This is a genomic window from Streptomyces sp. Ag109_O5-10, assembly GCF_900105755.1.
Lineage (GTDB): Bacteria > Actinomycetota > Actinomycetes > Streptomycetales > Streptomycetaceae > Streptomyces.
In genome coordinates this window covers 9,131,847-9,247,189 of sequence record NZ_FNTQ01000001.1, presented here as the reverse complement: position 1 = coordinate 9,247,189, position 115,343 = coordinate 9,131,847, and the positions used below count along the sequence as shown (strand labels likewise).

The window sequence follows — 115,343 nt, the reverse complement described above, 5'->3', positions numbered from 1 at the left end:
GGGTATGTGCGCGTACCAGCCCTCCAGACTGTGCGAGTGCTGGGCGGCGAGCTGGCGGCCCGCACCGGTGGTCATCCGGATCACGATCGGGACCGGCAGCTGGCCGCCCGACATGTGCAGCAGGGTCGCGGCGTTGTTGAGGATCTGATCCAGGGCGAGCAGGCTGAAGTTGACCGTCATGATCTCGACGACCGGCCGCATGCCGGCCAGGGCCGCGCCGATGCCGGCGCCCACGAAAGCGGACTCGGACAGCGGGGCGTCCCGGATCCGGTCGGACCCGAACTCCTCCAGCAGACCGAGGCTGACGCCGAAGCAGCCGCCGTACCGGCCCACGTCCTCACCCATCAGGAACACCCGCTCGTCGGTACGCAGGGCCTCGCGCAGGGCCTCGCGCATCGCCTCCCGGTAGGTCGTCTTGAGGCCGGCGGGGGCAGCGGACTTCGTGGCAGGGCTGTGGGGCGCGGTCATGGCGGGCTCGCCTCCACCGGGCTGGTGACGTACTTCAGCAGCTCCTCGACGGGTTCCTCGGGCGCCCGCTCGGCCGCTTCCACCGCGCTGTCGAGCTCGGCGGCCAGGCGGTCCTCCAGGGCGCAGCGGGCCTTGTCAGACAGCTCCTTCGCGTCCCGCAGCCGCCGGGCGAACCCCTCGACCGGGTCGCGCTCCTTCCAGTGTTCGATCTCGGCCTTGTCGCGGTAGCGGTCGGAGTCGTACATGGAGTGGGCGCGGAAACGGTACGTGCGCATCTCCAGGAAGTGCGGTCCGCCTCCGCCGTGCACCCCCTCGGCGGCCCGCCGGGTGGCGTCCTCGACGGCGAGGACGTCCATGCCGTCGACGGCCCAGGAGGCCATGCCGTATCCGGCGGCACGCAGTGCGAGGTCGGTCTGGGCCTGGTGGCGGGCGAGCGCGGTGCCCATGGCGTACAGGTTGTTCTCGCAGACCAGCAGCAGGGGCAGTCCCCAGAGCGCGGCGAGGTTGGCGGTCTCGTGGAACTCGCCCTCGGCGAAGGCTCCGTCGCCGAAGAAACAACAGGTGATCCGGGTCCGGCCGGTCATCCGGTCGGCGAGGGCGAGGCCGGCCGCGAGCGGCAGTCCGCCGCCGACGATGGCGTTGCCGCCGTAGAAGCGGCGCTCGGCGTCGAAGAGGTGCATGGAGCCGCCACGGCCGTGGCTGCAGCCGGTCGCCTTGCCGAACATCTCCGCCATGATCGCCTCGGCCGGCACTCCGCGGGCGAGTGCGTGGCCGTGTTCGCGGTACGTCGACACGACCGCGTCGTCGTTCGTGAGCGCCTCGTTGACGCCGACGGCGACGGCCTCCTCACCGATGTACAGATGCATGAAGCCCCTGATGCGCGCCGCGCTGTACAGCTCCACGCAGCGTTCCTCGAACCGGCGGACGCGCAGCATCGACTCCAGGAGGGCCAGCCGGTGGGCGGTCTGAGGGTTTGCCCGGGTGCGGGTGGTGCTCATGTGGACCGCTCCGTCCTCTGCGAGGTCCGCTGCGGGGCTTCCTGGGACGCTTCCTGCGGGAAGGAGGCGCCGTGTGCGGAGTCTTCCAGGGTGGAGATGTCCCCCTCGGGCAGGCCGAGTTCGCGTGCCCGCAACAGGCGGCGCATGACCTTGCCGCTGCGGGTGTGCGGCAACTGCTGGTCGAAGGCGATCTCGCGGGGCGCCACGGCCGGGCCCAGCCGGCGCCGGGAGAAGGCCAGGAGGTCCAGCCGCATGGCAGTGGTCGGGTCGAAGCCCGGTCGCAGTGCGACGAACGCCTTGACGATGTTCCCGGCGACGGGGTCGGGCCGGCCGATGACCCCGGCCTCGGCGACCGCCGGATGCTCCATCAGGGCGCTCTCGACCTCGAACGGCCCGATGAGGTGGCCCGCCGACTTGATGACGTCGTCGGCTCGGCCGACGAACCAGTACCAGCCGTCCGCGTCGCGCCGCACCAGGTCGCCGGTGAGGTACCAGCCGTCCGCGAAGGCCGCCGCGGTGCGCCGTTCGTCGTGCAGATAGCCCCGGAACATGGACGGCCAGCCGGGCCGCAACGCCAGTTCGCCCTCCACGTCGGGGTGCTGCACCACGGTGACGTGCCCGTCGGTCATCTCGACCCGGCCGTCGGCGTCGCGCCGCAGCACCGCGGCCTCGACGCCGGGCAGCGGCCGTCCCATCGAGCCGGGGCGGATGTCGCAGGCGGCGAAGTTGGCGATCATGATGGCGCCGGTCTCGGTCTGCCACCAGTTGTCGTGCACCGGCAGCCCGAGCACGTCCCGCCCCCACAGCACGGCCTCCGGGTTGAGCGGCTCGCCGACCGAGGCGATGAACCGCAGCGCGCTCAGGTCGAACGAGCGGGGCAGGTCGTACGGCCCGGTCCGGGGTGTCGTCCGCATCAGCATGCGCAGCGCCGTCGGCGCCGTGTACCAGACGCTCACCCGCCGCGCGGCGAGGATCCGGTACCAGCGGCGGGCGTCGTAGTCGCCTTCGTCCACGACGACCGTCACACCGTGCATGAGCGGGGCGACGATCCCGTAGGACATGCCGGTGACCCAGCCGGGGTCGGCGGTGCACCAGTACACGTCGTCCGGGTGGAGGTCGAGGGCGTACCGCGCGGTCACGTAGTGGGCGACGGCGGCCTCATGCACGTGCACCGCGCCCTTGGGGGTGCCCGTGGTCCCGCTGGTGAAGTGGAGCAGGGCCATGTCGTCCGGCGAGGTGGGCGGAATGGTGAACGTGTCGTCCGCGTCGGCCATGAGCGCGTCGAAGGAGAGTGTGCCGGCCGCCGCGTCCGCGCCGTCGCCGACGATCAGAACGTGCCGCAGACCAGGCAGTACGTCGCGTTGTCCGGCGACCTTCCTGCGGTACAGCCCCGCCGTGGTGACCAGGACCCGGGCGTCGCTCAGCCGCAGCCGCTGGGCCACCGGGTCCGGGCCGAAGGCGGAGAACAGCGGGCACAGGACGCTGGTGTTCTTCAGCGTCCCGAGGACCACGGTGTACAGCTGGGGGCATCGCCCGAGCAGCGTGACCACCCGGTCGCCCCGACCGGTCCCGAGCCCTCGGAGCACGTTGGCGAACCGCGCCGTGGCACGGGCAAGGTCCCCGTAGGTCACACACGTGACGGAGTCGTCCCGCCCGACGCAGCACAGCGCGACCGCCCCCGCGTGGTCCGACGCCATGTGCCGGTCCACGGCCTCGTACGCGATGTTCAGCCCGCGCCCGCCGGGCAGCCCCCGCAGCGTGTCCCGCGCCCGGGACCACGAGAAACCCGCGCACTCCGCGTCGTAGTCACTCAGGTTCGGGGCAACCGGGGGCGGGGCGTCTTTCCGGATGGGCTCCCCTCGCATGCGGCCCCTCCTTCCTCCGGGCCTCCTTCGATCATCCGTCCGGCCGGTCTCTCCCGCACCGGGGAGAGCGGCCCCCACCCTCCAGGTCACCCGGAGAGGACTCCCGGGCGCGGCGGCGGGGGCGGTTCTGCCGACGTGCTCGTGACGTCAGGCGACGCGGGTCAGCGGAGGACACTCCCAGGTCGCGTCGATCACCTCCGGGCGGGGCCGGTACATGCGCAGGGCCACGAACCAGGCGCCCTTCTTCGTGGTGGGCAGCCAATTGGCCTCCCGGCCCTCGCCGGGCGGTTCGCTCTGCAGGTGGATGGTCAGTCCGCCGTCCGCGTCCCATCGCAGGCCGGGGCTGCGGTCGCCCACGGAGTAGCGGTCGGCCGGGTTGGGGATGAGGTTCATGTCCTCCCCATACGCGGTCAGTGACCAGAAGGCGTCGACCGGTGGCAGGGCGCCGCCGGGGAAGTGCAGTTCGTAGCGGCCCTCGGGGGCCAGCTTGTCGCCGTCCGCGTCGTCGAAGTTGAGGAGGTAGACCGCTTCGGCGGGGTCGTTGGCGGTGATGCCGATGAGCGACTGGTCGGCGGCGCGTTTGAGGAAGTCGTCGCCGAAGCGTCCCATCTGCGGGGGAGGGTATCGCCAGCCGTGCACGAGGTGCGCCCAGTCGCCGCTGAGGATCTGCTGTCTGAGCAGGGGGACACCGACGGCGGCGGCCCGGATCAGGCTTCGTTTCACCGAGTCGGGCTGCGCCTCGACGTCGAGCCCGGGGCCCACCCCGATCTGGGCGAACTGCTGGAGAAGGACGTGGTGGTGGGACGGCGGGGGATTCTCGGCCAGCATGGCGTTCAGCGTCTTCCACGGCCCCAGGGGATCCTCCTCGGCCAGGACCGGCGTCAGGACGTCACGGCTTTCGGGGACTTCCGCGTCCGGCCTGCCGAACAGGCTGAGCGGGGTGAGCCGGTACTGCTTCTGGAGTTCCCGGACCCGCGGCACGTCGTCGGGGCCGTTGACGAGGGTACGGCCGAGGACGAGAACCCAGGGGCTCGGTGCCTGCTTCAGGCGCCGTACCGCGGCGGGGAGCTCGCCCTGCCATTCCGGACCGACCAGGGCGAAGCTGCCCGGGCCCGAGCCGGTGGTGCGTTGACCGACGTAGTCGAAGTTGTCGGACGTGATTCCCACCAGCTCGAAGGTGAAGTACCGGTCCCACATGTCGGGGTGGGAGAGAATGACCGGCTCGCTGCCGAGGTGCACCCAGGCCGCCGAATACAGGGTGTCGTTGTTGGGACACCCGCCGTCGCGGTAGGTCGCGTCCAGCAGTCGCTCGGCATGCCAGAAATGGTTGACGGGCGCGTACGGAACCGTCGCGGGGTTCCGCGGCTGCGTCACCCAGTCGTGCCTCAGCTTGGCGTTGTAGATGTACGGAAACCCGTAGACGAACGCCTGTTCACCCAGCGTGTAGGCGTACTCGCCACGCCAGTCGTCCATGCGTCCGGTCAGTATCGGCTTCACCGCCTGACCCAGCGCGGGCACGATGTCCGGCAGATGGCGTGCCCGCTCGACCGTGGACTTCGGATGCAGGACCGCATGCCCGGCGGCCCGCGCCACCGTGGCGGCTGCGCCGGCCACGTCCTCGGGTATCCGCCGCCAGGCGGGGCTTTGCGATGGTTCGGGCATATCAACACCACTTCGCTCAACAGCGTCGAGGGCAGGGACTTGGGGCCCCGGTTGCGTGGTCACCCCTTCAGCGGGAATTTTCCCCCGCGGTGCCGGTCGGCGCAGCCGGAGAAGTCCTGACCACGCGTACGGCCGAGCGGCGAAGCACTCCTGGAGCGCATTCGATCCCACACGGCCGGACGCCTCGGTGGCGCGGCCGCCGACCGCTTGAGACGATGACCGGGAACGGCCCCGGAAGAGCCGCGCCGTACGACGCGTCGCGCCGGGTCGGCTCCGTCCGGCTGTGGCCGGGGGCAGAACAGCCCTCCACGTGTGCCCGTACGGCCCTTCCCGCCCCACCGAGCGGCCGGAACCGTTGCCCTCGGGGGCCGGAGATCGCGGGAACGCACCCGTGCCGAAGGAGGTCGGTCATGACCGCCGACGCCGATGTGAACTCCTCCCCGGCCGTCCCTTGGTCCGACGGGCTTGTCATGAGCAAGGACGGCATGGCGGCGCTGGTGGACGTGCTGATCAGACGCGGGTTCACGGTCGTGGGACCCACGGTGCGGGACGACGCGATCATCCTCGCGGAGCTTCGGTCGGCCGACGAGCTGCCGTACGGCTGGGGCGTCGAGCTGGAGGCCGGGCGGTACCGGCTGCGTGAGCGGTCCGACGGCGCGGCCTTCGCGCACGCGGCGGGCCCGCAGTCCTGGAAGCCGTTCCTGCACCCGCCCCGGGTGCGGGAGTGGAGCGCCGACCGGACGGAGGACGGGCTGGTCATCGCCGCCGACCGACCCACGCCCCCGCGTTACGCCTTCCTCGGCGTGCGCCCATGCGACCTGCGGGCCATCGCCGTCCAGGATCGGGTGCTGACCGGTGGCATGCACCGCGACCCCGGCTACGAGGGACGGCGCTCCGGAGCACTGCTGATCGTGGTCGAGTGCACGGAACCCGGCGCCACCTGCTTCTGCGTCTCGATGGGTACCGGACCCGCCGCGGGCCCCGGCTACGACCTGGTCATGACCGAGGTGGCGGACGAGGCCGGACATCGTTTCTGGATCCGCAGCGGCAGTTCGGAGGGCGCCGAGATCCTGGCCGAAGTCCCGACCCGTTCGGCCGACCCGGACACCCGTGAGACGGCCCGTGCGGGTGTCGCGGCCGCCGCGGATCGCATGGGTCGCGCCATGCCCGAGGCCGACCTGCGGGAGCTGATGGCCACGACGCTCGACGCGCCCCGCTGGGACGACGTCGCGGGACGATGTCTGACCTGTGGCAACTGCACCATGGTGTGCCCCACCTGCTTCTGCACCACCACCGAGGACGTCACCGACCTCACCGGCGACCACGCGGAGCGCTGGCGGTTGTGGGACTCGTGTTTCGACCTGGACTTCTCCCAGCTGCACGGGGGCACGGTCCGCGCCTCCCCGCGCAGCCGCTATCGGCAGTGGATGACCCACAAGCTCGGCACCTGGTACGACCAGTTCGGTTCGTCCGGCTGTGTGGGCTGCGGTCGCTGCATCGTGTGGTGCCCGGTCGGGATCGACATCACGGAGGAGGCCGCCGCCCTGCACGACTGGACACGGCCGGGGGAAGCGGAGCCGCCATGACCACCGTGGCGCCTCCGCTGCCGTATCAGGTTGCGGGCACCTGGGCGGAGACCGCCGACACCCGTTCTATCGAGCTGGTGCCGACCGGACGTGCCCTTCCGCCGTTCGCGCCGGGACAGTTCGCGATGATCTACGCCTTCGGGGTCGGTGAGGTGCCCGTCTCGGTCAGCGCCCTGCGCGGCCCCCGCGGCGGTCTCGTGTACACCGTGCGTGCCGTGGGCGCGGTCTCGGCGGCTCTGGTCCGGCTGCGCCCTGCTGACACCGTCGGTCTCAGAGGGCCGTACGGTACCGGCTGGGACCTGGCGACGGCGGCTGGGGAGGATCTGCTGGTGATCGCCGGAGGTATCGGGCTGGCCCCGTTGCGCCCGGTCGTGCACGCCGTCCTGGCACGGCGGGGCGGGTACGGTCGGCTCACGGTCCTGGTGGGCGCCCGTACCCCGGCCGACCTCGTCTACGAGAACGAGATCGACGACTGGCGCGGACCGGCGTCGGTAGCGGTGACCGTCGACCGCCCCGGCCCCGGCCCCGGCTGGCACGGCGCGGTCGGCGTGGTCACCACGCTCCTGGACCGCCTCGACCTGCGTCCTGAACGGACCCGCGCACTGGTCTGCGGGCCCGAGGTGATGATGCGCCACACCGCCCGCGACCTCGTGGCCCGGGGAGTGGTCCCGGACCGCGTCCAGGTGTCCCTGGAACGGAACATGCGCTGCGCCACCGGTCATTGCGGCCACTGCCAGCTCGGCCCGCTCCTGCTGTGCCGGGACGGTCCGGTCGTCGGCTACGACCGCGTGGCAGACCTGCTCCTTGTGAGGGAGTTGTGACATGGCCATCGCGCCCGGACCGGCCCCCGGTCACCGGCCGAATCTCGCCGTGTGGAAGTTCGCCTCCTGCGACGGCTGCCAGCTGACCCTGCTCGACTGCGAGGACGAACTGCTGGGCCTCGCCGACCGGGTACGGATCGACCACTTCCTGGAGATGACCTCCGCCGAGGGCGGCGCCGGCGGGGAGCACGCCCGGCCGGCTGGCCGGGGGCCCTACGACCTCTCCCTGGTCGAAGGGTCGATCACCACCGCCGAGGACGCCGAGCGGATCCGGCACGTACGCCATGTCTCCCGGTACCTGGTAACCATTGGAGCCTGCGCCACCGCCGGGGGCATCCAGGCCCTGCGCGACTTCGCCGACGTCGACGAGTTCCTCGCCGCGGTCTACGCCCGCCCGGAGTACATCTCCACGCTGGAGACCTCGACACCGATCTCGGCCCACGTCCCGGTCGACTTCGAGCTGCGCGGTTGCCCCATCGACCGCCGTCAGCTCCTCGAGGTCATCACCGCCTACCTGGCCGGACGCAGACCCCGGATCCCGAGCCACAGTGTCTGCTTCGAGTGCAAGAGACGCGGCACCACCTGCATCACGGTGGCCCACGGCACCCCCTGCCTGGGCCCGGTCACGCACGCCGGCTGCGGCGCGATCTGCCCCGCCTACGGACGCGGATGCTACGGCTGCTTCGGACCGGCGAACCAGCCCAACCTGCGCTCCATGGTCGCCCAGTTGCACCGCGACGGGATGAGCGAGCGGGACATCCAGCGTGTCTTCCACACCTTCAACGCCACGGCGCCGGAACATGCCCCCGTACCCGAACTCGCAGCCGAGGAGTGTCACCGGTCTCGGCCCGGCTCGGAAACCCGCCCCGAAAGGCCCGCATGAACCCTCGCGGAACCCGCGTCCTGCGACTGGACGCGCTGGCCAGGGTGGAAGGCGAAGCGGCTCTCCACCTGCGTGTCCAAAACGGTTCGGTCACCGGGACACAGCTGCGCATCTACGAACCGCCCCGCTTCTTCGAGGCCCTCCTGAAGGGCCGGGGCCATACCGAGCCCCCCGACATCACCTCCCGAATCTGCGGCATCTGCCCGGTCGCCTACCAGATGAGCGCCTGCCGGGCGATCGAGAACGCCTGCGGGGTCACGGTGGACGGCCCCCTCGCGGACCTGCGCCGCCTGCTGTACTGCGGCGAGTGGATCGAGAGCCACGCCCTGCACATCCACCTCCTGCACGCGCCGGACTTCCTCGGTCGCGCGGACATGGTCGAACTCGCTCGTGACCAGCGCGCGGCCGTCGAACGCGGCCTGCGGATCAAACAGACCGGCAACGCGATCATCGAACAGCTCGGCGGCCGGCCCGTCCACCCGGTCAACATCCGGGTGGGCGGCTTCTACCGGACCCCGGCACCAGACGAACTCCGGCCCCTGGCAGATCGGCTGCGGCAGGCCCGGGAGGACGCGCTGGAGACCGTCCGCTGGGTGGCGGCGTTCGACTTTCCCGACGCCGTCTGCGACCACGCGCTGTTCGCACTGAGCGACCCCGGCCGCTACGCCATCGACTCGGGGACGCCCACGGTCGCTGATCCGGCGCCGCGGGAGTTCCCCCTGTCCGACTTCGAGGAGCACGTCCGGGAAGAGCAGGTGCCGCACTCCACGGCGCTCTCCGCCACCCTGGACGGCCGGCGCTTCCTGACCGGTCCGCTGGCCCGTTACGCCATCAACGGGCGCTGGCTGCATCCCGTGGCGGCCGGTGCGGCACGGGACGCCGGGCTGGGCGATCCGGCCGCGGGCACGGTCTGTGACAACCCCTTCCGGAGCATCGTCGTACGTGCGGTCGAGGTCGTGCAGGCGGTCGAGGAAGCCCTGCGGATCATCGACGGATACGAGCGGCCTCTCCGGCCGGCCGTCGAGGTCCCGCCGCGCGCGGCGGCCGGCGTGGGAGCCACCGAGGCGCCCCGCGGTCTGCTGTACCACCGCTACGCCCTCTCCGCAGACGGTACGCTCACCGGGGCCCGCATCATCCCGCCCACCGCACAGAACCAGACGGCCATCGAGGAGGACGTACGCAGGGCGGTCCAGTCACGCCTGGACCGGGGCGGTCCCACCGCCGACGACGACGAACTCACCCACTTGTGCGAACGGGTCATCCGCAACCACGACCCCTGCATCTCCTGCGCCGCCCACTTCCTCGACGTCACCGTGGACCGTCCATGACCGGCCGGGTCGTGGTGGTCGGCGTCGGCAACCCTCTGCGCGGCGACGACGGGGTCGGCCCGGCCGCGGTGGAGGCACTGCGGGGCCGGGTTCCCGACGACACCGTGCTGGCGGTCAGCGACGGCGAGCCCGCGAGGCTGCTCGACCTGTGGCGCGACGCGACCACCGTGATCGTCGTGGAAGCCCTCCGCACCCACCCGGCCCGGCCCGGTGAGCTGCACACCCTGACACCGGCGGAGGCCGCCGGGCACGCACGGGCCACGGCGAGCACGCACACCTTCGGCCTGGGCGCCTGTCTGGCCCTGGCAGAGGCCCTCGGCCGCATGCCGCCGAGGCTCGTGGTGCACGCCGTGGAGGTCGCCGACGTCGAACTCGGCGAACCGCTGAGCGACCCGGTGCGCTCCGCACTGCCCGAACTGACCGACCGCGTGGCCGCCACCGTGCGACAGGCGTACGTGAGCCACGGGACGTAGCGGTGGCGGGGGCTGCGGCGCGGCCCGAAATGCCGGGGTGCCAGCGGCCACGATGTGGTCGCGGCCCTACGTCGCTTGAGACCCGTCGTACAGGTCTCGCCGGACCACACCTTGCTCCCGGCGGGCGCGGTGCGGTGCGGTGCGGTGTGGTGCGGTGTGGTGCGATGTGGTGCGATGTGGTGCGGTGTGGTGCGGTGTGGTGCGGTGTGGTGCGGTGTGGTGCGGTGTGGTGCGGTGTGGTGCGGTGAGAGCATGGCGTACCGTCCGCTGAATCCGCTGCCGCCGTCGGACCTGTCCGTGTCGACTCCCGAAAGCCACGATCCATGCCGCAGCCAGAGGCCGGGGCCGGTGCCGGAAGACTTGTGCGGGGCTCCGCCGCACGGCCGGGCCTGCTCTGGTGGATGTGCGCCGCCCTCGTCGGCCTGGCCGCAGCCCTGTTCGCTCTCTCCCGACGGCGTGAACTGGCGGAGGCGTACCACCTGATTGCCCGGGTGAGGCCCTTCGGTGTGGTGGTCGCCATGGCCTTCGAGGCGCTGTCAGTGGTGTGCTTCGCCGCAGTGCCGCGATGGCTGCTGCGGACGGGCGGTGTGCGGTGGAGTGTGGGCAAGATGACGTGCACGACCATGGCCGCCAACGCGTTGGCCGGTGCGTTTCCCGGTGGCGCGGCGTTCTCTGCGGCATGGCTGTTGCGGTATCTGTCCCGCCGCGGTGCGGGACAGGTGCTCGCCGTCGCCGTCGTGGTGACGGCAGGAGTGGCCTCGGCCCTGAGTCTCCTGCTCCTCCTCGCCATCGGCGTCCTCCTGTCCGGGCCGGCCGGCCCGGACACCGTCGTCCGCCCCGTGGTCACGGTGCTGTTGATCGCTCTCACGGCCGGAACGACGATCCTCGGTCTCTGCGGCTTCGCGCCGGTGCGCCGCGCGCTGCGGCGGGTGTGGGGGGCCACGTGCCGACGGTCCGGGTGGGCGCGACGCGTCGAAACGGACCTGGCAGGTCTGGCCGACCAGGTCCGCAGCGTGGAGCCGCGCTTGTGGCCCTGGCTTTGGCCGCTGGCCTTCGCGCTGCTCAACTGGAGCTCGGACGTGGCGTGCCTGGCCGCGAGCATGTGGGCCCTGGGTGTCCCGGTGCCCTGGCGCGGGCTGCTCCTCACGTACACCATCACGCAGATCGTCGGCAGCCTGCGTCTGACCCCGGGGAACCTGGGCATCGCCGAAGCCGCCCTCTCGGCCCTGCTCGTCGTCTACGGCCTGCCGCCCGGACAGGCGATCGCCGCCGTGCTCCTCTACCGCGTCGTCAGCTACTGGGCTCTCCAGCCGATCGGCTGGACCTGCTGGATCACCCTCACCCTGGGGAACCGCCTGCGGCCACGGAGAGATGAACCTTGATCTGCTGATGTCTGCACACGGTCCGTCGCGCCTGCTGCGCGCCGGGTCAGGTAAGCCCACCGCTTCCGTAGGGGGCGTACAGGTCGAGCAGACGCACCCGGGAGGCGTGCAGCCGCTGGGCGACCACCCGCCCGACCCAGACGGCGATCGCTTGCCCGAACCCGGCGTCCTCGGCACACAATCCCAGAACCGCGCCGGCGTCGAACTCCCAGGCCCGCACCGGGCTCATCGCCTCGGCACCCAGCTGCCAGAGGTACGGAGGGAAGTGCCAGGACCAGCCGACGAGTTCACCCTGCCCCAGGGTCTCGATGACGGCGGGCCGCCGACCGGGCACATGCAGGTCCAGGGCGACGGTCCCGGTGCGCACGACCCAGAATCGGTCGGCGTGCCTACCCTCCTCGAACAGCCGGGTCCCGGCCGCGAAGGAGACCTCGCGGGCGAGCCGCATCAGCCGCTCGCGGTGCACGGACTCGAGAGCCGCGGTCATGGTGGTGGCGGAGGCCATCGCACAGGCTCCTTCCGGTGAGGTGTGCCCTTCCAGCCTGGGCTCATCCGGAGGCAGGCACCACTGGAGCCAGCGGTGCGCGCCGTGGCGATGGAGCGCAGGCCTGGGACAGGTTGGCGGCGCATTGGTGGGCCGGGGCCAGTTTCTGCTGGGCGACCGATCGGTCCTCCAGGAAGCGATATCGCCTGGGACGGAGGGACACGGGCCAGGCGCATCCGTGTGCCCCGGCGGTCTCCGTCTCCGTCCGACCTGTGCGAGCGCCCCTGCGCACCTGCGTGTGCCCATATCCCCGTTCGTACGGTGCCATGCCATGCCGGCAACCGAAGAGGTACTCCCTTGTGTTTCGCAGTTTCTGCGGGCCTCCTGGGATCAAGGGGTGAGGGCTCGCGCTCGACGCGCCGGACGGCGTGGACGCGAGTGGTGACGGCCCGAGGGCGCGGGTTGCGCTGGCGGGCCGGTCAGACTTCGGCGGCTTGTTCGTCAGAGGTTGTACCGGACCTGGACGCAGGGCCGCCGAAAGTGAGGAATCAAACCAGTCCCGCACCGCTCGCCCAGGACCGCCGAATCCGGCAACAGTCGATCCGGTCGGGCCCCTGCCGCTCAAGGCCCACAGGCTGCCGGCCCGGCGCGCCGGGTGCCAGACCGGATCGACTGTGTCCGCAGGGGTGTGGAAGAACACCACGTCGACGCCACGAGCCGCAGACGGGTGGGGGGCGAGGCGGCGCATGTCGCCGGTGCCGCATAGGCAGTGCGTGCTGTGCGTCGTAGCGGCAAGGTCGGCAAGTCGTGCTCTGACCGCACAGGTTCACCGGGTCGGTCGTCGTGGCGGTTGGATGTGCGGTGACGTCCGATCCGACCACTGGAGGTGCGGTGGCCGAGCCTGTCCGTGTGCGACGGTGCTAGTGTCGATCTGGTTCTCACCCGCCGTCCGGGCATCCTCGGATCACGGGGGGAACGCGACGGAGCGCAGGATGACTGCCGAGGAACAGACCGCGGCGCATGCGACACCAACGGCTGCCGACCCGGTCCGGGGCGGCTCGACCACGTCAGAGGATCCAGGCAGACCGGGGAACGCCGGACGGTGGCCGGCCACAGCCGTCTTCTTTCTCAACGGGCTCACGCTGTCGACGTATGTCGTCCGGCTGGAATCGCTGAAGAGCAAGCACCATCTGAACGACGGGCAGCTCGGGCTGATCGGCATGGTTTTCGCCGTGGCGGCCATCGTCTGCATGCAGGGCGTGGGCCCTCTGACGGCGCGGGTCGGGACGCGGCCGGTGCTGCGCACCTCGGTCGTCGTCATGCCCGTGCTGCTGGCACTGGTCGGCCTGGTGGGCGGAGTCGTCGAACTTGTGTTGGTCGTCATGGCGCTCGGTGCCGTGCACGGCACCACCGACACAGCCATGAACACGCACGCCGTCACCGTCGAACAGCGCCTCGGACGTCCCATACTCAACGGCTGCCACGCCGCCTGGAGCATCAGCGCGGTCGTGGCCTCACTCACCACGGCCGCCCTGGAGCATGCGGGTGTCTCGTTCGCCACGCACCTCGCCGCAGCCGCCGCCGTACTCATGGCGGGGGGCCTGCTGCTGGGACGGCTCCTGGTGGAGACCGGCCCGCGGGACCGCGCCCCCACATCCTCGCCCGCAGAGCGCCGCCGGGGCCGACGCAGAGGCTGGAGCCGCCAGGTCGTGGCACTCGGCCTGACCGGCACCGCCTTGATGGTCTGTGAAGGCGCCGCCCTCGGTTGGAGCGCGATCTTCCTCCACGACTCCCGGGGCGCGTCGCTCGGTCTCGCGGCGACGGCCGTGACCGCGTACACCGGCGCTCAGGCGATCGGCCGAGTGATCGGCGACCGCTTGACCCTCCGCTTCGGTGCTCCGGCCCTTTTCCGCACCGGCGGCCTCGTCGCGGCCTGCGGCCTGGCGATGGCGCTGCTTTCGCCGAACCCGGTCACGGCCATCGGCGGGTTCGCCGTCGCAGGCGCGGGTGCCTCGGTCCTGATCCCGCTGGCCTACAGCGCGGTCGGGCAGGCGAAGGCCGACAGCCCGGAAGCCGCGACGCTGATCTCCCGATTCACTACCTTCACCTACGCGGGGACCCTGTTCGGCCCCGCCGTGATCGGCTGGGCCGCTGAGTTCGCCGGCCTGACCTGGACGCTCGCCGCGCTGATCCCCGTGCTGTGCGCTGTCGCACTCCTGAGCCGACTGCCTGGCCACCCACAGCCCTGAGGCCGTTGCGGGAGCGCCTCCCCGCCACCTCGCGCCGGATCCCTGGCCCTGGGGCTTTCTGAACTCGCACCATCCCCACCACAACCGTGCGGATCCGGGCCCTGCACGCCTACCAGCGCCGGCGCAACGCGAACGCCCGCCACCGCAACGTCCTGGCCACCGAACGTATGGAACGCGTCCGCATCCGGCGAGAAAGCCATCCGCTGGGGCGGACGTCCGCTCACGGCGCAGCCGGAACGACCCGGCGAACCTGTGCGGTCAGAGCACTAGCAGGATCGTCCATGGCGGCGAGCCGGGCGCGGTGCCGACAGTCGCGGCGGGCGAACTGCACGTCGTCGAGATTTCCGAGCATCGAGTGTGCAGAAGAGCCCTTGAACTGGACGTTCACGTCGCGCGCATGTCCGCGACACGGAGAACAGCGCTGTTGGCCGCCGGTTCTGTCAGCCTGTCAGCGCCCAGGTCATCAACTGCCGACGCGATTCTTGAAGTGAGTGGGGAGGGTGGGGAGCGAAAAGCAGGTCTTGATCGCCCCGCGGTTAGGCTCGGGGTATGACCAGCAATTGGCAGACGGACCGGATCGGGGCTGCTCTGCGGGGCGAGAATCCGACCGTGCTGCGGCGGCTTGAGTCCGGCTTCGCGGTGATCGGCGACGTTCAGTTCCTGCCTGGGTACTCAGTTCTGCTCGCGAACGAGCCGGGTGTTCAACGGCTGTCTGAACTGCCCAGGGCCAAGCGGCTGTCGTTTCTCTCCGACATGGATCAACTGGGAGAAGCGGTTGAGCGGGTCTGTCGGCGGCTGGACCCCGATTTCCGCCGGGTCAACCTGGAGATCCTCGGCAACTCGGACCCGTTCCTGCATGCCCATGTCTGGCCGCGGTTCGAGTGGGAGCCGGCCGAGCTGGTGGGCAAGCCGGTGTGGCTGTATCCGCGTGAGCGGTGGAGTGACGAGCAGTACAAGCTCGACTCGCAACACGATGTGCTGCGGGATGCCATCGGCAACGAACTTGACCGGTTGCGTTCGACGACCTGACCGCGTGGGCCCGCCGACCGTCAGGTCGGCGGGCCGATGGTCAGGTCGGCGGGCCGATGGTCAGGTCGGCGGGCCGATGGTCAGGTCGGCGGGCCGATGGTCAGTGACGGTCGGCGGCCCTCACGGAGTCCTTCGCACCTGAACGATGTCGGGGATGGCCGTGGGGACGGACGGGCGGGCCGCTTCCAGGGGCGCCAGAAGCACGACGATGGTGACCGACTGCTGGCAGTGCGGACAGTTCAGGGTCGCGGCCGTCTCCAACAGGACGCCTTCCAGAGCTGGTTGGCGCGATGAGGGTCGACTGACGCGTTTGGGTTGCGGTGGCAGCTCCGGCAGCGAGGGCAGGCTTGCGGTCTCGCCGAGCCGACGGGCCGGTCTTCGTCACGAGCCTGGGCAGGTCGTTTCTCCGGCACTGCCGCCGTGTGTCGGTGCGGACGCGTTGAGAGAGGTTGCGTCGGTTCCGGACCGGGAATTTCCGGACGCGGCACGCCGCCTCTCCGTGGCGGGATGCGCCGCACGAGCGACCAACCGCTGCGTGCCCGTATCGAGCAGTACTACGCCCACACCTGGGACTTCGACAGCCGCGTGACACCAGGGGACTCGACGAGTTTCTCGACGCGGCGGGTTCGGACACCGAGCGGGTGGGCGGTGGCGACCACCGAGATGAGGGCCTGCCCGGCCTGGCGTCGTCGCTCCAGGAGCTAGGGCGGGAAGTAACTGCCGGACCAGAGCTTGGGGATGGCGAGTGCGACCGCGCCGGCGCGGGTGTACTGCTCGAGCGGGCGACAGCCGTTGCGATGGCTGACTCTCGCATCGCCGACCTGCTCGTGTTCGCCGTTGCAGAGAGCATCGGCCGCGGCGGACATGAGGGCGTCGGCGAACGTCTTGACCATCGCACGCAGCAGATCGGGACTCGCCGTCGGCTGCGGATCCGGACCTGCGCCGACGCCACCAACCAGCAGTCCGACCCGCAGGCCTGACGGGACAGAACGCCATAAAAACCAAGCGCAAAACGGTCCGTCGCACCCGCGTGTGACGGACCGCGGCGGTTTGCGAGTGATCGCCAGGCGCGCGCAGGTCGCAGTGGGCCGGAGGGCCAGGTGTTACGCGCGTAAAATTCCGCGCCCGACGGCTTGCCGACTGCCCCTGAGCTGACGATACTTCAGAATTGAACTTGTCAGGAGCACGTCCAGCCTGCCCACCCGGCGGGCCCGTGTGCCGTACCCGCTCGCCCCTCTGAGCCGCATCCCCCCGCAGGAGGAACGCATGCGGATCAAGAAACCCAGCACCGCGAGGCGCACGGAACCGATCGCCACAGCGCCCGGCCCGACGACGGCAACCACCCCGACGATTCTTACCGCCACCCGCACGGACGGGTCCCCGCCGAGGAACAGCCCGGCCTCCCGCGACGGCGCGGCAGGAGCACCTCAGCCAGGCCACCGACCCGCCACCGTCGCCCGCGCACCTCGACTCCCACTTCAAGGCCCGTGACCGGGATGCCGAACTCGTACGGCACCGGCATGCGCTGACGGCCCGCCGGCCGCGCCCGCGCGGCACGCACACCACCCCCACCGGTCCGGTGGGGGTGTCTCACCGCCGCCCTCTCGCGGCGGCCCTCCCCGTTCACCAGCGCCCTGGTCCCGTTCCCGCTCGGCCAGGCTGCGAACGCGGAGTGCCCCAAGAGGGTTGATCTGTCATGCACTTATCAACTCACGCTCCTTTCGTGCGCCACCCGATGGAATTCGACATTCCACTTCTGGAGGTCCCGTGAGATCGACCAAGTCGCTGTCCCTGCTCGCAGCTCTGGGCGCCGCAGCCCTCATCAGCCTGGGTCTGGCCGCTCCGGCCGAGGCCGCGGGACCGGTGTACGTCGCGCTGGGCGACTCGTACTCCGCCGGCAACGGCGCGGGCAACTACGACAGCGCGAGCGGCAGCTGCCACCGTAGCCTCAGCGCCTACCCCTACCTCTGGAAGAACGCGCACGCCCCGTCGTCCTTCGCGGACACGGCCTGCTCCGGCGCGGTCACCACGGACGTGACGAACTCCCAGCTCGGCCCCCTCACCTCCGCCACCACGCTGGTCTCCGTCACCATCGGCGGGAACGACGCGGGCTTCGCCGACGTCATGACGGCCTGCGCCACGGATTCGGACTCCGACTGCGTCAACAGGGTCAACCAGGCGGAGACGTACGCGCGGAACACCCTGCCCGGCCGCCTCGACGCCACCTACACCGCGATCCGCGCCAAGGCTCCCAACGCCAAGGTGGTCGTCCTGGGTTACCCGCACCTCTACACCCTCAACGTCTTCTGCATCGGGCTCAGCGACACCAAGCACCGCAAGATCGACGAGGCCTCGGACGTCCTCGACAGCGTCATCCAGGGCAGGGCCGCCGCGCACGGTTTCGTCTTCGGCGACGTCCGCACCACGTTCAACGGGCACGAACTGTGCTCCGGCGACGACTGGCTGCACTCCATCGTCATCTCGCCGACCTGGGAGTCCTACCACCCCACCGCCACCGGCCACGCGTCCGGCTTCTACCCCGTCCTCAACGCCAACAGCTGACCGGCCCGCCACCGCGCAGGCACCCGTTCCCGGGGTGCCTGCGCGCGGGGCACAATGACCCATGGATGCCCGCCGCGGCGGGCCGGGGCGAGGGGGCGGCGACGTGGTGCACTGGCAGGGAACCGACTTCACCGTGGACGGCCGCGAGCCGGCCGGCGCCGAGGACCACTACCAGATCGGTCTGCACTGCTGGAACAGCGCGCAGCACCGCGCCGCGGCCCCCTATTTCCTGGAGATCGCCGCCTCCGCCGGTCACGACGCCGCCGTGGAACTCCTGGGGCACATCGCCTATCTGCAGGGCCACTACGCGATCGCGGTACCGCTGCTGCGGCAGAGCACCGGATCGCCGCGGGCGGCCTACTACCTCGGCGCGCTGTACCACCAGGGCTGCCCCGAGGCCGGTATGGCCCAGTCGCTCGACGAAGCGGCCCGCCACTACCGGGCCGCGGCCCGACTCGGCGAACCCGAAGCCATGCTGGCCCTGGGCGAGCTGTACCTGGAGCGGCTGCTCCCGCTGACCCGGACGCCCGCGGAACACGCGCTGGAGCACTTCCTGGCGGCAGCCGAGCGTGGCCACCCCTACGCCCAGTACCGTGCCGCCGAGCTCTACCGCACCCTCTACCAGGACACCGGGCGCGCCGCCGCCCTCTACCGGTCCTGCGTGGACAACCCGATGACCGGCCGCCATCCGCTCGGGTCGATGATGACCCTGCAGAGCCAGGCACACCTGCGCGAGGAGGCGGCGACGCGGACGGCCCGCGCGGCGCAGCAGCGGCGCGACGCCGTCAACCCCGTGGAGCGACGGGGCGACTTCATCTGAGCGGTGCCGCCGGCCGCGCCCCCTTGGTGGCGCGTGCCGGCCGGTCAAGCGCACGCCAGCGTCCACAGGAAGGCGGAGAGCGTCCGTACCAGCTCCCGCGTCTCCTCGGTCTGGACCCGCAGGGTCTCCGGTACGTGGGACAGCTCCCAGTCGGCCGCATCCCGCGGCTCCTGCGGCTCGGCCGCCCACAACTGCCGTACCTCCTCGCTGCTGGTCCGCAGCCCGGCGCAGGCGCGAGCCGTGGCCTGCAGGGCCTGCACCAGCGGCTCCGGGGTTCCTCCGTCGTCGCGCGGCAGCGCCTCCACGGCCCCGGTGAGCACATCGGCGAGGCCGACCAGATGCGTTGCGCGGGCCAGCCAGCCCGGGGCTCGGCCGCCCCGGGCGCCGGTGACGGCGGCCGGCTCCCGGTCCAGGGAGACACGGCCGTACAGGGACCGTTCCCGGGCGCCGGGCCGCCAGGTCCCCTGCTCCCGGAGCACGTCGGCCCGCCGCATCGCCTGCCGGGCCAGCGCGATCACTGCCGGCCAGTCGCCGTGATCCCAGTCGGGTGTCGCCAGGATCTCCCGGACGCGGTAGCCGACCGTCGCCGCCGGCCGCGCTCCGGCCCGGGCGGTCCGCGGGAGTTCGGGGGTGAGATGGGCGAGCAGGACGGGTCTGACCCTGGCCACCGCCTCGACGCCGCCCGCCCCGATCCCACCGTCGCGGGCCGCGGCGGGCATCGGGCCCCCCGCCGCCGGCGGCGGGGCCGCGGGGTCGCAGTGGCGCAGGACATCGGCCAGGGGGACTTCGTCGACGAGGATCCCGGCGTCGTAGGCGGTCCGCCACAGCAGGAGACCCAGGGTGTGCGGACCGCTCCCCCACGGCCACTTCACGCGTGCGCCCGGATCGGCGCCGTGCCGCCGGGACGCCGACGCACCGAAGAGGGGATCCTGCTCCTGGTGCCAGGCGGTCATCAGGCCCCCCTGACGACAGGCCCGCTCCCAGGCGCCGCACCCGTACACGGCCCGGTGCCGCGACTCCCAGCCGTCCGCGTCCAGCTCCACGTCACCGTCCACGCGACGAACCGTACCCGTGCGCCGAGACGGTGCCGCACCCGCCCTCCGGGCGTCCGGCAGGGGTGGCGAGGTGTACGCGCCGGACACATTCATCGATTCGCTTTCTCAATGCCATGACCAACAACTGTTGGACCTCTGAATCATCGATTCCTAGGCTCGGCCGAGCAGGCCTTCCGTACGGGAAGACCTCGACCACCTGCTTCCACACCCGGAGGAGACGTCCGATGAAGCAACGCACGATCGGCGGACGGACGGTGTCGGCGATCGGGCTCGGCGGCATGCCGATGTCCATCGAGGGCCGCCCCGAAGCCGGCAGATCGATCGCGACGATCCACGCCGCGCTGGACGCCGGTGTCACGTTCGTCGACACGGCGGACGCGTATCACCGCGACGCCGCCGAGGTCGGACACAACGAGGAGCTCATCGCCGGGGCCCTGCGCACGTACGGCCGGGGAGCGGACGACGTGCTGGTCGCGACGAAGGGGGGTCACCTGCGGCCCGGCGACGGCAGCTGGACCGTGAACGGTGATCCGGCTTATCTCAAGCGGGCCGCCAAGGAGTCGGCCAAGCGCCTCGGCGTCGAGGCGATCGGCCTCTACCAGTTCCACCGCCCCGACCCGCGGGTCCCGTACGCCGAGTCGATCGGCGCGATCCGCGACCTGCTCGACGAGGGCGTGATCCGCATGGCGGGCATCTCGAACGCGACCGTGGACCAGATCGACGAGGCGAACCAGATCCTGGGCGGCCGCCTCGACTCGGTCCAGAACCAGTTCTCGCCCAGGTTCCGCTCCAGTCTGCGCGAGCTGGAGCACTGCGCCGAACTCGGGATCGCGTTCCTGCCCTGGAGCCCACTGGGCGGCATCGCGAACGCGCCCGAGCTCTCGGCGCAGCAGGCCGCCTTCCGCGAGGTCGCGGACGAGATCGGCGTCAGCGTCTACCGGGTGACCCTGGCCTGGGAACTCGCCCTGGCGCCCGTGGTGATCCCGATCCCCGGGGCCTCCCGCCCCGAAAGCATCCGTGACTCGGCGGCCGCCACCGACGTCGAACTCACCGCGGAGCAGATTTCCCGCCTCTCGGCGGCCTGAGGTGCCCGGCACCGCACCGCCCACCCACGTATGGACAAGGACCCGATCGTGAAGACGTTCAAACTGCCCGGCACCGACATGGTCGTCCCGAACATCGTGCTCGGCCTGATGCGCATCCAGGACAAGAGCGACGCCGAGGTCCGCGAACTTCTCGCCACCGCGATGGACGCCGGCATCACGTTCCTCGACCACGCCGACGTCTACGGCAGCGAACTGCACGGCTGCGAGCGCCGTTTCGCCGAGGCGATGCGACTGAGCCCCTCGCAGCGCGAGAAGCTGATCATCCAGTCGAAGGCGGGCATCGTCCGCGAAGGCCCGTACTTCGACTTCTCCTACGAGCACCTCGTCGAGTCGGTGGACGGTTCGCTCAAGGCTCTCGGCACCGATTACCTCGACATCCTGCTGCTGCACCGTCCCGACGCCCTGGTCGAACCCGAAGAGGTCGCGCGTGCCTTCGACGACCTGGCCGCAGCGGGCAAGGTGCGCGCCTTCGGCGTCTCGAACCACACCCCCCGCCAGATCGACCTGCTGCGCCGCCACGTCAGTCAGCCGCTGGTGGCGAACCAGCTCCAGCTGTCGATCACGCACGCCCCGCTCGTCGCGCAGGGCGTCGCGGCCAACATGCAGGGCCTGGACCAGTCGGTCAGCCGTGACGACGGGCTCCTGGACTACTGCCGACTGCACGACATCACCGTGCAGGCCTGGTCGCCGTTCCAGGCCGGCTTCTTCGACGGGCCCTTCCTCGGCTCCGAGCGCCACCCCGAACTCAACGCCGTCATCGACCGCCTCGCGGCGAAGTACGGGGTGCCGTCCCTTGCCATCGCGACGGCCTGGATCACCCGCCACCCCGCCCGGATGCAGGTGGTCATCGGCACGACCACCCCGCAGCGCGTCGCGGACGCCGCCCTCGGATCGGACGTCCCCCTGACCCGTGCGGAGTGGTACGAACTGTTCCGCGCCGCCCAGTACATCGTTCCCTGAGCGTCGCCCCACCCGCGCAGCGGCGAGCCGTACGCTCGCCGCTGCGCGGGTGGGTCCGCGGGCGCTCCGGGCAGCCCGCGGACCCTGACGGCCGACCGGTGGACCCGATCAGTAGGAGAACTGCTGGATCTGGCTGCCGTCGCCCGCGTACGTCCAGCCCGTGCGGGTGGCCGGGTCGAGCTGGACGGCGCGTTCGTGATGCGAGTCGAGCCGTCCGTTGTAGGCCCCGAACAGCGGGTACTCCACGCCGCTGACCGTTTCCACCGTCTTGCCGGACCTCAGGTCGACGACGGCGATGCGGCCGGTGGCGTTGTTGTCGGTGAAGCCGTACTGCTGGAAGCCTCCCGTGGGTTGCAGGTCCGGGTAGCGGAAGCCGAGGAGCGCCAGGTGGTGCCGGCCGTCGACCGCGAGGGCGACGGGTGCCTGAGCCGCCCCCACGTTGACCGGGTCACCGCCGCCCAGCTGCGCCAGATACCCGGTGCCGGCGAAGTTGACGCTGATGGAGTGGTACCACGTCTCGTAGAAGTGCCCCTCTTCGTCGGAGGCGAGGGCTCCGGCGCACGGGGTTCCGCCCGGGGCCTGGGTGACCGTTGCCGTGTCCAGGTCGACCTCCGCCACCGTGCCGGAGCCGCTCCCGGCCAGGCAGTTGACGGTGGACCCGGTCTTCTGCGCGGTGAAGACACCGGTCGTACGGTCCAGCTCCAGCAGCCCGTACGGGGCGCCGCGCACCGCGGTGGAGTCGAGCTGGAGAGGCGTGCCCAGGGTGCCGGTCGCCGTGTCCACGGGCAGGACGAAGCTCGCCCCGTCCGCGGCGCGGGTCGCCAGCACGGCGGCCCGATGGCGTTCGTCGTCCACGCGCCCGCCGGTCACGACGTACTGGTCGTCGACGCGGGCGGGACGTCCGACGGCGTCACCGGTGCCCGTGTCGTAGGTCTCCAGCCACTGCTCGCCGGTGGTGGTCTGCTTGTGCAGCACGAGTACGTGGTGGGAGGAGTCGACGCCGAACACCTCGTAGATCGAGCCGTAGGCGGGGTCGCCGGTGAGCTTGCGCCCATAGGTTCCGTCGGCGGCGTCGTAGTCGTAGACCGAGCCCTCGCCGGTGGGGCTCTCGACCGACGCGACCGAGGTTCCTCCGGGGACGATCGCGAAGTCGGTCAGGTTGGTGCCGTCCGGGGCCGGTCCGTCGTCGTAGGCCAGCAAGGACGTCGGCGAGGCCTGCCCGAGAATCCCGCCGCTCCTGTCGACGGCGAAGACCCGCACGTCGTAGGCGACGGACGAGGGCAGTTTGAGCGCCCGGGCGTCGAGCTTCGCCGTGCCCCGCGTGCCCTTCAGTGAACGGTGCAGCGTGGCCGGGCTGTCCACTCCGTCGTGGTCCCGGACGGTGCCGTTCTGGTTGCTGACCAGGTTGTAGGAGCCGTACATGTTCGGGCCGGGGGCGGAGAACTCCAGGAGGGTGCCGGTCGCGCCCCGGACCCGCGACACGTCGTAGCTCACGGAGAACCGGGGCGCGGCCCGGGTGATCTCCAGCAGATGCCCGGATCCGGCGGACGGCCCCCCGGACGGCTCGGCGCCCAGCGCCGGTGCGTCGGGACGCTGCGCGATGCTTGCGCCGTCGACCCGGACCGAGGCGAACTCCCCGTACACCGGCACGCCCCTGGCGCCGCCGGTGGGATTCTGGACGACGCCGATCCCGTAGATGCCGCCGCCCGCCGTGAACGCGCCGGCCGGGACGGTGACCGTCCCGCTCGGTGCGGTCAGCGGAACGCTGTAGGAAGCTGAGAAAATGGGAGCCGCCGCCGGGCTGAAGTGGCCGACCCCCGACACGACCAGCTCGGGCGAGCTGACGTTGCGCACGCCGCTGAGGTCGTAACGCACCCGCACCGAGTGGCCCGCTTCGACCACGGGCTGGACCACCGGGGCGAGTGCCTCGGCGTATCCCCCGTCGGTGGGGCCGAAGGTCAGCTCGTGGTGCGCGGAGGCGAGCACCTGGCGGCCGTGGCGCACCTCGAACGTGAGGGAGAGCCGGCGGTCGGTCGTGGAGGCGACGGGCAGCCCCGCCGCGGTGAGCATCTGGGTGGGCGTCAGCCGTACCGCGGGAGTGGCGGAAGTGAACTCCCGCTTCCCGATGCGCAGCACGTACTCGACGCCCTTGTCTCCCGTCAGGCCGGTCACGTCGGCACCGATCGTCACCGGGCCCACCAGGCCCTCCCCGGTGGCACCGGACCCCGTGCCAGGGCCGGCCAGGTCGACGCGGTCCGGATCGGTGGATTCCAGGTAGCTGCCGCCGAGGCCGCCGATGGTCTGGCGATGCGCCACGGACAGCCGCACGATCCTGGCCGCTCCGGTGTCGGCGAGTTTGCCGTGTGCCTCGGCCAGTACGGCCTGGACGGCCGCCGTGACGTCGAGCTGCGGGCCCACGTGCAGCGGCCGGTCGATCTGCGGCGGCGTGGGCACGGCGCGACCGGTCCGCTCCAGCAGTGAGCGCACGTCGTCGGGTGACGGGTGCCGGCCGGTCAGCCGCGAGGTCTGCAGGACGACCGCGGCGGCCGCCGCGATCTCGGGGGCGGAGGCGGAGGTGCCGCCGCTGAGGACCTCCGCGACGGACTGCGCGGTCTGGCCCTGGTGTTCGAAGGCGGGTATGCCGTCACTGGGCGCCGAGACGTCCACGCGTGTGCCGAATCCCGAGGAGAAGACACCGGAGCCGTTGAGCCGGGTGGTCGCCCAGGTGCCGGCCGAGGAGGCCGCGCCGCCGTCCTGCGGGGGAACGGACAGCGTGTCGTCGGTTGTCGTGCCGCCCGCGGCGATCGCCCCGGAGTCGAGGACCCGGGTGGGCGTGGTCGACATCTGGTCGTCGCCGATACGGGTGGTGTCGGCGGGCTTGCGTGTCACGTCGGTCGGTGTGCTGCCGCCGTCCGGTCCGACGGCCGCGTTGGTGTACAGGCGGGTGCCGTCGTTCGACGAGACGACGACGGTGATGCCGTACTGCCGCACGATGGACGCGATCACCGACTGCTGGACGGGGTCGTCCTCCAGGTAACGGCCGGGCATGCCGTAGGCGTCGGTGCCGTAGCCCAGGCTGGCGGTGATCACGTCGGGCCGCGGTGTCTGCCGGGCCGCGGCCAGCAGGGCGACGGCGATCTGACTGAAGGTCGGCTCCTGCGGGACGACGAGCCGGTACTTGGCGCCCGGGGCGATACCCAGCAGGTCGGAGTCCCCGCTGCCCTGCATCCCCGGGCGCTGCGCCTCGTGCGGGAGCGGCGCCATCACGGAGAAGTCCAGGAGCACCTCGCCGAGCGCCGGGTCCTGTCCCTGGGTCGAGCCGGCCGGGTCGAGGGCGCCGGTGGCGTCGGCGGTGTAGGTGGGGATCAGCGGCATGGTGGGGACGTCCAGGTACCGGCGGCCGTCGTGCAGGACGGTCGTCGGGCCGGTCGAACCGAGGTTCGGCGTCGTCTCGTCGGTGAGGTCGCCGATCGAGACGTTGGTGATGGTCTCTCCGGTGCCCGGCAGCTGGCCGAACTTCCGCTTGAGCAGGCTGTAGGCGCCGGTGGCGTCGACGCCGCCGGCGTTGAGGAAGCTCTGCGTCGAGGTGGCGAGGGCGGCGTTGCCGGGGACACCGTCGGAGCCGGTCGTGCCGCTGTGCCGCGCCTTCGGCGTGTCACGTCCGTCGACGTCGGCACCGCCGGTCGCGGTCGCGGTTCCCGGTGCGTGCAGGGGTACGGCGCCGGTGTTCATCGGCGAGACGGTCTGGTCGGGTTCCGCGTAGACGACGCCCGGTGCCGCGGCCAGTGTCCGGGCGGCGGCGGTGGCGTCGCCACCGGCCAGCTGAACGACCTGGACCCGGGACAGGTCGACCGCGCCGGCGCCGAGCTTCGCCCGGGCGGCCGAGTGCAGTTCGCGGCCCTGCGCGGCGGTGAGTCCCGGGAGCAGGGGCCGGATGGAGACGGCGTGGGCGCGTCGCAGGGCGGTGTTCACCCGGGCGTCGGAGGTGAGCGGGGTGCGGACCCGGAGGTCGCTCCGCCCGCCCTTCGGTTCGCCGGTCACCTGGGCGTCGGGCCCCAGGACCACGAGGACCTGGTGGGGGCCGGCCGGCTTGGTCCGCACGGGATCGGGCTTCAGGAAGGAGCCCAGGGGACCGAGTGCGGAGGCACCCGGCACGGCTGACGGGGCGGGCGCGGCAGGCGCGTCCTTCGAGCCGGGGCCGGACGCTGTGGCAGCCGTTCCGGACGCGGCCGCGTACTGCACGGGCGTGCCGAGCAGCAGGGCCGCGGTGGCTATGGCGCCGACGCCACGAGCGACCGCTCGTCTCCGCCGTTTCATGGGCACTCCACTTCTTGCGTGAGGAGATCGGGGAAAGAGAGGGTGTCGGCCGTCTGAACGGCGCCGACGCGTGGGGAATCTGTCAACCCCTGGGAGCCGGCACAAGATGGGGGCCGTGGCGGACTTCCGTCAGCTGGCAGAGATCGGCCACGGGAGCCGCGGGGCGACACGGTCCGCCTTTGGCCCAGGGGCGGACGCGGGCGGGAGCGGACCGTGCGCGAGGATGGCGTGGTGGCCACGTCGTAGCAGGTGGCGGCTGGTGGAAAGCGGATACCGGAGCTGGAAATGGAACTTGACGTCGTCGGCCTCAGCGACGGATCGCAGCTGGTCTACACCGTCCTGGTCGGGCTGCCCCGGGGCAGCGCCTCGGAGATCGCCGAAGCCTGCGGCATGGGTGCGGCGGTGGCCGGCCGTCATCTGTCCGCCCTGGTGAAGAACGGCCTCGCGATCCGGTCGGCGGGCCGCCCGCCTCGTTTCACGGCCGCCGCTCCGGACGTGGCCGTCACCGAGCTCATCCGGGAGAGCGAGCGCCGGCTCGACACGGCCCGCTCCCTGGTCCGGCAGCTCGCCGAGACGCATCGCGAGGCCAACCGGATCAGCGACCCGAGCATCGCCGTGGAGCTGCTCACCGGTCACGAGGACATCAATGCGGCCTTCCAGCGGCTCACCGGGAGCGCACAGCACCGCATACGCGCCTTCGACCGGCCCCCCTATGTCAACCGCCCGGGCAGCGATCTGGAGAACCAGCGCCGGCGGCAGCACACCGGTGTCGCCCATCGCGTCATCTACGACCGGGCCGCCGTGGCGTGGCCGGGCCGGCTTCGCGACGACATCCTGCCGAGCGTGCGGGCCGGTGAAGAAGCCAGAGTGCGGGCGGAGTTGCCGCTGAAACTGGTGATCGCCGACGACCGCTCGGCGATCATCCCCTTCAGTCTCGCCACCGGCGGCCATTCCGTGGCCTATCTCATCCACCGCTCGCCCATTCTCGCCGCGCTGGAAGCACTCTTCGACGCCGAGTGGGAACGTGCCACCCCGCTGCGGGACACCACCCCGCCGACCGCGCGGAGCGACGGCCCGGACGCCGACACGCGTGCCCTGCTGGGCCTGCTCGCGTCCGGCTGCACGGACGCGGCCATCGCCCGCACCCAGGGCTGGAGCGAGCGCACCACCCAGCGCCGCATCCACCGCCTGATGACCGAACTGGGCGCGGCCACCCGCTTCCAGGCGGCGGCCCAGGCCGCCCGCCGCGGCTGGCTGCAGTGAGCGCCGCTCCGGCATCGCCGCCGCCGTCCGCCCTTCGGTCCTTCCCTGGGCCGCTGTGCCCGTTCCGCCTCCCGGAAGACCTCTCAGACGTCCGCCACAACCCCGACATGCCCTTAGCTTGTCTTTTTATCCTCTGTCCACCTCGTACGGCGTTGAGGGTTGGTTCCAGACGTCATCAAGCCTGCCGATGATCTGCCGGAGTTCGCGGGCAGTTCGAGACGACATCGCTTGCGTCACGGTGTTCCGCCGCACGATCGGCCTGCCCGGTGAGTACGTCACAGCCGAGCCGGATCCTCCGAGCCCGCAGGGGAGTCTGCGTGGTCCCGGAGGGCCGCCGGCTCCTCCCGTCGCTCACCGTCGAGGAGAACCTCCAGGTGGGTGCCGCCACCGGGCACAAGGGCCCCTGGAACCTGGCCAAGGGGTTCGACGCGGTGCCGCCCGTCGCCGACCGCCGCACCCGCGAGGCGGCCTGGCTACGTGGCCGCAGCGACCGCGGCGCACTACATCCCCGTCACCATCGTCGTGTCGATGCTCGCGGCCTGCTGCCGCCGCGGACTCCGATCCCTCTTGACGACTGCCTGGCCCATCCCCACCGCCGGTCTCCTACGACGGCAGGCGCGGCACCGTCGACGACCTCCTGGAGGCACGTGGGCTCGACCGACGGGTGATCGCCTCCACCACCAACGTCGCAGGCGCCGCCCTCCAACTCGCGCCCCCGCCCCCCACGCACGGCCACCGCGTACCCCGACGACCTGGGCTTGGCGACGTCCGCCCCGCCGCTGCCCATGCCGAGCTGCACCGTCAGCCCGATCTGGCACCGCACCCTCACCGACGACCCCGCCCACGTGTCGCTCCTCCGCCTCGTCGAGGAAGCGGCCGATGGGAATTGACCGGCCGTGAAGAGCACCCTGGCAAAAGCAGGAAATCAAGGTCACCGGGTTCCGGGGGCTCCGGGACAAGCATTTATTGCCTGTGGGTCAAATCCGCGTCCAGCGCCCGTTGTTGACCGTGAGGATTCCGTAACTTCCCCTTATTCCGGATGACCTGGTTCGGTAATCGCGGCTGGCTGAAGTGATGGTCACACGCAGCGGCGAGGGGCCGACAACCCGGCGCCCGGCATGGAGGATGTCATGCCCGAGATGTATTTCGATGTGCGCTGGCCCGATGATACGACCCAGCGCTGCTATTCTCCCTCGACGGTCGTCGAGGAGTATTTCACGGCCGGCGACACATACGAACTGGCCGACTTCCTGGAGCGCAGTCGAACGGCGCTCGGAATCGCCGGTGAGCGGGTCCGTGAGAAGTTCGGTTTCTACTGCACCGGCGCCTCCGGCCAGCTGGAGCAGATCGAGGAGACGGTGCGCCACCGCGCCTTCCCCGCCGACAGCAAGGTCACGGTCGAGGCTCTTCTCGACGCCGACGGGATCCCGAGGTGAGCGCGGCGCCCCGCCTCGCCGGGGCCCACTACACGGTCGCCGTGATCGGCGGCGGCCAGGCGGGCCTGTCGATCAGCCACGGCCTGTGCGAGCGCGGTGTCGACCATGTGGTCGTCGAGGCGAACCGGGTGGGACACGAGTGGCGGGAACGCCGCTGGGACTCCTTCTGCCTGGTCACCCCGAACTGGCAGTGCAAGCTGCCCGGTCACCCCTACGCCGGCAGCGACCCGGACGGCTTCATGGTCCGCGACGACATCGTGCGCTACCTGGAGGACTACGTCGCGTCCTTCCAGCCGCCGCTGGTGGAGGGCGTGTCCGTGACCCGCCTTCGCCGGTCGCTGGACGGCGTCTTCGACGTCACCACCACGGCCGGGGGGTTCACCGCCGACCAGGTGGTCGTCGCGACGGGCCCGTACCACACGCCGAAGATCCCGCGGATGGCCGAGCGGCTGCCGGCCGGCGTCGAACAGCTCCACTCCTCGGGCTACCGCAACGCGGACCAGCTCCCCGAAGGCGCCGTCCTCGTGGTGGGCACCGGTCAGTCCGGCTGCCAGATAGCCGAGGACCTCCACCTCGCCGGCCGGCAGGTGCACCTCGCCGTCGGCAGCGCCCCCCGGGTCGCCCGGTTCTACCGGGGCCGTGACTGTGTGGCGTGGCTGGACGACATGGGCCACTACGACAAGCCCATCGACGTGTTCGACGACGCCGACGCGGTGCGCATGCGGGTCAACCACTACGTCACCGGACGCGACGGCGGCCGCGACATCGATCTGCGGGCCTTTGCCCACGACGGGATGCGGCTGTACGGCAGGCTCACCGAGATCAGCGGTGCGCGCATGGAGTTCGCCGACGACCTGAAGGTGAACCTCGACCATGCCGACGCGGTCGCGGAGGGCATCAAGGACGCCATCGACGGGCACATCGCCGCGCAGGGCATCGACGCCCCCACCGAGGCGCGCTACATGCCGGTGTGGGAACCGTCCGAGCACCCCCGCGCCCTGGACGTGACCGAGGCCGGCATCACCTCCGTCGTCTGGTCGACCGGTTTCACCCGCGACCACCGCTGGATCGAGATCCCGGCCTTCGACGGACGCGGCTACCCCATGCACTGGCGGGGCATCAGCAACGTCCCCGGCCTGTACTTCCTGGGGCTGCCCTGGCAGCACTCCTGGGGTTCGGGACGATTCGAGGCGGTGGGCCGGGACGCCGAGTTCCTCGCCGACCACATCGACGCGGGACGCCGTACGGCCGACGTGTGCGGAGTCCTCACCGGAGCTCCCGCCGGCGTCGCCCCCGCCCTCCCGATCGGCTGAAGGGCCGTACACCCATGGTCTTCGACGCACACCGCCACATCGGTGTCCTGCCCGCGTATCCCTTCTACGGCGGTCCCCCCGTCAGCCCCGACACCACGGCCCGGGCCACGGTCAAGCAGCTGATCGCCGACCTGGACGCGGAGGGCACCGAACGCGCCCTGGTCATCCCCAACTACGGCGTCCCGGACCCGGCGATCGCCTTCTCCTTCAACGAGTTGGCCATCGAGGCCGCGCAGAGCGACGACCGGATCCGCGCCGGTCTGTGGGTCTCGCCACGCCCGGAGGACGCCCAACGCACCGATCAGGCACTGGCGTTGGCCGGTGAGCCGGGTGTGAAGGCGCTCAAGCTGAGCTTCCTGCTCGGCGGCCGGCCCACGGACCCGGCCTGCCGTCCCCAGCTCGACCGGATCTTCGCCGAGGCCGCCCGGCACGGCCTTGTCGTCCATGTGCACACCTCTCCCGGCGCCGCCTCCGACATCGACGAGGTCGGACACCTCGTCGACTGGTATGCCGATCAAGTCCCCGTCCATCTCGTGCACTTCGGCGGCGGGATGAGCGGCCACATCAAACTCGCCGGCTCCCGGTTCTTCGACTGGATCGACGCCGGCAAGCGCGTCTACACCGATCTCTCCTGGGCCATCGGCTTCACTCCCCGCTGGCTGGCCCAGGAGATCGAGCGCCGCGGCATCGGCCACGACCGGGTGCTCTTCGCCAGCGACCAGCCGTGGGGCGATTTCACGGGCGAGTACGCCCGCCTCGCCGCGGCCACCGGCGGCGGCGCCCTGGGGGACCTGGTCTTCCGGGACACCTTCGCCACGCTCTACGACTGACCGCCGCTACTCCCTCTCGTACGCACAAGGAGACAGTCATGTCCGAATCCGTCGTCACCGCGGAACTCTCCGACGTCGAGCAGAAGTCCCTCGACGAGATCCCGCACCCCTCGCTCCCCGAGGGCACCAGCATCTACGGCTCGACCAAGGTCTTCCCCGACTACCAGGCGGAGAACGGCGAGACCTACTTCACCCTCGTCCACGGCATCGCGCACGAGTCGTCCGTGTCCTTCGTCGCCGTCCTGCAGGCCACCCGCGCCCTGCGCAAGGGCTTCGAGACCGCCATCTACTTCTACGGCCCCGGCTCCCTCAACTGCCTCGCCACACGCGGCTTCCCGACCACCGGCAACTCCGCCTTCCCCGGCGAGCACAACATCAACAACCAGCTCAAGACCTTCATCGCCGAGGGCGGCAAGGTCTACTGCTGCCGCTTCGGCCTCTCCCTGCACGGCGCCCGCGAGGAGGACCTCATCGAGGGCGTCATCCCGACCCACCCTCTGGACGTCCAGGACGCGCTGATCCACTACGCGCGCAAGGGCGCCATCATCAACTCCACCTACCAGCTGTAGGGAGTACGACGTGAGCGTTGGCACCGGTGACAGCGGTACGGCGGTGGACGTGCGGATCATGACCCGCGCCGAACTCGCCCTGCGCGGCGTCGCGTCGGACGCGCCCGTGCGGCGGCCGGACGGCGCGGGGCCCAGCGACGACGGACACGTCCTCGTCGACGGTGCCAACGCCGCCCTCCCCCGCAACCCCCACAGTCCCTACTCCGTGCGGGACGGCAAGGTGTGGCTCGGTGACGAGGACACCGGAATCTCCTTCACCGCCGTTCAGCGACCGAAGTTCTACGACCTGACCACGGCCGACGGTGTCCGCTACGAGCAGATCGCCCGCCTGCACGGTTCCGACGTCCTGGCCACCACCGTCGTGCAGACCTGCATCCGCTACGCCGAGCCCGACCGCTGCCGCTTCTGCACCATCGAGGAGTCCCTGCGCTCGGGCGCCACGGTGGCCGCCAAGACACCGGCGCAGCTCGCCGAGGTCGCCGAGGCCGCCGTACGGCTCGACGGCGTGAAGCAGATGGTGATGACCACCGGCACCACCACCGGACCCGACCGCGGCGCCCGCAACCTCGTACGGTCGGTCCGGGCTGTGCTGGAGGCCGTGCCCGGTCTGCCGATCCAGGTGCAGTGCGAACCGCCCGGCGACCTCGGCTGGATCCGCGCCCTGCACGACGCCGGGGCCACCGCCATCGGCATCCACGTCGAGTCCCTCGACGAGGAGGTGCGCCGACGCTGGATGCCCGGCAAGTCGACGGTCCCGCCGGCCGAGTACGAGGCCGCGTGGGACGAGGCGGTGCGCGTCTTCGGACCGAACCGCGTCTCCACCTACCTCCTCGTCGGACTGGGCGAGGATCCCGACGAACTCGTCGCCGGGGCGGGCAGGCTGATCGACCGGGGGGTGTACCCGTTCGTCGTCCCGTTCCGCCCGATGAGCGGCACCCTCGCCGCCCGCGACGGCGTCGGGGCACCCGGCGCGGAACTCCTGACGTACGTCACCGAGGGCGTCGCCGCGAAGCTGCGCGCCGCCGGGATGAGCGGCGCCGACCAGAGGGCCGGCTGCGCGGCCTGCGGGGCGTGCAGTGTGCTTCGGGCAGCGGGCGGGTGAGCGCCGTGAACCTCGACGGTTCCGTGGCCGCGCCGACCGTGGACGATCCGCAGGACATCCTGGCCCTGCTGGGCGACCGCAGCACGCTCGCCCGACGGCCCGCCTTCCGGATCGAAGAGGCGGACGGCACGGCGGACACGGCCGCCTACCGGGAGCTGCGCCGTGCCGCCTTCGTCCAGGAGCAGGGGCTCTTCGCCCAGCACGACCTGGACGACCGCGACACCGACCCCCGGACCGTCGTCCTGGTCGCGAAGGACCCCGAGGGCACCGTGGTCGGCGGGGTGCGTCTCTGCCCGGTCGACGACGGCCCCGACCTCGGCTGGTGGCAGGGCGGGCGCCTGGTCGTCGCCCGCCGGGCCCGCGGCCCGCACGGCCTCGGCGCGGCGCTCGTCCGGGCCGCCTGCGCCCGCGCCGAGGCCGAGGGCGTGCTGCGGTTCGACGCGACCGTCCAGGCGCGCAACGAGGTGCTGTTCCGGCGGCTCGGCTGGCAGCGGGTGCGGGACACGACGGTCGCGGGCATGCCGCACGTCCTGATGCGCTGGCCGATCGGCCGCATCGCCGCCCTCGCGGCGGCCACGAAGTCGCCCCTCGGAGCGCTCCTCACCACGCTGGCGCCTCCCCCGGGCTTCGTCGGTGACGACGGCGCCCCCGTCCCCGGCACCGACATGATCGCGGCGTGCGACGCGATCGTGCCGTCCATGGTCGAACGGGACCCCGAGTGGGCGGGCTGGTGCGCGGTCCTCGTGAACGTCAACGACCTCGCTGCGATGGGCGCCGCACCGCTCGGGCTGCTGGACGCGGTGGGCGCTCGCGACGCCGCGCACGCCGCCCACATCCTGGCCGGACTGGCCCGGGCGGCACAGGCGTACGACATCCCGGTGCTCGGCGGGCACACCCAGCTCGGCGTCCCGGCCGCCCTGTCGGTGACCGCGCTCGGCCGCACCGACCGGCCGGTGCCCGGTGGCGGCGGCCGCCCCGGTCACGCCGTACGGCTCACCGCCGACCTCGGCGGCCGCTGGCGCCCGGGCTACCGGGGCCGCCAGTGGGACTCGACCAGCCACCGCCGTAGCGACGAACTGCGCACTATGACCGGCGCGGTGGCCGCCGCGCGGCCCGCCGCCGCCAAGGACGTGTCGATGGCGGGCATCGCCGGCACCCTCGGCATGCTCGCCGAGGCGAGCCGCTGCCGCGCGGTGCTCGACGTGGCCGCCGTGCCCCGGCCGGGGGGTGCTTCCGTGGGCGACTGGCTCACCTGTTTCCCGGGCTTCGCGATGCTCACGGCCGACGAGCCGGGCGCACCGCCCCTGCCCGCCGGGCCCGCCACGGGTGCGGTGTGCGGGGAGCTCACCGAAGGAGAAGGCGTCGGGCTGCGCTGGCCCGACGGAGAGATCACCGAAGCGGTCATGTCCACCGTGACCGGGATGGGGACCGCATGACCACCCTGCGTATGGCCGCCGTCGCCGCCGAGTTCGGCCGCGATCTGGAGGAGGACTTCCAGATAGCCGAACGGCTGATCAAGGAAGCCCGGGAGGAGGGCGTACGCCTGCTGGCGCTGCCCGAGGCGTGCCTCGGCGGGTATCTGCTCAGCCTCGACGACTCCGCCGAACTCGACGAAGGCCCGCCCGCGCTCGGGCTCGACGGGCCCGAGATCCGCCGACTGGCCTCCCTGGCCGGGGAGATGACGGTGGTCGCCGGATACTGCGAAGCGGCCGGGGAAGCCCGCTACAACAGCGTCGTCTGCGTCACCGGCGACGGCGTCCTCGGCAACCACCGCAAGGTCCACCAGCCACTCGGCGAGGACGCCAGCTACTCCTCCGGGGACCGCTTCCACGCCTTCGACACCCCGGTCGGCCGGATCGGCATGATGATCTGCTACGACAAGGCGTTCCCGGAGTCCGCCCGCGCGCTCGCGCTCGACGGCGCCGCGATCGGGGTCTGTGTCTCCGCGTGGCCGGGATCCCGGACGAACGCGGCCGCCAGCCTCGAAGAGGACCGCTGGAAACGCCGCTTCGACCTCTTCGACCGGGCCCGCGCGCTGGAGAACCAGATCGTGTGGCTGTCGGCCAACCAGGCGGGCACGTTCGGGTCGCTACGCTTCGTCGGCAGCGCCAAGGTCGTCGACCCCGGCGGCGAGATCCTCGCCGACACGGGCGTCGCCGCCGGCATCGCCGTCGCCGAACTCGACGTCGTACAGGCACTGGAGACCGCCCGGCGGTCGATGGGGCACCTGCGCGACCGGCGGCCCGAGACCTACGACGTACCCACGGGAGCAGTCAGCGCATGAGCACGATCCGGATCGCGGCCGCGGCCGCCCACTTCGGCCGCGACCTGGAGTTCGACCTGGCCCGCATCGGCAAACTCATCGACGACGCGCGCGCCTTTGGCGCCGGTCTGCTGGTCCTGCCCGACGCCGCGCTCGGCGGCTACCTCGCCGACCTGCGCCACCCCGACACCGAGGCCCTGCCGCCGGCCCTGAAGCCGGAGGACCCGCTGATCCTCCAGGTCGCCCGTCTGGCCGCCGAGATGGTGGTCTGCCTCGGCTACTGCGAGGACGGCGGCGACGAGCGCTACAACGCCGCGGTCTGCGTCACCGGCGACGGTGTCCTCGGCCGCCACCGCAAGGTCCACCTGCCGGCCGGCGAGGTCGCCGCCTACGCGCCCGGTGACCGCTTCGACGCCTTCGACACCCCCGTCGGCCGCATCGGCATGCTCATCGACTACGACAAGACGTTCCCCGAGTCGGCCCGTTCTCTGGCGCTGGACGGCGCCGAGATCCTCGCCTGCCTCTCCGCCTGGCCCACGTCCCTCACCAACCGAGCCCCGCGCATGGCCCAGGACCGCCAGGCCAAGCTCTTCGACCTGTACGACCAGGCCCGCGCCGCCGAGAACCAGGTCGTCCTCGCCTCCTCCAACCAGACAGGCGCCATGGGCGGCATGCGGTTCCTCGGCCAGTCCAAGGTGGTCGGCCCGGGCGGTGACATCCTCGCCCGCACCTGGTCCAAGGCCGGCCTGGCGGTCGCCGAGGTCGACGTCGCCGAGGAGATCGACCGCGCCCGCCGCATCCTGCGCCACCTCGACGAACGCCGGCCCGGCGCCTACCGGGAGGACCGCACGTGAAGATCGCCCTGCTGAGCTACTCCACCAAGCCGCGCGGCGGCGTCGTCCACACCCTCGCCCTCGCCGAGGCGCTAGCCGCGGCCGGGCAGGACGTCACGGTGTGGACGCTGGGCCGCGGCGGCGACGCGGGCTTCTTCCGGCCGGTCGACCCCGCCGTACGGCTGCGGATCGTGCCGTTCCCGGACGGCCCGCCCGAGGAGTCCGTCGGCGAACGGATCCTGCGCTCCATCGCCGTCCTGGGCACGGCCTTCGAGCCCTGTGCGATGGCGTACGACGTCGTCCACGCCCAGGACTGCATCAGCGCCAACGCGGTCGGGGGCCGCTGCGTCCGCACGGTCCACCACATCGACCACTTCACCACCCCCGAACTGGCCGCCTGCCACGAGCGGGCCATCGTCGAGCCGTACGCGCACATCTGCGTGTCGGCGGCCGTCGCCACGGAACTGGCCGACGGCTGGGGCATCAAGGCGGCGGTCATTCCCAACGGAGTGGCCTACGACCGTTTCGCCACCACCGAGCCGGCCGCCCGCGCGAACTGGCGTGCCCGTCTGGGCCGTTACGTCCTCACCGTCGGTGGCATCGAACCCCGTAAGGGCTCGCTGGACCTGCTGGAGGCGTACGCCCTGCTGCGCTCCGCACACCCGGAGGTACGGCTGGTGATCGCGGGCGGCGAGACCCTCTTCGACTACCGCGACTACCGGGCCCACTGGAAGGCACGCGCAGCCGAACTCGGCGTCGAGCCGGTCGTGTTGGGGCAAGTCGCCGAGGACGAGCTGCCGCCCCTGGTGGCCGCCGCTTCCGCTTTCGCCTTCCCCTCCGTCAAGGAGGGCTTCGGCCTCGCCGCGATGGAGGCACTCGCCGCGGGAGTTCCGCTGGTCGTACGCGATCTGCCCGTTCTGCGCGAGGTGTTCGACAGCGCCGCCCGTTTCGCGACCACCCACCAGGACCTCGCCGCTGAGCTCGGCGCCGCGCTCACGGACGACACCCCCGCGCGCCGGGCCAGGGGCCGCCGACTCGCCGCCCGCCACACCTGGGCCACCGCTGCGGAACGCCACCTGGCGTTCTACGGCTCTCGGCTGAAAGACATCTCACGTAGCTGACTGATCGTTTCAGCGTGACGAGCGCGGCAGCGAAGCGATCCCCGCATCGGGCCCGAAGCCCCGTTGCCGACCTCGGTGTAGATCCGCGGAGCAGTTCCGGCAGAGGGCGTCCGATGATCCGCTCCGCGGCATCGACTTCCTGCCGCGTGATCGGTGCGGACCACGCGGTTTTGCGGCCGGGCCGAGGAGGGACGGCTTCCTGCGCCCGGCTCGCCGTCGCCGACGACCGGGTCGTGCCGCGGCCCCGTCGCGACGAGGCACAGGCGGTACGGAGTCCAGGAGGCGTCCTGACCGGGACGCTGGCGCCAGGGCGTGGCACTGCTCACGAGCCGTGGTGCGTGGTGAGCAGTCGCGTCTGTGCGGATGCTCGTTCTCTCTGGCGCCAGGTTCCAGGTGGTTCTCCGTGGTGACGGCGGAAGGCGGCGGCGAAGGCGAAGGAGGACCCGTAGCCGACGGCGTCGGCGATCTGCGGCAGGGTGAGATCGTCGGCGCGCAGGTGGTCGCGGGCGATGGTCATGCGCCATTCGGTCAGATACTGCATCGGGGCCTGCCCGAGCGCCTCCCTGAACAGCCGCGCGAACGCGGCCCGCGACAGGCCGCTGATGTCGGCGAGTTCGGGGACCGTCCACGGGTGGGCCGCGTTCTCGTGCATGGCTTGCAGCGCGGCTCCCAGCCGGGGATCCGCTGCCGCCCGGTACCAGCGCGGTGCGGTCGCACTGCGGCGAAAGTCGCTGCGGATGGCCAGGACGAGGAGCAGGTCCAGGAGGCGGTCCAGGACGATCTGCTGGGCGAGTTCGCTGCGGACCAGTTCGCGGGACAGCAGGCCGATCACATCCCGCAGCGGATCGTCGTCGGCCGAGGAGAGGGTCATGACCTGCGGCAGGGCGTCCAGGAGCCCGCTGCCGACTTCGCCGGAGAACTGGTAGGCGCCGCACAGGAACACGGTGGCCCGCGGGTTGTCCCCGGGGAACGTCTGGGCGTGGCGTGCCCGGAATTCCTCCGGTTCCAGGCAGGCGGCGCCCGGTTCATGTCCGATGTAGTGGTCCGGTCCGCCGCGGACCAGGGTGACGCTTCCCGGTATGAGCTCCACGGTGCTGTCGGGAGTGTTCAGCCAGAGGTAGCCGCGGCCGCGGACGACGGTGTGCACCGACAGCTGGATCGAACCGCCCAGCCGCAGTCCCCACGGTGCTTCGGCGACCGTCCGGGCGAACACCGCGCCGGTGGCGCGTGCCCGTACCAGGTGGTCGGTGAGCAGGTCCATGGGATCAGCTTGACCAGCCCGAGCGTCCAGGGTCAAGGCGTGAGAGTCTGACATAAAGAATCGAGCGCATCACGCATGGATTCTCTTGTTCCAGGCTTCGAGCATGGAGTCATGAACAACGAAGTACCCATCGCACTCATCCTCGGCGGCACCGGCCGGTCCGGTCCGCTGCTGGCCGACGCGCTCGCCCAGCGAGGAGTCATCCCCCGTACCGCGGCGCGCAGCGGAGCGGACGTTCGGTTCGACTGGGACGACCCGGCCACCCACCCGGCCGCACTGGACGGCGTCGACCGCCTCTATCTGGTGACACCCACCGCGCGTATCAGCTACGCCGACCAGGTCGCAGCCTTCCTGGACCTCGCCGAGGTGGCCGGCGTGCGCCACGTCACCTACCTGAGCGTGTACAACGCCGACCAGGCGCCGACGGAGGTCGACATCGCGGCCGTCGAGGCCGATCTGGCGTCCCGGCAGGGCATCACGCACGCGGTCCTGCGCACGTCGTGGGTGATGCAGAACTTCGCCGACGACCACCTCCCCGTCATCGACGGAGTACTCACGGTCCCGAGCGGCGGCGGAAGGGAGGCCTTCGTCGACGCGGCCGACATCGCGGCGGTCGCGGCCCAGACGCTCCTGGACCCCGAGACCCACGCCGGCGCCGTCTACTCGCTCACCGGCCCGCAGGCCCTCACCTTCCAGGAGGCCGCGGACATCATCGCTTCCGTGAGCGGCCGGTCCGTCGCCTACCACGACATCGACCAGGAGATGTGGATCAACGGGGCGCTCGCTGCGGGCGCCCCCGCCGACTACGCGGTCATGCTGCGCTGGCTCACCGGCAACGTCATCACCGGCAACGGTGCCACGCCCACCGGCGACGTCGAGAAGGTCACCGGCCGGCCGGCCACCACCTTCCGCGCGTTCGCCGAGCGCACCGTCCACGCCTGGAACCCGGAGGCGAAGTGAGCAAGACCGTCGACGACAACACTCCCCTGGCCGGGGCGAACAGCCCGTTCTTCCGCATCATCAAGGAAGGGCTGGACGGCCTGGCCGACGGGGAGGACTACTACGACCTGCTGGCCGAGGACGTGGTCTTCGAGTACCTGATCACCGTGCCGGGCTACCCCCGGCGGGTCGAGGGACGCCAGGGGATCATCGACCTGTACAGCGACTACGGCGACTACGTCACGCTGCGCAGCGCGGACAATCTCCACGTCCACCACGACCCCAGGACCTCGACGGTCGTCCTGGAGTACGAGGTCCACGGCACGTCGGCGGTGACAGGGCGCCCCTACGACAACCGCTTCGTCTCCGTCGTGACCATCAAGGACCGCAAGGTGACGCACTGGCGCGACTACCTGGATCCCATCGCTGTATTCGACGCACAGGGATGGCCGCAGGACCGCTCCTCGTAGCAGCCGGCACCCCCTGAGGCGCGGCCCCGTCTCCCAGGCGCCGAGTGCCTGAGGCCCGTCGTGCGCCCGCGTCCGCCGAACGCCGACGCGGGCGCACGGATTTCGCGTGACACCGAGACGCTCGCTTGCGAGGGCGCCGTCGCCCGCGCCAACCCGGCACGCGCACCGGTGCCGCCGGCATCACCGACGAGACGGCGAGCAGGCCCGTGCAGGCCACGAGCGGTTGCAGTAGCGTCAGCCTGCCGCTCACCACCGCTGCACCACCTCCCATGACGGAAGAGACCGCATGCCATCCGCCGACGAGCTCATCGGCCGCCACGCCGTCGAGAGCCTTCTGAGCGCCGTTGAGATCGCCGCCCCGGACGCCGACCTCGGGTCGCTGCGTGCGGCGCCACGTCGGATCGCCCCGCTGTCCCTGCGGGAACGCGCCGACCTGCTGCGCGATGCCCTGCTGGCGGACCTGCCCGGCGACTACGCCACGCTGGCGCGGACCGTACGCACCGCCCGGGACAACGCCGCAGACTTCACCGGATGGCTGATCTGGCCGGTCACCAGCGCGATCGCCACCCGCGCGGTCCAGGAAGACACCACCGCGGCCTTCGACGACGCGATGGCGCTGCTCGCCGAGCTCACCGGCCGTCTCACCTCGGAGTTCGCCATCAGGACGCTGCTGCGGCACGACCTTGAGCGGGCCCTGGACGTCATCAGCGACTGGACCGGGTCGGCCGACGCCCACGTGCGCAGGCTCGCCTCCGAGGGGACCCGCCCCTACCTTCCCTGGGCGGTACGGGTGCCCGGCATCCAGGCCCGCCCGGGCGCGACCGTACCCATCCTGGACGCCCTCCACCGCGACGAGAGCGACTACGTACGCCGCTCGGTCGCCAACCATCTCAACGACCTCAGCCGGGACCACCCCGACCTCGTCGTCGGCACCGCCCGCCGCTGGCTGGACGATTCCGACGCGGCCGCCGGACGCCTCGTGCGCCACGGGCTGCGCACCCTCGTCAAACGCGGCCACCCCACAGCCCTCGACCTGCTCGGCTTCGCCCCGGCGAGGGTGGAGGTCGACGGGCCTCGCCTGGACCACACCACCATCCCGCTCGGCGGCAGCGTCCACTTCTCCGCCTCGATCCGCAACACCGGTGACACCGAGGCACGGCTGACCATCGACTACATCGTGCACCACCGCAAGGCCAACGGCGGCCAGACCGGCAAGACCTTCAAACTCACCACCCGCACCCTCGCGCCGGGCGAGCGGATCCAGGTGACGCGGGAGCACTCGTTCCGGCCGATCACGACCCGCCGGTACTACCCCGGCACCCACGCGATCTCCCTGCAGATCAACGGAATCGAATCAGCCCGTGCGGACTTCGTCCTGGCAGGCACGGGCACACCCTGACTCCAAGAACTCTGGTCTGCCGTGGCGTGCCCCGCCGAGCCGACGCCAGTCCGCCGGGCGGCCGCCCTCATGGGACGTCGACTTCGTCCGCGACCACCTACGCGACTACGTGGTCGAGCACCTTCACGAAGACGAGGCCGTCCTCGTGGTCGACTGGACCGGCGACGGGGAGAAGGGCACCGGCACCGTGCCGGCTATCCGACCGGAGTGAGGTCCCTGGGTTCCTCGGTGTCGGTGAGTCCGACGCGGTCATGGAGGCGGCGCAGGGGGCGCGGGGCAGCCCAAGCGTGGCGGCCGAGGAGGCGCATGGCGGCCGGCACGAGGATGCCGCGGATCAGGAGGGCGTCGAGAAGGATGACCAGCCCGCAGCCGAGGCCGAACATCTGCAGGAAGCTGACCGAGGCGGTGCCGAAGGCGAAGAAGCTGACCGCGAGGAGGACGGCCGCGGTCGACACGATCCGTCCGGTGCGCGCCAGTCCTTCGGTGACGGCTTGGAAGGTGCCGGCGCCGCCGTCGTGGAGTTCCTTGATGCGGCTGGTGAGGAACACCTCGTAGTCCATCGACAGGCCGAAGGCGATGCAGAACAGGGCCATGGTCATCGCTGTGTCCATCGGGCGCGGGGTGAAGCCGAGCCACGAGGAGAGGTGGCCGTACTGGAAGATCCACACCATCGTGCCGAGGGACGCGGTCCTTCCGAGGGCGTTGAGGACGAGGGCCCGGATCGGTTGGGCGATGCTGCCGGTGAACAGGAAGAGCACGATCAGCGTGCTGAGTCCGACCAGGCCTGCGGCGTACGGAAGTCGGGTGTCGATGGCGTGGTTGGTGTCGACGAGCCGCGCGGAGTCGCCGGTGACGAGGACGGCGGCGCGGTGCGGGGCGGGGAGCGCCCGGATGTCGCCGACCAGTTGCTGTGCGGCTGCGGAGTGGCTGGCCTTCCTGGGCGAGATCGTCGGCCAGTCCGGCCCCGGAGGCTGCCGTAGCGGGTGAGTCGATCGATCCATTGCGAGCCTTGACCAGAAGAACCAAGTTGGGCGCGCCGCCGAAAACGGTATCCACCCTCTCATCGGCGCGGGTGGACTGCGCGCCTTCCGCATCGAAGCCGCCGGTTTTGAGCTGCCCGAAAGCGCCGGCACCCACGGCGCCCACGGCGATGAGTGCGACAGCGCAGAGGACCAGGACGAGTTTTGCTCTGCGGCGAACTGCCTCTGCAAATGCGGTGAGCACAGCGTATTCCTCTCGGAAGAGGGTCACCGTGGCGACGGTGGAGGGACGAGCTCGCGGGCGATGTGGCGGATCTGCCGGATGCCGCCCGGCGGAGCGGCTCAGGTCCGTGGGAAGGCGGTCGCAGCCCCTGACGGGTGGAAGGCGTCAGCCCTGGGAGTCGGGCCCCGTGCGGCCACAGCCGGTGCGTCGGTGCAGGAACCCGGCTACCCGACCTCGCCCCTGCCGACCCGACGAAAGACGTCGGCGGAGCCCGCCGCACGTCGTCCGGAGCCCTCGCCGGGGCCCGCCCTGAACCGTCGCCGAAACCGCACACCTGTGGGAACTCTTGATGACGGCTTGTCGGGCAGATGCTCGTGATCCGTGTGCAGCCGCGTCAGGCAGGGGCCTCCTCGCGACTGTCCTGGACGACGGGACCGCATTCGAGGAGAACCCCTCGGAGTCTCACCCGCTTCTGCGACCACATGCGAGGCGTCGCCGAGCAGGCACGTGGAACCGGGCAGTTCCTCCTACGCCGCCACACCCTGTACCTCTCCGGATACGACACCGCGTCACGACGACGCAGGCGGCGCCGCGAAACCTGGCGCACCGGGCGCACCGGGTCGGCGCCGGTTGTGTGCACGCGGAAAGTGCAATGCTGAGGCGAGTGGAACTCCAATCCTGACGGACCCTAGGCCTTCGGGTTTCCGAGCCAGCCGCGTTCCTGGGCCAGCAGCGCGATCTGGAAGCGGGTCCGCGCGCCCAGCTGTCTGCCCAGATCGCTGATATGTGTCTGTACGGTCCGGCGGCTGAGCCGCAGCGCGCGGGCGATGGCGTCGTCCTTCATCCCCGCGGACATCAGGCGCAGGATGTCCCGCGTCCGGCTGTCGAGAACGCCGTCCTGTCTTTCGGCGCTCGCGGCGGGCGAGACGGGCCGGCTCTCCAGCGACAGGGGCACCGCGCGCTCCCATACGCTCTCGAAGAGGGCGGTCAGTACGTCCAGCAGCGTCGAGGAGTGCACGACGAGTGAGCCCGCGGCCGGATCGTCTTTCCGTAACGGCATGATCGCCGCGACGGCGTCGAAGATGACCAGTTTCATGGGCAGTCCGGACAGGAGCCGCAACTCCCCTTCCGCGGCGCCCCGGAGAGCCGCCTCCAGGCATCCGTCGTCCCCGATTCCGTCGCTGTCGTACACGGACCGGAGCCGGACGCCGGGACGGACCGCGGAGCCCGCCGAGGTGGAAGCGTCGGTAGGGGCGATCCTCGAGGTCACATACGGCGGCTTCGCGAAATGCAGGACCTCCTTGTGACTGCTCCTCAGAAGGTGTGCATAGCGGGCGCCGACCTGTTCATCGCTCTCGACCACCTCGAAAAGGTCCGAGGCGACCTGCCGGCCCGGGGCCGTGCGATAGACCTCGTGGAGCTGTTCCGCGTACAGCTCCGCCCTGGCCAACTCCTGTCGCTTACGGGCGAGAAGGGCGCCCAAGGCGGAGCGGGGCGGGCTGGCGCTCCAGCGCGTGGGCCGTTCCCTGACGCGTACGGCCAGGAGTTCGGCCTCCAGGGACCGCAGGGCGTCCCGGGCCGCCTGGGCCGGCACGCCGATCCCTGCCGCGACCGCTTCCTCCTCCGCGTCCGGATGGCCGACCAGGTATTCCAGTGCTTGCCGGGCGAGGCCGCCCAGGCCGGTGCCCGGCCACAACGCGTCTAGGGAGGACACGTCCATCAGCGACTCCTCGGAAGATCGGAACGAGGTTCACGCCGATGCTACGCAAGTGTGCAACTGCGCGGGCCCGCAGGCGTCGGATCTTGTCAGGCGAGGCTGCCGAGATCAGGATGATCACAGGTCACCGGTGCGGTGATCTCCGTTCCGACCACATGTCCGGACCGACAACTCCCGTAGCCGCCGCAGAGTGTGGGCCCTGGTCACCGGCCGCCCGCAGCCGACTGAAAATCACAACCCTGCAGAAATAGGCCCCACGCATTTTTGATGAAGCGGCGGGGTCCTGTTGGCATGGAAATTTATTTCCGGCCCGAATCGCAGGCCTCTTTTTCGGATTCGCCCCAACGTCATGTACATGTAACACGGCGCTTATTGTCAATTGCCGTTCGGAGTACGCCAATTGAGGGTGGCGAATGCGACTACCCGTATCCGCCGTCGACCGCGAACCGCATACGGGTCGACCCATGCAATGCAACCTGAGGAGTAACGTCTTGCGCGTCTCACCGAGAACCGGTTCAGCTTTACGCCGAAGAGCCGCCGCCTGCCTGACGGTCCTGAGCGCCGCCGCAATGACGGTCCTGGGCATGCAGATCCCGGCCCACGCGGCGCCCCCGTCCGTCGCCTCGGCGTCCTCGGCCAAGAAGAAGGTCGCCCTCGAACCCTCGTGCTCCACGCCCAAGAAGGGCGAGGCCGCCTGTTTCGCCCTGCGCCGCACCGACACCAAGGCCGTCAAGGGCCTGCTGGCCGCCTCCGTCAGCCCCAGCGGCTACGGCGCCGGGGACCTGCAGAGCGCCTACAGCCTTCCCGCCGACGGCGGTGCGGGTCAGACGATCGCCATCGTCGACGCCTATGACGACCCCAGCGCCGAGGCCGACCTGGCCGTCTACCGCGAGCAGTACGGGCTGCCCGCCTGCACCACGGCGAACGGCTGCTTCACCAAGGTCGACCAGCGAGGCGGCACCGACTACCCCGCCCCCGACTCCGGCTGGGCCGGCGAGATCTCACTCGACCTGGACATGGTCTCCGCGGCCGCGCCGAACGCGCACATCCTGCTCGTCGAGGCGGACCAGCCGAGCTTCGAGGACCTCGGGGCGGCCGTCGACCAGGCGGTCGCGCTCGGTGCCAAGTACGTCTCCAACTCCTACGGCACCAACTACAGCAGCACCCCGGGCAGCGGCGAGACCCCGGACGAGACGACGTACGACGCCCATTACAACCACCCCGGTGTCGCTGTGGTCGCCTCCTCGGGTGACAGCGACTACGGGGTGGCCTACCCGGCCGTCTCCCCCTACGTGACCTCCGTCGGCGGCACCTCACTGGTCCGGGACTCCGGAACCGCACGCGGCTGGTCCGAGTCGGTCTGGAACCGCGATGGCCTGGGCCCGGGATCCGGCTGCTCCCTCTACGAGCCCAAGCCGGCCTTCCAGACGGACACCGGATGCGACAAGCGCACCGTCGCCGACGTCTCCGCCGTGGCCGACCCGGCCACCGGCGTCGCGGTCTACCAGACCTACGGCGGTGGCGGCTGGCAGGTGTACGGCGGCACCAGCGCCGCCTCACCGATCATCGCCGCCGTGTACGCGGCCGCCGGGACCCCCGTCGCGGGTACGTACCCCAACTCCTACCCGTACGCCTCCGGTACCGGTCTCAATGACGTGACCACGGGCGACAACGGCACCTGCACCCCCTCGTACCTGTGCACCGCCGGTGCCGGCTACGACGGCCCGACCGGCCTGGGCACCCCCGACGGGCTGGCCGCCTTCCGCAGCGGCCCGCACGGGAAGCTCTCCGGTACCGTCACCGACGACAGCACCGGCAAGCCGGTCGCCGGAGCCACCGTCACCACCCAGGGCGGCGGCACCGCGCACACCGCTGCCGACGGGACCTACTCGCTCGTCCTGCCGGTCGGCAGCTACGACATCACCGTCGAAGCCTACGGCTACGCCACCGGCACCGCCTCGGGCGTGTCCCTCGGCGACGGCGACACCCTCACCAAGAACTTCGCCCTGACCCCGGTTCCCAGCCGGACGGTCTCCGGCAAGGTCACCGACGGCTCCGGCCACGGCTGGCCGCTCTACGCCAAGATCACCGCGGACGGCGTCCCCGGCGGCCCGGTGTGGACCGACCCGCTCACCGGCGCCTTCGACCTGAAGCTGCCCCAGGGCCACGACTACACCCTGCACGTGACCAGCGCCTATCCCGGCTACACGTCGCCCACCAAGAAGATCACCGTCGCGGACTCCGACCAGACTCTGAACGTCGCGGTCCCGGTCGACCCGTGGGGGGCCACCGCGCCCACCGGTTACTCGGTGCACGACGAAGGCACCACCGAGACGTTCGACTCGACCGACTCCGCCCCGAAGGGCTGGAGCGTGGTCAACGCCGACGGGACGACCGGCGGCTGGGCCTTCGACGACCCGGGCTCACGCGGCAACACCACCGGCGGCGACGGCGGATTCGCCGTCGTCGACAGCGACCACTCCGGCAACGGCGCGCACCAGGACTCGCAACTCCTCAGCCCGGTATACGACTTCACCGACAACTCCGCACCCGAGATCGCCTTCGCCAATGACTACTTGGCCATCGGCGGCCAGAGCGCGGGCGTCGACGTCACCACCGACGGCGGTGCCACCTGGACCAGTCTCTGGTCCGCCACGGGGAGCACCTTCGGCGCGCAGAAGGTCGAGCTCCCGCTGACCGACTACGCCGGCAAGGCATCGGTCCAGCTGCGCTTCCACTTCACCGGCTCGTTCGGCTGGTGGTGGAAGGTCGACAACGTTTTCGTCGGCGAGCGCCACGTCACGCCCCTGCCCGGTGGTCTGCTCACCGGCACCGTGACGGATGCCAACACCGCCACGGGCCTGGTCGGCGCCACCGTGACGAACAAGGACGACGGCAAGCAGAGCACCGTCACCCTCGCCACTCCCGACGACCCCGCTCTGGGCGACGGTGTCTACGCCCTGTTCTCCTCCCTCGGCAGCCACGGCTTCACCGCGGCGAAGCCGCACTACACCGGCCTCGACAAGACCGTGAAGGTCGCGGCCGACAGTGCGGTCGGCGCGGACTTCGCACTCGGTGCCGGGCAGCTGTCGCTGGACAAGACCTCGCTCACCGCGTCGGTCGGCTGGGGCGAGCAGACCACCAAGACCCTGACCATCAAGAACACGGGCACGGCGGCCGCCACCGTCAAGCTGGGCGAACAGTCCGGCGGGTTCAGCATCGAGTCCGCGGGCGGCGCTCCGCTGAAGCTGGTCAAGGGCAGCTACTCCCCGCTGTCGAGCAAGGCCGCCGCGGCCGCCGCGGGCACCACCGCCAAGGTGGCTCCGGGAGCCGCCGGTGACGCCTGGCAGGCGGCCCCCGACCTGCCGGTCAAGCTGATGGACAACGCTGTCGCCACCAACGACGGGAAGGTCTATTCCGCCTTCGGTTTCAACGGCAGCGCCGACACCAAGGACATGTACGTCCTCGATCCGGTCGCCGGCACCTGGACCAAGCTGGCCGGTGCGGCGGACACCCGGGAGGATCCCGCCCACGGCTTCATCGACGGCAAGTTCTACGCCGTCGGCGGCTGGGGAGCCAGCGGCGCCCCCGACTCCAAGCTGGAGATCTACGACCCGGGAAGCGACACCTGGACCACCGGCGCCGCCTCGCCCAAGCCCTACGCCGGCTCCGGCAGCGCCGTGCTCGACGGCAAGCTCTACGTGGTCGGCGGCTGCGGGGCGGAATCCTGCGGCAGCACGGACGTCACCGTCTACGACCCGGCCGCGGACACCTGGTCCACGGTGGCCGACTACCCGGAGTCGATCTCCTGGAGTTCCTGCGCCGGCATCAGCGGCAAGCTCTACTGCGCCGGCGGTCTGAACGGCAACAGCGAGGACAAGCACTCCTACGTCTACGACCCCGCCACCAACGCGTGGTCCCAGGTCGCCGACCTGCCGATCACCCTCTGGGGCTCCGCCTACACCTCCGCCAACGGCATGCTCGTCACCGCCAGTGGCGTCACCCAGAACAGCATCACCAACCAGGCCTTCGCCTTCGACCCGGAGGCCGGCACCTGGACCGCCCTGCCCAACGCCGACACCGCCACCTACCGCGGCGGGGGTGCGCTCGGCTTCTTCAAGGTCGGTGGCGGCGTCGCGCTCGCGACCCCCGCGACGACGGTGGAGGTGCTCCCGGGTTACGACCAGGGAGACACGGCCGACGTCAGCTGGCTCAGCGAGAGCGCGCAGCAGCTCACCCTCCAGCCCGGCAAGAGCTCGAAGGTGACGATCACCCTGGACGCCTCCGTGGCCGAGGTGACACAGCCGGGATCCTTCACCGCCCGGTTGTCCGTCAGCTCCGACACCCCGTACTCCGTGCCCGCTCTCCCCGTGGAGTTGGACGTCGCCCCGCCCAAGACCTGGGGCAAGATCACCGGCACCGTGCTGGGGGTCACCGCGAACGGCGGCACCGCGCCGATCGCCGGGGCCACCGTCCAGATCGACACCTGGGCCACGAGCTACACGCTGACGACGGACACCCACGGCGGGTACGCCCTGTGGCTCGACGTCCGCAACAACCCGCTCACCGTCATCGTCGCCAAGGACGGCTTCCAGCCGACCGTCGCGACAGTGAAGATCAAGAAGAAGTCCACCGCCACCGCGAACTTCACCCTCAAGAGAAAGTAGACAAGGGCCGACGGCCGGGGTGAGACGCTCCTGAACGGGGCCGGCTCACCCCGGCTTTCGGCACGACCCTCCCACCGGAACCACCGCTCTCCTCCAGGACACCGCCTACTTGCGGACCTCCCGAAGTCGCGAAACAGGTACCCGGTCCCGTACCGCTGACCCCCGCCTCGGTTGGTGTGGTCCGATGCGCTTGCTCTCTCAGCCAGACTGGTCAGTGGAGGGGCTGGTGGCGCCGTCCGTGCCGTAGAAGTGGCCCTGGTCGCACAGGGCGTCGATCTCGGCGTTGTCCTCTTCGCTCAGTTGTGCGTCCAGCGCGACGCTGATGACGTGTCGGGCGCGGGCCAATCGCCGAGCGACATCCCAGTCGGCGATGAATTTGACGACGGTGTGCTCGTCGGCAGTCCCGGCTGCCTGGCGGGATCCGAGTCGGTCGAGGGAAACGACAAACTCGTTCAGGTCCTGCAGCACTGCGACGATCTCGCCGAGGGGCATGCGGATCTCCCGGGAGGACATGTCCATCAGCCGCTTCAACTCCAGAGCTGGTGCTCGGGCCCAGATCCTGATCTTGCTGGTCGGGGCTGGTGCGGAACGCGTGCGGGCACCGGTGACCATCGGTGTGTGAAGACAGAAGATCAGTGGGCAGCCGCAGGCCGAAGCATAGATCCTGCCCGCTGGCAGAAAGCGTCCGAGGGCCTGGTGGGCCGTATCGTGGGACGGTTCGTCCTGGTAGAACCCCGGCGCGGGGCACGGGCGTTCGTGCGCGGACCGTTGTCGCACCTGCCGCGCAAGAACTGCAGGACACCCGCCGAGCAGGCCGGGGAGGCGAACCCCTACGGTCTGCGACGCCTGCTGTTGAGAGCCAAGCGGGATGCCTGTGCGGGACGCGGTGACATCCGCGGCTTCGTTGTCGAGTACCTGCACCACGAGGATGCGGTGCTGGTCGGGGATGAGACCGGCGACCAGAAAAAGGGCACGGGCACGGTGGCGGTGCAGCGCCACCGTGTTGCTGGCAGTGGACGGCGTACGGTGCCGAATACGCGAAGTACTGGCTGCACGTGTTCACCGAGCTGAAGAAGCGCTGCCTGGACGTCGCGCTCGTCCTGGTCTGTGACGGGCTCGTTCGAGGGCCGCCTGAGCTCGAGCAACCAACTGACCGTCAACAAGCAAGATGGGTCGGCGGGGACCTTGGACAAGCCTCATCATCCCAGTTCAGAAGGCACTTTCGCGTTCCCGGTCATGAACCGGACGCTGCCTCGGGTGAAACGCGCGGGCTAGTGCCAGCAGGTGGCCTCGTTGTCGTCGTTGTTCCCGTCCCGCGTGGTGCCGATCGACACCTCGTAGGCGATTCCGCCGTCCGCCTCGGGCCGAGGCGAGTACGCCTCGACGCGGGTGTCGACGTTGAGCAGCAGGTGCCGGTCCTTCTCGGTCCGGGTCCAGCAGGCCCCCTCCACGGCGACGGGCGCGGCGTCCGGGCTCGGGTCGTGCTCGAACTGCCAGCCGGCCGCCTTCGCCTCCTCGGAGTAGTGCTTGATGACCTCCTCGATGGTGCCGGGATAGGCGTACAGCCGGTCGGCGTGCAGCCAAGGCTGCCCGCTGCTGCCGTCGTCGCAGCCGGTGGTGATGGCCACGCCGCGGTAGTTGGAGGGTGCCGTGGCACGTGCGGGCGCCGCGTCGAGCAGCGGCTGCGCGGCCAGTCGCTTGAGCTCGTCCTTCGTGCCGTCGCAGGTCTCGCCGCCGATGACGGAACATGCGCCGAGGAAGAAGGCGGTCGGCAGCAGCAGTGTGGCCGCGAGTCCGAGGCGGGTGGCCGCGGCGGACGGAGATGCGGGGGACAAGGTACTCCTTGACGAGTGGCGAGCGTGGGACCGGGCGCGGTCCGCGCACAAAGGGCAGACCGCGCCCGGCTTGTCGATCAGTCAGATCGTCGCGCTGCGGCGGCTGTCACCACAAGTAGCGGTGGGAGGAGGCCAGTTGCCGACGTCGCAGAGCGGCCGATGGTGGGGTCGTGGACCCGCACGCCCACGAGCACGAGTCCGCTGCGGGTGGAGTCGGCGCGCCTCGGCACCCGCGGCGCGGCGGCCTGAGCGTCACGCGGCGCGGCGGCCTCAGCGTCCGCTCCCACGGCGGAATGCCGCGCTGACACCTCACGGGGGCCAGGGCCGCACCGCGTGGCGCCGTTGAGACATGTCGCAGGTGTGACACCGGAGGCCAGTGACATGGTCACCGCCACAGCAGATTCTGTCGGACAGCGCGTGACTCCCAGCTGTACGAGAGGTGCTTGGCTGATGGCATGGATCCGCCTGACGGCGGCGATATCGACAGGATTGCTGCTGGCCGCCGGAGGCGCGCCGGCCGCCTCCGCCCGAACGCCCCAGGACACCGCGGCGCGAGCCGCCGACGCCCAGGGCGCGCCGCCCGTGACCGTACGCCTGGTGACCGGCGACCGCGTGACGGTGACGCCGGGGGCCGACGGCCGACGCGCCGCCTCGGTCGAGCCGGGACCCGGCCGTGAGGGCATCGTCTTCCGCACGTACCAGGAGGACGGCGGCGACCTGACGGTGCTGCCGTCGGACGCCGCGGACCTGGTCTCCGCCGGGACGCTGGACCGGCGTCTGTTCGACGTCTCCACCCTGATCGCCGAGGGCTACGACGAGGCGGGCACGTCCGCGCTGCCGCTGATCGTCTCCGCCTCGCCGCGCGGCGGCGTGGCCCGGACGACCGCGAAGAGCGAGAAGGCCGCGGCCGCCGTCGCGGACCGGGTCGCCGCGTTCAACGAGGCATCGGCCCCGGCGCGGACCCTCGCCAGTATCGACGCGCGGTCGCTGCGCGTCGCGGACGACGACCTCGGCGCCTTCTGGAAGGCCTTGAACCCGGGCGGCGCCAAGGGCACCGCCCGCGCCGCCGCGACCCCGCGGGTGTGGCTGGACGGCCGGGTCGCGCCGGTGCTGGACCGCAGCACGGCGCAGATCAACGCGCCTGCGGCGTGGAAGGCCGGGTACGAGGGCCAGGGCGTGAAGGTGGCCGTGCTGGACACCGGCGTGGACGCCGGCCACCCCGATCTGGCGGGCCGGATCGCGGAGGCGAAGGACTTCTCGGGCAGCGGGAACACCGTGGACCACTTCGGGCACGGCACGCACGTGGCGTCGATCGTCGGCGGCACGGGTGCGGCGTCCTCCGGTACCCGCAAGGGTGTGGCGCCGAAGGCGGAGCTGCTGATCGGCAAGGTGCTCGGCGACGACGGCTACGGCTCGGAGTCGCAGGTCATCGACGGCATGGAGTGGGCGGCCGCCGAGCACGCCAAGGTCGTCAACATGAGCCTCGGCTCCGACGAGCCGACCGACGGCACCGACCCGATGAGCCAGGCCCTCAACACGCTCTCCGCCTCCAGCGACACCCTCTTCGTCGTCGCGGCGGGCAACGCGGGCGAGAACGGGGACTCCACGATCGGTTCGCCCGGTGCGGCCGACGCCGCGCTGACGGTGGGCGCTGTGGACCGCGACGACTCCCTCGCCTCCTTCTCCAGCCGCGGTCCGCGCCTCGGCGACAAGGCCGTCAAGCCCGACGTGACCGCCCCCGGCGTCGGCATCGTCGCCGCGCGTGCGTCCGGCACCACCATGGGCGACCCGGTCGACGCGAACTACACGGCGGCGTCCGGCACCTCGATGGCGACCCCGCACGTGGCGGGTGCCGTCGCGCTGATCGCGCAGCAGCACCCCGGCTGGACCGGCCGGCAGTTGAAGGACGCGCTGATCAGCACCGCGCACACCGTGCCGGGCACGAAGGTGACCGAGCAGGGCGGCGGCCGGATCGACGTCGCCGCGGCCATGGGCGCGGTCACGGCCACCGGCAGCGTGCTGCTGCCCGCCGTCCAGCTGGGCGGCGCCAAGCAGCAGTCGGCGACCCTGCACTACACCAACACCGGTGACAAGGCGGTGGACCTGAAGCTGAGCGTGGCCCTGGCCAACTCCGACGGCGTGGCCCTGACGGCCGGTGTCGTCGCGCCCGGCGCGAGCACCGTCCACCTCGCCCCCGGCGCCTCCGCCGATGTGCCGCTGAGCACCGACCCGAAGAACGCCAAGCGCGGCGCCTACTACGGCTACGCCACCGCGACCGGCGCGGACGGCACCGTCCTCGCCCACACCACGCTCTCCCTGGTCGTGCACGCGCCGCAGCACCGGCTCACCGTGATCGCCCGCGACCGCACGGGCAAGGTGCTGCCGGGCTGGCTGCCGACGATCTGGGGCCAGGACGGCTTCGTCTCGTACACCAGCGCCGACCCCGCGGTCGCCGTCGTCGAGGAGGGCACCTACCAGGTCGACTTCAGCACCCTGGACAACGCCTCGGACGGCCAGGAACTGGTCGAGGTGGTCAACCCGCAGGTGAAGGTCTCCAAGGACACCACGGTGACGCTGGACGCCTCCAAGGTCACCCAGGTCCAGATCCGCACGCCCAAGCCCGCCGAGCAGCGGGGGATCCTCAGCTACCAGACGTACCGGCGCATCGAGGGCCACGGCCTGATCCAGGGCGTGATGTTCTTCGACGTCGCCAAGCGCATCTACGTCAGCCCGACCGCGCAGGTCACCGACGGCACCTTCGAGTTCGCCTCGCGCTGGCAGATGACGGCCCCGCAGTTGCGGGCGAAGGTGTCCGGCACCTCGGCGCCCTTCGTCCCGTACTACCTGCCGACCTCTCCGGTCTTCGACGACAAGGGCGTCCGGCTGACCGCGGTGGACGCCGGAGCGGGCACCGCCGCGGACCTCAAGGCCGCCCATGTGCGCGGGAAGCTCGCCGTCATCCGCTACGACTTCGGCGACGACGCCGAGCTGGCGAAGGCCGCCGCGGACGCCGGGGCCAAGGCGCTGATGCTCGTCATGCCCGAGGGCTTCTTCCCCTGGACGCGCTGGCAGCCGGAGGGCGACCGCCTCGCGCTGCCGATCATGCGCGCCGGCGCGACGGAGGGCACCGACCTGCTGAAGCGCGCCGGTGGGCACACCACCACGGTGGACTTCTCCGGCACGGTGAAGAGCCCCTACCTGTACGACGTGATGCAGGTGTCCCAGCAGCGTGTTCCCGAGAAGCTGGTGTACACGGTCAGCGAGCGCAACAGCGCGGTGGTGAAGGCCGCCTACACCCGCACCGGCGCCTCGGCCTGGGGAAGCGAGCAGCGTTTCGGCTGGCGCCCCTACCAGGAGTTCGCCTGGAACCAGTACACCCGTGACGTGCCGGTGGGACAGCAGCGCACCGAGTACGTGACGGCCGGTGACACCTTGTGGAGCCACACCGTGCACCACGACACCGTCATGGACCGCGACCTCGAGCTGGGCGTCGGCATGCGGGACGCCGCCCGCACCTACCGGCCCGGGCAGCACGCCGCGGAGAGGTGGTTCGCGGGGCCGGTGCGCCCGTCGATCCCGCACGGTGTGACGGGCTGGCCGGGCTCGGTGCGCAACGGCGACACCCTGTCCCTGTACATCCCGGAATTCACCGACTCCCAGTCCGGCCACTGGTCGTTCGCGGAGTCCAGCTCGCTGGGCGGCGGTGTCGGCTCCGGTGCCGCGGTGTCCGCGGTGGGCGACCCGAGCGACGTGGCCCACGCCGAGGTGTACCGCAACGGCCGGCTCGTGGCGCAGTCCGACACCGGGGCCTGGGGCGGATTCGAGGTGCCCGCGGGCAAGGCCGGCTACCGGCTGGACCTGACCACCGCCCGTACCTCCGCCGACTGGCAGTTCGGCACCGGCACCAGGACGTCCTGGACGTTCACCTCGGACACTGCGGCGACGGCCACGCTGCTGCCGCTGCTCCAGGTCGACTACAGCGCGCCGGTGGACCTCCGCAACGCGGTGGGCCCGCACCGGTCGCACACGCTGGGTCTGGACGTACGGATGCCGGACGGCCTGCCCGCTCCGCGCGGGGTCACGCTCAAGGTCGAGGCGTCGTACGACGACGGCCGTACCTGGCACACCGCCCGCACCGCGCGGCACGGCGGCACGCGGTTCACCGCCGCGGTCGAACGGCCGTCGGGGGTACGCGGGGACGCGTACGTCAGCCTGCGGGTGACCGCGGTGGACGCCGCGGGCAACACCGTCCGGCAGACGGTCGACCGCGCCTACCTGCACCGCGGCCCCTCCTCGGGGCGGTGACGGCGGCCCCGCGGAACGGCTGAACGGCGGCGGGTGCCCGGGCGGAAGCCCGGGCACCCGCCGTTTGCTTGCCCGGTGGTGGATCGCGGTGCAAACTTCAACGGGCCGTTCCGCTTCTCGGGGGCGGCCGCGGCGAGGGAGGGGCACGGCATGCTGGAGGCGGCGGGTCTCACGGCGATCGAGGAGACCGTCTACCGGCTCCTGGTCGGGACCGCGACCGCGTCGGCCCAGGAGGTCGCCGACGGGACCGGGCTCCCGCGCGACTCCGTCGAGGCCGTCCTCGCGGCCCTGCACAGCAAGGGCCTCGTCAGCCCCACCGACCGCGATCCGCTGCACTACGCCGCCGTACCGCCCGACGTGGCGCTGCTGCCGCGGCTGCAGCGCAACGCCGACGCGCTCGACAAGGCCCGTACCGCCGTCACCGACCTCCTCGACAGCTACCGCAGTACGCGCCGCCGGCACGACCCCGGTCAGCTCATCGAGGTCATCACCGGAGCGGAGGCGCTGCGCCAGCACCTGCGGCAGATGCAGGACAACGCGCGCCACGAGATGCTCTGGTTCTGCAAGGCGCAGTACGTGGCGATGCCCTCGGGCAGCAACCGCGCCGAGTACGACGCCCTCGCCCGCGGGGTGCGCTACCGCGTCCTGTACGAGCAGGCCTTCTTCGACGACGAGGGCGCCGTCGACAACGTCGTGGAAGGTGTGCGCGCCGGTGAGGTGGCCCGGTCGGTCCCGCACCTGCCGCTGCGCCTGGCCGTGGCCGACCGCGCCATCGCCATCTGCCCGCTGGTCCCCGGTGGGCCCCAGGGCAGTCCCCAGGTGGCGACGGCCGCGCTGGTGCGAGGCAGCAGCCTGCTGGAGGCGCTCATCTCGCTCTTCGAGCGCTACTGGGAGACCGCGGTCCCACTGAACGTCAGCGCGTCCGGCGGGGTGGAGGGCAGCGACGGGGTCGTCGACGCCGACCCGCTGACCGAGACCGACCGCCGACTGCTCTCGCTGCTCGTGGCGGGTGTCGCCGACAAGGCCATCGCGAGTCAGATGGGGCTGAGCAGGCGCACCGTGCAGCGCCACATCCAGCACATGATGACGCTCGCCGGCGCCGACACGCGGATGCAGCTCGCCTGGCAGGCCGCACGCCGCGGCTGGCTCTGAGTCGCGCCGCTCTGAGGCGAACTGACTGCTCGTCAGTCCTGGTGGGTTACCGTCCGGTGCGGGGCCGGCCGGGCGCGGGTGAGCCCGTACGGACCGGTCGCGGCGGCGGCCGGGCGGCGGGCCCGGGACCCCTGGCATCGGCCGGAGCCTTCCGCCCTCGTCACGAACTCGGCCGGTCGGCGGGGCGCTTGAACCATCAGCCGTGTCGCGCGCTCTCGTTGGCCGAGTCCGCTCACGGCCCCGGCCGTGCGGGCACGAGCGGGAGCGGTGCGCATGGCAGCAGTTGACCGTCGTGATCGAAGGCCCTCACAGGTGCCGGCCGAGTCCGGGGCCCACGGACGCCTCCGACGGGGTCTCAGCCCGCACCGGCGCGGCCGTCGAGCGATCCGGGCGCAAGAGACATCCCATCACAGGTTCACAACATTGATGGGATGGATCCGGCATCGACATCCCATGACGCAGGCCCCGCAGCGCGCGTTGTGCCGCAATTTCCCAGCGCCTTCTTCCGACCTCTAGACAACCCCCTCGCGCCCACCCTATAAACATCCCATCTCTTCAGTTGCGACACCCAACCGTCGCATCGGCGTAACAACTCCGCCTACGGGACCAGCGCGAGGAAGTACCCATGAGACTCAGAACCGCACTCAGCTCCACCGCGTCCGTCGTCTGTGCTCTGACGCTGCTCAGCGCGTGCAGCAGCGGCTCCGGCACCTCCGCCTCGTCGAGTGACAAGCCGCTCGTGGGCGTCGACTACCCGCGGTCCGACACCGACTTCTGGAACTCCTACATCAAGTACACGCCCGACTTCGCGAAGCAGCTCGGCCTGTCCCTGAAGACCACGAACTCCCAGAACGACGTAGCAAAGCTCACCGCCAACGCGCAGACGTTCATCAGCCAGGGCGTCAAGGGCATCGCGATGGCGCCGCAGGACACTGCCGCCATCGCGCCGACCCTGGCCCAGCTGGAGGCTAAGAAGATCCCCGTCGTCACCGTCGACACCCGCCCCGACACCGGCAAGGTGTTCATGGTGGTGCGGGCCGACAACCGCGCCTACGGCGAGAAGGCCTGCCAGTTCCTCGGCACGAAGCTCGGCGGCAAGGGCAAGGTCGTCATGCTGGAGGGCGGCCTCGACTCGATCAACGGCCGTGACCGCACCGAGGCGTTCAACGACTGCATGAAGAAGAACTACCCCGGCATCAAGGTGTTCGGCGAGGCCACGAACTGGGACGGCGCGGTCGCCGCGCAGAAACTGCAGACGGACCTGACTGCCAACCCGGACATCAAGGGCGTCTACATGGAGTCCAGCTTCGGCCTGTCCGGCACGCTGCAGGTGCTCAAGCAGAAGGGCCTGCTGGTGGATCCGAAGGACAAGAAGCACGTCTTCATCGTGTCCAACGACGGCATCCCCGAGGAGCTCAAGGACATCGCCGCGGGCAAGATCGACGCCACCGTCTCCCAGCCCGCCGACCTGTACGCCAAGTACGCCCTGTACTACCTCAAGGCCGCGATCGACGGGAAGACGTTCAAGCCCGGCAAGACGGACCACGACAGCACGATCATCCAGGTCCGTGACGGTCTGCTGGAGGACCAGCTCTCCGCTCCCCTGGTCACCGCCGACGGCGGGACCTACGGCGGCGTTCCGAGCGTCAAGAGCGACGACACGTCGCTGTGGGGCAACCACCTCGGCTGACCTGCCCGGTCAGGGACCCAACGGCTATCCAGAACAAGGCGGTTGAGATGAGCGACGGGGAGCGTACTGTCACCCCCGCGCCCGCCCCGGCGGACGACGGGCGGGCCCCCGCGGCCCCGCCCGTCGTCGAGGCGACGGGCATAGTCAAACGATTCGGCCCGACGGTGGCCCTGAACGGCGCCCGGATCACCATCCGGCCCGGCGAGACCCACGCACTCGTCGGCCGCAACGGAGCCGGCAAGTCGACCCTCGTGTCCGTCCTGACGGGCCTGCACGCCCCCGACGAGGGGACGGTCACCTTCGGCGGCGACCCCGCACCGCGGCTCAGTGACCGCGACGCCTGGCGCCGGCGCGTCGCCTGCGTCTACCAGAAGTCGACGATCATCCCCACGCTGACCGTCGCCGAGAACCTCTTCCTGAACCGGCACCACCACGGCCCCCACCGGCTCATCAGCTGGACCGGCGTACGCCGCCGGGCTCAGGAGCTGCTGTCGGCCTGGTCGGTGGAGGTCGACCCGCAGTCCCCGGCCGGCGACCTCAGCGTCGAGCAGCGGCAGTTCGTCGAGATCGCCCGGGCACTGTCCTTCGGGGCCCGGTTCATCATCCTCGACGAACCCACCGCACAGCTCGACGCGGCGGCGATCACCCGGCTCTTCGACCGCATCCGCGACCTGCAACGCCAGGGCGTGACCTTCCTGTTCATCAGTCATCACCTGCAGGAGGTCTACGAGATCTGCGACATGGTGACGGTGTTCCGCGACGCGGCGCACATCGTGACCGCGCCGGTCGCGGAACTGCCCCGCGCCGAGCTGGTCGCCGCCATGACCGGTGAGGCCGCGGCAGACCGGCGCCAGGAGCGCACCGGCAGCCTGGACGAGAGCACCGTGCCCGCGCTGACCGTGCAGAGCCTGGGCAGCGACGGCATCTACACCGACGTCACTTTCCAGGTGGGCGCCGGAGAGATCGTCGGCCTGGCGGGCGCCGCCGCCAGCGGACGTACGGAGGTCGCCGAGACCGTCGTAGGACTGCGGGCCGCGGCGACCGGGGAGCTGGAGATCGCCGGGCGCCGGCCCCGGCCGGGCAGCGTGCCCGCCGCGCTCGCGGCCGGCGCCGGGTTCGTCCCGCAGGACCGGCACCACCAGGGTTTCGTGCCGGACATGTCGATCGCCGACAACGCGACCCTGTCCGTGCCCAGGCGGCTCGGCAAGAACGGCTTCCTCAGCCGCGGCCGCCGGGACCGGCTCGCCGAGGGCATGATCGAGAACCTGGCCATCAAGACCCCCGGACCGGAGCTGCCCGTCTCCGCCCTGTCCGGCGGCAACCAGCAGAAGGTCGTCATGGCGCGCGCCCTGGCCGACGACCCCCGGCTGCTGGTCCTGATCAACCCGACCGCCGGCGTGGACGTGCGCTCCAAGGAGTTCCTCCTCGGCAAGGTCGAGGAGACCGCGGAGTCCGGCACCGGCGTGCTCATCGCCTCCGACGAGCTGGACGACCTGCGCATGTGCGACCGGATCCTGGTGATGTTCCAGGGCCGGGTCACGACCGAGATAGCCCGCGGCTGGCACGACCACGACCTCGTGGCCGCGATGGAAGGAGTGGACCTCGATGCCTGAAACCGTCCTCGCTGACGCCGCCGCCAAGGCCGTCGACCCCGGACAGAAGCGCACCGCTCTGCTCGGCGGCCGGATCCCCCTGGCCCGGCTGCGCGATCTGGCGCTCGTTCCGGCGATCGTCGTCATCGCGATCGTGGGCCAGATCGTCAACCCTGTCTTCCTGCAGGCCGACAACCTCATCAACGTCCTGCAGACCATGTCCGAGATGGCCCTGCTGGTCCTCGCCCAGACGATGATCCTGATCGTCAAGAAGATGGACCTCTCCCTGGAGTCCACGATGGGCCTGGCGCCAGGCGTCGCGGCCTGGCTGGTCGTCCCGGCCGGGGCGGGACACGGACTCGGTCTGCTCCCGGGCGCCTGGGCGGTCCCCATCACCCTCGCCGTGGGCGCGCTCGTGGGTGTGATCAACTCTCTGCTCATCATCCGGTTCGGCCTGAACGGCTTCATCGTCACGCTCGGCATGCTGATCGTGCTGCGCGGCATCCTCACCGGCATCTCCGGCGGCCAGACCTTCTTCCAGCTGCCGCAGTCGATGCTCTACACCGGCACCGCCGAATGGTTCGGCATGCCCGCCTCGATCTGGATCTGCCTGGCCCTGTTCGCCATCGCGATCGTGGTGCTCGGCTGGACCAGCTTCGGCCGCTCCCTGTACGCCATCGGCGGCAACGTCGACGCGGCGAAGGCGGCCGGCATCCGCACCGACCGGGTGCTGTGGATCGTCATCGTCACCGGCAGCGTGCTCGCCGCGCTCGCCGGGCTGATGCTCTCCGGACGCCTGGCCTCGGTCGCCTCCGCGCAGGGCAACGGCTACATCTTCACCGTCTTCGCCGCCGCCGTCATCGGGGGCATCAGCCTCAACGGCGGCAGGGGCACCATGTTCGGCGCGTTCTGCGGCATCCTGCTGCTCTTCATGATCCAGAACGTGCTGACGCTGGCCGGTGTCCCCGCCCAGTGGATCGGCGCCCTCAACGGCCTGATCATCCTGGTCGCCCTCGCCATCTCCCGTATCACCGGCGGCAAGGTCCAGGAGTGACCCGGGCGGCCCACCGGCCGCCCCGCCTCCACCGCGTTCACGTCTCGTCGCAGGGGAACCGCCTCCCCTGCCCCTCACAGGAGTTGCCGCCATGCCCTCCCCCGTGCCCCCGTCAGCCCGCATCATCGCCCTGGACGTCCTGGACGTGCGGTTCCCGACCTCCGAACACCTCGACGGCTCGGACGCCATGAACCCCGAGCCCGACTACTCCGCCGCCTACGTGGTCCTGCGCACCGACGCGGGCGACGGGCTGGAGGGCCACGCCCTGGCCTTCACCACCGGGCGCGGCAACGACGCCCAGGCCGCCGCCATCGCCACCCTCGCCCCGCACGTGGTCGGCCTGTCCGTGGAACAGGTCTGCTCCGACCTCGGCGCCTTCGCCCGCACCCTGGTCCACGACCCCCAACTGCGCTGGCTGGGGCCGGAGAAGGGCGCCATCCACATGGCGACCGGCGCGGTCGTCAACGCCGCCTGGGACCTGGCCGCCAAGCGCGCGGGCAAGCCCGTGTGGCGTCTGCTGGGCGAGATGCCGCCGGAGGAACTGGTCGCCCAGGTCGACTTCCGCTGGCTGTCCGACGCCCTCACGCCCGAGGAGGCGCTCGACATCCTGCGCCGGGCCGAGCCCGGCCGTGAGCGGCGCATCGCCCATCTCCTCGACCAGGGCTACCCCGCCTACACCACCACCCCCGGCTGGCTCGGCTACTCCGACGAGAAGCTGGCGCGCCTGGCCCGCGAGGCCGTCGCGGACGGCTTCACACAGATCAAGCTGAAGGTGGGCGCCGACCTGCAGGACGACATACGGCGCCTGCGCACCGCCCGCGAGACCGTCGGCCCGGACATCCGCGTCGCCGTCGACGCCAACCAGAGATGGGACGTCCAGCCCGCCATCGACTGGATGCGGGCTCTGGCACCCTACGACCCGTACTGGATCGAGGAGCCCACCTCCCCCGACGACATCCTCGGCCACGCCGCCGTCCGCAGGGCGCTGAGCCCCATCAAGGTCGCCACCGGCGAACACATCGCCAACCGTGTGGTGTTCAAGCAGTTGCTGCAGGCCGGCGCGGTCGACATCGTCCAGATCGACTCCGCCCGCGTCGGCGGCGTCAACGAGAACATCGCCATCCTGCTGCTGGCCGCGAAGTTCGGCGTGCCCGTCTGCCCGCACGCCGGCGGTGTCGGCCTGTGCGAGATGGTGCAGCACCTGTCGATGTTCGACTACGTCGCCGTCTCCGGCACCACCGAGGACCGGGTCATCGAGTACGTCGACCACCTGCACGAGCACTTCGTCGACCCGGTCCGCATCGTCGGCGGCCACTACCTCGCGCCGACGCTGCCCGGACTGAGCGCGCAGATGCACCCCGCCTCCCTCAAGGAGTACAGCTACCCCGACGGCCCGGTCTGGTCCGCCCGTGTCTGAACCGCTGCCCCTGGTCGACGCCCACCACCACGTGTGGGACCTGGACCGCCGGCCCCAGGCCTGGCTCGACGAACCGGGCCACGAGCCGATCCGCCGCAGCCACGGCATCGAGGACCTGCGACGGGCCGCCGACCGGCCCCTGGCGGGACGCCGGCTGACGAGCACGGTGGTCGTGCAGTGCGTCACCTCCGTGGCGGAGACGGCGGAGCTGCTCGACCTCGCCGCCCAGGATGCGCTGGTCGGCGCGGTGGTCGGCTGGGCGGACCTGACCTCACCCGCGGTCGGCGACGTACTCGACGAACTGCGCTCCAAGCCAGGCGGCGGGTATCTGCGGGCCCTGCGCCACCTGGTGCAGGGCGAGTCGGACCCGAGGTGGCTGCAACAGCCGTCCGTCGAGCGGGGCCTGCGTGCCGTACAGCACCGGGGCCTCGGCTACGACGTGCTCATCCGCAGCCACCAGTTCGACCAGGCGATCCGTCTCGCCCAGTGCTTCCCGGACCTTCCGCTCGTGCTGGACCACGCGGGGAAACCGCCCATCGGACAGCACGGGTTCTCCGACTGGGTGCGCGAGGTGCGGGTGCTGGCGGGCCACCCGCAGGTGCGGTGCAAGGTCTCCGGACTGATCACCGAGGCGGACCACCGCACCTGGACGATCGACGACATCCGCCCCGTCTGGGACGTCCTGCTGACCGCCTTCGGTCCCGAGCGGCTGATGTTCGGCTCCGACTGGCCCGTCTGCGTGCTCGCCGGAGGGTGGTCCCGCTGGGCGGCCACCGTCGAGCGCCTGCTGGACGACTGCTCGCCGCACGAGCGGCACGCGGTGCTCTGCGAGACGGCGTCCGTCTTCTACCGCCTGTCCGACCACGAGAACCAGAAGTAAGGAGAGGACTGCGTGCTGCTGACCGAACTGCTGCACCCCGGCATCCTCGAAGCACTGGCCGGAGCCGGGCACGGTGCCCGTGTCCTGCTCGCCGACGGCCACTACCCCGCCAGCACCGCCGTCGGCGAACGAGCCAGAACAGTCCACCTCAACCTGGCACCCGGCACCCTCGACGTCACCACCGTCCTGGACGTGCTGCTGCGCGCCCTGCCCGTGGAGTCGGTGCAGGTGATGGTGCCACCCGAGGGCGAGCCGGAGCCGGCGGCCGTCGCCGAGTACCGCTCCCGACTGGCGCCGGTGCCCGTCGGCACACTCGACCGCTTCGCGTTCTACGACGCCGCCCGCTCCCCCGACCTGGCCCTCGCCGTCGTCACCGGCGACACCCGAACCTACGCCAACCTGCTGCTGACCATCGGCGTCCGCGCGGAAGGGACCCTGACCCCACGATGACGCTCGCCGTCCGCTACACCTCGGCCCGCACCCTGGACACCGCGCCGGCCACCGCCTCCGAGCCCGGCCCCGGCGAAGTGGAACTCGCCCCCGCCTATGTCGGCATCTGCGGAACCGACCTGCACATCTTCCACGGCGACATGGACGCCCGCGTCGCCCCGCCCGCCGTCCTCGGACACGAGATGGCCGGCCGGATCGTCCGCGTCGGGTCCGGCGTCGAGGGCTGGCGGCCCGGGGACGCGGTCACCGTGATGCCCCTGCGCTGGGACGACACCTGCCCCGCCTGCCGCGCCGGCCACCAGCACATCTGCCAGCACCTGGACTTCATCGGCATCGACTCCCCCGGCGCCATGCAGCAGCGCTGGACCGTGCCCGCCTCCACCCTCATCCGCCTGCCCGCCACCCTGCCCCTGGACCAGGCGGCGCTCGTCGAGCCGACCGCGGTCGCGGTGCACGACGTGGGCCGGGCGGCGGTGATGGACGGCGAGAAGGTCGTCGTGGTCGGCGGCGGACCCGTCGGCGTCCTCATCGCCTTGGTCGCGCGCGCCGCCGGCGCCGACGTGCGCGTGGTCGAACTCAACGCCCACCGCAGGCTGCTCGCCGAGGAGTTGGGCCTGAGCACCTGGGACCCCGCCGCCACCGACATCACCGAACTCGTCCAGCGGTGGACGGGCGAGGCGGGAGCGGACGTGGCCTTCGAGGTCTCCGGCGCGGCGGGTGGTGTGGACACCGCCGTCGACGTCCTCGGCGTGCGCGGCCGGCTGTGCCTGGTCGCCATCCACCCACGGCCCCGCGAGATCAACCTGCACCGCTTCTTCTGGCGTGAACTCACCCTCGTCGGGGCCCGGTTGTACGACCGCGGCGACTTCGAGCGGGCCGTCGCCCTGGTCGCCGACGGCACCGTCCCCGCCCAGCGCCTCATCACCAAGATCGTGCCGCTGACCGAGGCACCGGCCGCCTTCGAGGCGCTGGAGAGCGGCGGAGACGTGATGAAGATCCTCGTGGACTGCACCGACGACGCCCGGGGAGCCGCCGTATGAGCATCTTCGACCTCACCGGGAAGCTCGCCGTCGTCACCGGCGCCCGCCGCGGCATCGGCCAGGCGATGGCCCGCGCCCTCGCCCGGGCCGGTGCCGACATCATCGGTGTCAGCGTCCACCTGGAGGAGTCCGGCAGCCAGGTGGAGAAGGAGGTGCTGGCCGCCGGGCGCTCGTTCGAGGCGATCCGTACCGACTTCGCCGACCCCGCCGCCGTACGCGCCCTGGGCGAGAACCTCGCCGGACGCGAACGCCCGGTGGACATCCTCCTCAACAACGCGGGCACCATCCGCCGCACGCCGGCCGCCCAGCACAGCGACGCGGACTGGGAGTTGGTGCTGCAGGTCAACCTCACCGCGCAGTTCGCGCTCACCCGGGCCGTGGGCGCCACCATGGTGGCCCGGGGACACGGCAAGGTCGTCTTCACCGCCTCCCTGCTCAGTTACCAGGGCGGCATCACCGTCCCCGGCTACACCGCCGCCAAGCACGGCATCGCCGGACTGACCAAGGCACTGGCCAACGAGTGGGCGCCGCACGGCGTCAACGTCAACGCCATCGCCCCCGGCTACATCGCCACCGACAACACCCAGGCCCTCCAGGACGATCCGGCCCGCAGCAGGGCCATCCTGGAGCGCATCCCCGCCGGACGCTGGGGCACCGCCGACGACCTCGGCGGAGCCGCCGTCTTCCTCGCCTCCCCCGCCTCCGACTACGTCCACGGCACCACCCTGCCCGTCGACGGCGGGTGGCTCGGCCGATGACCGCCGGCCTGGCCGCCGTACTGGCGGGGTCGCGGCTCCTGCCCGTGCTCACCGTGGCGTCCGCCGCGAGTGCCGGCCCGCTGGCCGACGCACTCGCGGCGGGCGGCGCCCGCTGCGCGGAGGTCACCTTCCGCACGCCGGACGCCGAGCGGGTCGTGAAGGCGATGGTGGCGCACGGCGCGCTGACCGTCGGGGCGGGCACCGTGCTCACGGCCGAGCAGGCGGAACGGGCCGTGGCGGCCGGGTCCCAGTTCCTCGTCTCGCCCGGTCTCGACGATGAAGTCATCGCCAAGGCAATGGAGTTGAGGGTGCCGGTCGTGCCGGGCGTGGCGACGGCGAGCGAGTTGATGCGCGCGCTGAAGGCGGGCTTCGACACGGTCAAGCTGTTCCCCGCCGAACCGCTCGGCGGCACCGCAATGCTCCGCGCCCTGGCCGCCCCCTTCCCGCAGGCGCGCTTCGTCCCGACCGGCGGCATCGGGCCCGACCAGCTGCCCGCCTACCTCCGCCACCCCTCGGTCCTCGCCGTGGGCGGCAGCTGGATCGCCACGCCCGGCCATCTCGAACGCGGCGCGTACGACGAGATCCGCCGGCTGACCGCCGAGGCGGTGGAGAGGACGGCACCGTGACCGACGTGATCGCCCTGGGCGAGGTCATGCTGCGCTTCGACCCCGGCGAGGGCAGAATCCGCACCGCGCGCACCTTCCAGGTGTGGGAGGGCGGCGGCGAGTACAACGTGGTACGCGGACTGCGCCGCTGTTTCGGCCTGCGCACCGCCGTCGTCACCGCCCTCGCCGACAACGCGGTCGGCCGGCTCGTGGAGGACCTGATCCTCCAGGGCGGCGTCGACACGTCGCACATCCGCTGGGTCGCGGCGGACGGCACGGGGCGCACGGCCCGCAACGGCCTGAACTTCGTCGAGCGGGGTTTCGGCATCCGCGGCGCGCTGGGCGTGAGCGACCGCGCGAACACGGCCGTCTCCCAGCTGCGCAAGGGGGAGGTCGACTGGGACGCGGTGTTCTCGGCCGGAGTGCGCTGGTTCCACACCGGCGGCATCTTCGCCGGGCTGTCCGACACCACCGCCGACGTCGCCGACGAGGCCATGGCGGCCGCCCGCCGCCACGGTGTCACCGTCTCCTACGACCCCAACTACCGGCCCAGCCTCTGGGACGGCCGGGGCGGGGCCGAACGCGCCCGCGAGACCGACTGGCGCCTGGCCCGGCACGCCGACGTCGTCGTGGGTGCGCTCGGACTCGCGGGCCCGCACCCGGGCGCCGTGCGGCTGGCCGACGACGAGGTGCCGGAGGCGCTCGCCTCGGTCGCGTCCCTGCTGCCGCAGGCGGAAGTGCTGGCGACGACTCTGCGCGCAGTGCCCTCGGCGGGGGTCAACGACTGGACCTCGCTGGCCTGGTCACGCGAGACCGGGCTGGTGAGCGGCCCCCGCATGCCCGGTCTGCACGTGCTCGACCGCATCGGCTCCGGCGACGGCTTCGCCGCGGGACTCGTCTACGGCCTGCTCACCGGTGCGGGCCTGGAGCGCGCCCTCGCCTACGGCACCGCGCACGGCGCCCTCACCATGACCACGCCCGGCGACGTCTCCATGGCCACCCTCGCCGAGGTCGAGGCGCTCCTCGCGGGCGCCACGGCACACGTCCGACGCTGAACGACCCCTCCCGGGAGCACCCTTGCATCGCCGTACGATCCCCAGCACCGCCGTCGAGGTCACCGAGCTCGGCTTCGGCGCCTCCGTCATCGGCAACCTCTACCGCACCACCAGCGCCGAGGACGCGGCGGCCGCCGTCGACACGGCCTGGGACGCGGGCATCCGCTACTACGACACCGCGCCCCACTACGGTCTCGGCCTCTCCGAGCATCGCCTGGGCGCCGCCCTGCGCGACCGGCCACGCGAGCAGTACGTCCTCTCCTCCAAGGTCGGCCGCCTCCTCGTCCCCAACGACCACCCGACGGGCGTCGACACCGAGGGTTTCGTCGTCCGTGACGACCTGCGCCGGCAGTGGGACTTCAGCCGCGACGGCGTGCGGCGCTCCATCGAGGAGACGCTGGAGCGCACCGGCCTGGACCGCCTCGACATCGTCTACCTCCACGACCCCGACGACCACTGGCAACAGGCCGCCGACCAGGCCATGCCCACCCTCGCCGACCTGCGCGACCAAGGCGTCATCGGAGCCATCGGCGCCGGCATGAACCAGTCCGCCCTGCTCGCCCGCTTCCTGCGCGAGACCGCCGCGGACGTGGTGATGCTCGCCGGCCGCTACACCCTGCTCGACCAGTCGGCCCTGGACGACGTCCTGCCCGCCGCACGGGAACACGGCAAGGCCGTCGTCGCCGTCGGCGTCTTCAACTCCGGCCTGCTCGCCGAGGACCGGCCCGCCGAAGGCATGAAGTACGACTACCGGGCCGCCCCGCCCGCACTCGTCGACCGCGCCCGTGCCATCGCGGACGTCTGCCAGGCCCACGGCACCACCCTGCCCGCCGCCGCCATCGCCTTCCCTCTCACTCATCCCAGCGTCATCAACGTCACGCTCGGCATGCGCGACCCCGGACAGGTACGGCGCAACACGCGGCTGCACCGGCAGTTCATCCCCGGGGAGCTCTGGCACGACCTGCGCGACCAAGGGCTCCTCCGCGCCGAGACGCCTTTCGCGCCCGACGAACGGAGTCAGCCGTGTCCCTGACCGACAAGGCGATCACCCAGATCCGCCAGCTCATCGCCTCCGGGGTTCTGCCGCCGGGCGCGAAGCTGCCTCCCGAGCCCGAGCTGGCCGCCCAGCTCGGGCTCTCCCGCAACCTCGCACGTGAGGCGGTGAAGGCGCTGTCCGTGGCACGCGTGCTGGAGATCAGACGGGGCGACGGGACGTATGTCACCAGCCTGCAGCCGAGCCTGCTGCTCGAGGGCCTCGGTGGCGCGGTGGAATTGCTCCAGGGCGATCCCGGCGCCGTCCTGGACCTCATGGAGGTGCGGCGTCTGCTCGAGCCCGCCGCCACCGCCCTGGCCGTCGCGCGGCTTTCGGACGAACGGCTGGCGGAGGTGAAGCGGCATCTGGACGCCATGCGCGAGGCGCGCGACGACGTAGAGCGTCTCAACGTGCACGATGTGGCGTTCCACCGCGCCATCGTGGACGTCACCGGCAACGAGACGCTGATCACCCTGCTGGAGGGCATCTCGGGGCGCACCCTGCGGGCCCGGATCTGGCGTGGTCTGGTGGACACCCGGGTGGCGGCCCGTACGCTGGCGGAACACGAGGCGATCTACGCCGCACTGGCCGCTCGTGACGCCGTGCTGTGCCATGCCGCGGCCCTGGTGCACGTCAACAACACCGAGCAGTGGCTGCGGGAGCACCTGGAGTCCACGGAGGCCTTGCCGGTGACGGGATCCGCTGGATGAGGCCGAGGCGCCCGCGCCTCCGCGAGGCAGAGCGAGGGGGTGCTCGGACGGTTCTCCGTCCGAGCACCCCCTCAGTTCGCCGCCGTCACGCCCCTGTCACTGGGCGGTGAAGGTCCACAGCAGGTTGGTGCTGCTGCCGTAGCCCCATTGCTTGGTGACGGAGCCGGAGGCCACGTTCCCGCCGCCGTCCAGGACGAGGCCGGTGGCCCGGTTGGCGATGGTGCACATGCCCTCGCCGCGGTGGGTGACCGTCCACTGCTGGTTGTTGCTGCCGCTCCACGCCGCTTGCAGGGCCGGGGAGCCGTTGGACGTGGCGCCCCCGCCGTCGGCGACCATGCCGTTGGTGCGGTTGACCAGCTTGTAGTAGCCGCCGCCGACCTCCACGAGCTGCCACTGGAGGTTGGGGCTGCCGTCCCAGGTGTACTGCTTGAGGTTGGATCCCGACGCGACGTTTCCCCCGCTGTCCAGGGCCAGACCGTCGGTGACGTTGGTGATGCGGAAGTAGGCGGCCGGATTGAACTGCACCTTCAGGGAGGTGATCTGGTCGTTCTGGCCGGTGACCCTGAGGTCGGGGTTGTCGGCGGTGAAGGTCCAGGAGGTGCCGGTGAAGTTGTCACCGCTGTAGGCGACGATCTGGTTCCCGGCCGCCGGCTTCAGGGAGGAGATGCTCTGGGCGTCCACCCCGGCCAGCTGCAGCTGCTCTGCCGTGTAGGTGCCGGGGTCGAGCACCGCGTAGTTCGCGGAGTAGTTCACGTCCTGGTAGACCAGGGCACCGACCGCCGGCCGCAGCGGGGGAAGCTGGCCGGAGAAGCTGAGCTTGAGGACGTAGGCGCCCGCGGTGAACGGCGCCGATGAGGGCAGCGTCACGGTCAGCCCGGAGGAGTCCTGCGTCGGCGCGGCCAGGTTGATGTACGTACCGGCGGTCGAGTCCAGCAGCTTCACCGAGGCGAGCGAGGAGAGGCTGATGCGGTCCGAGCCCAGCGTCTTGATCTTCAGTGAACTGCCGGGCCAGCCCAGCACGGTGGCGTACAGCACCGTGTTGCCCTTGCTGCGGGTGAAGCGGATGTCCTGTGCGGTGCCGACCAGCGGGGCGGTGAACGAGCCGCCGCCCATCCGGGTGGGACCCTCGCCGTACTGCGTCCAGGCACGCGTCGCGTACATCGACTCCCCGAAGCGCTTCAGGTAGTCGCCGATACCCAGCAGCACGTCCTTCTGCCCCTGGGGGATCGTGCCGTCGGCCATCGGCGCGATGTTCAGCAGCATGTTGCCGTTCTTGCTGACCCGGTCGATCAGGGAGTGCAGCATCTGCTGGGTGCTGTAGTAGCCGATCCCCTGCGTGTAGCACCAACTGGAGCTGGAGATGCTGTCGTCGGTGAGCCAGTAGGGCGCGGTCCGGTCGGCCGGGCCGCCGCGCTCGTAGTCGAAGACCTCGCCGTGGCCGTTGAAGCCGTCCTTGTAGGTGGCGACGACCTCTTTGCCCCAGGAGTTGGCCTGGTTGTAGTAGTACGACAGGAAGTTCAGGCGCTGTGTCTCGTCGACCTTGCTCAGGTCGAAGTCCTCCCAGAGGATGTCCGGTTGGGCGCGGTCGATGACTTCCTTGAGCTTGTCGTACCAGAGCTGGTTCTCGGCGGTGGAGCCCAGCTGTCCGTAGAGCTTCTTCAGGCTGGGGTCGGTCTGGGCGGGCACGTGGTCGTAGTAGCCGTTGAAGTTGTAGGCGTGGTGCATCGCCACCAGCAGCTTCAGGTTCTTGGCGCGGATCGCCGTGGTGAACAGCTTCAGCAGGTCGAGCTTGGGGCCCTTGGCGACCGAGTTCCACTCGTTGACCTGCGAGTCCCACATGGAGAATCCGTCGTGGTGCTCCGCGACGGGTCCCGCGAACTTCGCCCCGGCGTCGACGAACAGCTGGGCCCACTCGTCGGGGTCGAAGTTCCCTCCGGCGGACTTGAGTCTGGGTGCGAACTGGGTGAAGTGGCCCGACTTGTCGTTCGCCCCGTTGATGAAGTTGTGGTACGGCCACGCGGAGGGGTCGCCGTAGGTCGCGACGTGGTGCGTGTTGGCGTTGCTCCCGCTGATGTACATGTTGCGGGGGTACCACTCGCTGTCGTAGGCGGGGACGCTGAAGACGCCCCAGTGGAAATAGATGCCGAACTTGGCGTCCTGGAACCACTCCGGGGCGGGCGGGTGCTGGTTCACCGAACTCCACGCGGGCGTGTAGGTGCTGGGGGCGGCCTGCGCGGTGCCGGCGCCGAACACTCCCCCCGCGACGGCTGCGGCGGCCACGCAGGTGGCACCGGCCAGGAACTGACGTCTGTTGATCGAACTGGGCATGGGCCATCCCTGTGACGGACGAAGGCAGACGGGAGAGGTGGGACCGGCGCGACGGCCACCACCCGTAGCGCACCGGCCGTTACGGAAGAAGGTCCGCCATGTGTCATCGCCATGTCAACGGGCGTGCAGGGATGAAAACAGGTTTTCACTCGGGATTTTGTACCTATATAAGCTATCTGCTGCTCTTTATCCACCGGCAAACATACAATGTTTCGAGGACGGGAAGGGCTTCACCGACGTCCCGGAACGCACTATGTGGCGGTGACACACACCGACGGCGGACGCTCGGCGGCCCCCCGGTATGATCGGCGCCACACTCGACGCGTCGCCCCGGTCATTCGCGCACCGGACCACACCGCGCGCTCACGGAAGGAGCTCACGTTGTCCCTGACAGACAGGGCCATCGGGCAGATCCGTGAGCTCATCCGCTCCGGCGCACTGCCACCGGGCGCGAAGCTGCCCCCGGAGCCGGAGCTCGCCGCGCAGCTGGGCCTCTCCCGCAACCTCGCCCGCGAGGCGGTCAAGGCACTGGCCGTGGCCCGGGTGCTCGAGGTACGGCGAGGCGACGGCACCTACGTGACCAGTCTCCAGCCCAGCCTGCTGCTGGAGGGACTCGGTGGCGCCGTGGAGCTCCTCCAGAGCGACACGGGCGCCCTGCTGGATCTCATGGAGGTCCGGCGGCTGCTCGAACCGCTCGCCACCGGGCTGGCCGCCGCCAGGATCACCGATGACCAACTGGCCGAGGTCAAGGGCCACTTGGATGCGATGCGGGAGGCGAGCGACGACGTGGAGCGGCTCAACGTCCATGACGCGGCCTTCCACCGCTCGGTCGTGGCGGCCACCGGCAACGAGAGCCTGCTCACCCTGCTCGAGGGCATCTCGGGCCGTACCCTGGGCGCCCGGATCTGGCGGGGCCAGTTGGACGACCAGTCCGCCGGGCGGACTCTCGCCGAACACGAGGCGATCTACAACGCCCTCCGCACCCGCGACGCCGCGGTGAGCCAGGCCGCGGCCCTGCTGCACGTCAGCAACACCGAGCACTGGCTCCGCGAGCACCTGCGATCGAACACCGCACAGGCATAGCGAACGGGGCCGGTTCCCGGCCGGGCTCGGTCCGCTGAGGGGCCGTCATGTCCCCGAGCACGGAGTCGGCACCCCGGATCCACAGGCACGTGTCGTACTGACCGGCGCAGCTCGCCTCGGTCAGGTCCTCCACGTCGGCGCTCGACCGGACGGCCACCGGGGCGTCCGGGCAGCCGACGGCCCGGCAGAGCTCCTCGTACGCCGCCGTCACCGCCGACGCGACCGGTGAGGGCACGGGCTGGTCCATCACCATGCGGCGGTTCTCGGCGCCGCGCGCCGCCACAGCACCCGGATCGGCGCCGAGCCCGGCGAGGGCGGCGTCGACGTCCCGGCGCAACCCGCCGCGGTCGAGCAGCGCCTCGAAGGCATCCATGGTCACCACGAACCCGGGTGGCACCGGAGCACCGGCCCGGGTCATCGCGGTGAGCGCGGCGCACTTGCCGCCGAACCTGCTCGTCCCGGCCTCGGCACTGCTGTCGAACGCGAGGGTGTACGGAGAGTTCACGAGCCTCTCACTCCCTGCCACGGTCTGCACCGCATGGCCGCCAGGCCATTCCGGCCGTGCCCCGTTCCACGAAGGCACGGCACCCTGAAGGTCAGCCCATGACGCTCGGTGCCCTCCCGCAGCGGGTCATGGCGCCCGGCGGGTGCCGTGGTGCGGCCGGCGCCGGAACTGCGGGCGGCGCTGCGCCGTAAGGTCGCGGAGGGCGCCCACACCGTGTTCGCTCCTCTGAGGGACCTGTTCGCCGCGATCTTCTTCGTCTTCTGCCCAGCGGCGCTCGCAGAGCAGCCCCGGTCCAGGTGAGGACGTGCCGCGTGTCGGCCTCCCCGTTGCGGCTGAAGGTCTCCCAGGTCTGCTCATGCACGGGCGCCATGTGGGGCGTTGCCCCGGCGTTGAGCACGAGCGGAGCGGCCCGGGAGCGGGTGCTCCCTGCCAGTGCTGTCGAACTCCGGCTCCGGTCCACCTCGTGTGGTCGCGTACGCGCCGTGACTGTCGATCTTCTCGTGAGGCTGGTTGAAGGCAGCCCGGACATCGCCCGGTCGGTGTGCGGTGTGGCCGACGGTGCGGCGCCGTACACGAAGTACGACAGTGCTCGGCGGGCGATCTGCCCCTGAACTCCGGCCTCGTCTTCGCCGCGACCGTCTGGCCGGCGGTATGGCCCTCACCACCTACCGCCGGTGAGACCCTTAGCACACCGAGGTGTGAGGCAGTCGTGTGTACATTCGGTGTTTCCTTAATTCTCTGAGAAATTTTGTACAACCATCCGGCTCAGATGTCCGTCTGGTTACCGCAAGGTTGTGTAGAGATTGACGTAGAGGAGCTCAGAACGTGACCGTGCGTTCCTTTGCCCGGCGGATGCGACCGCGAGTCGAGCGGAAGGCCGCCGAGAAGGTCTGGCAGCTGCGCACCATGCGGCGGCGCCGCATGGCGGCGGTCACGGACCCGGTTCTCCGCCCGGTGGCGGTGCGCGGCCAGCAGCTCTACGGACGGGTTGTGACCCGGTTCACCGCCGCCGAGGCGGCCGCCGCCAACCTCGGCCTGGTCCTCGCCGCGCTGGAGCAGGACGGCATCCCGTACTTCCTGGTGCCGGGCTCGCGCACGCGTCACACGGTCGGCGTGAACGCCGTGGACCGGGAGCGTCTCCTCACCGCCCTGGAGGCGCAGAACGCGGGGAAGGCGGTGTTCATCGGCAGACCGCTGCCCGGCGGAAAGCTCAGGCACCCCGCCCTGTTCATGGACGGCGTCCTGCCGGCCGCGCTGCGTACGGCCCCGGTCCTGCGGATCGGGGAGAACCACCTGGGCCCCGCGGGCCAGCTGCTCGCCGGCCCGGAACTCGCCTGCGATGTCGAGTTCTGGGAGGACGGGGCACAGCTCCTCGCCTCCGACGCGGGGCCGAGGCGCCTGGCCGCGGTCCAGCCGCAGGCCTCCGAGGACGTCTTCGCCGAGTCCCTCGTCGCACCCCGGAACAACGGCGTCACGGACGTACTGCCGGCGTCCGAGCAGACACCGGCCGTGGTCCGGATCGGGGACCGGGAGCTGCCGAGCTTCGCCGCGCTCACCCCGCCGACCGTGAACGACGTGACCTTCCCCGTCGACGTCGTCTACACGTGGGTGGACGGCGAGGAGCCGGAGATGCGCGCCAAGCGCGCCCGCTACCAGGAGCGCGGCACCGCCGAGATCCTGGACAAGGAGACCAACGCCTCCCGCTACACCAGCCACGACGAGCTGAAGTACTCCCTGCGCTCGCTCGCCATGTACGCCGACTTCGTCCGCCACATCTACCTCGTGACCGACGGCCAGAAGCCGCACTGGCTCGACGACACGGCCCCGGGGATCACGGTCGTCGACCACCGTGACATCTTCCCGGCGGACGTCCTGCCGGTGTTCAACTCGCACGCGATCGAGACCCGGCTGCACCACATCCCCGGCCTGTCGGACCACTACCTGTACTTCAACGACGACGTGTTCGTCGGCCGCCGGGTCACCGCGGAGCACTTCTTCCACGGCAGCGGTCTAATGAAGATCCCGGTGTCCCCGCTCAAGATCGGGGTCGGCAAGCCGCACGCCGATGAGACCGCCACCAACTCCGCGAGCAAGAACGTCCGCCGCCTGCTGCTGGAGAAGTTCGGGCGGATGACCACGAACAACTTCATGCACACCCCGCTGCCGCAGCAGCGCGAGACCCTGCGGGACCTGGAGGACCTCTTCCCGGAGGACATCGGCCGCACCACGGCGTCCCGCTTCCGCTCGCCGCAGGACATCGCCTTGACGGCCCCGCTGCTCTACCAGTACGCGCTGATGACCGGCCGCGGTGTGCCGGGCCAGTTCGGCTTCCGGTACGTCAACATCAGCCGTCCGGACGCCGAGGCCCGCCTGGCCGACCTGCGCCGCACCCGCCGCTTCGACTTCTTCTGCCTCAACGACGTCGACGTGCCGCCGGAGGAGCGGGAGCGGGTCGGCCTCCGGATGCACGAGTTCCTGGAGGACTACTTCCCCTTCGCGAGTCCCTTCGAGAAGCCCGTCGAGAAGTCCTTCGAGAAGTCCTTCGAGAAGCAGAACTGACGGGGGTTGGGGGGCATGGACATCCGTCACCGCTTCACGTTCACGGCGCCCGCGGGCCTGCGCGCCGCCCGGGACCTGCTGGCGCACCTGTGCACCGTGCTGTCGGCCAAGCTCTGGGCGCTGCGCGCGACCCGGGCCCGACGACGCCTGCGCGCCGCCGTCCCAGGGCGCGTGATCACCTTCGGACCGACGCGGCTGTACGGCCGTACGGTCGACGCCTACACGGCCGCGGACGCCGCCGAAGCCGATCTCGAACGGGTCTGCACCCTGCTGGAAGGGCTGCACGTCCCGTACTTCCTGGTCCCCTCCGACCACGGACACGGCGCGCTGCGGCAGGTCGTCGGCGTCGAGGAGTCGTACCGCGACGCGATCCTCGCCCGGGCCGCCCAGCGCTTCGCCGGCACCACCGGATACGTCGGCGCCGTCGGACCGGGCGGCGCCGTGACGACCGCGGTGCTGTGGGCCGACGGCAGGCTGCCCCGGGCGCTGCGGCGGGCCGCCGTACTCCGCACCGGCGTGGTGCGCCTCGGCCCGGTGGGGCAGGTGCTCAGCGGCCTGGAGACGGGGTGCGACATCGAGTTCTGGCGGCACGGCCGGGACCTCGGCGCCTCTTCGGCTTCAGCCGGGGGCAGCGCCGGCGGCACCGATCCCGCCTGGCTCACCGTGCCCGGCAGTCGGCTGCCGGACGTCTTCGGGCCGGCACTCGTCGCCCCGCGCCGCAACCCCGTGGCGGAAGTGCTCCCGGTGACGGCGCGACAACCGGCGGCGGTGGCGGTTCGCCGCCGCACCGTCCCGACGTTCGCCCCGTTCGCCGGGCCCGCCATCGACGAGGTGCTGTTCCCCGTCGACGCCGTGTACACCTGGGTGGACGGGGACGACCCGGCGATGGCCGCGAAGCGCCGGGCCCACCAGGAACTCGCCGACAGCGTCATCGCTCCGCGCGAGACCGGCGCCTCCCGCTACACCAGCCATGACGAGCTGAAGTACGCACTGCGCTCGCTGGAGATGTACGCCGGGTTCGTCCGGCACGTCTACCTGGTCACCGACTCCCAGATCCCGTCCTGGCTGGACCCGGAGGCGGAAGGCCTGACGGTGATCGACCACCGGGAGATCCTCCCGTCCGACGCGCTCCCGGTCTTCAACTCGCACGCGATAGAGAGCCGCCTGCACCACATCCCGGGCCTGTCGGAGCACTACCTCTACTTCAACGACGACGTCTTCATCAACCGCCCGGTACGCCCCGAGCACTTCTTCCACGGCAACGGCATCGCCCGCATCCCCCTGTCTCCCCTGAAACTCGGCGTAGGCGCCCCGCACCCGCTCGAACCCGCCCCGAACTCCGCCGGCAAGAACGCCCGCGAGGTGATCAGGCGCTTCCACGGCAGATACATCACGCACAAGTCGCTGCACACCCCGCACCCCCAACTACTGTCCGTGATGCGCGAGATGGAGAGCCTGGGAATCGAGGAACTCGAACGGACGTCCTCTTCCCGTTTCCGCTCCACCTCCGACGTCGCTCCGGCGTCCACGCTCCACCACCACTGGGCGATGGCAACGGGCCGGGCCGTCCCCGCCGACTACCGCTTCCGCTACGTCCAGCTGGGCGCACCGGACATGCACCGCCGCCTGGCCCGCCTCGCGGCCGGCGAGGACATCGACTTCTTCTGCCTCAACGACGTGGACACGCCCCCGGAGGCCAGACCGGCTGCCCAGGCGGCCATCAGCAGGTTCCTGAACCGCAAATACCCCTTCCCGAGCCGCTACGAAGGAGCCCCCCGCACCGGCACCCTCCCCATCGCACCGCTCACGACGAGAATCCCGTCCCAGCCGACACGGGAGGGAGCACGGCGCCGCGAGGCGTAGCCGGCCCGGGCCGGACCGGGCAGCTAGGCGGCACGGGGCGCGGGGCGCACGCAGGTGCGTTCCTCGTGCCCCCGCCCTCGCTCGGCGGGACTCTCCCGCCTCACCCTTTGGGCGGGCTCAGCTGCATTCGAATGCGGACGGCCCAAACGGACCCTGATCTCTCCACCCCGGCACAGACTGCCACTGCCTCGGCCGACCGGCCTCGGAGCTCGGCTGCCGGGACCTGTCCAGCAGGTGCACCGGCGCTGTTCTGCCAGCGGCAGAACAGCGGCCGGACCGGGATCGACGATCACTACTGTCCATTCTCATGACGACGATTTCGACGCGTACGGTCGCGTACCCGGCTGACGGGTTGACGATGATCGGGTACCTCGCGCTCCCGGCCGGTGTCGACCGCCGACCCGCGGTGCTGCTCGGGCCGGAGGGCATGGGGCTCAGCGACGTCGAGCGCCGCCGAGCCGATGCTCTCGCCGAGCTGGGATACGTGGCGCTGGCCTTCGACCTTCATGGCGGGCGCTATCTGGGCGACCCCGAGGAGATGCTGGCCCGTTGCATGCCGCTGCTCGCTGATCCCGACCGGATGCGGGGCATCGGCCGTGCGGCGTTCGAAGCGTTGCGCAGCGAACCGCGGACCGATCCCGACCGGATCGCCGCCGTCGGCTACGGCACCGGGGGCGCCGTCGGGCTGGAACTCGGGCGCGACGGCGCAAACCTGCGCGCGATCGGGACGGTCAACGCACTGACCACGGGCCGACCGGGCGAGGCGGCACGCATTCGCTGCCCGGTATGGGCCGGGGTCGGGTCGGAAGACCCGATCATGCCACCCGCGCAACGGAACGCGTTCACCGCCGAGATGCAGGCCGCAGGCGTCGACTGGCGCCTCGCGGTCTACGGCGGCGCCCTGCACGCCTTCCACCACCCACCGGTCGACCACCCCACGGTCCCCGGCGTCGGCTACCACCCACGGCACGCACAGCGAGCCTGGCGCGACGTTGTCGGCCTGCTCGCCGAGTGCCTGCCCGTGACGGAGGATCTGCGGGCATGACCCAGGCACACACGTCGGCGCCACGCATGGGCTGCGGCTTCTCGACCCGGGTGATCCTTCCCGACAGGGGTCACACATGTGCGGGCGGTGCTCGCGGTGTCCGCCCGGGCGGTGACACGGTCCGGCATCCGGAGCTCAGCGGGCCGGCCGGTGCAGCACCTGGTCCGCCTCGCTGAACCGGGAGGACACGAGGTTTGCCTGGTGCCAGTGCGGATAGATCAGATCGGGCGCGCTCACCCTGTCGAGGCGGTCCACCTCTTCCTGCGTGAGGTGGACGTCGGCCGCCCCGAGGTCGTCGGCGAGCTGCTCGTCCTTGCGGGCGCCGACGATGACGGTCGTGACACCGGGCTTCGCCAGCAGGTACGCCAGCGCCACCTGGGCCGGCGAGACGCCGCGGCCGGACGCCACCTCCACGAGGACGTCGATGGTGTCATAGAGTTTGTCCTCGTCGCGGACGGGGGGTTCGGACCACTCGGTGAGGTGACGCCCGTTCTCGGGCTGCCGGTCGCGCCGGTACTTGCCGCTGAGCAGCCCGCCGGCCAACGGGCTCCAGACCAGGACTCCGAGTCCCTGGTCCACCGAGGCGGGGACGAGCTCGTACTCGGCGTCCCTTGATTCGAGGGAGTAATAGATCTGGTTGCTGACGAACGGCTGGTACCCGTTGGCGTGGGCAACCCACAGCGACTTCATCAGCTGCCGGCCGGAGAAGTTCGACACACCCAGATACCGGACCTTGCCCGAGGTCACCAGGCCGTTGAGTGTCTCCATGCTCTCTTCCAGCGGAGTCAGCCCGTCCCACTCGTGCACGTGGTAGATGTCGAGGTAGTCGGTGCCCAGGCGGCGCAGACTGCCCTCGATCTGGTCCAGGATGTGCCGACGCGACAGACCCTCGTCGTTGGGCCCGTCCCCCATCGCCAGGCGCACCTTCGACGACAGGATGACGCGGTCCCGCCGTCCGTCCAGTGCCTTTCCGAGGATCTCCTCGGACGCCCCCGGGAATACATGTTCGCGGTGTCGATGAGATTGACCCCTGCGTCGAGACACATGTCGACCTGCCGGCGGGCCCCGGTCACGTCCGTGTTGCCCACGTTGCCGAAGACGTCCTTGCCGCCGAAGCCCATGGTGCCCAGGCCGATCGTCGAGACCAGCAGGCCGGAGTTGCCCAGCTGCCGCACTTCCATGGTCGGTACTCCTCCGCTGGTTTCCCGCCGGGGGCGTCGCTCAGGAAACGGCCTGGCTGAGAGCCTCCAGGCCGTCGCTGTAGATGCCGGTGAAGAGGGCGACGGCCTCGTCCTCCGAGGTGTCGGTGGGAACGAAGCGCCCCGACCACTGGACCTCGCTGGTGCCGGGAGCACCGGTGACGGCGTGGACCCGCAGCGTGGAGATGTAGTCGGTCACCGGGAAGGGAGCTTCGACAATGGCGTAACTGTAGTAGCGCTCCTGCTCGTTGAACGCCAGTAGCTGCTCGACGACGCTGTCCCCTTCCGGGTTGGCGAGCCTTCTGCGGCGCCCTCCCTCTTCCAGGGTGCTGGAGACAATGAAGGGAAGCCAGTCAGGGAGAGAGCCGAATCCCCCGATCAACTGCCATACCCGCTCTGGTGATACCGGGAGCGTCCGACTCACCGACGTGGATGCCATGAAGTTGTCCAATCACTGTGAAGGGTGGACACGGTCGTTCCTGCAGGGGAGAAGTGATCACCAGAATGTCTGCCTCGGGAATCTGCCGGATCAGCGCGTCGCATCCCTCCGGCGTTCCGACGTCCGCGGCCACGCCGCGCGCGCCGAGCCGTCGTGCCGTCTCGGCGACGCGCTCGGCGTTCCGGCCGTTGATTACCACCTCGGCTCCGGCGGTGTCCAGCACCTCGGCGACCGCCGCTCCGATCCCGGCCGTGGACCCGCTGACCCAGGCGGTACGACCGCTCAAGTCAATGTTCATGCCACGGCAACCCTCACCGGTCGGGGCCCTAGGACCTCAGTTTCGGCCACCTGATGCTCACACGCATCCGCGCACGAGCGAGCGTTCCGCGGACGGACCTGGCGGCCGGGGGAATTGTTTCGCCCTGCAGTCCTCGCGCGCACCGCTCCCGCAGACCGCCGGGTCTGGTGCTGGTTGTCATGGCCGAACGGCGCCGCAGTCGGTTGCGGAAGATCTCGAGGGACGTTGGCCTCGTCGACGGTCGGCCGGATGCCCAGGGCCTGGTCCGCCCCGGGTGCCTCCAGCACCCGCCGAAGCTGGTGCGGGGGGCCTGACCAGACGCAGCCGGTGGCCCTGATGGCACGTCAGCCGCACGCTCAGGACGGTGGCATCCGCGAAGGTCACCCCCGGCCGCGTCCACGACGACCGTCCGATGGGGGTGACGTGCGTGGTGGGCAGCGTGGCTGTCGTGCCTGGGTCTCAGCGGGCTGGGCGGCGAGTGAGGGGGACCCTTCGATTTACAGGCGCCGACGAGACGGCATCCTGCGCTGTCCGTGGGCCCGGCAGGCTGCACGATCTCGGCGCGGACGTCACGGTTCGCGTTCGCCGGGAGCGGGCGGGACGGGGCGCCCGCGGTGACCGGACAGGTACGCGGACGCCCCGGCGGTTCAGGGGCGCAGCAGGGTTTTGATCATGCCGTCCTGCTTCGCCTGGAAGGCCTCGTACGCCCTTGGCGCCTCCTCCAGCGGCAGGTGGTGGGTGGCGAACCCGTCCACGCCGAGGGGGTCTCCGTCGCTGAGCAGGGGCCGAATCTCCGGTACCCAGCGCCACACGTTCGCCTGGCCCATCCGGAACTGGAGCTGCTTGTCGAACATGCGTAGGAGCGGCAACGGGTCCATGGCCCCGCCGTACACTCCGGAAATCGAGACGGTACCGCCGCGCCGTACGAGGTCGATCGCCGCGTAGAGCGCGCCGAGCCGGTCCACACCTGCCTTCTCCATGAGCGGCTGGGCCAGCGCGTCGGGCAGCAGTCCGGTCGCCCACTGGGCGGCCTTGGTCACCGGGCTGCCGTGCGCCTCCATTCCGACCGCGTCGATCACGGCGTCGGTGCCGCGCCCGTCGGTCAGTTCGCGCACCGCGTCTCCGAGGTCCTTCCCGTGACGGCGCAGGTCCAGGCAGGTCACCCCGTGCGCAGCGGCCCGGTCGAGGCGTTCGTTGACGAGGTCGACGCCGATGACCAGACCGGCGCCCCGGTGCCGAGCGATGCGTGTGGCCATGTCGCCAATCGGGCCGAGCCCGAGCACGGTGAGCGATCCGCCTGGGGGCACCGCCGCGTACTCGACGGCCTGCCAGGCGGTCGGCAACACATCGGAGAGATAGACGAAACGGTCGTCGGGCGGGCCTTCGGGCACCTTGATCGGCAGGGTGTTGCCGAACGGCACCCGCAGGTACTCGGCCTGCCCGCCCGGCACCTGCCCGTACAGCCTTGTGTAGCCGAACAGGGCCGCACCGGAGCCGTACGCGTGCACCTGTGTGGTCTCGCACTGCGACTGCAGGCCCTGGGAGCACATGAAGCAGGTGCCACAGGAGATGTTGAACGGAACAACGACCCGGTCCCCGCGAGCGAGCTCACGCACCTCGGGTCCGGCCTCCTCGACGACACCCATGGCTTCGTGTCCCAGGATGTCGCCCGGCTCGAGGAACGGCCCGAGGACCTCGTACAGGTGCAGGTCGGAACCGCAGATACCTGTGGAGGTGATCCGCACGATCACGTCGTCGGGCTGCTCGATCGCCGGATCCGGGACCGTCTCCACCCGGACATCCCGCCGCCCCTGCCAGGTCAGAGCACGCATACTGTCGGCCTCCTCGCTCGTCCTTCGACCAGTGGTCAGGGCCGGGTAACCGCGATGAGTGCCGGCAGTCGCCGTCGACGCCCCGCACCAGCGCCTCGGAGACGACCGGGCGTCGGCTCCCCCGGCGGCGGCCGGAGCCTCGGGGGCATGCCGGGCAACCATCAAGGTCGCGGCTCACCCGGCAGGTCCTCGGTCCCGCCGGCCCTCGCCCGGCGCCTGGGGGTGAGGACCAGACCGTCAGTGTGGTCCGATCCGGCGACCTCCGACGGAGGCAGGCGGTGCGAGTGCCGGTGCCGGCTCGTAGGCTGCCGCCATGACCGAGATCCAGAACCCGACGCCCCGCGAGGCCTTCGAGCTCCTCATGGCCGGAAACCAGCGCTTCGTCTCAGGCGCCCCCGAACACCCGAACCAGGACGCCATACGCCGCACCGAGATCGCGCCGTCCCAGCAGCCCTTCGCCGTGATGTTCGGGTGTTCCGACTCCCGGCTGGCTGCCGAGATCATCTTCGACCGTGGCCTGGGCGATCTGTTCGTGGTGCGTACGGCGGGGCATGTCGCCGGTGCAGAGGTCCTCGGTTCGGTCGAGTACGGCGTCAGCGTGCTCGACGCCCCGCTCGTCGTCGTGCTCGGCCACGACTCGTGCGGGGCCATCGCAGCCGCCCGTGCCGCAGCCGACGGTGGCAAGGTGCCCGGCGGCTTCGTCCGTGATGTGGTCGAACGGGTGACGCCGAGCGTGCTGGCAGCCCGCGCCGCCGGACGCGACCAGGCCGACGAGATCCTGGCCGAGCACATCGAGCACACCGTGGACCTGCTGCTCGAACGCTCCCGCGTCCTGGCCGAGCAGGTGGCCGCCGGCCGCCTCGGTGTGGTGGGACTGTCCTACCGGCTGGCCGACGGCAGTGCACAGCTCGTCGCCTCTCGGGGCCTCGATGCGGCGGTCCCTGCCGCGTCCTGACCCTCCCGGCCGTGCGCCTGTCCTGACGTGATCCGCCCCGGCCGCAGGAGACCCGCATCCGTGGGGGGGGAACCCACCGGGTTCACCACTCGGTCACCTCCGAAGGGCACTACCCGATGGCTCGCGGAGCCGGCCTTGGGCCCAGCGCCGCCCCCGCGCCGACCTGGCGCGGGCCGCGGGCCGCGAGGTTGCCGGGGATGGGGAGGCCGCGAGGTTGCCGGGGATGGGGAGACGGTTGTCACCCGCGACGGGTGGCACGAGCTGTGCCCGGCTTGCCGGCCCCGGCAGAAGCCCGTGCGGCACGAGCTGTGCCCGGCCTGCCGGCCCGGCAGAAGCTCGGCCCCATCCACCAGGCACGCGCATCCGGGAGCGGTCAGGGCACAGCGTCGGTGCAGGTCACGCGGTGGTCCGTGGCCCCGCGGCGCGGCGCAGCCGGTTGGCGATCGCCAGTCCCAGCCCCTCCTCTGCCGGCAGTGACGCGACGATGAGGTCGCACTCCTGCTGGTCGAGTTCGCGCAGGAACCCGTACAGCCCCCGCGCATACGCTGCCATCGAACCGGGGACCTGCACCACCGCGTGCGCCTTCACCTCGGCGCCGGCGAAGGCGGCAGGAAGAAACACGCCGACCCGGTGCCCCAGATCCCGCGCCAGCTCCGCCTCGGCGACGACCTTCTCCGGCTCGACGAGGACGACCCGCGCCCGCGGCGCATAGTGCGACGGATGCTGGCCCGGCACCCGGACGCGGCTGGTGACCGGGACCGCGAGCGGGCGCCCCAGTACCGCTTCGAGGTCCTCGCGCGTCACCCCGCCGGGCCGCAGAATGGTCGGGACCTCGCCGGTGGCGTCGACGATGGTCGACTCGACGCCGACCTCGCAGGCACCGCCGTCCAACACGAAATCGACGGCGTCGCCGAGCTCGGCACGGACGTCGTCCGCGGTCGTCGGGCTCACCGAGCCGAATCGGTTCGCGGACGGGGCCGTGACACCGCCACCGAAAGCCTTCAGCAGCGCGAGCGCCACGGGGTGGTCGGGCACGCGGACAGCCACCGTCTCCAAGCCACCGGTTGCCTCGAGTGGCACCCGGGGACCGCGCCGCAGGACCAACGTGAGGGGCCCCGGCCAGAAGCGTTCGGCCAGTAGGCGGGCCGTCGCGGGTACCTCCTGGACCCAGTCGTCCAGGTGTTCCGCGCCACTGATGTGGACGATCAGAGGGTGCGAGGGCGGGCGCCCCTTGACCTGAAAGATGCGCGAGACGGCGGCGGGGTCCTCGGCATTGGCACCAAGACCGTAGACGGTCTCGGTCGGGAGGGCCACCAGACCGCCGGCACGCAGCACACCGGCTGCCTTCTCGATGTCACTGGTTCTTGCCGTCACTCTCGCAATCCTAGGTGCGTCAAGGACCGGCGACGGCCTTGATCGATCTCAGCGCCGGCCACGGTCCCAACCACCCAGGGCTGTTGACGTCGGCGCGCCTGCCACCGAGGCCGTACATCCCTCAGACTCGAAGGAGGCGGGTGCGGGATTTCCGGTCCTGGTCAGGTGGGCTGGGGGCGGCCGAAGAGGAGGTCGTAGCCGACGGGGAGCTGGAGCAGGATCTGCCCCATCAGGTCCTTGCCTGCCGTGTCGGCGACGGTGGACAGCACGGCGCTGACGTCCCAGTTCGCGGTCTGCTCGGTGGCGCCCTCGATCCAGGCGGCGGTCGCGCGGACGAACCGCTCTGGGGGCAGGGGTTCGGCGCTCTGCAGCGGGTTGAGCAGGATCAGGGCGAATTCCTCCGGCAGGCGTGCCGCGAGCTGGGCGCGGACTTCACCGACCAGGTGTGCGCCGAGCAGCGCGAGCACCACGCGGGCCGCACGTTCGGCTTCCTCGGGAGTGGCGTACTCGCCGCGTTCCTTCACGTGGTCGAGGAACGCTTCGCGTCGCAGGGTCATCGTCCGCAATCCCTCTCCTCGCTCGGACTGCGCATGACGGTGCGGAGGGCGGGATGGAGGGGGGAGATCAGCTGCCCGTCCTCCGCACCGGCCCGGCCGGTGTCAGCCGGAGATCTTTTTGTGGCCGGAGCCGACGCCGATGGAGATCTTGCGGGGCTTGGCGCGTTCGGCGATCGGGATGCGAACCGTGAGCACGCCCGCGTCGTAGTCGGCCTGGATGTGCTCGGTGTCCAGGGTGTCGGCGAGCACGATCTGGCGGGAGAAGACGCCCAGCGGCCGTTCCGACAGGTCCATCTGCACGTCGTCGGCCTTCGCCACGGGCCGGCGCTCGGCCTTGACGGTGAGCATGTTCCGTTCGACGTCGATGTCGATCGCGTCCGAGGTGACGCCGGGGATGTCGAAGGCCACCACGTACTGGTCGCCTTCGCGGTAGGCGTCCATGGGCATCGGGGACGGCCGCGACCAGGTGCCCGGGCCCATCAGCTGCTGCGTCAGCCGGTCCAGCTCACGGAAGGGGTCGGTGCGCATCAACATCGTGAAACACCTCCAGCAGGTTCGGGCAGTTGCTGCCAATGCGCTGCACTGACACCGTTGTAACATGTCATCCGATGGATGACAAACACGGTGTCGTCAACGTGATGACTACCTGAGGGAGGTGCCCGTGACCGCAGCCGACCAGCCGTCCGCGGCCCGTACGAACACCCACAGCCCGGCGTCGTTCCTTGCCGCCGAGGCGGCTCTCGCCGCCATAGACGACGCGTTGCGCGATGCCCAGCACGAGACTCCCGACGCCGGGGACCCCGGTCCCGAGCAGGCGCTGGCCTCCCTGATGCTGCTGCGGCAGGTGCGCGAGCGGCTGGCAGGCTGGGAGACGGGCCTCATCGAAACCGCCCGCGACGCCGGAGCCAGCTGGGCCGACCTCGCCCATCCCCTCGGCGTCGCCAGCCGTCAGGCCGCCGAACGCCGCTACCTGCGCGGCCGCCCCGGCGCCGCAGGCACCACCGGCGAGCAGCGCGTGACGGCCACCCGCCAGGCCAGAGCCGCCGAACGCGCCACCGCCACCTGGGCCCGCGCCAACGCCGCCGACCTGCGCCGTCTCGCCGGACAGATCAGCGCGCTCGCCCACCTCGCGCCGGAAGCGCGCTCAGCCCAGGCCGCCCTGCATGCCGCTCTCGGCGCCGCCGACGCCGCCGAGCTCATTGCGCCCCTGACCGGAATGCGTCCCTACCTCGATGCCCGCCACACCGGCCTCGTCGAATCCCTGGACGCCCTCGAGGACCGGCGAACGGCGGCAGCCGCTGACGATGACTGACCCCCACCCCGCAGAATCGCCTCATGCGGGTGTGGTCCGGCCCACCCCGAACCACGCCGACGGCGGGCAACGGTCCGTCCCGGCCCGAGTCCGCCTCCGAGTCCGAGTTCGTTCATGACGATCCCACAGAAAGAGACCCACATGGGCAGCAGTGCCGAGACGCTGGAATTCCAGGCCGAGACCCGCCAGTTGCTCCGACTGGTGATTCATTCGATCTACTCGAACAAGGACATCTTCCTGCGCGAGCTGATCTCGAACGCCTCCGACGCCTTGGACAAACTGCGGCTGGAATCGCTGACCGACTCCGGCCTCACCGAGATCGACACCGCCGACCTGCACATCACGCTCGAGGTCGACAAGGACGCCCGCACCCTGACCGTCCGTGACAACGGGATCGGCATGACCCGGGACGATCTCGTCGACCTGATCGGCACGATCGCCAAGTCCGGCACCGCCGGCCTGCTGGAGAAGATCAAGGAATCCAAGGACGCCGCCACCGTCGAGAACCTGATCGGGCAGTTCGGCGTCGGCTTCTACTCGGCGTTCATGGTCGCCGACAAGGTCACCCTGCGCACTCGGCGCGCCGGCACCGGCTCCGGCACCCAGTGGGAGTCCGACGGCGAGGGCACCTACGACCTCCAGAGCGTCGACGGCCTGCCCGTGGGCACCTCGGTCACCCTGCACCTCAAGCCCGCCGACAGCGAGGACGGGCTCGCCGACTACCTGTCCGAGTCGAAAATCCGCCAGATCGTCAAGCGGTACTCCGACTTCATCCGCTGGCCGATCCGGATGGCCACCGAGCGCAGCGACGCCGAGGGCGAGACCACCTCCGGCATCGACACGCTCAACTCGATGAAGGCGCTGTGGGGCCGGCCGCGCAGTGAGGTGACCGAAGGCGAGTACAACGAGTTCTACCAGCAGATCAGCCACGACTGGCTGCCCCCGGCCGAGACGATCCACATGCGCGCCGAAGGCACCTTCGAGTACGAGGCGCTGCTGTTCATCCCCTCGCAGGCACCCTTCGACCTGTTCTCCCGCGAGACCAAGCCCGGCGTGCAGCTCTACGTCAAGCGGGTGTTCATCATGGACGACTGCGAAGCGCTCATGCCCAACTATCTGCGCTTCGTCAAGGGTGTCGTGGACGCCCACGACCTGTCGCTGAACGTCTCCCGCGAGATCCTCCAGCACGACCGGCAGATCCGCGGCGTACGCCGGCGCCTGGTCAAGAAGGTCCTCGGCGCCATCAAGGACATGCAGTCCAAGGACGCCGAGCGCTACGCCAAGGTGTGGGCGCAGTTCGGCCGGGCGCTGAAGGAAGGCCTGCTCGAGGACACGGACAACACCGAGACCCTGCTGGAGCTGCTGTCGGCCGCCTCCACCCACGACCCGGAGAAGACCACCACGCTGCGCGAGTACGTCGAGCGCATGAAGGACGGCCAGGACACCATCTACTACCTCACCGGCGAGAGCCGCGCCATGGTGGAGAACTCCCCGCACATGGAGGCCTTCGCCGCCAAGGGGTACGAGGTCCTCATCCTCACCGACCCCGTCGACGAGGTGTGGGTGGACCAGATCCCGGCCTTCGACGGTCACCGTCTGCAGTCCATCGCCAAGGGCCAGGTCGATCTCGACGAGTCCGCCGACGGCGACCAGGACTCCGACGCCGAGAAGGTCCAGCGCGAACAGGACTTCGCCGCCCTGCTGCCGTGGCTGACCACCACTCTGTCCGAGCAGGTCAAGCAGGTCCGGCTGTCCTCACGCCTGACGACCTCGGCGGCCTGCATCGTCGGCGACGCCCACGACGTGACGCCGACCCTGGAGAAGATGTACCGGGCGATGGGCCAGCAGATACCCCCGGTCAAGCGGATCCTGGAACTCAACCCCGCACACCCGCTGGTCAACGCCCTGCGCACAGCACACGACGCAGGCGCCGACGACCCCGCGCTGGCGGAGATCGCCGAACTGATCTACGGCAGCGCGCTGCTCGCCGAAGGAGGCGACCTGCCCGACCCGGCCCGCTTCACCCGGCTGCTCACCGACCGCCTGACCCACACCCTGTAACCACGGTGCGGCCCGGCACCACCGAAGCGCCGGGCCGCCCCCACCCCGACCGCGCCACCTGGCACCGTCGCGCGTGGATCACGCCGACGATCCACAAGGGGCGGCCGTGCAGGGCCGGCACCACGTCGCCTTCGTCCACGCGGCCGCCGTCGCCCGCGGTGGCGCCTCGCGCCGCGAACACCCGAACATGCGAGCGCGGTCATCCTCGACCTGCCGTGCCGAACGACGCGCCGGCCTGGGGGCGGCGTACGGTGCAGGTATGGCGCCGCCCCTGCCCGGTCCGCTGGCCCACCTCGCCCCACTGCTCGGACACTACGGCTACTGGGCCGTCGGCGCAGTGGTCCTCGTCGAGGACTTCGGTGTCCCCGCCCCGGGCGAGACCATCCTGATCGCCGCGGGGATCTATGCCGGAGCCGGCCGGCTGAACATCGTGGCGGTCGCGGTGATCGCCTTTGCCGCAGCCGTCGTGGGCGACAACGTCGGCTACCTGATCGGCCGCTCCGGCGGACGGGCCCTCGTGCACCGCTGGGGCCGCTACGTCTTCCTCACCCCCGAGCGCTTCCACAAGGCGGAGGAGTTCTTCACCCGCCACGGCGCCCCGATCGTCATCGTGGCCCGCTTCATCGAAGGACTGCGCCAGGCCAACGGCATCATCGCCGGGACCAGTGGCATGCCCTGGCGACGCTTCCTCGCCTACAACGCGATCGGTGCCGCGCTGTGGGTCGGGCTGTGGGCGACGCTGGCCTTCGTGGCCGGCACCCACATCACCGCCCTCTACGACGAGATCACCCGCTACCAGCTCTACGCACTGATCGCTCTCGCAGTTCTGGCCGCCGCGCTTGTCGGCCGGCATGTGCTGCGGCGCAGACACGAGAACTGATGTGACACCTGGAGCCGTTCACCCTTCGGTCCTCGACCCGGGTAGAGGCAGCACCGAGCGGCGGTGAAGGAACTCCGCCACCGCGAGGGCCCCGGTGAGCGCGGCGAGCGCTCCGAAGCCGTAGGTGAGGGTGGCGATCGAGGCGATGGCCGCGACGAGCAGCGGGCCGCCCGCGTCGCCCAGTTCGCGGCCCAGTTCGGCGGCGCCCATGGTCTGCCCCAGCCGTTCCGCAGGAGCGCTCGCTGCCAGTGCGGCGAAGCCGAGCGGGGTGATCAGCCCCGTACCGGCCCCGATCAGCGCGGCTGCGAGGAGGATGCCGGTCAGCCCCGGCAGCATCGCACAGGTCAGCCCCGAGGCGGTGAGCGACAGCCCTGCGGCCAGGCCGGTCCGGGCGGTGAGGCGTCCGTCGTCCAGAGCGCGCCCGGCACGCGGCTGCACGAGGGCCGCACAGCCGGCGAGCAACGACACCGCCGCCCCGGTCGCGACCGTGCCCAGCCCCACGGCGCGGCCGGAGACAGGCAGGAAACCGACGCCGGCCGACAGGGCCGCGGTGGCTGCCGCGAGCGCGGCCGTCGGGGCGAGGAAGACAGGCTCGGCCAACCGTCGGGCCAGGTCGAGGACCGTCTGCCGGGCCTTGGGCAGCGGCGCCGCATCGGGCACGGTGAGCGCGGCCCAGACGGCGACCGCCGCGCCGAGCACCGCCAGGACGGCGAACAGCAGGCGCAGACCTCCGGCCCACACCAGAACGCCGCCCAGCAGCGGACCGAGGGTGTAGCCGATCGACTTGTGGAAACCGTAGCTGCCGAAGGCCCTCCCGTGCCCGGCCGACGGGTTGAGGCGGGCGACCAGCACGGAGGCGGAGGGCGAGAAGGCCGAGGCCGCGGCTCCCTGGCCGAGGCGGGCGGCCCAGAGCCAGCCGGGACTGTCGGCGACGGCGTACAGCGCGGACGCGGCGGCGAAGGCCACGAGCCCGCCGAACAGCACCGGGCGGGCACCGATCCGGTCGGCGAGCATGCCGAAGAGCGGCTTGAGGACGACCTCGGCGCCGTCGTAGAGGGCCAGCAATCCGCCGAGCACGAGCAGGGAGGTGACAGCGTCATCGGTGTGGCCGCCGAGGTTGGCGGCGATGCCGTGCGCGCCGAAGGCGGTGGTGAACCCGGCCGCGTACAGCGGCCGCATCTGCCGGGCCGGGGTAGAGGACGGGGTCACCGGCGCGCCCCCGGCGTCTGATCGCGAGCGGCGAAGACCCGCTCGGCGTAGTCCTCGCGGACGGCGGCGCACGCCTCGAGCCGTCGGCCCGCGTCGGCCGCCTCCGGAACTCCGCAGGCGACCCGCGCGGACAAGTACCGGTGCCAGCGCCGCGGCCGTTCCAGCGACTGTTCCTCACCGGCGGCGAAGACCGGCACGTCCGGAACGGCCCACTCGCCCTGCCCGAGCGAGAGCGCACCGGCCTTGCACAGCGCCCGCCGGACCGCGCCCCGGTGCTGGGAGGGGCCGACAGACAATTCGGTCACGGGCACGAGCCGGCGTCTCCCCGGTTCCGGATTCGACACAACGGTGAATGTAGCGGCTGTTACGTTCCTTGATGTGCCGAAGGAGCGCTCGGCGACAACTTCAGCAGCCCAGAGATCAAGGCGTAGGCGACCACAAGGAGCCCGCGGTGCCCACGGCAAGCGGGACCGGGCCCGCCTGGCGCCGGAGCGGGAGAAGCCCGGGAAGAGCAGGGCGAGGATCTGCGGGCCGCCGACGAGCATCGCGCCCGTGGAGTGGACGTGGTGTCGCGAACTGCGCGGGGAGAACGCCAGACGGTCAGCGTGTCGAGGTCGTGACGCCCGCCGCCGGAGGGCCTCGGAGCCCCAGTCCGAGGCCCTCCGGTTCTTCCGCCGTCACAGGCCGCCGGCCCTCCCTGACCTGCGCGGGTTCTGCGTCACCTTGCGCTGCCACTCGGCTTGCTCTCACGGCCGGGTGCTGGGCGGATCCCACCTCCGGACCGTCGCACCCGGCGCGAGTCCTCCACCCGCACCGTGTGCGCCCGGCGACGGCAGAGGCTGCCCATGGTGCCGGCCGCCGGGCACGGCAGCGCGACGACGGGTCCCGCCGGTGTGGGAGGTCTGCTGGAACCGGTTGAACGGGTCAGCAGTTCCACTGGGACGAATGGGGGCTGTAGTTGTTCGCGAGGTGGACGAACTCGCCCCGCGAGACGCAGCTGCCAATGGGGCTGACATAGCCGGTCTCCCGGTACATCCTCACGCCCAGTCCCGACGTGCCGTTGTTGTAGACGGCGTACGTGAACTTCCCGTCCGCCACCCACGAGCAGTCGTACCAGGAAAAGGCGTCGTCCTGCCACTTGCACATCTGCGAGTAGGAATTGTCCTGAACGTGCCAGGCACAGAAGTACGTGCGGGGGCATTCGTTTTTGTCGATGGGGAACGCAGCCGGCGCTGCCGACGCCGGGGCTGTGGTGGAGGCGGTCATTGCGCCTACGGCGACGGCGGCCGTTGCGGCGAACCGTGCCAGGCGTGAGCGGATCAGCATCTCTCTCCTTTGGTCAGATCTGGTCGGTGCGTGAGCTGCCGGACGACGCGCATGGCCTTCAATGTGGCCTAGTGGAGGTGTTTCTGTTCGGCGACCGTAATGCCTTCCGCTTCAACGTCTGGTAGCGCCGAAGGTCAGCCCGGGTCGAATCGTCGAGCGTGGATTCCTCCGCGTCCCGTTGGGCTTCGCGCACCGTCTCGTGAAGCCGTACCTTGCGCTCGCAGACGTAATCGTCGGACGCGATGCGCAACTCCTTGCGGCCCAGGCTGCGTAGTGCTCTGTCGCTGCCGTCGGTCGACTCCACGTCTCGGGCAAGCTCTGTTCTCGGTGCCTGCAGATCGTCGAAGAAGTAGCCCGACTTCCACATGCACGAGGACCATGTGGCCACGGCGCTGATATATCGGCCGTCTCTTTCGACCTGGTCCATCACAGCCGCCTGCAAGCCCTCCAGTTCATTCTCGAGCCGGTTCCAGCCCGGCCCGTAGGCGGCTTCCCGGCCCCGGTAGGCGCACCCGTCGGGCCGGTAGGTCAGAACCACTCCGGTCGGAAGAGTGAACTTCTCGACGTGCGTGCCTTCCAGCGCCTTTGTCCAGTCAGTGGAGTGGTGGGCGGCCGGCGGAGCATGGTTGCGCGTCCCGCTGAGAATCTCTCCCACTACGCCGTAACCGTCCTGGCGCGCCTGCTCCTCGCGGAGCAGACCGTACGGATTGGTGGTCACCGCGCGCTCGCTCACCGACGTTCGCTCCGGCTCGTACCTGAATCCTCGGCGTGCCATGCACTCAGCGACGGCGGACTCCTCGTGCTCTCGCAGACGAGCGGTGTCGGCCACGGAGGTGACGAGGACGCCGGACAGGGGGCGGGGGTCGAGGGGGACTTGCCCTCGGTCGCCGCTACCCGGGAACGAACAGCCGGCCGTGAACGCGGCGGCGGTGACGACGATCTCCGCGAGCCGTACGGGGACTCGCCTCACACGCACCAGTCGTCCGAGTAGACGTGGTGGTACAGAGCCGTTCCCCATTCCGGGTTGTCGGCCACGTCGTTGAGCGAGTACATGCCCGTGCCGCGGGCCAACGTCCAGTAGTGGCCCGTGTAGTTGCGCTCGCTGTAGACCCGTACGTTGCAGGAGGTACCGGCGTTCCACAGAGACTCGGCGCCACGGAACGGGGAGAAGCCGGTGAGGTCCGTGTTGTCCTCGTAGACCGCCCCGCGTGATCCGGATTCGTACGTCGAGGTGTAGGCGCACAGCGCCCCGGAGGGGCAGTCTGCGGCTTCGGCGGTGCCTGCCGCCCCCAGGGTGGTCAGGACGAGTGCTGCGGCGCCCAGGAAGGAGCCGATGGCGAGCTGCCTGGGTACAGGCTCCGCCCTTTGCGTGTCTCCCATGACATCCTTTCGTCGGTCGTACCGCTGTGGCTCTCTGCGCCCGGCAGTCCGTCGTACGGGCCGTTGCATCTGCAGACGTACTGGTGCGCCCGACGCCGCTCCCCCGGGCCTGTTCGGCACTCAGGCCGAGGCCGCCCACGGCGAGGGCGACTACGGCGTCGGAGCTCGTTGCGTCGCCGTGGTGTGCACACCGGACGTGACAGGGCGGAGCTTCGTCATCGTCGGCCCTTCTCCGTGGTCCGGGTCCGCTTCCGGATCCTGCCGGCGTCCGGTCGTCCAACAGACCGAGGTGAGTCGGCGGAGCGAAGACCGCCGTCGGCTGCTGCCCTTGTTTGTACTGCTGTTTCGTTGTCCGGAATCGGGGGTTGGATGCCGGACGACAAGCTCCGGACAATGAGCCGGACCTGTTGATCTCAGGGAGGTACGGGTGCCACGAGGCGAGCGTCCGCTGGCGGACGACGACGGCGTGCTGACCGCCTTCGCGGCCGACCTGCGGAGATTACGGGCCGAGGCGGGGAGCCCGCCCTACCGGGAGTTGGCCCGTCGGGCGCACTACTCGTCCTCGACCCTCGCGGACGCAGCCGCGGGGCGCAGACTGCCGAGCCTGGCCGTCACCCTCGCATACGTACGGGCCTGTGACGGTGATCCGGCCGCGTGGGAGACGCGGTGGCGTTCGACCGCCGCGGAATTGGCGGCCGATGCGCCGGCCGAGGCGCCGACCGGTTCCCTCGACGACGAGCGCCGGAGCCCCTACGCGGGGCTCGCGGCGTTTGAGCCGCAAGACGCCGAACGGTTCTTCGGACGCGAGCGCCTGACCGACGACCTGGTCACCCGCGTCCGTGACCATCGCTTCCTCGCGGTGTTCGGCGCCTCCGGCTCGGGCAAGTCGTCCCTGTTGCGGGCCGGCCTGCTGCCCAGGGCCGATGCCATCGCAGCGGGGAAAGGCGAATGGCGCACGGTATTGCTCGTCCCCGGCCCCCACCCGCTGGAGGAGTGCGCGGCGCGACTCGCCGCGTTGAACGGCGGTTCAGCCACCGCCCTGTCCGAGGAGCTACGGGAAAAGCCCCGCGCCCTGCACATGACCGTGCTGCAGATCCTCGCCGACCGGTCCGAGGACAGTGAACTCCTGCTGATCGTGGACCAGTTCGAGGAGGTCTTCACTCTCTGCGCCGGCACACGGGAGCGGGCCGCATTCATCGAGGCACTGACCACCGCAGCCCAGGCCGCCAACAGCCGTACCCGTGTCGTGATCGGCGTCCGGGCCGACTTCTACGCCCGCTGCTCCGAACACCCGGAGCTTGTCGAGGCGCTGCGCGACGCCCAGTTGCTTGTCGGCCCGATGACCACCGACGAGCTGCGCCGGGCCATCAGCCAACCCGCCGTACAGGCCGATTGCACGGTCGAAACCCCGCTGCTGGCCCGCGTCGTCGCCGATGCCACCGGCCAGCCCAACGCCCTGCCGCTGATCTCACACGCCTTGCGCGAAACCTGGCGGCGCCGACGCGGCAACACCCTCACCCTGGCTGGTTACGAAGCCGCCGGCGGTATCCGACATGCTCTCGCGCAGACAGCCGAAACCGTCTTCGCCGCCCTGACGCCTGCGCAGCAGGACCTGGCCCGCGCCGTCTTCCTGCGGCTCGTCGTCCTGGGCGAGGGGGTCGACGACACCAGACGACGCGTGGCGCGCGCCGAATTGGACGCCCTCGCTCACCCCGGTACCCAGGCCGTTCTGGACGCCCTGGCCCAGGCCCGCCTCGTCACACTGGACACCGACACCGTCGAGGTCACCCACGAGGCACTGCTCCAAGCGTGGCCGCGGCTGGCCGGCTGGCTGAACGAGGACCGGGCAGGACTCCTCGTCCACCAGCGGTTGACGGAAGCCGCGACCATCTGGGATCGCGAACACAGGGATCCGGGCCTGCTCTACCGCGGCAGCCGGCTGGCCACAGCTGCCGAATGGGCCGAACGTCACCGCGGCGACCTCCTTCTCGGCGAACGGGTCCAGGACTTCCTGACGGCGTCCCTCCGGCAGCAACGCCGGGCAGCTCACCTGCGCCGAGCGGCAGTCGCGGTACTGGCCGTCCTGGCGGTACTGGCCTCAACCGCCGCCGTCGTCGCGTTCCAGCAGCGCGGCGCCGCACGGGCGGAGCGCGATGTCGCCATTTCCCGGGAGATCACGGCCCGGTCCGAGCAGGTGGAGGGCAACGACACCTCGCTGGCCGCACGTCTCAGCCTGGCCGCCTACCGGCTGCGGCCCTCTCCCGAGCTCTACACCAGGCTCCTCAGCACCGAGAACACGCCCCTCGCGACCACGTTGAACGGCCACACCGGCACCGTTTTCGCCGTGGCCTACAGCCCTGACCGGCGCACCCTTGCCACCGCGGGCGCCGACGGCACCGTGCGCCTGTGGGACGTCACCGACTCCGCCCGCCCCAGAGCGCTCGGCAAACCCCTCAGGGACCACATCGGCTGGGTGTACTGGCTGGCCTTCAGCCCCGACGGCCGCACTCTGGCAGCCGCGGGCCGCGACCGGGCGGTACGGCTGTGGAACGTCACCGACCCCGCTCACCCCGTGGTGTGGGGGCCGCCCCTGAGGGGGCACACCAGTTACGTGTTCTCCGTGTCGTTCAGTGCCGACGGCCGGATCCTCGCCACCGCGAGCTACGACCACACGGTGCGGCTGTGGAACGTGTCCGACCCCGCGCACGCCACGCTCGTCGGTCACGCCCTGACCGACCATGTGGGGGCGGTCGCCTCGGCGACGTTCAGCCCGAGAGGGCGCGTGCTCGCCAGCGCCGGCCACGACCACACCATCCGCCTTTGGGACATCGCGGACCCGGCCGAGCCCAAGCCTCTCGGCATTGCGATGAAGGGCCACGAAGACACGGTCTACGCGGTCGCCTTCAGCCCCGACGGACGCACGCTCGCCAGCGTCAGCAACGACCACACCGTGCGCCTGTGGGACGTGTCCCGCCCCACGCACGCCACCCCTCTGGGCCCTGCGCTGACCGGCCACACCGACTCGGTGTACGCCGTGGCGTTCAGCCCCGACGGACAGACCCTCGCCACCGCCGGCGCCGACCACACCGTACGGCTGTGGAACGTCACCGACCCCCGGCACCCGTCGACCCTCGGCGAACCGCTGACCGGTCACACCGACTACGTCTACTGGCTGGCCTTCAGCCCGGACGGCCGTACGCTCGCCAGTGCCTCCCGTGACCACACGGTACGGCTGTGGCATCTTCCCGCTACTCGTCTGGCCACCCAAGGTCCCCTCGGTGCCGTCGCCTTCAGCCCCGGTGGTCGTCTTCTGGCCACCGGGGGCAGCGACCAGACCACGAAGCTCTGGGATGTCACCGATCCATCGCTTCCCAGAGAACTGGCTGCGCTGGCGGGCACCGAGGACACCGTCTCCAGCGTGGCCTTCAGCCCCGACGGCCGCCTGCTGGCCACGTCCGGAGCCGACGGCACCGTGCGTCTGTGGGACGTAGCCGACCCCCGCCGGGCCAGGCGCCTGCGGGTGCTGGGCGGCCACAAGGGCCCGGTCATGCGTGTGGTGTTCAGCCGGAACGGCCGCGTGCTGGCCACCGCGAGCGCCGACCACACGGTACGGCTGTGGAACGTCACCGATCCGGGGCGTGCCCGCGCTCTGAGCGTCCTCCAGGGCCACACCGACAGCGTCGAGGCGCTGGCGTTCAGCCCGGACGGACACGTTCTGGCCAGCGCGGGCGCCGATGACACGCTGCGTCTGTGGAACACGTCGAATCCGGCACAGCCCCGGCTGTTCCGGCCGGCCGTACAGACCGACAGCGGCGGCATTCGCGCCGCGGCCTTCAGCCCGGACGGTCACACCCTCGCCACCGCGAGCGCCGACCACACCGTACGCCTGTGGAACGTCACCGACCCTGTCCACCTCGCACGGGCGGGCCTGCCGCTCACCGGCCACTCCAGCTTCGTCGACACCCTCACCTTCAGCCCGGACGGGCATGTCCTGGCCACCGGTGGCGACGACCGGACCGTGCGCCTGTGGGACGTATCGCATCCGGAACATGCCGGCGCCATCGGTGCGGCCCTGACCGGTCACGGCGGACCCGTCAACGACACGGCGTTCAGCCCGGACGGGCGTGTCCTGGCAACCGTCGCCGACGACCGCACCCTTCAGCTGACGCGCGTCGACGTCGGGGTAGCCGTCCAACGGGTCTGCGTCAGCACCCGCAGCGCCCTGACACCGCAGCAATGGCAGCAATACCTGCCCGACCTGCCGTTCCGGTCCCTGTGCTGACGAGGATCACCAGGACGGACACCGGCCGTAACCCGGTGACAGCCACCGGAACGACGGTGCGGCCTCCCGACGGAGACGGGTGACAGCCCATAGTGGGCAGGCCGCGCGGCTGCTGGTGGACCGCGGTACTGCGCGCACAGGGATCAGGCGCGAAGCTGCATGTATTCGAAAACGGAACCGTCCGGGTGGCGAGCGACGATTCTGGTCCCGTTGGGTACTTCGTTGGGAGCTTCAAGGATTTCGGCGTTCGCCTTGCCGAGAGCCTCAAGAACGGGAGCCAGGGAGCCGACGATGACGGTTCCGTTCTGCCAGACATACTTCTCAAGGGGGCCGGAGTAGAGCAGGAATGGTCCCACCAGTGCCAACTCGAGCTCACGGTAGGGGAATCGGCGGACTTCCGTTTCTCCGGTCAGCTCCTGGTAGAGCGGGATAGCGGCGTCAAGGTCATCCACCGCGACGTTTGCGACCATTGCATGGATGTTGCTGCTCATTTCAGTGCTTCCTTTTGGGTTTGCGGTTTCGGTATAGACGTAGTCGGCACCCGCACGGCGCCGTGAACCAGATTCGGCGCGAGGGGCCGTAGCCCGTGCGCTGTCGTCCGAATAGGCGCGAGGTTCGGAGGCCGCATATGGGGAACTGGGCGGGACCCTTCAGCACAACCGAGCGGACCGCCAGTGATGCGGTCAGATCTGGTTGAGTCCGCCGTCCACGAACAACTCCGATCCGGTGACGAAGCTGCTTTCGCTGCCGGCGAGGAACAGAGCGGCGGCAGCGGCCTCGTCGGGGTGTCCCATCCGGCCCAGTGGCACCTGGCTGGCGAAGACGTCCCTCAGTTTGGCGGCCTCGGTGGCGTCGGCAGCCAGTCCGTTGATGCCCGGCGTGACGATCGGCCCGGGTACCAGGGTGTTCACCCGGATGGCCCGTCCCCTGAGTTCGTTGGCCCAGGTGCGGGAGAAGGACCGGACGGCGGCCTTGGATGCGGCGTACACGCCGAAGGCGGCCTCGCCCGAAGTGGCCGCGGTCGACCCGGTCAGGATCACCGACGCGCCGTCGCTGAGGAACGGAATTGCCTTCTGGACGGTGAAGAGCATCCCCCTGACGTTGGTGTTGAACGTCGCGTCGAAGTGCTCCTCCGTGACCTGTTCGAGAGTGGCGAATTCGCCGCCACCTGCGTTGGCGAACAGCACGTCGATGGTCCGCCCCCGCTCTTCGACGGCCGCGTAGAGGCGGTCGATGTCTGCGAGGTCGGCGACATCGCCCCTTACCGCGGTGGCCCCGTGGCCGATCTCGGCCAGGGCGGCGTCGAGGGCCTCCTGCCGGCGCCCGGTGATGAACACGTGGGCACCTTCGCGCGCGAACCGCTTGGCAGTGGCCAGGCCGATTCCGCTGTTGCCTCCGGTGACGACGGCCGTCTTTCCGTCAAGCTGTCCCATGATCATTACTCCTCTTCGGCGCGGACATCGTCCGTTCGCCAAGCGCCGCTAGCACGTCACGGCCCGCACGGGAGGCGGGCACAGTTATGGACTATACGGTAAAGAACTTCGTTATGGACCGTACGGGCAAAAACGGCGGTGCGAGGTACGCCACTCCCCTCGCCGGTCGATGACCGCACAGAGGGTGGGCGCGGACAGGCGCTCTCTGCCCTGAGGCACCCCCACGCCGAACGGCAGGCAGGCCGGCGCGCGGCCCGGCCCCCAGGGGGCCGGGTCAGGCGATGACAGGCCCGGACTCGCGCGCGCCTCTTTGCCGCCCCCGCTCCAGGAGCCCGAACAGCCGCGCATCCGGCTCATCACGCGACGGCCTCAGCACCGATAGATCTGGACCGATGAGTCAAGAAGGGCGTATGCTCTCCTCATGGGACGGCCTCGAAAATTCGACGAAAAGCAGGTCCTGGAGTCCGTACGCGAGCAGTTCTGGAATCAGGGCTACGAGGCTACGTCGCTGCAGGATCTGACGGATGCCACCGGGCTGGGCAAGGGAAGCCTCTACGGCGCCTTCGGTGACAAGCGGCAGCTGTTCTTGCACGTGCTGGACAGCTACCGCACCGAGCAGCTGAACAGCGTCCGGGCGATACTCACCGGTCCCGGTGCCGCGGTCGAACGCCTGACTCTCCTCGTGGAGGGCGTGGCCAAGGGATTCGCGGAAGACCCGCTGCGGCGGGGATGTCTCCTGGTCAACAGCACGTCCGAGCTGCACAGCAACGAGCCCGAGGTCGTCTCACGGTCCAGAACCACGTACCAGGAGGTCGAAGACCTTCTGATCGCATGCGTGAAGGAAGCCCAGCAAGACGGATCCATCAAACCGAGCGCCGACCCCCAGGAACTCGGGCGCCTGATCCTGGCCGTGATGCAGGGCATCGAGTTCCTCGCCAAGACGGACATGGACGACGCGGCTCTTCTGCAGATCGCCCACACCGCGCTCAAGCTCCTCGGCTGACGTTCCAGGTGTGCGCATGCACCGTCTGGTACCGCACGGCCCACCCCAGGTCCGTGCGCCAGCCCGTGGAGAAGCGGCCGTGTCGTCGGTGCCGGCCCACTGTACCGATGCCGGTGCTCCAGCCAGGACGTCGACAGGTACAGACGCAGGTCGATCTGGGTGCGGCCGCCACGCGGTGTCGGGTGAGCACCGCGGGCGGCGGACGCCCCCTGCGCCTCGGCGCTAACTGCGCGCGAACTCCAGCAGGTCCTTGTTGAAGATTTCGGCGTACTTGGGCACCATCGCGAGGCCGTGCGGTGCGCCCTCGTAGACCTTGTACTGCGCACCCTTGACGATCTTGGATGATTTGTCGCCGGCTGCGACGATGGGCACGATCTGGTCGTCGTCGCCGTGCACGATCAGTGTCGGCACATCGACCTTCTTCAGGTCCTCGGTCGTGTCCGTTTCCGAAAACGCCTTGACGCAGTCGTAGGCGCCCTTGATTCCGACGGTCATGCTCCAGAGCCAGAACTCGTCACGCGTTCCCTGGGTGACGGTCGATCCCTCACGGTTTGCCCCGTAGAACGGGGCGCTGAGGTCCTTGTAGTACTGGGAGCGGTCTGTGAGCACACCTTGGCGGATCTCGTCGAACACCTCGATCGGCAGACCTTCCGGGTTGGCTTCCGTCTTGAGCATGAGCGGGGGGATCGCGCCGAGCAGGACCAGTTTGGCGACACGGGCCGTGCCGTGTCGGCCGATGTAGCGAGTGACTTCGCCGCCGCCGGTGGAGTGGCCGACCAGGATGACGTCGTGGAGGTCTTCGGCTTCGATGACAGCGGCCAGGTCGTCGGCGTAGGAGTCGAGGTTGTTGCCGTCCCAGGTCTGTCCCGAGCGGCCGCCGCCTCGTCGGTCATGGGCGATGGCGCGGAATCCGTTGTCCGCCATGAGCTTCATCTGGGGGTCCCAGGCGTCGGCCGTGAGGGGCCAGCCGTGGGAGAAGACAACGGGTTGGCCGGATCCCCAGTCCTTGTAGAAGATCTGAGTGCCGTCCTTGGCAGTGGCGAAGGGCATGGTGTGCGTTCCTCTCGCAGCTCGCTCGCCGCTCCCTGTTTCACGCCGCCCGGGCTGTGACGGGAGAAGGCGCTGAGGTCACCATAATCAGGAGGCATCGTTTCAGCGCGCTGGAAAGCACCGCACTGAATGTGAGCGGACCGGCAGCGCCTGACAAGATGCGGAAGCGCGCTGCGCATGGTGGACTGTAAGGCGTCATCGGCGTTTCCATGACCGCCTCGCTGCAGGCCGAGCCGAATGGCTGGACTCCGGGACCTGTCATATATCCCCGCCGTCTCGTGCCGGCGGGAACGCGTTCACCACCCGGTCGGCTTTCTCGTGATGCGCTGATCCGCGAGTTTCGAGTGATCGTGGTGCCCCATTCGGGTCAGGGCGTCAGGTGCGGTTGAGGGGGTGTGATATCCGCCCGGGCAGGCGCGGGGACACGGACGAAAACAGGGCAGCAATCCGCAACGGGATCAGCCGACCCGGACAGCCGGATGATCACCTGGCGTGCTGCTCGCTCGGGGGCAGGCGGAGGAAGAGTATGGGTTCAGACATCGATGTACTGGTTGTCGGAGCCGGCCCAGCGGGGTTGTTGCTCGCGGGCGACTTGGCCGAAGCAGGGCTTCGCTGCACCGTCGTAGAACGGCGAGAAGGGGAGTCGAAGCTCACGCGGGCATTTGCCGTGCATGCACGGACAATGGAGCAGTTGGACGCCCGAGGCCTCGCCGACGAACTGTTGCTGACCGGGATCCGCAATCCGGTTCTGCAGTTCTTGCGGATCGACCTGTCTCGGCTGCCGAGTCGCTACCCTCATGTGCTGGTGACCCCGCAGTACAACACTGAGCGCCTGCTCTTGTCTCGTGCCCAGGCGCACGGCGTGACCATCATGCGGGGCCACGAAGCAACCGGTGTCCAGCAGGACGAAACCGGGGTCGACGTAGCGGTGCGAGCGCCCGACGGAGCCGAGCGAAGCCTGCGTGCGGACTTCGTGGTCGGCGCAGACGGGCGCAACAGTTCCGTGCGCCGCTCACTCGGCCTTCCCTTCCCGGGCCGATCCGCGGTTCGCTCGATGATGCTTGCGGACGTGCGCCTGGCTGATCCACCGACGAAACCACCCACAGTGGGAGCGATCGGAGATGCCTTCGCCATTGTGGTGCCCTTCGGTGACGCCTGGTTCAGGGTCATGGCGTGGAACCGCCGTCACCCGATGCCGGACGATGCGCCGGTCGACCTGGAAGAAATCCGTGAAGTTGCCCGCCGGGCACTGGGCAGTGACTTTGCCATGCACGACCCCCGCTGGCTCTCGCGATTCCACAGCGACGAGCGCCAATCGCCGCGCTACCGGGTGGGCCGGGTGTTCCTCGTCGGTGACGCCGCGCATGTCCATTCCCCTGCCGGCGGTATGGGCCTCAACACCAGCCTTCAGGACTCTGCGAATCTCAGCTGGAAGCTGACAGCTGTTCAACGCGGCCGCGCACCGGACTCACTGCTCGACAGCTATGAGGATGAACGGCACCCGGTGGGACGCAGGGTCCTGCGGATGAGCGGTGCACTGCTACGCGGAGTCCTGACCACGCCGCGAGCACTGTGCGGGGTCCGTGATTTCGCAGCTCGTACGGTGCTGAAGACCCCTTGGGTGGCCAGACGGCTGGCGGCGGCGATTTCGGGGCTCGACATTTCATACGCCTCGGCGGCCGACGCGCATCCCCTCGCCGGAAAGCGGGCACCCGATGTCCCTCTGAGCGACGGGCGTCGACTCTACGAGGCGCTTCGTGGCCGACGGTTCGTGCTTGTCATCCCCAATGACTCCCCTGATCTCTCCTCGCTGATCAGCGAGTGGTCCGACGAAGTGGAGATCGTGTCCCCACGAGGCTCGACGAATAAAAGTGTGCTGGTCCGGCCGGACGCCTACATCGCGTGGGCCGTCTCGGACGAGTCGCCTGAACGTCGCATCGACGCAACCCGCCACGCGCTGGCGGACTGGTGCGGCGCACAGCCGGAGACCCCGGGCAGCAGGGCTTCGCTCGTGTGACGTCTCCACCCGGTTTACGGCCGCAGGCGCGAGCCGAGCACCTTCGTCACTCCGCGTCCTCCTGTCGGTCGGCCCCACCGGAGCCCGGTCGGGCCGGCGCAGCGGGATACTCGGGAAGAAAAGTGCCTTGGACCATGCCCTTTACCGTGCGTGCAGCAAGTGCTGCATAGCCCATGGTGGAGAGTGCGAGGAGAACGTACGTGATCACCTGCGAATGATCGACATCCTCGGCTCTCAGCCAGAAAATCACATCCGTGACAGCGGCGACATAGGTGAAGGCGAACGCCCAGTAGGGCGGCCCGAAAGGAGCCGTCCGATATGAGGGAATCATCGAAATCTGCACGATTGCCATGAGCAGTGCGTAGCCTGCCAGCCCGCTCGCCACGAAATCCGCTCTTCCTCCGTTCATCGCAAACCAGACGTTCCCGGCCACGACGGGCGGAGCGAACTCAATGGCGATGACGGGCAGCAGCCGGTTCGGCAGTGCGGGCTGCGTGAACAATCTGAGGAGAAGAATCGAGCCGAGCACGACCCAGCAGATGAACCCGAACCCGAACATGAGCTCGGAAAGCCTCACCCAGCCGAATGCTGCCGCCCCACCTGCCGCCAGCAGACCGCCGGCCACGGTAGGCAGAAAATAACCCGGATGCCAGTCCACAAGTTTCATTTCGACGCGAATCCACGCACCGGTCAGCAATCCTCCTAGAATAACCGTGACGGCATATGCGACGAGGTAGATGAATTTACCGGCCGTGTCCGCGTACGGCCTCAACGCGACACCGAAGAGCATGGGAACAATCGGCACCAGCGAAATGAACGGGCCGGTAACCGGATGTGTGAATTCAGTCCCCAGATGTCCCCGAGACCTGACATTCACCACGTAGGCCACCGTCGTCAGGAGCCACAGCAGACCGGCACCCAACCACAGAACGACTCCCGGCCATTCAGGCGTGCGCACCACGCTGTGCGCCACTGTCCACGCTTGAGCCAGCCCTGCCACACCAAAACTGATGCCGAAGAGATTCGGCGCCACCAGATACTTGCGGCTGGTCAAAGACGTACTCCGTTCCGTTACCACCCTGCCCGGGCGCTGCCGTGTTCCTCCTCGGCGATCATCGCTTCCGCAGGGAGCCAACGCGAGGCGACGCTCTCGCGGGCAGGCGCGCATGCAACTAATGCCTCACCGAAATCGGCTGCGCACGCGGCCCACGGGTCACCTCCGCACGGGCCGTACGGCGTGGAGTCAGCGCCATTAGGGCCCTGCCCCGTCCACGACGATCAAGACCTCGCAAAACTCTCGTGGAAGACGGGCCCCAGCATTTCAAACACGGTCTGGCTGCCAGCGCGCGCCCGCAGATGCTTCGTCTTAGAATCTCGATACAACCAAAGCGGCAAGGGAGGTCGAGATGAACGCTCTGTCGTACGAACGGGGACGCATAGGACTGCTGCTCATAGACACCGTCAACGACGTATTCTCCGAGGACGGGAAGGCATACAGGGTCTACAGAGAGGAATTCGAACGAATCGGCACTCTCGAAAACCTCAAGACCCTCCTCGCGGGAGCCCGAGAGCAAGGTTTCCCTGTATTCCATGCCCCCATGTCGTACACTGAAAGCGACTATACGACCTGGAAGCACATCTCAGGCGTTCACCACGAAATGTTCGACAACCGCCTGTTCGTGGCAGGGAGCTGGGGTGCGGACTTCCACCCGGACCTGGCCCCCGCCGACGGCGAGATTGTCATCGCGCCTCACAAGAACATCGACGTTCTGGCCAATACGGACCTCGAAGTACAGATGCGGCAGCACGATGTCGAGTACATCGCTGTCGCCGGCATGGTCGGAACTATGTGTGTGGAATCGACCGCCCGCAGCTGCATGGAACACGGCTTTCACGTCACGACCTTCACGGACGCGACAGCAGCCTTCGGCGGACGCCCTGCATACGACGCCATGATCCTGCGATATCCACTCATATCGCATGCGACTCTCAGCGCCGAAGAATTCCTTTCTGCGACCAAGGCTGCGGGCACCTGACCCGTCGTCATGCAGACAGCACCGGCTTCCAGGGGCAACGGCACGCCTGCCGCGCTACCGGGAGCACGGGGAATAGCGAAAGAAGCGGCCGGAAGGGAACCGGCCTTCCGGCGTCCGCAGATCGGGCACCGCTACATTTTGTACAAGTCACCCCTGGCCGGGACGGTCCTACGGTGGGACCGGCTGACGGACACACGTCAGCACACCCCGAGCGTTAGGGCCGTGACCGGACATGACTTCCCCCCGCGCCTTCTGGCTCGCCGGCCGCCAGGCCACCGGCGAGACCAGCCTGGCCGTGACCTCGCCCTGGACCGGCCAGCTGGTCGGCGAGATCAGCGTGCCGACCGATGATCAGGTCGAGGAGGCGGTGGCCGCCGCCTATGCCGCTCGCGAGGAGTTCGCGGCAACCCCCGCCTACCTGCGTGCCGCTGCTCTCGACCACGTGAGCAAGCGGCTCGTGGAGCGTACCGAAGAGATCGCGCAGCTCATCTCAGCGGAGAACGGCAAACCGATCAAGTGGGCCCGAGGCGAGGTTCGCCGCTCGGTGTCCGTGTTCCGGTTCGCCGCCGAGGAGGCCCGCCGATTCAACAGCGGCGAGGCTCAGCGACTGGACACTGACCCAGCGGGCCGGGGCCGTCTCGCGCTCACCCGCCGCTTCCCCAAGGGGGTGGTGCTGGGCATCACGCCCTTCAACTTCCCGCTCAATCAGGGCGCCCACAAAGTCGCCCCTGCCATCGCGGCCGGCGCCCCGATCATCCTGAAGCCGGCGCCGAACACTCCTCTGTCCGCCCTGGTTCTCGGCGAACTGCTCGCCGAGACGGAACTGCCAGGAGGCGCGTGGAGCATTCTGCCGGTCGCCAACGACCGAATGCCTGCGCTGGTACAGGACGAGCGCTTGCCCGTCATCTCGTTCACCGGTTCCGAGAGGGTCGGCTACGCGATCATGGACTCGGTACCCAGGAAGCACTGCACGCTGGAACTCGGCGGGAACGGTGCGGCCGTCGTGCTGGGCGACTTCGCCAGCGACCAAGACCTCGCCTATGCCGCCGACCGGATCGCCACGTTCTCCAACTACCAGGGCGGACAGTCCTGCATCTCCGTGCAGCGCGTCATAGCCGACGCCTCGGTGTACGACCGCCTGCTCCCCCGCATCGTCGCGGCGGTCGAATCGCAGATCACCGGGGACCCGTCGGACGACAGGACCGATGTGGGCCCGCTCGTCAGCGAGGACGCCGCGCGCCGCGTCGAGTCCTGGGTCGACGAAGCCGTCGTCTCCGGTGCCACCCTCTACACGGGTGGCAAGCGCGATGGCGCCTCGTATGCGCCTACGGTTCTCGCCGACGTTCCGGCTGACACGACACTGGCCTGCGAGGAGGTCTTCGGACCAGTTCTCACGGTGCTCAAGGTCTCCGGCGAAGCCGAGGCTTTCGCGGCAGTGAACGACTCCAAGTACGGCCTGCAGACGGGAGTGTTCACGCACGACCTACAGGCGGCGTTCCGGGCCCACCGGGCTCTGGAGGTCGGCGGTGTCGTAGTCGGTGATGTCCCCTCCTACCGGGCCGACCAGATGCCCTACGGCGGCGTCAAGCAGTCAGGTGTCGGCCGCGAGGGAGTGAAGTTCGCCATGGACGACTACACCTACGAACGCGTGCTGGTCCTCACCGATCTCGCCCTGTGACAGCCCACGCCAAGGACAGGCGTAGCCGCCGGAGTGCCGGTCCGGGGCGGCCGACGCCCTCTCGCAGAAGGCATTTGATCCAGGGGCTGCTGTGGTTGCGATCAGGCCCGGGGGTGAGGTGTCGGTCCGGTAGGACTGTGCGGTGACGCGTGCGCAACTAACCGCCGGTGAGTGGGAGTTCACCGGGCCGTTCCTGGCCGGGCGGTGCCGCGCGTCGGTCCCCTGTTCCCGCGAGGTCATCTCGTCGTGGCGGCGGAAAGCCTCCGCCGCCACACGTAGAGGGCCACAACGAGAGTGAACAACGGAACGCCGACGGCAACGGCGATGTAGAACCCTGGGGTGGCCCAGGACGGCCCCGGCCACACGGACACAACGACGTCCGTCGTGTCGTCGGCCGGTTCGGTGTCCCCGCTGGGATGTCGTGGGTCGCCGTCCATGACCGTGACCCGGCCGCTCCCCCCGGCACTGTCCTTGTCGACGCGCAGGGTGAACGGAAACGTCGCCGAGGCCCCCACCGCATCGATGCGCGCTGTGCAGACGTAGCGTCCGGCACTCGGCTGCCTGGCGGAGGCGTCGGCGAGTGGTGTGCCGTCGGCGGCGAGCGCTCGGCAGTCCTGCTCGATCACCTCCTCGTCGCGTTCGAAACTGTACGGCGACGCCACGACAGTGGTGCCCTCCGGCACCGTGAACAGGACCTTGACCGCCGCCGTGAGCGCACCGGGCCCGTCGTTCCGCGCGCCGATCCGCACCGTGGCGAGGCTTCCGAGAGGACCGTGCACCGTCCCGGCGACCGCGGCCAGCTCACTCTTGTTGGCGACGGTCACGCGGAGCACCTGCGGATCGTCGCTGCCAGTGCTCGTCGCGCCGGCGGCCTCGGAACGGGGGGCCGGAACGAAGCGCAGTGGAGGCCCGTCACCCGGCCGGTAGGTCGATGCGATCGTGTCCGGGGGGACATAGTCGGTACCGATGGCGTCAGCACGGAAGGTGACGGTCGGGTAGGTGGCGTCCTTCGTGGCCCGCAGATGTTCGCGCGCATCCAGGCCGTACGACCGGCCCGGCGGAATGACAATGTCGTCCGCGGAGAGCCGGCACCAGGCCGAAGTACCGCCTCGGTAGCGACAGTTGCGGTGCCGGTCGCTCAGGGTGATGCCGTCCTGTGCCTCCATGCGCAGCGCCACGCCACGGGCGGGCACGTCGCCGACGTTGCGCAGCGTCAGCCGGACCGCCACGCTCCCGCCGGGATTCACCGGGCCCGAATCCCGGTGCAGCACGACTCGCAGCTCCGGTCTGCCGATCACGATGAGGGAGCGACCACGGACGGGCTCCATGCCGGGCGCGGTCACACGGTAGCGCAGCACCGCGGAGTCACCCGCCTTCGCGCCTTGCGCGGGACTCAGGTGGAAGGCCTGGATACCCCCTGATCCTGTCGGGCCCGCCTGCGAATCGCAGTGATAGACGGGCAGATGGACGACACAGTTGTCGAGTGCCCGCTTGACCGTGACGATGCCCTTCAGATCACCGGCGTCGAAGGTCACCCGTAATGTGGCCGTCCCCGCGCCGAGCCTCTCCTCGACCCGCAGGTCCGACACGGGCTGTTGCGGACCGCGGGAGACGTAGAAGACCGATGGAACGACCAGCTTCACCTCGGCTCCGTCGTTCGAGGAGCACCCCGCGAGGACTGACGTCATGGTGACCAGCGTGAGCAGGAGGCCGACGGCAGCCTTGCAGGCACGAACGACCCGGTTCGTCTCCCGCTCCTGACTCCCTCGAAGGCGAGGGACACGCCGCAGAATGTCCATGCCGCCACCCTGCCAAGTCGAGATCACGACCACGCTTCTCTACGGTCACGGGGGCGCCTTGGCCGTCAGGTCACGAGGCTGCGTGGGAAAGTGTCTTCTCCACTCACCTCACCTCACCTCACCTCACCGGACCGGGCCCGACCGTCCGGTCAGCGGTTGATCCTGAGCGGCGCTCCTGGGACCCGCACCGGCGCAGGCAGGCGTGCAGGGCCGCAACGCGGCACAGAGAGGGACAGCGCCCCCTCTGGACGCTCCCCAGGTGCGGAAGGCACGACCTGACGCACTCACACCTGACTGTTGATCCTTTCTTGGTGTTGTTGGATTACCTTTCGGCTGACCAAGATCGACGTCGGCTGAAGGACGGGCACGGTGGACAAGCGCAGGAACCGGGGCAGGCTGTACCGGTCGGTGACAGGGGCGGTCGCAGTGAGCCTGGCGATGGGCGGTTGCGGCGCCGGTGGCGGTACCGGTGGTACCGCCCGCGCCTCCCGGCCCGCCGTATCCGACGGCACCGTCAGTACCGCGCCCGCCGTGTCCGACTCGGCGGCGAACTGGCACAAGTGGGGCCTGACTCCGCTGCCCGCTGCCCCGCGGCCCCCGGCCGACAAGCCGGTGCGGCTCTCGGCCACCGGAACCGTTCCGGTCTTCACCCGCATACCGACCACACAGAAGGTCGTCTTCATCACCGTGGACGATGGACAGGAGAAGGACCCCGCCTTCATCCGGATGCTGCGGGACCTGAGGGTCCCGATCACGATGTTCCTGATGGACGACGCCGTCAAGTCGGACTACGCGTACTTCCGGCCGCTGCAGGCACTGGGCAACCACATCCAGAACCACACCCTGCACCACCCCGTGATGAGCGCCCTCCCCCTGGCCCGCCAGAAGGAGGAGGTGTGCGGCGACCAGAAGATCCTCACCAAGGAGTACGGCACCGCGCCGCTGCTCTTCCGGCCGCCCTACGGCGCGTACAACGCCAACACCAGGATCGCGGTCGGGGAGTGCGGACCCCGCGCGATCGTGTGGTGGCGGGAGTCCATGCAGATCCGCAATATGCAGTACCAGTCGGCAGACAGGAAGCTGCACCCCGGAGACATCATCCTGGCCCACTTCCGCGGGCCGTCCGAGCTCAAGGGCACCACGATGACGCACATGTTCGCCAACCTGCTCCGGCGCATCCATGAGCAGGGCTTCGCCGTGGCCCGCCTGGAGGACTACATCCAGCCGCCGAACAGGTGAACCGGCGGGAGACCCGGCCGGCGTCGTCGTACGGCTCCGGGGCCGTGGGAGAGGCCGTCGCGGGACATCGTCGACAGCCGACGGGCCGTCGTCAGTAACGGTCGCAGGTCTCGCGCAGGTACCCGTGGTGACCGGCCGGTGTGACGTCGAGGTCGCGCCGGACGACGCTGATCCGGTCGCCCCAGCCCGCGCAGGCCTTCCTCAGGCCCTTCTCGGTGTATTCGACGACGATGACGTGGTCGCCGAACGCGTCGACGTAGGACCCGCATTCGTCGTACTGCCCGCATTCCTCCACCACCGCGAAGTCGAGGCCGACCCGCTTGCGGTCCTTGGCGAGTTCGAGGGTGTTCTTCTGGGCGACGGCGAGGTGCCGGGAGTGCGCGTGGCGGGCGAGGAGGGTCTGGAACGCCTCGGCGTCGGCCGCGGTCAGCAGTCCGTGCGGGGCGCGGGTGTAGCTGTCGTAGTTGTCCGGCTCGACGGCGTCGAACCCCTTGTCGGCGCACTCGTCGATCCAGTCGTCCACCTTCTGCGCGATCCGCGCGCGCTTGGCCGGGGTTCTGATGTCGAGCATCGCCTCGCCCCAGTCCTCGTCCATGACGATCCTCCCGGAGGCGTCGCGCAGCAGGAGGTCGGCGTCCCACTCCTGCTCCGCGTCGGGCTGGGCCTGGAACGCGTTGACGTAGCAGATGTTGTACAGGCCCGCGGCGGGCGACGCCGTGTGGTCGCGGGAGACCACGGAGACGCCCTTCGGCGGGGTGTAGGCGCCGCCGAGCTGGTAGTCGACGCCGGCGTGGACGGGCGGTCCGGAGACTTTCGCCGCCGGGGCTTTCGAGGCGCTGCCCGTTGGAGTGGTGGTGCCCGTTTCGGTGCTGATGCTGGAGCAGCCTGCGGTGAGGGAGGCTGTGGCCAGGACGACGGCGACAGCGACGGCGCGCGTGACCGCGGCGCGGCTGGATTCTGCCGGGGACTTGCGCATGACGGCCTGCTTCTGGACGGGAGAGCATGCCCCGCCTCGGACGCGCATGGTCCTGGCGACTGGGGCCGGGCTGACGGGTCGAAGGCCCGTGTCACCGGCTGGGAATGCCATGGTTCCGCGGACCGCGACGGTGCTGGGCGGTCCGACACCGTGACGATATCAAGCCGTCGCAACCGGCTTGTGCCGCGTCCGGGCCGGGCCGGAGGGCGTTGGGCCGCGGCGTGGGGTGCGGTCAGACGTGGTCGCCGCGGGCGTCGGGCTCTCCCCCGCGGCAGGGTGACCAGGAAGACGAAGCCGCCTCCGGACACGTCGGTGAGTTCGCCGGCACCCTCATCTGCTGTCGGCACACCACCACCGAGACGGCCCGGTGGGCGAGCCTCGTGGTACTGAACATGGCCGGCCACCTGACCGCGGCGATCAGACCGGAACCACTACTGATCACCGGCAGGGTCCGACCGTGTTGGATGGGCCCATGAGCCAGACAGCTGCCCTGCGCCTGCGGCGCGCCGTCGCCCGGACCGAAGACGCAACACGAGAACGTGTCCCCGTCGGACGCCGCCCAGAGGAAGCCGACGATCTACTGGGCACGTTCGCCACCGACGGGGCACTCGGCTTCGATCCCCTCCCCTTCCTCCAGGCGATCCATGCAGCCGGTTCCCACGCGGTGGTCATCGGTCAGGTCGCCGGCATCATGCACGGCTCCACCGAACTGACCGGGGACCTCGACCTGCTCTGGGACGGCACCCCTGACGAGGCGCACGCCTTGCGTGACGCCCTGGCCCGGTGCGGCTGCACCGACCTGCCCGATCTCGACCGCCCACATGTGGGGTACCGGGTCACCGGCGCAAGCGGAGACCTGTGCACTCCCGCCCTGCCCTGGGGCGCCATGGACGTCACCCCCTGCCTGGCCTCGGCCGAGACCACCCGTGACCCCGCGGGATTCACCATCCGCTACGCCGCACTCGACGACCTCATCCGCATGCGGCGGGCCCTCGGTCGCCCGAAGGACCACCGTCGCGCAGACGAACTCGCCCGGCTGACCACCTGACTCGGCACGCCCAGCGCTCACACTCGGGCTACCGGGACGTCGTCGGAGGCATCTGCTCTCGGCATACCTCCTCTTCCTGATCGCTGCCCCTGAGGCTCCGAGGCTCCTGGTGAGCTATGACGAAACCTGGGCAGAGCACCGCATGAGCTAAGCGGAATGGCTCTACCGCCATCTCATCGGCGAGGACATGAGCGGGCCCAACAGTGCAGCCTTTTACCCCGGCCCCGTGAGGTTGCAGCGCCTTCCCATGTCCGCCGACGAACGCACCGCACCTTGGTACGGCCCAGACCGCGGCATGTGAACGGCCGCCGCACCAGTCACGGCAGCCACCTGAGATCCCTCTCATCCGGGTGCGCACCCGCACCAGTGCGGTCAGGTCGAGGCGGGCGTGGCCGGGCTGTTCGCCCGCGTCGAGCCGGGCGAGCGGCAGCACATCCGCGCAGGTCGGTCGCCGTTCCCGGAGCGGACGACGTGCACAGCGGCGGGTGACGGGCTGCGCGCGGGATCGCGGGCCCGGACCGAGGGTGCGGCGGGAGAAGGTGCGCAACCGGGCGGGCCGGCCCGGCCCGTCTCCCCGTCAACGCCTTTCCAGACACGAGGCCCTGGGGCAGCCGTCCGTCGGCGTTCGGCACGGGTACGACTACGAGGGAGTGCAGGGTGATGCCGTGTCGATCCCGCCGGGGCAGGCTCCACTGCCCCGACGTGTGCACCTCGCGCCGCTCAACGCGGCTCGTCGTCAGCCCAGTCCGCGGGCGTCCTGCTTCAGAGCCGTGTCGACCGTCAACGCCGTAGCGACGACCAGGCTTCGCAACGGCTCGGGGAGTTGCTGGTGAATCTGGAGGACGTAGTTGTCCGCCGTGGTGAACATCGTCTTGGCGAGGCCCTCCCAGGTCTTGGTGATCCGGGCCACCTCGGTGCCTGCCTGGTCGACGACGGCGAAGTTCCAGGCGCGCCAGTTCTCCCCCTTGATGGCGCCGATCTGGGTCCCACCTGCGTTGATGGCGAAGTTGATCTTCCCGAAGACGTTCTGCTGGACCAACTCGCCCACCGGCTCTCCGTCCGGCCGGGTGACGATCACCCGCGACTTGAATATCTTCGCGGGACGGGTCAGTCGCAGCACCGGCTGCCCCTGGGCGTCCCTGATCTCCAGCTTGTGGGTGAAGTACTGGTCCCAGTCGCTGATGAAGCGTACGACCTTGCGCAGCGCGCTCTGCCCGACCTCGGCCACGGACCCGAGCTGGTTGCCGTGCTGGTCCATGACCTTGTACTCGTTGGTCAGCTCTATGAGTTTGGCCTTCTGGTTCACGACCAGAACCGGTTCGGTGAAGAGGGTGCCGCCGCCGGGGCCGCTCGGGGCGATCCCGGCCTGCTGCTGCACCTGTCGACTGACCGTCGGGTCAGGGGTGTTCGATTGTGTGGTCACTGCGGCAAGTTACCTTCCGGGGGGCGTCTCCCGGCCGGCCGTGCGCCGTCTCGTGGCCACACCGTGACGAATCGCGGGGCATCGACTTCGGTCGCATCGACTTCGGTCGCATCGCCTGAGGCCGGCAGAGCAAGCGGGCTAGCGGCGTTCGCCGTCGCCGGGCCACCTCAGACAACCGGCAGCGCACGCGGTTCGATGCGGGACAACGCCTCCGTGCGGACGCCTCGTTTCGGCGTCGTCCGTCACGGCGTGCGCGGCAGGGGCGGATGTACTGGTCACCGTCGTACCCGGCCCGAGCACCTTGCTGCGGCCTTGAGCGGCCGAGAGGCCGGTCGGCAGAGGGCCGTCGCTCCCGGCAGAAGACGAAACGTCCTCGGCGGTCCCCGTCACGGAGCGGTCCTGCGCCGGGTCCCGGCCGGCCAGCGGTTCGGCGGAGGCCTGTGGGCTCCCGGGGAGACGGAGAGCGGTCCGGTACTCCGGCCGTGGATCGCTGGTGCGTCGTCCGACCGACCGTGACTACGGGTGCGTGTCCGTGATCGCGATGACCTCGTCGAGGCGGTCCAGGGCGGCCTGCAGGTCGTCGACCTTGGCCTGGATGCGGTCGCGCTCGGCGCGCAGCATGGCTCGTTGATCGGCGTCGGTGTGCCCGGTGTCCCAGCATGGAAGGAGTTCCGCGATCCTTCGGCTGGTCAGACCGGCGGCGAACATCTGCTGGAAGAAGCGCACCAGGGTGACGGTGTCCTGCCGGTAGAGGCGCTGGCCGGACGGGCTGCGCTCCGCGATGAGCAGCCCCTGCTGCTCGTAGTAGCGCACGGCGCGTACCGAGACGCCGGCGCCCCGTGCCACCTCGCCGATGCGGACCAGCCGCTCGGCCGCAGCCTCCGTGACGGTCATGGTGATTCCTCTCGCCCCGGTTCTGACGGACAGCACTTGCCTCTGACGCCAGCGTCAGGTTTTAGCGTACCGGGCATGGATATCAACAACTCCGTCGCCCTTGTCACCGGAGCCAACCGCGGCCTGGGCCGCGCCTTCGCCCAGCGCCTGCTCGAACGGGGCGCCCACAAGGTCTATGCGACGGCCCGCCGACCGGAGACCGTGGACCTGCCCGGGGTCGAGGTGCTGCCCCTCGACATCGTCGACCCCACGTCCGTGCGGGCCGCTGCCGAGGCCGCCCCGGACGTCTCGCTACTCATCAACAACGCGGGAATCATTACGGGGACCGACCTGGTGACCGGCTCGCTGGACGCGGTCCGGCGCGAGCTGGAGACCAACACGTTCGGCCACCTGGAGATGATCCGGGCGTTCGCGCCGGCGCTCGCCAGGAACGGCGGGGGCGCGATCGTCAACGTCCTCTCCGCCATGTCGTGGTTCGGGGGCAAGGGCGCCAACGCCTACCACCTGTCCAAGGCCGCCGCCTGGGCCATGACCAACGGCGTCCGCCTGGAGCTCGCCGAGCAGGGCACGCTCGTCACAGCGGTACACCTCGGCCTGGCCGACACCGACATGGCGGCGGCCTGGCCCGTGGCAAAGATCGCTCCGTCGGACCTGGCCGACGCGGCGCTCGACGGTGTCGAGGCGGGCTCCGCCGAGGTGCTCGCCGACCAATGGAGTCGGGACGCCAAGTCCCGGCTGCCGCTGACGCCGGAAGAGTTCAACGCCGCGATGGACCGCGCCCTGGCGGCGCTGATGGGGGCCTGAGGGGCCCTCAGGCCGCGCCTACTTCGGTCGGTTGCTTCTTACGGCCGGTCCATTGATGCTCCGTGCCCAGTTGGGGATCGTCATGTCGTGGCCTCGCGTCGGCGGTAGCGGCAGTCGCGGGCGCGGGCTGATCTCGGCGACGCCATAGGGACCAGCGCAGGCGATGGTCGCGTCGGCCGTTCGGGTGTGCGGCGGGCAGGGCGAACAGTCGCTGTGTTTCGTTGCCGGTGAACGGGATGAGCGCGGTGGGTGCGGGGTGTTCGCGGTGCTCGTCGGCACGGATGACGGCCAGGAAGGCGGCCACCGTTCCTCCTGGGCGGCGGCCGACGGCACCCATGGGACAGACCCGTGTCCTCGGACAGACTCACCCCGGCCCGTGTCCGCGGCGACCGCAGTCACCACAACGTCCCGGAAAGAGAAGTCGACCATCCGCGGCCCCGCCGCACAGGCCAAAGATCAGGCTAGGGGTGCCCGCCGGGATCGTCTTCCCGGCGGGAGGGCGCCGCATCCCGATGCGTCGGTCCGGCCGCGTCGCCGGATCGGACCCAGGCGGTGAAGTCCTCGACCGCGTCGATGACGGCGTGGAAACGGAGCGAGGGGAAGAAGTCGAAGTTGTGCTGGGTGCCGGGGAGTTCGGCGTAGACCACCGGCTGGGTGGAGACGCGCCCGAGTTCGGACGCGAAATGTCGGGCATCCTCGACCAGGACCAGCGTGTCCAGCGCGCCGTGGACGACGAGGAACGGCGGGGCGTCCGGGTGCAGGTGTGCCAGCGGGGTGGAGTCGGCGCCGGCGTCGGCCTGCCCGTAGTAGCCGTAGAAGCCGATCACCCCCGCCACCGGTGGGCCGGTCTCCTCACCGTCCGGCTGACCCGGTGCCCCGCCTGCGGTGAGCGCGGTCGTGGCCGCCAGATGGGCCCCGGCGGAGCCGCCGGCGAGGAACACCGCCGACGGATCGGCTCCGTAGGCGGCACCATTGTCGCACACCCACCGGACGACCTGCCGCACATCCGCGAGCCGGTCGGCATAGTCCAGGCGGCCGCCCAGCCGGTAGTTGGCACTCACGCACACCCAGCCCCGGCCGGCCAGCCGGTAGAGCAGGGGACGCGCGCCGATCATCTTGCTGCCGATGCGGAAGCCCCCGCCGTGCAGGTAGACGAGGACCGGCGCGTTGGCTGTCCCTGCCCGGGGGACGTACACGTCCAGCAGGTGGCCTCGGCCTGCGTCGCCGTAGCGCAGGTTGGCCACCCGCCGCACGTCGAACCGGTAGGAGATCAGGGGCAAGACCATCAGCCGCACGATCGGCCACGGGCCACGCCGCCGTCGCTGCACCACCGCCGACGGCCCGAGTGCCTGTCGCAGCGCAGCGGTCAGCCGGGGTCGGGCGGTGCGGGCCCGCACCGCCAGCACCAGCAGTCCGCCCGCGGTGCCCGCGGCCGTGCCCGTGCCC

General features: G+C 70.5%; 92 protein-coding genes and 3 pseudogenes (2 of these 95 cut by a window edge). 58 read left to right on the top strand and 37 right to left on the bottom strand.

Annotated features, from left to right (window positions below; all coding sequences use genetic code 11):
- The 4 genes from BLW82_RS41905 to BLW82_RS41890 form a co-directional block, all read right to left on the bottom strand.
- Positions 1-468, bottom strand: the beginning of a protein-coding gene (locus tag BLW82_RS41905) for an alpha-ketoacid dehydrogenase subunit beta (RefSeq protein WP_093507589.1). Its footprint begins 588 nt before the window's first position; 468 of the gene's 1,056 nt are visible here — the first part of the coding sequence; its start codon is at positions 466-468; its stop codon lies beyond the left edge, outside the window.
- Positions 465-1,466, bottom strand: coding sequence for a pyruvate dehydrogenase (acetyl-transferring) E1 component subunit alpha (gene pdhA, locus BLW82_RS41900; protein WP_093507587.1), 1,002 nt, complete (start codon positions 1,464-1,466; stop codon positions 465-467). Before pdhA ends, BLW82_RS41905 begins: the two co-directional genes overlap by 4 nt.
- Positions 1,463-3,331 carry an acetate--CoA ligase gene (gene acsA, locus BLW82_RS41895; protein ID WP_093507585.1) on the bottom strand — a complete coding sequence of 623 codons (1,869 nt, stop codon included), beginning with the start codon at positions 3,329-3,331 and terminating at the stop codon, positions 1,463-1,465. The genes pdhA and acsA overlap by 4 nt, the downstream gene beginning before the upstream one ends.
- A gap of 147 nt (positions 3,332-3,478) precedes the next feature.
- The gene (locus BLW82_RS41890; RefSeq protein WP_093507583.1) at positions 3,479-4,993 is read right to left on the bottom strand and encodes a DUF1254 domain-containing protein; all 1,515 of its coding nucleotides are present in this window, start codon (positions 4,991-4,993) and stop codon (positions 3,479-3,481) included.
- A gap of 410 nt (positions 4,994-5,403) precedes the next feature.
- Here BLW82_RS41890 and BLW82_RS41885 point away from each other — a divergent pair, with 410 nt between their 5' ends.
- The 6 genes from BLW82_RS41885 to BLW82_RS41860 all read left to right on the top strand — a co-directional run bounded on the left by BLW82_RS41885 (position 5,404) and on the right by BLW82_RS41860 (position 11,466).
- A complete protein-coding gene (locus BLW82_RS41885) occupies positions 5,404-6,579 on the top strand; it encodes a 4Fe-4S dicluster domain-containing protein (protein ID WP_093507581.1) in 1,176 nt (391 codons plus the stop codon).
- The gene (locus BLW82_RS41880) at positions 6,576-7,400 is read left to right on the top strand and encodes an FAD/NAD(P)-binding protein (protein WP_093507579.1); all 825 of its coding nucleotides are present in this window, start codon (positions 6,576-6,578) and stop codon (positions 7,398-7,400) included. The genes BLW82_RS41885 and BLW82_RS41880 overlap by 4 nt, the downstream gene beginning before the upstream one ends.
- Before the next feature lies 1 nt (position 7,401).
- Positions 7,402-8,283 carry an NADH-quinone oxidoreductase subunit B family protein gene (locus tag BLW82_RS41875; RefSeq protein WP_093507577.1) on the top strand — a complete coding sequence of 294 codons (882 nt, stop codon included), beginning with the start codon at positions 7,402-7,404 and terminating at the stop codon, positions 8,281-8,283.
- Positions 8,280-9,611 (top strand): Ni/Fe hydrogenase subunit alpha, encoded by a 1,332-nt coding sequence (locus BLW82_RS41870; RefSeq protein ID WP_093507575.1) that lies wholly within the window; start codon positions 8,280-8,282, stop codon positions 9,609-9,611. The genes BLW82_RS41875 and BLW82_RS41870 overlap by 4 nt, the downstream gene beginning before the upstream one ends.
- A complete protein-coding gene (locus BLW82_RS41865; protein WP_093507573.1) occupies positions 9,608-10,084 on the top strand; it encodes a hydrogenase maturation protease in 477 nt (158 codons plus the stop codon). Before BLW82_RS41870 ends, BLW82_RS41865 begins: the two co-directional genes overlap by 4 nt.
- 323 nt (positions 10,085-10,407) lie before the next feature.
- Positions 10,408-11,466, top strand: a complete 1,059-nt coding sequence (locus BLW82_RS41860; protein WP_093507571.1) for a lysylphosphatidylglycerol synthase transmembrane domain-containing protein — start codon at positions 10,408-10,410, stop codon at positions 11,464-11,466.
- A gap of 46 nt (positions 11,467-11,512) precedes the next feature.
- Here the strand turns inward: BLW82_RS41860 and BLW82_RS41855 are convergent, their stop codons facing one another.
- Positions 11,513-11,971, bottom strand: a complete 459-nt coding sequence (locus tag BLW82_RS41855; RefSeq protein ID WP_093507569.1) for a Crp/Fnr family transcriptional regulator — start codon at positions 11,969-11,971, stop codon at positions 11,513-11,515.
- A gap of 971 nt (positions 11,972-12,942) precedes the next feature.
- Between BLW82_RS41855 and BLW82_RS41850 the strand changes: the two genes are divergently transcribed.
- Together BLW82_RS41850 and BLW82_RS41840 are read left to right on the top strand one after the other, a co-directional pair.
- Positions 12,943-14,199 (top strand): MFS transporter, encoded by a 1,257-nt coding sequence (locus BLW82_RS41850; RefSeq protein WP_093507567.1) that lies wholly within the window; start codon positions 12,943-12,945, stop codon positions 14,197-14,199.
- Between the two features lie 549 nt (positions 14,200-14,748).
- Complete coding sequence (locus tag BLW82_RS41840) at positions 14,749-15,228, top strand: HIT family protein (protein ID WP_093507565.1); 480 nt, start codon at positions 14,749-14,751, stop codon at positions 15,226-15,228.
- Positions 15,229-15,785: 557 nt separating this feature from the next.
- On the opposite strand, the pseudogene BLW82_RS41835 reads toward BLW82_RS41840, so the two are convergent.
- Positions 15,786-16,202, bottom strand: a pseudogene (locus tag BLW82_RS41835) (transposase); the annotation flags it as partial.
- A gap of 793 nt (positions 16,203-16,995) precedes the next feature.
- On the opposite strand from BLW82_RS41835, the gene BLW82_RS41830 reads away from it, so the two are divergent.
- Positions 16,996-17,790, top strand: coding sequence for an SGNH/GDSL hydrolase family protein (locus tag BLW82_RS41830; RefSeq protein WP_177233238.1), 795 nt, complete (start codon positions 16,996-16,998; stop codon positions 17,788-17,790).
- Positions 17,791-17,893: 103 nt separating this feature from the next.
- Entirely contained in the window at positions 17,894-18,610 is a 717-nt protein-coding gene (locus BLW82_RS41825; RefSeq protein ID WP_093507563.1) for a tetratricopeptide repeat protein, read from the top strand.
- A gap of 44 nt (positions 18,611-18,654) precedes the next feature.
- Here BLW82_RS41825 and BLW82_RS41820 read toward each other — a convergent pair whose 3' ends face one another.
- A complete protein-coding gene (locus tag BLW82_RS41820; protein WP_093507561.1) occupies positions 18,655-19,665 on the bottom strand; it encodes a hypothetical protein in 1,011 nt (336 codons plus the stop codon).
- A gap of 224 nt (positions 19,666-19,889) precedes the next feature.
- Between BLW82_RS41820 and BLW82_RS41815 the strand changes: the two genes are divergently transcribed.
- Together BLW82_RS41815 and BLW82_RS41810 are read left to right on the top strand one after the other, a co-directional pair.
- On the top strand, positions 19,890-20,750 hold the full coding sequence (locus BLW82_RS41815; RefSeq protein ID WP_093507559.1) for an aldo/keto reductase: 861 nt from the start codon (positions 19,890-19,892) through the stop codon (positions 20,748-20,750).
- Positions 20,751-20,798: 48 nt separating this feature from the next.
- Positions 20,799-21,731, top strand: a complete 933-nt coding sequence (locus tag BLW82_RS41810; protein ID WP_093508572.1) for an aldo/keto reductase — start codon at positions 20,799-20,801, stop codon at positions 21,729-21,731.
- A gap of 108 nt (positions 21,732-21,839) precedes the next feature.
- On the opposite strand, the gene BLW82_RS41805 is transcribed toward BLW82_RS41810, so the two are convergent.
- Positions 21,840-26,048: a S8 family serine peptidase gene (locus BLW82_RS41805; protein ID WP_093507557.1), complete on the bottom strand. Its 4,209-nt coding sequence runs from the start codon at positions 26,046-26,048 to the stop codon at positions 21,840-21,842.
- 285 nt (positions 26,049-26,333) lie between these two features.
- On the opposite strand from BLW82_RS41805, the gene BLW82_RS41800 reads away from it, so the two are divergent.
- The 12 genes from BLW82_RS41800 to BLW82_RS41750 all read left to right on the top strand — a co-directional run bounded on the left by BLW82_RS41800 (position 26,334) and on the right by BLW82_RS41750 (position 36,778).
- Entirely contained in the window at positions 26,334-27,311 is a 978-nt protein-coding gene (locus tag BLW82_RS41800) for a helix-turn-helix domain-containing protein (protein ID WP_093507555.1), read from the top strand.
- A gap of 317 nt (positions 27,312-27,628) precedes the next feature.
- On the top strand, positions 27,629-27,979 hold the full coding sequence (locus BLW82_RS44780; protein WP_177233237.1) for a P-loop NTPase family protein: 351 nt from the start codon (positions 27,629-27,631) through the stop codon (positions 27,977-27,979).
- Positions 27,980-28,069: 90 nt separating this feature from the next.
- Positions 28,070-28,201 carry a hypothetical protein gene (locus tag BLW82_RS45955; protein WP_256216145.1) on the top strand — a complete coding sequence of 44 codons (132 nt, stop codon included), beginning with the start codon at positions 28,070-28,072 and terminating at the stop codon, positions 28,199-28,201.
- A gap of 240 nt (positions 28,202-28,441) precedes the next feature.
- Positions 28,442-28,747 carry an MSMEG_0570 family nitrogen starvation response protein gene (locus BLW82_RS41790; protein ID WP_093507551.1) on the top strand — a complete coding sequence of 102 codons (306 nt, stop codon included), beginning with the start codon at positions 28,442-28,444 and terminating at the stop codon, positions 28,745-28,747.
- On the top strand, positions 28,744-30,060 hold the full coding sequence (locus tag BLW82_RS41785) for an MSMEG_0569 family flavin-dependent oxidoreductase (protein WP_093507549.1): 1,317 nt from the start codon (positions 28,744-28,746) through the stop codon (positions 30,058-30,060). The genes BLW82_RS41790 and BLW82_RS41785 overlap by 4 nt, the downstream gene beginning before the upstream one ends.
- A gap of 14 nt (positions 30,061-30,074) precedes the next feature.
- Positions 30,075-30,890, top strand: coding sequence for an amidohydrolase family protein (locus BLW82_RS41780; protein ID WP_093507547.1), 816 nt, complete (start codon positions 30,075-30,077; stop codon positions 30,888-30,890).
- A gap of 38 nt (positions 30,891-30,928) precedes the next feature.
- On the top strand, positions 30,929-31,459 hold the full coding sequence (locus tag BLW82_RS41775) for an MSMEG_0572/Sll0783 family nitrogen starvation response protein (RefSeq protein WP_059193510.1): 531 nt from the start codon (positions 30,929-30,931) through the stop codon (positions 31,457-31,459).
- 10 nt (positions 31,460-31,469) lie between these two features.
- Positions 31,470-32,561, top strand: coding sequence for an MSMEG_0568 family radical SAM protein (locus BLW82_RS41770; RefSeq protein ID WP_256216144.1), 1,092 nt, complete (start codon positions 31,470-31,472; stop codon positions 32,559-32,561).
- A 5-nt stretch (positions 32,562-32,566) separates the two neighbouring features.
- Positions 32,567-33,997, top strand: a complete 1,431-nt coding sequence (locus BLW82_RS41765) for an MSMEG_0567/sll0787 family protein (RefSeq protein WP_177233236.1) — start codon at positions 32,567-32,569, stop codon at positions 33,995-33,997.
- Positions 33,994-34,845: a carbon-nitrogen hydrolase family protein gene (locus BLW82_RS41760; protein ID WP_093507545.1), complete on the top strand. Its 852-nt coding sequence runs from the start codon at positions 33,994-33,996 to the stop codon at positions 34,843-34,845. Before BLW82_RS41765 ends, BLW82_RS41760 begins: the two co-directional genes overlap by 4 nt.
- Positions 34,842-35,678, top strand: a complete 837-nt coding sequence (locus tag BLW82_RS41755) for a carbon-nitrogen hydrolase family protein (RefSeq protein ID WP_093507543.1) — start codon at positions 34,842-34,844, stop codon at positions 35,676-35,678. Before BLW82_RS41760 ends, BLW82_RS41755 begins: the two co-directional genes overlap by 4 nt.
- A complete protein-coding gene (locus BLW82_RS41750; protein ID WP_093507541.1) occupies positions 35,675-36,778 on the top strand; it encodes an MSMEG_0565 family glycosyltransferase in 1,104 nt (367 codons plus the stop codon). Before BLW82_RS41755 ends, BLW82_RS41750 begins: the two co-directional genes overlap by 4 nt.
- A 322-nt stretch (positions 36,779-37,100) precedes the next feature.
- Here BLW82_RS41750 and BLW82_RS41745 read toward each other — a convergent pair whose 3' ends face one another.
- The gene (locus BLW82_RS41745; RefSeq protein WP_093507539.1) at positions 37,101-38,039 is read right to left on the bottom strand and encodes an AraC family transcriptional regulator; all 939 of its coding nucleotides are present in this window, start codon (positions 38,037-38,039) and stop codon (positions 37,101-37,103) included.
- Positions 38,040-38,150: 111 nt separating this feature from the next.
- Between BLW82_RS41745 and BLW82_RS41740 the strand changes: the two genes are divergently transcribed.
- The 3 genes from BLW82_RS41740 to BLW82_RS41730 all read left to right on the top strand — a co-directional run bounded on the left by BLW82_RS41740 (position 38,151) and on the right by BLW82_RS41730 (position 40,847).
- Entirely contained in the window at positions 38,151-38,999 is an 849-nt protein-coding gene (locus BLW82_RS41740; protein ID WP_093507537.1) for an NmrA family NAD(P)-binding protein, read from the top strand.
- Positions 38,996-39,448 carry a nuclear transport factor 2 family protein gene (locus BLW82_RS41735; protein ID WP_093507535.1) on the top strand — a complete coding sequence of 151 codons (453 nt, stop codon included), beginning with the start codon at positions 38,996-38,998 and terminating at the stop codon, positions 39,446-39,448. Before BLW82_RS41740 ends, BLW82_RS41735 begins: the two co-directional genes overlap by 4 nt.
- Before the next feature lie 286 nt (positions 39,449-39,734).
- Positions 39,735-40,847, top strand: a complete 1,113-nt coding sequence (locus tag BLW82_RS41730; RefSeq protein ID WP_093507533.1) for a DNA alkylation repair protein — start codon at positions 39,735-39,737, stop codon at positions 40,845-40,847.
- Positions 40,848-41,041: 194 nt separating this feature from the next.
- On the opposite strand, the pseudogene BLW82_RS41720 reads toward BLW82_RS41730, so the two are convergent.
- Together BLW82_RS41720 and BLW82_RS41715 are read right to left on the bottom strand one after the other, a co-directional pair.
- A pseudogene (locus tag BLW82_RS41720) lies at positions 41,042-41,779 on the bottom strand (MMPL family transporter); the annotation flags it as partial.
- Between the two features lie 959 nt (positions 41,780-42,738).
- Positions 42,739-43,770 carry a helix-turn-helix transcriptional regulator gene (locus BLW82_RS41715; protein WP_093507529.1) on the bottom strand — a complete coding sequence of 344 codons (1,032 nt, stop codon included), beginning with the start codon at positions 43,768-43,770 and terminating at the stop codon, positions 42,739-42,741.
- A 581-nt stretch (positions 43,771-44,351) separates the two neighbouring features.
- Here BLW82_RS41715 and BLW82_RS41710 point away from each other — a divergent pair.
- Positions 44,352-48,434, top strand: a complete 4,083-nt coding sequence (locus BLW82_RS41710) for a carboxypeptidase regulatory-like domain-containing protein (RefSeq protein WP_256216143.1) — start codon at positions 44,352-44,354, stop codon at positions 48,432-48,434.
- 198 nt (positions 48,435-48,632) lie between these two features.
- Here the strand turns inward: BLW82_RS41710 and BLW82_RS44090 are convergent, their stop codons facing one another.
- Positions 48,633-49,433 (bottom strand): hypothetical protein, encoded by an 801-nt coding sequence (locus tag BLW82_RS44090; RefSeq protein WP_143063750.1) that lies wholly within the window; start codon positions 49,431-49,433, stop codon positions 48,633-48,635.
- Positions 49,434-49,705: 272 nt separating this feature from the next.
- Positions 49,706-50,269 (bottom strand): hypothetical protein, encoded by a 564-nt coding sequence (locus BLW82_RS41700; protein ID WP_093507523.1) that lies wholly within the window; start codon positions 50,267-50,269, stop codon positions 49,706-49,708.
- Between the two features lie 450 nt (positions 50,270-50,719).
- Here BLW82_RS41700 and BLW82_RS41695 point away from each other — a divergent pair, with 450 nt between their 5' ends.
- The 14 genes from BLW82_RS41695 (at position 50,720) to BLW82_RS41630 (ending at position 68,010) form a co-directional block, all read left to right on the top strand.
- Positions 50,720-54,574: a S8 family peptidase gene (locus BLW82_RS41695; protein WP_093507521.1), complete on the top strand. Its 3,855-nt coding sequence runs from the start codon at positions 50,720-50,722 to the stop codon at positions 54,572-54,574.
- Between the two features lie 150 nt (positions 54,575-54,724).
- A complete protein-coding gene (locus BLW82_RS41690) occupies positions 54,725-55,726 on the top strand; it encodes a helix-turn-helix transcriptional regulator (RefSeq protein WP_093507519.1) in 1,002 nt (333 codons plus the stop codon).
- 625 nt (positions 55,727-56,351) lie between these two features.
- Positions 56,352-57,416, top strand: a complete 1,065-nt coding sequence (locus BLW82_RS41685; protein WP_093507517.1) for a sugar ABC transporter substrate-binding protein — start codon at positions 56,352-56,354, stop codon at positions 57,414-57,416.
- A gap of 47 nt (positions 57,417-57,463) precedes the next feature.
- Positions 57,464-59,029, top strand: a complete 1,566-nt coding sequence (locus tag BLW82_RS41680) for a sugar ABC transporter ATP-binding protein (RefSeq protein WP_093507515.1) — start codon at positions 57,464-57,466, stop codon at positions 59,027-59,029.
- Positions 59,022-60,062 (top strand): ABC transporter permease, encoded by a 1,041-nt coding sequence (locus tag BLW82_RS41675; protein ID WP_093507513.1) that lies wholly within the window; start codon positions 59,022-59,024, stop codon positions 60,060-60,062. The genes BLW82_RS41680 and BLW82_RS41675 overlap by 8 nt, the downstream gene beginning before the upstream one ends.
- A 91-nt stretch (positions 60,063-60,153) precedes the next feature.
- Entirely contained in the window at positions 60,154-61,479 is a 1,326-nt protein-coding gene (locus BLW82_RS41670) for an L-fuconate dehydratase (RefSeq protein WP_093507511.1), read from the top strand.
- Complete coding sequence (locus BLW82_RS41665; protein WP_093507509.1) at positions 61,472-62,359, top strand: amidohydrolase family protein; 888 nt, start codon at positions 61,472-61,474, stop codon at positions 62,357-62,359. The genes BLW82_RS41670 and BLW82_RS41665 overlap by 8 nt, the downstream gene beginning before the upstream one ends.
- A 12-nt stretch (positions 62,360-62,371) precedes the next feature.
- Positions 62,372-62,809: an RbsD/FucU family protein gene (locus BLW82_RS41660; protein WP_093507507.1), complete on the top strand. Its 438-nt coding sequence runs from the start codon at positions 62,372-62,374 to the stop codon at positions 62,807-62,809.
- Positions 62,806-63,849 carry a zinc-dependent alcohol dehydrogenase gene (locus BLW82_RS41655; protein ID WP_093507505.1) on the top strand — a complete coding sequence of 348 codons (1,044 nt, stop codon included), beginning with the start codon at positions 62,806-62,808 and terminating at the stop codon, positions 63,847-63,849. Before BLW82_RS41660 ends, BLW82_RS41655 begins: the two co-directional genes overlap by 4 nt.
- Positions 63,846-64,607, top strand: coding sequence for an SDR family oxidoreductase (locus BLW82_RS41650; protein WP_093507503.1), 762 nt, complete (start codon positions 63,846-63,848; stop codon positions 64,605-64,607). The genes BLW82_RS41655 and BLW82_RS41650 overlap by 4 nt, the downstream gene beginning before the upstream one ends.
- Positions 64,604-65,233: a bifunctional 4-hydroxy-2-oxoglutarate aldolase/2-dehydro-3-deoxy-phosphogluconate aldolase gene (locus BLW82_RS41645; RefSeq protein ID WP_093507501.1), complete on the top strand. Its 630-nt coding sequence runs from the start codon at positions 64,604-64,606 to the stop codon at positions 65,231-65,233. Before BLW82_RS41650 ends, BLW82_RS41645 begins: the two co-directional genes overlap by 4 nt.
- Positions 65,230-66,267 carry a sugar kinase gene (locus tag BLW82_RS41640; protein ID WP_093507499.1) on the top strand — a complete coding sequence of 346 codons (1,038 nt, stop codon included), beginning with the start codon at positions 65,230-65,232 and terminating at the stop codon, positions 66,265-66,267. Before BLW82_RS41645 ends, BLW82_RS41640 begins: the two co-directional genes overlap by 4 nt.
- Before the next feature lie 22 nt (positions 66,268-66,289).
- On the top strand, positions 66,290-67,300 hold the full coding sequence (locus tag BLW82_RS41635) for an aldo/keto reductase (protein WP_093507497.1): 1,011 nt from the start codon (positions 66,290-66,292) through the stop codon (positions 67,298-67,300).
- The gene (locus BLW82_RS41630) at positions 67,291-68,010 is read left to right on the top strand and encodes a FadR/GntR family transcriptional regulator (protein WP_093507495.1); all 720 of its coding nucleotides are present in this window, start codon (positions 67,291-67,293) and stop codon (positions 68,008-68,010) included. Before BLW82_RS41635 ends, BLW82_RS41630 begins: the two co-directional genes overlap by 10 nt.
- 96 nt (positions 68,011-68,106) lie before the next feature.
- On the opposite strand, the gene BLW82_RS41625 is transcribed toward BLW82_RS41630, so the two are convergent.
- Positions 68,107-70,338 (bottom strand): alpha-L-fucosidase, encoded by a 2,232-nt coding sequence (locus tag BLW82_RS41625; RefSeq protein ID WP_093507493.1) that lies wholly within the window; start codon positions 70,336-70,338, stop codon positions 68,107-68,109.
- Positions 70,339-70,719: 381 nt separating this feature from the next.
- Here BLW82_RS41625 and BLW82_RS41620 point away from each other — a divergent pair, with 381 nt between their 5' ends.
- Positions 70,720-71,421 carry a FadR/GntR family transcriptional regulator gene (locus BLW82_RS41620; protein WP_093507491.1) on the top strand — a complete coding sequence of 234 codons (702 nt, stop codon included), beginning with the start codon at positions 70,720-70,722 and terminating at the stop codon, positions 71,419-71,421.
- On the opposite strand, the gene BLW82_RS41615 is transcribed toward BLW82_RS41620, so the two are convergent.
- The gene (locus BLW82_RS41615; RefSeq protein WP_143063749.1) at positions 71,363-71,926 is read right to left on the bottom strand and encodes a PEP/pyruvate-binding domain-containing protein; all 564 of its coding nucleotides are present in this window, start codon (positions 71,924-71,926) and stop codon (positions 71,363-71,365) included. The genes BLW82_RS41620 and BLW82_RS41615 overlap by 59 nt on opposite strands.
- 825 nt (positions 71,927-72,751) lie before the next feature.
- On the opposite strand from BLW82_RS41615, the gene BLW82_RS41605 reads away from it, so the two are divergent.
- From BLW82_RS41605 to BLW82_RS41595, 3 genes are all read left to right on the top strand, one after another.
- A complete protein-coding gene (locus BLW82_RS41605) occupies positions 72,752-74,485 on the top strand; it encodes a stealth family protein (RefSeq protein WP_093507487.1) in 1,734 nt (577 codons plus the stop codon).
- 15 nt (positions 74,486-74,500) lie between these two features.
- On the top strand, positions 74,501-76,348 hold the full coding sequence (locus BLW82_RS41600) for a stealth conserved region 3 domain-containing protein (RefSeq protein ID WP_093507485.1): 1,848 nt from the start codon (positions 74,501-74,503) through the stop codon (positions 76,346-76,348).
- A gap of 307 nt (positions 76,349-76,655) precedes the next feature.
- Entirely contained in the window at positions 76,656-77,393 is a 738-nt protein-coding gene (locus BLW82_RS41595) for a dienelactone hydrolase family protein (RefSeq protein WP_093507483.1), read from the top strand.
- A 135-nt stretch (positions 77,394-77,528) separates the two neighbouring features.
- On the opposite strand, the pseudogene BLW82_RS41590 reads toward BLW82_RS41595, so the two are convergent.
- The 4 genes and pseudogenes from BLW82_RS41590 to BLW82_RS41575 all read right to left on the bottom strand — a co-directional run bounded on the left by BLW82_RS41590 (position 77,529) and on the right by BLW82_RS41575 (position 81,161).
- Positions 77,529-78,514, bottom strand: a pseudogene (locus tag BLW82_RS41590) (aldo/keto reductase).
- A 100-nt stretch (positions 78,515-78,614) separates the two neighbouring features.
- Positions 78,615-79,031: an SRPBCC family protein gene (locus tag BLW82_RS41585; protein ID WP_093508569.1), complete on the bottom strand. Its 417-nt coding sequence runs from the start codon at positions 79,029-79,031 to the stop codon at positions 78,615-78,617.
- Positions 78,946-79,329, bottom strand: a complete 384-nt coding sequence (locus BLW82_RS41580) for an SDR family NAD(P)-dependent oxidoreductase (RefSeq protein ID WP_093508568.1) — start codon at positions 79,327-79,329, stop codon at positions 78,946-78,948. The genes BLW82_RS41585 and BLW82_RS41580 overlap by 86 nt, the downstream gene beginning before the upstream one ends.
- A gap of 647 nt (positions 79,330-79,976) precedes the next feature.
- A complete protein-coding gene (locus tag BLW82_RS41575; protein ID WP_093507481.1) occupies positions 79,977-81,161 on the bottom strand; it encodes a zinc-dependent alcohol dehydrogenase in 1,185 nt (394 codons plus the stop codon).
- Between the two features lie 313 nt (positions 81,162-81,474).
- Here BLW82_RS41575 and BLW82_RS41570 point away from each other — a divergent pair, with 313 nt between their 5' ends.
- Entirely contained in the window at positions 81,475-82,116 is a 642-nt protein-coding gene (locus BLW82_RS41570; protein ID WP_093507479.1) for a carbonic anhydrase, read from the top strand.
- A 396-nt stretch (positions 82,117-82,512) separates the two neighbouring features.
- Here the strand turns inward: BLW82_RS41570 and BLW82_RS41565 are convergent, their stop codons facing one another.
- The 3 genes from BLW82_RS41565 to BLW82_RS41555 form a co-directional block, all read right to left on the bottom strand.
- Entirely contained in the window at positions 82,513-83,490 is a 978-nt protein-coding gene (locus BLW82_RS41565; protein ID WP_093507477.1) for an L-threonylcarbamoyladenylate synthase, read from the bottom strand.
- A 161-nt stretch (positions 83,491-83,651) separates the two neighbouring features.
- The gene (locus BLW82_RS41560; protein WP_093507475.1) at positions 83,652-84,047 is read right to left on the bottom strand and encodes a DUF2267 domain-containing protein; all 396 of its coding nucleotides are present in this window, start codon (positions 84,045-84,047) and stop codon (positions 83,652-83,654) included.
- A 102-nt stretch (positions 84,048-84,149) separates the two neighbouring features.
- Complete coding sequence (locus tag BLW82_RS41555) at positions 84,150-84,581, bottom strand: Hsp20/alpha crystallin family protein (protein WP_093507473.1); 432 nt, start codon at positions 84,579-84,581, stop codon at positions 84,150-84,152.
- A 127-nt stretch (positions 84,582-84,708) separates the two neighbouring features.
- Between BLW82_RS41555 and BLW82_RS41550 the strand changes: the two genes are divergently transcribed.
- The 3 genes from BLW82_RS41550 to BLW82_RS41540 all read left to right on the top strand — a co-directional run bounded on the left by BLW82_RS41550 (position 84,709) and on the right by BLW82_RS41540 (position 88,300).
- Entirely contained in the window at positions 84,709-85,359 is a 651-nt protein-coding gene (locus BLW82_RS41550) for a type III effector protein (protein WP_093507471.1), read from the top strand.
- A gap of 141 nt (positions 85,360-85,500) precedes the next feature.
- Positions 85,501-87,420: a molecular chaperone HtpG gene (gene htpG / locus BLW82_RS41545; protein ID WP_093507469.1), complete on the top strand. Its 1,920-nt coding sequence runs from the start codon at positions 85,501-85,503 to the stop codon at positions 87,418-87,420.
- 259 nt (positions 87,421-87,679) lie between these two features.
- Complete coding sequence (locus BLW82_RS41540; protein WP_093508567.1) at positions 87,680-88,300, top strand: DedA family protein; 621 nt, start codon at positions 87,680-87,682, stop codon at positions 88,298-88,300.
- A gap of 18 nt (positions 88,301-88,318) precedes the next feature.
- On the opposite strand, the gene BLW82_RS41535 is transcribed toward BLW82_RS41540, so the two are convergent.
- From BLW82_RS41535 to BLW82_RS41515, 5 genes are all read right to left on the bottom strand, one after another.
- Positions 88,319-89,479 (bottom strand): MFS transporter, encoded by a 1,161-nt coding sequence (locus tag BLW82_RS41535; RefSeq protein ID WP_093507467.1) that lies wholly within the window; start codon positions 89,477-89,479, stop codon positions 88,319-88,321.
- A gap of 26 nt (positions 89,480-89,505) precedes the next feature.
- Positions 89,506-89,814 carry a Chromate resistance protein ChrB gene (locus BLW82_RS41530; RefSeq protein WP_256216142.1) on the bottom strand — a complete coding sequence of 103 codons (309 nt, stop codon included), beginning with the start codon at positions 89,812-89,814 and terminating at the stop codon, positions 89,506-89,508.
- 619 nt (positions 89,815-90,433) lie between these two features.
- A complete protein-coding gene (locus tag BLW82_RS44080; protein ID WP_143063747.1) occupies positions 90,434-90,655 on the bottom strand; it encodes a hypothetical protein in 222 nt (73 codons plus the stop codon).
- A 238-nt stretch (positions 90,656-90,893) separates the two neighbouring features.
- On the bottom strand, positions 90,894-91,805 hold the full coding sequence (locus tag BLW82_RS41520; protein WP_093507461.1) for a hypothetical protein: 912 nt from the start codon (positions 91,803-91,805) through the stop codon (positions 90,894-90,896).
- Positions 91,802-92,215, bottom strand: a complete 414-nt coding sequence (locus BLW82_RS41515) for a peptidase inhibitor family I36 protein (protein WP_177233235.1) — start codon at positions 92,213-92,215, stop codon at positions 91,802-91,804. The genes BLW82_RS41520 and BLW82_RS41515 overlap by 4 nt, the downstream gene beginning before the upstream one ends.
- Positions 92,216-92,642: 427 nt before the next feature.
- Here BLW82_RS41515 and BLW82_RS41510 point away from each other — a divergent pair, with 427 nt between their 5' ends.
- A complete protein-coding gene (locus BLW82_RS41510) occupies positions 92,643-96,497 on the top strand; it encodes an nSTAND1 domain-containing NTPase (RefSeq protein WP_218162397.1) in 3,855 nt (1,284 codons plus the stop codon).
- A gap of 143 nt (positions 96,498-96,640) precedes the next feature.
- Here BLW82_RS41510 and BLW82_RS41505 read toward each other — a convergent pair whose 3' ends face one another.
- Positions 96,641-96,988, bottom strand: coding sequence for a VOC family protein (locus tag BLW82_RS41505; protein WP_093507457.1), 348 nt, complete (start codon positions 96,986-96,988; stop codon positions 96,641-96,643).
- A 192-nt stretch (positions 96,989-97,180) separates the two neighbouring features.
- The gene (locus tag BLW82_RS41500) at positions 97,181-97,930 is read right to left on the bottom strand and encodes an SDR family oxidoreductase (protein WP_093508565.1); all 750 of its coding nucleotides are present in this window, start codon (positions 97,928-97,930) and stop codon (positions 97,181-97,183) included.
- Between the two features lie 421 nt (positions 97,931-98,351).
- On the opposite strand from BLW82_RS41500, the gene BLW82_RS41495 reads away from it, so the two are divergent.
- Complete coding sequence (locus BLW82_RS41495; protein WP_093507455.1) at positions 98,352-98,933, top strand: TetR/AcrR family transcriptional regulator; 582 nt, start codon at positions 98,352-98,354, stop codon at positions 98,931-98,933.
- 222 nt (positions 98,934-99,155) lie between these two features.
- Here BLW82_RS41495 and BLW82_RS41490 read toward each other — a convergent pair whose 3' ends face one another.
- Positions 99,156-99,983 carry an alpha/beta fold hydrolase gene (locus BLW82_RS41490; RefSeq protein WP_093507453.1) on the bottom strand — a complete coding sequence of 276 codons (828 nt, stop codon included), beginning with the start codon at positions 99,981-99,983 and terminating at the stop codon, positions 99,156-99,158.
- 526 nt (positions 99,984-100,509) lie between these two features.
- Here BLW82_RS41490 and BLW82_RS41485 point away from each other — a divergent pair.
- A complete protein-coding gene (locus BLW82_RS41485; protein ID WP_093507451.1) occupies positions 100,510-102,000 on the top strand; it encodes an FAD-dependent monooxygenase in 1,491 nt (496 codons plus the stop codon).
- A gap of 46 nt (positions 102,001-102,046) precedes the next feature.
- Here the strand turns inward: BLW82_RS41485 and BLW82_RS41480 are convergent, their stop codons facing one another.
- Positions 102,047-103,054: an SLAC1 family transporter gene (locus tag BLW82_RS41480; RefSeq protein WP_177233234.1), complete on the bottom strand. Its 1,008-nt coding sequence runs from the start codon at positions 103,052-103,054 to the stop codon at positions 102,047-102,049.
- 352 nt (positions 103,055-103,406) lie between these two features.
- Between BLW82_RS41480 and BLW82_RS41475 the strand changes: the two genes are divergently transcribed.
- Positions 103,407-104,036, top strand: coding sequence for a cysteine hydrolase family protein (locus BLW82_RS41475; protein WP_093507447.1), 630 nt, complete (start codon positions 103,407-103,409; stop codon positions 104,034-104,036).
- A 232-nt stretch (positions 104,037-104,268) separates the two neighbouring features.
- Complete coding sequence (locus BLW82_RS41470) at positions 104,269-105,714, top strand: aldehyde dehydrogenase family protein (protein WP_093507445.1); 1,446 nt, start codon at positions 104,269-104,271, stop codon at positions 105,712-105,714.
- Between the two features lie 236 nt (positions 105,715-105,950).
- On the opposite strand, the gene BLW82_RS41465 is transcribed toward BLW82_RS41470, so the two are convergent.
- Complete coding sequence (locus BLW82_RS41465; RefSeq protein WP_143063746.1) at positions 105,951-107,402, bottom strand: COG1361 family protein; 1,452 nt, start codon at positions 107,400-107,402, stop codon at positions 105,951-105,953.
- A gap of 480 nt (positions 107,403-107,882) precedes the next feature.
- On the opposite strand from BLW82_RS41465, the gene BLW82_RS41460 reads away from it, so the two are divergent.
- The gene (locus BLW82_RS41460; protein WP_256216141.1) at positions 107,883-108,752 is read left to right on the top strand and encodes a polysaccharide deacetylase family protein; all 870 of its coding nucleotides are present in this window, start codon (positions 107,883-107,885) and stop codon (positions 108,750-108,752) included.
- Positions 108,753-108,843: 91 nt separating this feature from the next.
- Here the strand turns inward: BLW82_RS41460 and BLW82_RS41455 are convergent, their stop codons facing one another.
- Positions 108,844-109,728 (bottom strand): endo alpha-1,4 polygalactosaminidase, encoded by an 885-nt coding sequence (locus BLW82_RS41455; protein WP_093507442.1) that lies wholly within the window; start codon positions 109,726-109,728, stop codon positions 108,844-108,846.
- A gap of 472 nt (positions 109,729-110,200) precedes the next feature.
- On the opposite strand from BLW82_RS41455, the gene BLW82_RS41450 reads away from it, so the two are divergent.
- Positions 110,201-110,776 (top strand): hypothetical protein, encoded by a 576-nt coding sequence (locus BLW82_RS41450; RefSeq protein WP_093507441.1) that lies wholly within the window; start codon positions 110,201-110,203, stop codon positions 110,774-110,776.
- A gap of 736 nt (positions 110,777-111,512) precedes the next feature.
- On the opposite strand, the gene BLW82_RS41440 is transcribed toward BLW82_RS41450, so the two are convergent.
- On the bottom strand, positions 111,513-112,199 hold the full coding sequence (locus BLW82_RS41440; protein ID WP_093507439.1) for an LURP-one-related/scramblase family protein: 687 nt from the start codon (positions 112,197-112,199) through the stop codon (positions 111,513-111,515).
- A gap of 516 nt (positions 112,200-112,715) precedes the next feature.
- Positions 112,716-113,093: a MerR family transcriptional regulator gene (locus BLW82_RS41435; RefSeq protein ID WP_093507437.1), complete on the bottom strand. Its 378-nt coding sequence runs from the start codon at positions 113,091-113,093 to the stop codon at positions 112,716-112,718.
- 75 nt (positions 113,094-113,168) lie between these two features.
- On the opposite strand from BLW82_RS41435, the gene BLW82_RS41430 reads away from it, so the two are divergent.
- Positions 113,169-113,897 (top strand): SDR family oxidoreductase, encoded by a 729-nt coding sequence (locus BLW82_RS41430; protein WP_093507435.1) that lies wholly within the window; start codon positions 113,169-113,171, stop codon positions 113,895-113,897.
- 7 nt (positions 113,898-113,904) lie between these two features.
- On the opposite strand, the gene BLW82_RS44075 is transcribed toward BLW82_RS41430, so the two are convergent.
- The gene (locus BLW82_RS44075) at positions 113,905-114,201 is read right to left on the bottom strand and encodes a hypothetical protein (protein ID WP_143063745.1); all 297 of its coding nucleotides are present in this window, start codon (positions 114,199-114,201) and stop codon (positions 113,905-113,907) included.
- A 157-nt stretch (positions 114,202-114,358) separates the two neighbouring features.
- Positions 114,359-115,343, bottom strand: partial view of an alpha/beta hydrolase gene (locus BLW82_RS41425; protein ID WP_177233233.1) — the 3' portion only. It continues 173 nt past the right edge of the window; the window shows 985 of its 1,158 coding nt (coding positions 174-1,158); the start codon falls outside the window, past its right edge — the gene reads right to left on this strand; its stop codon occupies positions 114,359-114,361.

Coding starts and splice junctions, on each gene's coding strand:
- htpG (WP_093507469.1), top strand. CDS start 85,501: ATGGGCAGCAGTGCCGAGACGCTGGAATTCCAGGCCGAGACCCGCCAG.
- BLW82_RS41890 (WP_093507583.1), bottom strand. CDS start 4,993: ATGCCCGAACCATCGCAAAGCCCCGCCTGGCGGCGGATACCCGAGGAC.
- BLW82_RS41745 (WP_093507539.1), bottom strand. CDS start 38,039: ATGGACCTGCTCACCGACCACCTGGTACGGGCACGCGCCACCGGCGCG.
- BLW82_RS41645 (WP_093507501.1), top strand. CDS start 64,604: ATGACCGCCGGCCTGGCCGCCGTACTGGCGGGGTCGCGGCTCCTGCCC.
- BLW82_RS41675 (WP_093507513.1), top strand. CDS start 59,022: ATGCCTGAAACCGTCCTCGCTGACGCCGCCGCCAAGGCCGTCGACCCC.
- BLW82_RS41840 (WP_093507565.1), top strand. CDS start 14,749: ATGACCAGCAATTGGCAGACGGACCGGATCGGGGCTGCTCTGCGGGGC.
- BLW82_RS41860 (WP_093507571.1), top strand. CDS start 10,408: ATGCCGCAGCCAGAGGCCGGGGCCGGTGCCGGAAGACTTGTGCGGGGC.
- BLW82_RS41540 (WP_093508567.1), top strand. CDS start 87,680: ATGGCGCCGCCCCTGCCCGGTCCGCTGGCCCACCTCGCCCCACTGCTC.
- BLW82_RS41780 (WP_093507547.1), top strand. CDS start 30,075: ATGGTCTTCGACGCACACCGCCACATCGGTGTCCTGCCCGCGTATCCC.
- pdhA (WP_093507587.1), bottom strand. CDS start 1,466: ATGAGCACCACCCGCACCCGGGCAAACCCTCAGACCGCCCACCGGCTG.
- BLW82_RS41670 (WP_093507511.1), top strand. CDS start 60,154: ATGCCCTCCCCCGTGCCCCCGTCAGCCCGCATCATCGCCCTGGACGTC.
- BLW82_RS41500 (WP_093508565.1), bottom strand. CDS start 97,930: ATGGGACAGCTTGACGGAAAGACGGCCGTCGTCACCGGAGGCAACAGC.
- BLW82_RS41650 (WP_093507503.1), top strand. CDS start 63,846: ATGAGCATCTTCGACCTCACCGGGAAGCTCGCCGTCGTCACCGGCGCC.
- BLW82_RS41560 (WP_093507475.1), bottom strand. CDS start 84,047: ATGACCCTGCGACGCGAAGCGTTCCTCGACCACGTGAAGGAACGCGGC.
- BLW82_RS41870 (WP_093507575.1), top strand. CDS start 8,280: ATGAACCCTCGCGGAACCCGCGTCCTGCGACTGGACGCGCTGGCCAGG.
- BLW82_RS41430 (WP_093507435.1), top strand. CDS start 113,169: ATGGATATCAACAACTCCGTCGCCCTTGTCACCGGAGCCAACCGCGGC.
- BLW82_RS41865 (WP_093507573.1), top strand. CDS start 9,608: ATGACCGGCCGGGTCGTGGTGGTCGGCGTCGGCAACCCTCTGCGCGGC.
- BLW82_RS41595 (WP_093507483.1), top strand. CDS start 76,656: ATGACGACGATTTCGACGCGTACGGTCGCGTACCCGGCTGACGGGTTG.
- BLW82_RS41505 (WP_093507457.1), bottom strand. CDS start 96,988: ATGAGCAGCAACATCCATGCAATGGTCGCAAACGTCGCGGTGGATGAC.
- BLW82_RS41475 (WP_093507447.1), top strand. CDS start 103,407: ATGAACGCTCTGTCGTACGAACGGGGACGCATAGGACTGCTGCTCATA.
- BLW82_RS41800 (WP_093507555.1), top strand. CDS start 26,334: ATGGAACTTGACGTCGTCGGCCTCAGCGACGGATCGCAGCTGGTCTAC.
- BLW82_RS41655 (WP_093507505.1), top strand. CDS start 62,806: ATGACGCTCGCCGTCCGCTACACCTCGGCCCGCACCCTGGACACCGCG.
- BLW82_RS41875 (WP_093507577.1), top strand. CDS start 7,402: ATGGCCATCGCGCCCGGACCGGCCCCCGGTCACCGGCCGAATCTCGCC.
- BLW82_RS41730 (WP_093507533.1), top strand. CDS start 39,735: ATGCCATCCGCCGACGAGCTCATCGGCCGCCACGCCGTCGAGAGCCTT.
- BLW82_RS41575 (WP_093507481.1), bottom strand. CDS start 81,161: ATGCGTGCTCTGACCTGGCAGGGGCGGCGGGATGTCCGGGTGGAGACG.
- acsA (WP_093507585.1), bottom strand. CDS start 3,331: ATGCGAGGGGAGCCCATCCGGAAAGACGCCCCGCCCCCGGTTGCCCCG.
- BLW82_RS41495 (WP_093507455.1), top strand. CDS start 98,352: ATGGGACGGCCTCGAAAATTCGACGAAAAGCAGGTCCTGGAGTCCGTA.
- BLW82_RS41555 (WP_093507473.1), bottom strand. CDS start 84,581: ATGTTGATGCGCACCGACCCCTTCCGTGAGCTGGACCGGCTGACGCAG.
- BLW82_RS41755 (WP_093507543.1), top strand. CDS start 34,842: ATGAGCACGATCCGGATCGCGGCCGCGGCCGCCCACTTCGGCCGCGAC.
- BLW82_RS41740 (WP_093507537.1), top strand. CDS start 38,151: ATGAACAACGAAGTACCCATCGCACTCATCCTCGGCGGCACCGGCCGG.
- BLW82_RS41880 (WP_093507579.1), top strand. CDS start 6,576: ATGACCACCGTGGCGCCTCCGCTGCCGTATCAGGTTGCGGGCACCTGG.
- BLW82_RS41685 (WP_093507517.1), top strand. CDS start 56,352: ATGAGACTCAGAACCGCACTCAGCTCCACCGCGTCCGTCGTCTGTGCT.
- BLW82_RS41435 (WP_093507437.1), bottom strand. CDS start 113,093: ATGACCGTCACGGAGGCTGCGGCCGAGCGGCTGGTCCGCATCGGCGAG.
- BLW82_RS41855 (WP_093507569.1), bottom strand. CDS start 11,971: ATGGCCTCCGCCACCACCATGACCGCGGCTCTCGAGTCCGTGCACCGC.
- BLW82_RS41450 (WP_093507441.1), top strand. CDS start 110,201: ATGAGCCAGACAGCTGCCCTGCGCCTGCGGCGCGCCGTCGCCCGGACC.
- BLW82_RS41850 (WP_093507567.1), top strand. CDS start 12,943: ATGACTGCCGAGGAACAGACCGCGGCGCATGCGACACCAACGGCTGCC.
- BLW82_RS41485 (WP_093507451.1), top strand. CDS start 100,510: ATGGGTTCAGACATCGATGTACTGGTTGTCGGAGCCGGCCCAGCGGGG.
- BLW82_RS41580 (WP_093508568.1), bottom strand. CDS start 79,329: ATGAACATTGACTTGAGCGGTCGTACCGCCTGGGTCAGCGGGTCCACG.
- BLW82_RS41585 (WP_093508569.1), bottom strand. CDS start 79,031: ATGGCATCCACGTCGGTGAGTCGGACGCTCCCGGTATCACCAGAGCGG.
- BLW82_RS41710 (WP_256216143.1), top strand. CDS start 44,352: ATGCAGATCCCGGCCCACGCGGCGCCCCCGTCCGTCGCCTCGGCGTCC.
- BLW82_RS41790 (WP_093507551.1), top strand. CDS start 28,442: ATGCCCGAGATGTATTTCGATGTGCGCTGGCCCGATGATACGACCCAG.
- BLW82_RS41490 (WP_093507453.1), bottom strand. CDS start 99,983: ATGCCCTTCGCCACTGCCAAGGACGGCACTCAGATCTTCTACAAGGAC.
- BLW82_RS41625 (WP_093507493.1), bottom strand. CDS start 70,338: ATGCCCAGTTCGATCAACAGACGTCAGTTCCTGGCCGGTGCCACCTGC.
- BLW82_RS41515 (WP_177233235.1), bottom strand. CDS start 92,215: ATGGGAGACACGCAAAGGGCGGAGCCTGTACCCAGGCAGCTCGCCATC.
- BLW82_RS41465 (WP_143063746.1), bottom strand. CDS start 107,402: ATGACGTCAGTCCTCGCGGGGTGCTCCTCGAACGACGGAGCCGAGGTG.
- BLW82_RS41470 (WP_093507445.1), top strand. CDS start 104,269: ATGACTTCCCCCCGCGCCTTCTGGCTCGCCGGCCGCCAGGCCACCGGC.
- BLW82_RS41695 (WP_093507521.1), top strand. CDS start 50,720: ATGGCATGGATCCGCCTGACGGCGGCGATATCGACAGGATTGCTGCTG.
- BLW82_RS44080 (WP_143063747.1), bottom strand. CDS start 90,655: ATGTGCAAGTGGCAGGACGACGCCTTTTCCTGGTACGACTGCTCGTGG.
- BLW82_RS41570 (WP_093507479.1), top strand. CDS start 81,475: ATGACCGAGATCCAGAACCCGACGCCCCGCGAGGCCTTCGAGCTCCTC.
- BLW82_RS41805 (WP_093507557.1), bottom strand. CDS start 26,048: ATGAAACGGCGGAGACGAGCGGTCGCTCGTGGCGTCGGCGCCATAGCC.
- BLW82_RS41535 (WP_093507467.1), bottom strand. CDS start 89,479: ATGCGGCCGCTGTACGCGGCCGGGTTCACCACCGCCTTCGGCGCGCAC.
- BLW82_RS41680 (WP_093507515.1), top strand. CDS start 57,464: ATGAGCGACGGGGAGCGTACTGTCACCCCCGCGCCCGCCCCGGCGGAC.
- BLW82_RS41715 (WP_093507529.1), bottom strand. CDS start 43,770: ATGGACGTGTCCTCCCTAGACGCGTTGTGGCCGGGCACCGGCCTGGGC.
- BLW82_RS41885 (WP_093507581.1), top strand. CDS start 5,404: ATGACCGCCGACGCCGATGTGAACTCCTCCCCGGCCGTCCCTTGGTCC.
- BLW82_RS41600 (WP_093507485.1), top strand. CDS start 74,501: ATGGACATCCGTCACCGCTTCACGTTCACGGCGCCCGCGGGCCTGCGC.
- BLW82_RS41760 (WP_093507545.1), top strand. CDS start 33,994: ATGACCACCCTGCGTATGGCCGCCGTCGCCGCCGAGTTCGGCCGCGAT.
- BLW82_RS41815 (WP_093507559.1), top strand. CDS start 19,890: ATGAAGCAACGCACGATCGGCGGACGGACGGTGTCGGCGATCGGGCTC.
- BLW82_RS41455 (WP_093507442.1), bottom strand. CDS start 109,728: ATGCGCAAGTCCCCGGCAGAATCCAGCCGCGCCGCGGTCACGCGCGCC.
- BLW82_RS41775 (WP_059193510.1), top strand. CDS start 30,929: ATGTCCGAATCCGTCGTCACCGCGGAACTCTCCGACGTCGAGCAGAAG.
- BLW82_RS41690 (WP_093507519.1), top strand. CDS start 54,725: ATGCTGGAGGCGGCGGGTCTCACGGCGATCGAGGAGACCGTCTACCGG.